Source organism: Marinobacterium ramblicola (assembly GCF_019084545.1).
Lineage (GTDB): Bacteria > Pseudomonadota > Gammaproteobacteria > Pseudomonadales > Balneatricaceae > Marinobacterium_D > Marinobacterium_D ramblicola.
The window spans coordinates 1-115,343 of sequence record NZ_JAHREP010000013.1; the positions used below are offsets into that span (position 1 = coordinate 1).

Sequence of the window (115,343 nt, forward strand, 5' to 3'; positions counted from 1 at the left end):
ACCATCCACACCGGCTCGATCCACTCGGAGCGCTTCATCTTCATCAGCAGGTCGGTGCCGATGTTACCGGGGCCGATGATTACCGCTTTCAGTTTCTTGGCCATGCTGTACTCACCCGTTAAATAATGCTGATCACTGTGTCTTGTGCCTTTTCTGCGTACAGGCGCTTCACGTCCTCACTGCGCGTCTCCAGCAGCCGACGCTGGTTCAGGTTGCCCTTGTCGGTCACCTCGCCCAGCTCCAGCGACGGCGGCGTTTCCAGGATCAATGCCCTGCATACGCGTTGCGCTGAGCCCTGGGCCTGCCTTGCCATCACCACCAGTTCGTTTTCGAGCGCGTTACGCACGGCGGCACTCGCCATCAACTCACTGCCGCTCAGTTCGCCCTTGGCATCGCCGGCCAGCTTGCGCATACCGGGACCCGGCACCAGCATCAGCCCCAGATACTCCCGGTCATGCCCGGTCACCACGGCATCGGTGACCAGATCGCCGAGGTATTTGTGCACATTGGCGCGGATACCGGCGACGCAGACCCAGGTACCGGTGTTGAGTTTGAAGTCCTCGGAAACACGGCCGTTGAACAGGATCCCCCTGGAGGGGTCCTCGGCATCGACCAGACGCCCGGCATCGCCGATGCGATAGAACCCCTGCTCGTCGAATGCCGCTGCTGTGGTGTCCGGATCGTGCAGATACTCGCTGAAAACGTTCGGCCCCTTGATGCGCATCTCCAGCTTGGAGCCGTTGGGCACGAAGCGGATCTGCACACCCGGAAACGGCACGCCGATATTGCCCGCCCTCTCCAGCCGCCAGTGCACGTTGGTGTTGGCCGGCGCGGTCTCGGTCGCGCCCCAGGAGGTGGTGAAGAACACATCGTTACCGGTCTCGGCGCACATCTGCTTGAGTTCGTCCCATATGGGAGCAGGCAGCGCGGCGGCGGCGTAGAACAGCATGTCCAGATTGCCGAAGAACTCCCGCTTCAGCTCCTCGTCCTCGCGCAGGTAGCCCAGCAGCACCTCGAACCCCTTGGGCACGTTGAAATAGAGGTTGGGCTTGATCTCCCTCAGGTTGCGGATGCTTTGATCCATCAACCCCGGCACCGGCTTGCCGTTGTCGATATACAGGGTACCGCCGTTACGCAGCACCAGGTTGAAGTTGTGATTGCTGCCGAAGGTGTGGCTCCAGGGCAGCCAGTCCAGCACCCGCGGTGCTTCGCGCTCGATGAAAGGATAGTACTGCGCGATCATCTGCTGGTTGGCGCACATCATGCGCTGGGTGTTGACGACGATCTTCGGCACTCCGGTGGAGCCGGAGGTGAGCATGTACTTGGCATGCGTATCCGGCGTCAGTGCCGCAAAAAGCCGTTCCACCTCGGGACCCGCCGGCGTGTCGAGCAACTGCCGGATCGGCAGCACACCGTCGCACTCCAGATGGTTGCGCGAGGCGATAAACGTATCCACACCCTCGCAAGCCGCGAACGCCTCGGCAAACTGCAGCGCATCGTCGGCATAGACGGCGCAGGGATTGAGCCGCTCGATGATGGAACGCAGGCGCTCATGGGTTTTCGCCACCAGCGAGTAGGCCACCGACACCGAGGTCACCGGAATGCCGATATGCATCGCCGCCACCATCATCAGCGCGTGATCGACGGAGTTGCCGGACAGGATCACCAGCGGCCTTTTTTTGTCGGATTCGGGGTCCAGCAGCCCGAGATTGATCATCCCCTGGGCGATGCGATGAACCGAATTGCGGAACTCCCGGTAACCCAGGGCTCTCCAGCCTTCACCTACGCGCTCACCGATAAAGATCTGATCGCCGCGCTCCTCGGCCCACTTCTCCAGCCAGTCGCCGACACAGCGCTCATAGGGCTGTAACGGGGTTTGCGATTCGAGTACAAAGGAGCCATCCGGCTGATAGGTCGCTGTCGTGCGGGTAGCCGGCAGCGAAGCGAAGATATTTTCACCCATAATAAATACCCTTATTTTTATATTGGGCACCTCGGCAAACCTACTGCGCGACTCGTGAGCTGCGTTGCACGGTTTTTCGAGGTGCCTGTGGGTCTATCAGCGCGCGGTCAGCACCAGGCGCTCGAGTCCAGCGAAGTCGAACGCGATCTCGCACCCCGGCGTGATCGGCACCATCGGCGCCATCGCCCCGGACAGCACGATCTGACCCCGCTTGATCGGCACTTCCAGCTCGTTCAGCTTTTTCACCAGCCAGTGGGTCGCCAACAGTGGATTACCCAGGCACGCCTCGCCTCTACCCTTCACCACGCCCTGGGGGGCCGAGATGCTCAGTTCCAGGGCACCGAAATCAACGCCGCGCGGACTGAAGGTCTTGGCGCCGACCAGATAGCGCGCCGAGGAGGCGTTATCGGCGATGGTGTCGACGATGCCGATCTTCCAATCGCGTACCACCGAGTCGACGATCTCGATCACCGGGAAGAAGAGGTCGATCTCCGCCTGCAGCTCCATGAAGGTCAGATCGGCGCGGTCGATATCGTTTTTGAATACGAAGCCGATCTCGCCCTCCGCCTTGGGCGCAATCAGGCGGCTGCAGTCGAGCGTTTCGCCCTGGTTCAGCTCCATATCGGCGAACAGCACACCGTAGTCGGGCTGGCCGACGCCGAGTTGCTCCTGCACCGCCTTGGAGGTGAGGCCGATCTTGTAGCCGACCACGCGCCCACCGTCGGCGATACGCCGGGCGTTGACCCGCTGCTGGATCGCGTAGGCGTCGTCCATATCGAACTGTGGATACGCCGCCGAGATGGGGTCGATGGCACAGGCGTCGGCTCTTGCGTTAATTATCCGTTGCGCGACAGCATCGAACTGTTCGCTAAAGGAGGCGTGAGACATTACAGATACCTCTCCGACAGCTGGTTGATCCGCTGCAGTGCCGTGCAGAACTCAGCGTGCATCTCATCCACTATCGCCAGGCACTCCTGTACCTGTTTGATGGTGCCGACCCCTTGACCTGCGGACCAGACATCCTTCCACGCCTTGTTGGCGGTGGAGATATCGCCGGAGAAGTCGATCGTCTTGCCCTCGCCGCTCGCCTCCGGCGAGATGCCGCACCTGTCCAGGCTGGCTTTCATCCAGTTGGCGGCGACGCCGCTGACCGCCTTGGTCTCGATGACATCGTCCAGGCCGGAACTGACCAGCATCGCCTTGTACTCTTCACTGGCGAAGCTCTCCCTGGCGGAGATGAAGCGGGTGCCGGAGACGACGAAATCGGCACCGGCCGCGAGCATGCCGGCAATATCGGCACCACGGGAGATACAGCCGGCGATCCCGAGCGGGCCATCCCAGAACTCACGCACCTCGGCGATAAACGCCAGCGGGTTGTAGCGGCCGGTATGGCCGCCTGCGCCCTGAGTCACCAGGATCAAGCCATCGACACCGGCGGCGATCGACTTCTTCGCCATCCCCGGCGTGATCACGTCGGCGAACACCTGGCCGCCGTAGCCCTTGACCACATCCATCACCCGCGCCGGCGAACCCAGCGCCGTGGACACGATGGAGGGCTGATACTTGCGCACCAACTCGATCTCACGATCGAAGCGGTCGTAGGTGGAGTGCACGATCATGTTGAACAGCCAGGGCAGCCCGTCATCACTGAGCTCGGCATGGACCTGGCCCATCCACTGATCCAGCGTTTCCACGGTGCGGGCGTTGGCTGCAGGCAGGCTGCCGACCACTCCGGCGCGGGCACTGGCGATCACCAGATCAGGCGAAGAGACCAGGAACATCGGTGCCACCAGCAGCGGCAGACGCGTGGTTTCGAAGAGGTTCACTATTCTTATGCTCCTTTCTAATTTTTATCGGGCGACTTTTTATCGAGCAGCCATTTATCTGGCGACCCAGCCACCATCGCTGTGGATCACACAGCCAGTGGTCATCGGCGACTGCTCGTTCGAAGCCAGCACAACATAGAACGCAGTATGATCTTCCGGCGCCGCAATGCGTTTGAGCGGTACCGCATTGGCGGCGTTTTCACTGAAGCCGTTGATATGATTGAGCGGTTGCGCACGGTCGGTCAGCCCCTCCACCGATTTCATCTCGGTATCGGTCGCTCCCGGTGAGACGCCGTTCACCCGAACCTCCGGCGCCATCTCGTAAGCCAGCTGTTTGATCATGCCGACCACCGCATGCTTGGAGGTGACATAGAGAATACCGCCACCGCCGGGATAGAAGCCGGAGTTGGAGACGGTCAGAACGACCGCCCCCCGGTTCCGCTTAAGCTCCTCCATCGCCGCCCGCACCCCGTTCAGATAACCGAGCAGGTTGACGTGAAACAGCCTATCGAAGCTCGCCTCGAGCTTTTCCGGCGCGATCTTGCATAGCGGTACGAAGTAATCGAACAGCGCCGCGTTGCCGACGAAAATATCGAGCTTGCCGAAAGCGGCGACCGTATCGGCCACCGCCCGGGCATTATCCTCGTAGCAGGTCACATCGCCATGCACGATGATCAGCTGATCCGGATAATCCCGCTTCAGCGCCTGCAGCTTAGGCTCGTTGATATCGAGCACCGCCACCCTGGCGCCTTCGCGGATATAGCGCTCCACCACCGCACGACCGATCCCTTCGGCACCGCCGGACACCAGAGCGACTTTAGACTCGAGTGTTTTCATACCCACTCACAGGAAAGTGTTGATGTTCTTGCAGGTCAGGGTCGCGTTGGGGATCAGGATCAAGCGTTGCTTGATCTTGAAACTCCCCCCCTCCTGCACCAGCAAATCCCTGCGACGGCCATGGATCACATACTGCTCGTCAAGGCCGCGACTGCGCACGCTCTGGAACACCGAGTGCACGACGTACTCGCCATCCGTTTCGCCATAGTACACCTCTATATTGGAGACTTGGTGCACATTGCGCGTGGCCGGGTTCTCGGCCCAGGCGGAGGGCTGCTTGAAGCGGGCGACACGACGCCCCAGATCACGCAGACCGTCATCGAAGTAAGCCATGTGGTCGGCGGCGTAGAAGCCGTGCTCGAGCAGGTTCTCGCGACGACGGTTCTCGATGCCGGGCATCCAGTAGTGGATATCCTCATGCATCAGCGCCAGCCAGTCGTCAAAGCGCTCCTCGTCCAGCAGACGGTACTCGTAGGCCAGAAAACAGCTGATCTTGTGGTGCTGCTCGAAGGAGACCGGGTACTGCTGCCCATTCTGTTTTTCGATCTGTGCGCTCATTACTCGGCCTCCTGCTTGCCAAAGTTGCGATTGGGCAGTTCCGACCAGCGCTTCGTGCTCAGGTGATCGAACCACTGCTGGTAGTAGGCACGGGCGTTGGCCTCGTTCAGTTGCCCCTTGAACACGTTACCCGGCAGTGAGGTCTCTTCCGCGCGACTGTTCATGCCCAGCCCGATGTAGAGATCCTGCGCCGCAGTCACCCGCCCCTTGGCGGTCTTGGTGCAGTACTCCCAGTTTTCGCCATCGTCCATCTCGAACACGCCGGTGGGCGAGAAGGTCATCATCGCGCCCTTGCGCCACTTCTCCTTGATCTCCTGCGGCGCGCTCTTGTTGACCACCACCCAGGTGAACAGCTCGATCTTGTTCGGCCCGCGTGGCTGCCAGACCCGCACGGTGTTCTGCCCGGCCAGGAAGGAGAAATTGGGGAAGAGGGTGCAGGAGGAGACGGCACCGATCATGTTGGCGCGGAACTCGCCCAGGCGTTCGGCCACCGACGGTTTGATGGTGTGCAGATACTTGTTCAGCGCACTCTCGCCCAGCACCGCCACGTTGCCGACGGTATCCAGCGCAAACTCGTAGCCGTGGCCGTTCCAGTTCACCGAGTAGGACTCCTCGAAATCGCTGACCTTGGCCACCGAACCGCCGAGCATGGCACGGGCCGCGGAATCGTGGGTCCAGCCGGCATGCAGGATATCGCCGACGAAGTTCTCCGCCGCGATCTTCCAGTTGCAGTCATAGGTGGAGCGGATACAGCCGCCGACAAACTCGGTGCCGCCCTCCTGGTTGTCGAACAGCGCATCCAAGTACCAGGTCATCGGCCCCAGGTACTCCTGCAATGTCGGCGCTTCCGGGTCGAAGGTGGCGAACACCAGCCCCTTCCAGGACTCGACCTGGGCTACCTCTTTCAACCCCCACTTGGCCTTGTCGAAATCGCTGGCCTCATAGATGCCGGATTCGTGCTGACCGACCAGATTACCGGCGACGTTGAACGACCAGCCGTGGTAGTTGCAGATAAAGCCACGGGTGCTGCCGGACTCGGCGAAGCAGACCTTGTTGCCACGGTGCGGGCAGGCGTTCAGGAACACCTTGATACCGCCATCCTTCTGACGAATGACGATCACCTCGTCCTCGCCCATGGTGGTGGTGACGTAGTCGCCGGTATTGGGGATCTGTGACTCGTGCGCCACGAACAGCCAGCAGCGGGCGAAGATCTTCTCCAACTCCTGTTCGTAGATCTTCTGGTCATAGAAGATCCTCCCCGAGATACGGCCATCCTCGATATCGCAGACCTCCTTCAGGTTCTCCAGGCTGTCCGTCACATCGATCGTTTTTATTATGTTGCTCATCAGTCGTTACCTTTAGCCTTTTGCGATCAATGCAGGTGCGGCTACTTCGACGAGGGCGTAGATCGCATCGCCCTCTATTGCGACTGGATAGGTGCGCAGATCGATCTCGCAGGGAAACCCCTGCGCCCTACCCGTTGGAATATGGAACTGCCCCCAGTGCACCGGACAGACGATCATCTCGTCCTCGATGTCACCTTCGGCCAGAGAGGCGGTGGCGTGGGTGCATAGATCGGCGGTGGCGTAGTAGTTGCCTCCCAGGTTGTACACCGCGATATCGCCGTGCTCGCTGTTGTCGATTCTCTTGACCTGGTTTTCCGCCAGATCCGAGGTTTTGCACAGGTATACCTTTTCCATCACCGCCTCACACTTCACGCTGTTTTCAGCTCAATTAGACTCGTAATTCAATCAGACCCAGCCCTGTGACCCAGGCCGGTACCGGCTGGTACTCGACCAGTTCACCGCGAGCCGCGCCGGACGCCGCCATGGCGCAGATAAAGTTACGGATCTCCATCGCGCCGTTGCCACCCCGCGCCAGGATCTCGTCGTCGCCCAGCGCAACCAGAGCATCGATATTCATCGTGCAACACAGATCGATGATGTAACGATCGAACTCCTCGTTGACCTGACCGGACTCCTTGGTACCGACCCAGTGACTGATGCCGCCGCTGCCGATAAAGGCCACCTTGTCATCGCCCTCGAACGCCAGCACCGCAGCGCGGATCTGCTCGCCCAGTTCACGGGCACGATGAGTGGTGATAAAGGGATCCACCGCACTGGCCAGATAGACCGGTACCGCCTTGATCTCACGCCCGCTCAGTTCTGCGGCACGCTGCACGATCAGTTGGTAGGGGATGGAGAAGGCATGGTCGGTGGTAAAGGAGCGTGCCACCGCCCAGTCGAAACCGAACTCGGCGCCATGCTCGGCGATCGCCGTGGCCAGCGCCTCGTTGTTGGCAATCTGCTCCCTCTTCAGCCCCGGCAACTGATCCAGCGGCCCCTCGACATGCCCGGTGGCGATGCAGTACTTGGGTAGGCAGGTGGTACCGAACAGCATGTAGTGGTCGTTGCCGACGATCACTGCCGTGGTCGCGCCACTCGCGGCGAGACGCTCGGCGCAGTTCTCGAACGCACCCCATACCCTTTCCGCCTGATCGGCGGGCGCCGCATCGCGCGCCACGAACATCACCGGATCGTGCGGCACCAGAAAACCGCCGACTATCTCTGCCATCTTCACTTACCCCTTGATTGAGCCTGAGAACCCGGATTCGGAACCGAGCTTCCTGTTATAGGTGGACATCTGACGCTCGGGGGACATCTCGATCCAGTACCCCATGGTCAACAGCGGACTGACGCCCGCCTCCTGCAGCCCCTTGACGTCAAACTCCAGGATCATGCGGACATCCTCGGCACCCAGCGGAAAGCGGCTCAGGAACTGCGTCGGGTTCTCCTTGAATTTCACCTTCGAGAACCGGTCCACCGACAGATTCCACAACACCCTTTCAAGCACATCTCGTTTCATTGAAATCACCCGTCTCTCAATCACCCAGCAAGAAAGCCGGTTACGATGTTCAGGAACTTCTGCTTCTGTTCGGTCTGCACCCAGTGGCCGCACTTGCCGAACACGTACAGATCGCTGTTGGGGATGTTCTCCGACAGGATGCGGCCGCACTGCACCGGCACCACGCCATCTTCCCGTCCGTGCAGCACCAGCGTCTGCGCGCGAATGTTCTGCACCGCTTTCTCCGGGAACGCCTTGACCAGCGTCTCGCCCTCTTCCGCCGGTTTCGGGATCAGCTTGCGCAGTGCATCCTGAGCACCGGCGCGGGCACTGGCCTCGTAGCGCGACTGCACCAACTCGTCGGTGATCAGGCTCTTGTCGTAGGGGAACAGCTCCATCAGCGCACGCATATTCTCGACCGAGGGCTCATAGCGCCAGGCACCGGCCAGACCTGCGGTCTGCACAAAGGTGCCGGCCGGGGTACCGAGCAGCACCAGCTTATCGAGACGCTCGGGGTTGAACAGCGCCAGGCCGATACCGACCGCACCGCCGAAGGAGTTACCGACCAGCGATGCGCGATCGAGTCCCAACGCATCCATGAACTCGACCAGATGGTTGACCCAGAACTTGATGTCGTAGGTGGTGCCCTCCTTGAACTCGGTAAACCCGAACCCGGCGATATCCGGCACGATGACATGAAAGCGTTCGGCCAGTTGATCCATCACCCCGCTCCAGTTGGTCCAGCCGGATACGCCAGGACCCGAACCGTGCAGCAGCAACAGGGGGGCACCCTGGCCGCATTCGAAGTAAGCGGTGTTATGACCGGCTGCCTGTACGTACTTACGATCTGCTTCGTGCATTGCAAAACCCCATTAACATACACAACTGTATTGCGAATATAATCACACAATTGATATACGTCAACAGAGAATGTCAAAAAACAACCAGCGCCAAAAAACATCGCAAGGGACAATACACAGACAGAAATATTATTTTTTAATATTAATATTCAATAACTTAACAAATATAACGACATGATAAATCGACATGGCATGATGGAGGTAGAAGAAATTTTTTCGCTGCTTTATGCTTGCACCTCAGTTGGCAGAACTGAACCCACACAACTAGATACATATATGTAGCTTTAAGAAATAGATAGACGACAGGACTCCGACTCGCCGGAAATCCCCCAATTGAGGTTGAGTGAATACTGCAATTCGTTAGCAGGCTTGGCAGAATCGTCTGAGCACGACTCACCTAAGCAACCGAACAGGGATCAACGCCTATGTCTGAGCAACTCGGAATCCTGGGTACGGGCCATCTGGCCACCTACGTTGTCACCGGCCTGCGCAACGCCGGCGATAACCGGCCGATACTGCTGGCGCCGCGCAACCGGGAGCGCGCACTACATTTGCAACAGGAACAGGCATGCGAGATTGCCAAGGACAACCAGCAGGTAGTCGATCAGTGTCCTCTCCTGCTGCTGGCGGTAAGGCCCGCCCAGGTCGACGCGCTGCTGCAGGAGCTCAGCTTCAAGCCCGGTCAGCTGATCATCTCCTGTGTCGCCGGCGTACCTCTGCAGAAGCTGCAAGATGCTGTCGCGCCGGCACAGGTGGTACGCACCATGCCGCTGGCCTGCGCCGAGGTCGGTTCGGGTGCCGTGCCCCTCTATCCGGATCACCCGAAAGCGCATAAGCTGCTGGAGCGACTGGGCAAACTCCTCCCATTCGACAGCGAGGAGCAGTTCGAACTCGCGGCAACCGCCGCCTGCATGAACGGTTGGGTCTACGCGTTTCTCGATGAAGTGAGCGGATGGTTCGCCAAGCAGGGGCTGACCGACGCCCAGGCTCGTGAACTGGTCACCCATTCGGTGCTCGGCGCTGCCGATCTGGCGGCCGCCAAGCCGGCGCTATCGCTGAGAGCAATCTGCGACTCCATCGCCACCGACGGCACCTTTACCCGACTGGGGCTGAATACTTTGGAGAAACAGAAGGCATTTCAGCCCTGGCAGGAGGCTTGTCAGCAGGTCAAGGATGCGCTGGAGAAGTAGCTAACCGCGAAGCGCCACGCTTCGGTGTATAAACTAACGCCTGATGGGCTCACTGCTTAAAGGTTTCCAGCAGCACACTTTGCAGCGCCTCAGCCGCAACAGACAGCCCATGTCGCGTCCGGGTCAGTATCCCGACCTGGCGCGAGATGGTGGGCTCCACCAGTCGCGAGCAGTGAGCCCCCAGCTCCTCCATCTGCTGCCGGCAGAGGGCGGGAACCGCACCGACCCCGAGACCGGTGGCGACCATGCGGCCTACCGTAGCCAGTTGGTGCGCATCGAAGGCGACACGAAGCGACATCCCCCGTTGCGCCAGTTGTGTCTCGATCAGTTGACGCACCGTCGACGGACGCTGGAGTGTAATGAAATCGTAGCTGAGCAGTTGCGTCCAGCTGATCTCGGGCGCTCCAGCATCGGGATGGTCGGCAGGCAGTACCGCGATAAATTCATCGTTGAACAGCGGCTGAAACTGCAGATCCTCATTCGCGCCGGGATCAAAGCTGATACCGATCTCGATCCGCCCTTCACGCACCATATCCACCACCCGCTCCGCGATCACGTCGTGTACCTCAACACGAATATTGGGGTACTGGGCGCGGTAGGCGAGCAGCGCGCTGGGCAGCAGGCTGCCCGCGAATGACGGCATCGCCGCCAACGCCACCTTGCCGCGTTGCAGTGAAAAACGCAGCTGCAGCTCCTCCTCCGCGTTGTCCCAATCCGCCAGCAAACGCTGTCCGATCTCGTACAGGGCTTGCCCCTCCGGGGTCAGCGCCACGGTGCGCGTGGTCCGGGTCAGCAAGGGGCCACCGAGTGACTCCTCCAGCTTCTTGATTGCCAGGCTCAGCGCCGGTTGCGACAGAAACACCTGCTGTCCCGCTTCGGCGAAACTCTTGGTACGGGCCACCGCCAGAAAGGCGCGAAGCTGCTTGACCGTCATATTTATTTTCCAAATCAATACGAACAAAAAACAAATTTAATAAATATAAAGAGATACGGCAAACTCATCCGCCAGTCACAAAGAGTTTCACCTCGCTGATAACGCTAACTAAAAGCAGGAGTGTTGTATGGCCGGATTCGACAAGGTCGTAGGCAGTTACGAAGAAGCTATGGCAGGACTGGACAACGGCATGACCGTTATCGCCGGAGGATTCGGCTTGTGCGGCATCCCGGAGAACCTGATCGCCCAGATCAAACGGATGCGGGTCCGCGACCTGACCATCGTCTCCAACAACTGTGGCATCGACGGCTTCGGCCTCGGCATTCTGCTTGAGGACAAGCAGATCCGCAAAATGATCTCCTCCTATGTCGGTGAGAACGCTCTGTTCGAGAGGCAACTGCTTGAGGGCGAGATTGAAGTCGAGCTGACCCCGCAGGGCACCCTGGCCGAGAAGATGCGCGCCGGCGGCGCCGGTATCCCCGCCTTTTACACCGCCACCGGCTACGGCACCCCGGTTGCCGAAGGCAAAGAGGTGCGCGAGTTCAACGGTCGTCCGCACATCCTGGAACAGTCGATCCGTGGCGACTTCGCCATCGTGAAGGGCTGGAAAGCCGACCGCTACGGCAACGTGGTCTACCGCCACACCGCACAGAACTTCAACCCGATGGCCGCCACCGCTGGCAAGATCACCGTGGTCGAGGTCGAGGAGATCGTCGAACCTGGCGAGCTGGATCCGACCCAGATCCACACCCCCGGCATCTATGTCGATCGCCTGATACAGGGCACGTTCGAGAAGCGTATCGAGCAGCGCACCGTTCGCAGCGCCTGAGCCCAACGACCTTTGAACCCTAACGCCGGACGGCGGAACGATGCTGGAGAGCACCATGGCCCTTTCTCGTGAACAGATTGCAAAGCGCGTGGCGCGCGAACTGAAAGACGGTTACTACGTCAACCTGGGGATCGGTATCCCCACGCTGGTAGCGAACTACGTCCCGGAGGGGATGGAGGTGATGCTGCAGTCGGAAAACGGTCTGCTCGGCATGGGCCCCTTCCCTACCGAAGCGGAACTGGATGCCGACATGATCAACGCCGGTAAGCAGACGGTAACCACCCTGCCCGGCGCGTCGATCTTCTCCTCGGCGGAGTCCTTCGCCATGATCCGTGGCGGCCATGTGGACCTGACCGTACTCGGCGCCTTCGAGGTCGACGTTCAGGGCAATATCGCCTCCTGGATGATCCCGGGAAAACTGGTCAAGGGGATGGGCGGCGCCATGGACCTGGTCGCGGGCGCCGACAACATCATCGTCACCATGACCCACGCCTCGAAGAGTGGCGAGTCCAAGCTGCTGGAAAAATGCACCCTGCCGCTGACCGGTGCCGGTTGCATCAAGAAGGTGCTGACCGACCTGGCCTGGCTGGAGATTGAGAACGGCGCCTTCGTGCTGAAAGAGCGCGCCCCCGGAGTCTCCGTTGAGGAGATCGTAGCCAAGACTGCCGGCCGTCTGGTGGTACCCGATCACGTCCCCGAGATGACCTTCTGAGCGTTTAATACCTAGCTTTGCACCTCCGTTGTTGTAGCCCTGCTCAAACCCAATCCGTTCTCCTGCGGATTGGGTATTTTTTTATCTGAACACGGCGCATCAAGAGGCCGCTACGACTGTGCATAGCGCCGCCCAATCTCCTGGGCCGCGGCCTGCAGCGCTCGGCTCCGGCGTTAGCGGATACCCCGATGTGCCTCACTTCAGGCCTGTTCGTTGGAGTACTTTCCTAACCCAAGCCGGTTGAACTCCCTACCAACTATTTTGATTCAAGCATATAGGGCGCCAGCCGTTTTCTATCATCCTGACTGACAGGAATCGGCCGTCGCGTTTCCATATCCAGCGCAGCGATAGTGGTGCTGGCTTTCACGCAGCACCGCTCGTTCTGCCAGATCTCCTGAGCAAAGCAGATCGAGCTATTGCCGATCCGCTCCACCGCGGTCTTGACCGTCACCTGAGCACCCCACAGCAGCTCCTGGTGATAATTCACATTCAGGTTCACCACCATCCACGGCTGGGTGATACCCAGGTGCTCCCGGCACAGGGAGCCGCGCCCTTCGCTCAACCAAACGGGTACGACAGTGTTGCTGATATGCCCTCGCATATCCGTTTCACTGAAGCGAGGTTTGATAAGGGTCTCGAAATAATCGGACATTTGACGATCCTTTTACGAAAGTGGTCTGAGCACGTCCCCCATATTCGGTGGCCGGGTTCTCTCATGTGGAATCGGCAGATTGGCCTTACCATCTGTACCATACTGGTGTACTGTATTTCAGCTATTATTATCAGAAATAAGGACAGCTGGCGCTATAATCGGCCTCTGACGTGGCATCCGGCTCACCCATCCAAGCCCCACCGAGCCAGAGAGCTAAGCGGACAACTGAATCGGCTAATAACACCAAGACACAGCTGTAAGGTATCTATATGAAGTATCCCCTTCCTCCGCTCAATCCGCTCAGGACCTTTGAGGCTGCAGCGCGGCTGTGCAGTCTGACAGCTGCAGCCGAGGAGCTGAACGTGTCCCAGGTTGCGGTCAGCCGTCAGGTCAAGGTGTTGGAGGAGTATCTGGGCGTCACCCTTTTCCGTCGACTGCATCGTGGGATCGAGCTGACTCGCGAGGGCAAGGAGCTCTATCAGGGCGTTACCCACGCATTTCAGGATATCAGCTATGCCGCACGCCAGGTGTCACGCAGAGGACGACGCGACATTCTATCGATCCAGTCCTACACAACCTTCTCCCAGCGCTGGCTAATCCCTCGCCTGGCGCAATTCAACGACGAGAATGAAAGGATAGAGGTTCGTCTTACCTCCTCCTTGCAACCGGCAGACTTCGAGACGCAAAACATCGATGCCGCGATCCGTTCGGGACGTGGTGACTGGCCCGAATTGCATTCGGAGAAACTGGTCGATATCGAATTGATCCCGATCTGTTCCCCCGCCCTGATGGAATCCGCCAATCTCAAAACACCCCGGGACCTGTCACGTGTTCGGCTGCTGCACTCCACCGCACGCCCGCATGACTGGGAGACCTGGATGAAGGAGGCCGGCCTTGATCTGAACCCCACCGCCGGTATTCGCTTCGATACCTCTGCACTCTCCTACGAGGCCGCGTCCATGGGCATCGGCGTCGCCATGGCCGTCAAGGTCTTTGTCGACTCTCAAATTCAGAACGGCAGTTTCATTGCGCCTTTTCCCACCCCCTGCAAGACCGGCGAGGGTTACTACCTTACCTGGCCCCGAAACGTGACCCCCTCCGATACCCTGCTGAAGTTCCTCGCCTGGATGAAAAAGCTGCTGGAGCAAAACAATAACGCAGCCTGACAGCGTTTTGCCCAAACACATCGTGCCTCAAACCCTTACAAATACTCAGTACCACCCGCCCTCGCTTTTTGGGACGCTTAATTCAGGGGATTCGCCCCATATCGAAACACCAAACTGATTAGTTAGGGAGGCCGTCTAACGATGGTACGCACAATAAAAAAAAGCGCCCGCACCTACTTGAGCGCCGCTGCATTCGCTTTGACATCAATGGTTGCCACCATGCAAACCGCTGTCGCTGAAAGCGATTGGCCTACGGGTCCCGTGACGATGATCATGCACACCAAAGCCGGCGGTTCATCTGACGTGTTTATCCGCACCCTGGCAAAATCTCTTGAGCCCCAGATCGGCCAGAAGGTGGTCGTCATTAACGCTCCGGGTGGTGGTGGCGCAAGCCAGATGAGCAAGATTCGCCCCGCCAAGCCGGACGGTCTGACTCTGGGTATCAACACCCTGACCCACTTCACCGGCATGCTGACCAACCTCAAGGGTACCTTCAGCCAGGACGACTTCTCCTGGATCGCGTCCACCCAGGAAGACGCCATCCTGCTGTTCGTACGCACTGATTCCGATATCAACAATCTGGACGATCTCGTTGCCAAAGCGAAAGCTACCGGTGGCCAGATCAATATCGGCGGCTTCGGACCTATCGGCTCGATGCAGAACATCGGCATCTCCATGCTTGAGGAAGCGGCGGGTGTGAAGTTCAACTGGGTCGGTTTTAACGCCACGCCGGACATTACCGCTGCACTGCTTGGCGGACACGTCGATGTAGGCGTTTCCAACCTGGGCGCCGTCACCTCCTTCTTCGAAGCCGGCCGCCTGAAGGGGCTCGGTGTCCTCGGCGAGGAGCGTCTGTCCGGTCTGCCGGATCTGCCGACCTTCACCGAACAGGGCTACGATGTCGACAACAGCTGGATTCAGGTTCGTGGCATATTCGGCCCCGCCGGCATCCCGATGGAAACTCAGCAGAAGATCGCCGATGCCTTCCACAAGGCGATGCGGACCGATGACTACCAGCAGTACGCTCGTAACGCCGGTGTCATGGACTCATGGATGGGCCCGGAACAGTACTCCAAGTTCGTCGACAGCGTGACCAAGGTAGCTGAAAAGCAGTTGAAGGCCGCCGGCGTCATCGAGTAAGCGACACCACGACAGGCTCTCGGGGGACAACCGCCCCCGGAGCCTCGTTGATGCAGTATCGAACTTTCATCACCGCATACCAGGTGAGACATCATGTCCAAAGCATTCGACAAGATCCGTATCGTGGATACCACCCATGTTCTGGCAGGTCCGTTTGCGAGTTACCAACTTGCCGTACTGGGCGCCGAGGTTATCAAGGTCGAATCCCCCTCCGACCCGGACCAGGCGCGCTACCAAGGCTCCGATCGCGCCATGAACGACCAGGGCATGGGCACTGCCTTCATGTCCCAGGCCGCGAACAAGAAAACACTGGCGCTGGACCTGAAAACCGAAGCCGGCCGAGAAGCGATGAAGCGCCTGATCCAGACCGCGGATGTGTTCGTGGAGAACTATCGACCGGGCGCCTTCGAAGCGCTGGGGCTGGGCTACGACGAGATGTCGAAGCTCAATCCGAGTCTGATCTACTGCTCCATCTCCGCCTTCGGCTCCACCGGTCCACGCCGCGAACTCACCGGTTACGACAACGTCGTCCAGGCCTTTTCCGGCATGATGGCGATGACCGGCCACGGTGACGGCAAGCCACTGAAGAGCGGCGCGCCCGTGGTCGATTACGCGACCGGCACCACTGCGGCCTTTGCCATCTCTGCCGCACTTTTCCAGCGCGAGCGCGAAGGCGGCAAGGGACAGTTCATCGATGTATCGATGCTGGACGTCGCACTGATTCTGAGCAGCTCGCACCTCACCAGCTACATGTGGAACGGCAAACACCCGGAGCAAAAGGGCAACACCTTCCCCTTCGCCACCATCGGTTGCTACCACGCTTCCGACGCGCCGCTGATGATCGCCGCATCGAACCTGCAGCAGCAGAAGCGCCTATGGACCGCACTCGGTCGCGAGGAGATGATCAAGACCGACAACAACCAGCGCCTGGATGCCCACGCGGAAGAACAGGAGGTGCTGAATAAAATCATCGGTACCATGTCCGCAGACTACTGGGAGCGCTTCCTGCAAAAGCGCCGCATTCCCGCCGCTCGCATCCGCCGCATGGAGGAAACCCTGGCCGATCCTCAGATCGACAGCCGAGATGTTGTGCAGACACTGAACTGCCCCGGCAATCCCGTCGACGGGCTCAAGGTTCCCGTTGCTGCCTTCCGCATGTCGGATAGTCACTCTGAACTTAATCTCCCGCCGCAACCGGTAGGCGCTCAAAGTGCAGATATACTGAAAGAGCTGGGATACTCGGCCGAGGAGATCGAAACGATGCGTACTCTGGGCGCCACCAACTAAAACGGCGCCCACCCCACTTTCCTCGCCGAGAACACCTCATGAACACAACCGATACGATGAGCAATCCGCTACTCGCCTTGGCAGACGTCGCCGCCCAATGGCACCACCGCCCTCTGGATAACGACACCGGATGGGCGACGCGCCGTGCCATCCTGGACTGGTTCGCCACCACCCTGCCCGGCTGTGCGCTCGCCCCGGCAACACTACTCGCCGACGCCTTCGGCAGCAGCCGGGGAGACGGACAGGCGTTCTGCTATGTCGACGGCAGCAGGGGTTCGGCCCGATACGCCGCACTGATCAATGCCACCGCCAGCCATACCGTCGAGTTTGACGATATCTTCAAGGATGGCGGTTACCATCCGGGCAGCCCGACCATCGCCGCCGCCCTCGCCGTTGCCCAGGAGCGGGGAGCAAGCCTCGACGCCCTGCACCGCGCAATCATCGGCGGCTACGAGGTTGGCTGTCGCGTGTCGCTGGCGATACAACCAAGCCACTACACCTACTGGCACACCACGGCAACGGTCGGCACCATCGGTGCCGCTGTCTCCACTGCCATGCTCTGTGGCGCAGATGCCAGGGGTATCGCCCACGCCATCGCGCTGGCGACCAGCTTTGCCGGCGGTCACCAGCAGAACCTGCAGGGTGAAGGGATGGCCAAGGCGATGCATCCCGGACATGCTGCCGACGCCGGCATACTGGCCGGAATGGCGGCAGCCAAGGGGGTCACCGGATCGCTCGACAGCCTGCATGCCGCCAAAGGCTATGCGGCAGCCACCAGCGACTCATCGGGTAACTGGACCTCCGCCCTCGACGGGATAGGTCAGTGGACACCGATTACGCGCATGACGGTCAAGCACCACGGCTGTTGCGGTCATATCTTCCCGGCACTGGACGGATTGCAAAGCCTTCAGGAAACAGAGGGGTTCAAGGTGGAGGATATCGCCTCTATCCATATCTCGGGCTACAGCGCCACCTACAACATGTGCAACCGTCCCGAACCGAAGACGGCACAGGAAGCCCGCTTCAGCATTCAGTACTGTGTCGCCGCTCAGTTTATCCTGGGCGGTGTACGCCTGGCCACGTTCGAGCGCGATGCACTCGAGCGCCAGGATATTCGCGCACTCATGCCCAAGATCAGCGTCAGCGAAGATGCCGAACTGGCTGCCGAATACCCGAAGAAACGGATGGCCAGAATCCAGCTGACGCTGAACGACGGGCGTTCGCTGCATCACTTCCAGAAGACCCGCAAGGGCGATCCGGAAAACCCGCTTAGCGACGACGAGTTGATTTCGAAGTACTACGAACTAGGGCGCTCCGTTGTCGAGGAGAGTGCGCTGGATCGACTGCGCGAGCAGATCCTGTACAGCCAGGAACTTCCCGGCGTGGTCAAGCTGCGCTGATCCCTCCTCAAGCCCAGACCGCATGCGTCAAGCGGTCCGGTCGCCTTTGAGCATCGCGTCCCACAGCTCGTTCGCCTCCAGACTGAGCGGCCGGTCGCGTCGACGGATCAGATAGATCGGCATCCAGCTCTCCGATGGGAAGTTCTCCACCTGCAGTTGGATCAGCGTCCCCTGCTCCAACTCCGACGCCACCATGTGGATAGGTACACGCGACCAGCCCATCCCCATCATCAGCAGCGTCTTTTTCATCTGATAGTCGCTGACGTACCACACCCGCCCGCCGGGAATCACATTCACATGCTGGAACGGTGCCCGTGACCCGGTATCGGTGGTCAGGATCTGTGGAGATCCGCGCAGTACCGACTGCGGAATCTCCCCCTCCGACCGGGACGGCAGGTACTCTTTCGTTGCCACCGTCACCATCTGCAGCTGTGAAATTTCCACCGATTCGTAACGCTCATCCAGACCGGTATGGGGACCGATGGCGAAATCGGCCGTATCCAGCTCGAGCTGTTCCAGCACGCCGGAAAGATGCTCGGTGAAAATATTGAGTCGCAACCTGGGGCGCTCTGCAAAGAACGAGCGGATCACCTCCAGCCTGGGAGGCTCCGAACACATGGCACTGAGCGAGATCGACAGCGTTTCGGACAGGTTATCGGCCAGCCGGTGACCCAGCTCCTCCAGCGCCTCGGTCTCCTTGAGCAGGCGTGCAGCCTGTTGATAAAACTGCTTGCCCTCCGCGGTGACCAGCGGGCGGTACTGGCTGCGATCCAACAGCTGCAACTTAAACTCATCCTCCAGTGCACGCACCGCGGCACTGATGCTGGACTGCGTCTTGTACAACTCATTGGCGGCGGCGCGAAAGCTGCCGCAGTTCACCACCGCAACGAAGGCACGTAACTGTTCGTGAGTCATACCCGATCCTGATCGTTATTTCCGATCATCATAGCATGAATATGTCATTATCTTTCGTTGTTCTCTCGCTTTAACATGGCGCTATCGCTAAAGGAGAGACGATCTTGAGTCCCGAGATACTGTGCTTGATCATCGCCGGCCTGATCACCGGCTTTTCGAAACTGTCCGTTGGCGGCATGGGTCTGCTGATACTGCCGGTGATGATGCTGTATTTCCCCGGCCCGGTCGTACTCGGCATCACCATTCCGCTCTACGTGTTGACCGATATCATCGCCGCCGCCCACTACCGCAAACATATCCAGTGGTCGGTGCTGTCCAGGCTGATGCCGCTGACACTGGTCGGCGTGCTGGGCGGCTCCTGGCTGCTCTCCCAGCTGCCGCCGGACGGGTTCAAACTGCTGCTTGGTGTGATGATCGTCGCCATGATCCTGCTCGGTGTATGGCTGGAGCGCTGCGACACCCGGTTCATGCGCCATCCGCTCAGCGGCCACGTCGCCGGCACCACGGTCGGCTTTGTCAGCATGACCTCCAACTCGGCCGGCCCACTGGTGAGCCTGTTTATGCTCGAGCAAAACCTGTCCAAGGAGGCCTATGTCTCGACACGGGCCTGGGCGTTTCTGATGCTGAACCTGATCAAGCTGCCTTTTTTCTTCACTCTTGGTCTGCTCAATATGGAGACCCTGCAGCTAACCCTGTGGACGCTTCCCGGGCTGGCCATCGGTGCCCTGCTCGGCATCAGATTGCTGAGCAAGCTGGAGTTCAAACATATCAAATGGCTGGTACGAGGCATGGCAACCCTGGCCGCGATACGGCTGCTGTCGGCAGGCTAAGCGGATAAAAAAGGCCCTCGGTCGAAACCGGGGGCCCAAGACGCCAAGGACGGACGGTGAAAAATCAACCCTCTTCGTGATACACCTTGCGCCGCTTGGTCCAGTTATGCACCGAACGCAGCGCCGGCAAACCGAAAGAGAGGATGGCGATACTGATCAACACAAGCGACAGCGGGCTGGTGAAGAAGATATCGAACTCGCCATTGGAGATCAGCAGTGCACGGCGGAAGTTGGTCTCCAGCATCTCGCCCAGTACCAGCGCCAGGATAATCGGCGCCAGCGGGATATCGAGCTTACGCAGCACATATCCCAGCACACCAAAGGCCAGCGTGATAAACACCGGGAACATGGAGTTCTCGGATGCGTAGGAACCGATCAGGCTGATGGCTGCCACGATTGCCGCCACTATGGGACGCGGGATATCGGATACCTTGGCCCAGTAGCGCGCACCGGCCAAACCGATAAAGATCATTACCGGTACACTGATCCACAGCGCCGCGAAAATGGTGTACGGCACCTCCGGTGACAGGGTAAACAGCAGCGGCCCCGGCTGGATGCCGTGAATCATCAATGCACCGATCATGATCGCCGTGGTCGGCGAACCGGGTATCCCCAGGGCCAGCAACGGCGACAACGCACCGGACACCGCCGCGTTGTTGGCGGTTTCGGAGGCGGATATCCCCTCGATACACCCCTTGCCGAACTGATCGGGGGTCTTGGACAGCTTCTTCGCAATACCGTAGGAGACGAAGGAGGCGATTGACGCACCGGCGCCCGGGATAACACCGATCACATAGCCAAGCACCGAGCTTCTCAGCAGCGTGCCTTTGATCGACGCGAAGGTTTTCAGAGGCACGGCCAGGATACCGGTCATCGGCACGCTCCTGGTTTTGGCCGAGGGCCCCTCTTCGATCATGAAGATCACCTCGGACAGGGCGTACAGCCCCAACAGCACCGGCACCAGCGGCACACCCTCGAAAAATTCCGGGTTATAGGCAAATCGAGGCACACCGGTCTGCGCATCAAGACCGATGGTGGCCAGCGCCAACCCTATCCCCATGGCGATACCGCCCTTCAGTGGCGAACCGGTGGAAAAGCTCGACACCAGGCTAAGACCCACCAGCGCCAGACCGAAGTACGCGGCCGGACCGAAACTCAGCGCGAACTCGGACAAGGGCACGGCAGTCAGGAACAGCAGGAAGGTACTGACGAAGATCCCCATACCGGAGGAGACGATCGATACGTTGAGTGCCACACCGGCTTGCCCCTTCTGGGTCAACGGATAGCCATCCCATGAGGTGGCGACCGCCGCGGCGGTACCCGGCGAGTTGAGCAGAATGGCCGAGATGGCACCACCATACTCGGCCGCAGCATAGAGCGCGATCAGAGTCACAATGGAGACCAGCGGATCCATGCTATAAGTGAAGGGAATCAACAGCGCAACACCCAAACTTGGCCCCAGACCCGGTATGGCACCGATCAAATAGCCAAGCAGAGCACCCACAACCAGTCCCACCGGGACCATGGGATCGGCAAAGGCCGAGAACCCGAGTAATAGACTATCCAACATCATTCAACCTCAGGAAAAGTAAACGCCGAGCATAAGCACGAAGACGCTGTAGATACCGCCGGACAGCGCCACCGGAATCGCCACCAGATAGCCGATTCTGCGTTCGCCGCCGGCCAACATGATCAACAGGGATAGCGCCGCTATACCAACCAGAGGCCCCATATGTTCCAGCAACAGAACGCCGCCGATCAGCGCGGCGATGCCGCAGGCAACGCTGAGCGGCCGATGCAGCGTAACGTGCTTATGCTCCTTTCCGGATACCAGATGAATGACACCCAGCAGGGTCAGAAACAGAGAAGCTGCCAAGGTAGCCAGCCCGACAATCATCGGAAAATCGCCGGCGCCAACGGCACGGGGATTGAAAGGATCGGGCAGGAGTTCGGCTTCGTAGACATAGAAACCGGCAATCGCAACCAGCACCATGCCGCTGACCAGCTCCAACCACGCCATCGGAACACGCACCAGGTGCGCTTTTCGAGACTGATACTCCTCCACGATCGCGGAGTTTACAGTGGGGTTATTCATTGCTGTCTCCCAGTTCAGCCGAACTGATTCGGCTTTCACTTAACCGAAACCAAACAGACACTTGGTCCCGGTGGGTTGTTATTATTTAAGGCGAACCGCCCTGGGATCGTCTCAGCAACTCCTCTTATTTATAGCCCATTGCCGAAAATTAATGTTCAGCCCCGGGATAACCAAGTGAGTGTGAGTACATGAGAGTTACTATGACGGAAGAGAGATAAACTCTGAACTGAGAATTTATTAGCCTTTGAACCGACCTCAACTTATACAAAAAGTTATGCCAGACAATTTTCTTATTAATTATCAACACATTATATAAAAATCACCAGGCACACCCCCAACCATTCAGATTTACCCTTCCGTGTGTCCACTCCCTCCCACTTCTAACTTTTTGTTAGAGACCACGACATTTTTACTCAATTGCGCCGGCTGCCAACAAACTAAACAATTGATAGCCACGTAAATGGCGCGGAGCGTCGTTTATATCAAAAGCTAAATCAACAGACTGAGAAAAGTGACGCTTATATACAGCGTCACCCTTCGAGCGTGTGTCCCTTCGGGCCCTTTACGGTCGACGTTCGCAGCAACAATAAGAGGCAGACTATGAGCGAATCATCCCTGATCCAGTACTCGGAGAACAACGGAGTCGTCACCCTCACTCTGAACCGCCCCGAAAAGCGCAATGCCATGAGTGACGCCATGCGCGCCGAGCTGGTCCAGCATCTGCAGGCGATCCGCACCAATCGCAGCATCCGCGCACTGATCGTCACCGGTAACGGCAAGGGTTTCTGCGCCGGGGGCGATATCGCCGGCATGAAGACCCGGATGGAAGCCGACCCGGCCACCGTTGGCTTTAATGGCTGGGAGCGTCAGCAGGGTGTTCACTATGCTGCGAGCCTGCTGCTCAATCTGCCGATTCCGACCATCGCCGCTGTTAACGGTGCCGCGGCAGGTCTGGGTGCCGATCTGGCGCTCTCCTGCGATTTCGTCGTTGCCTCCAGGCAGTATGCCCACTTCACCTGGGCCTATATCGCCCGCGGCCTGGTACCCGATGGCGGTGGCATGTACTTCCTGCCCCGCCGCGTCGGTCTTGGCCGTGCCAAGGCACTGATCTTCAGCGGCCGTCGCGTGTCTGCCGAAGAAGCGCTGCAGCTCGGCATCGCCGATCAGCTCTGCAATGCGGATGATCTGCTCGGCACCGCACAGGCGATGGCGGAAGAGATGAGCAGCGGCTCACGCACCGCGATCGCGCTGACCAAGTCGATCATCAACAAAAGCTACGAGATGTCCGAGCACCAAGTGTTTGCCGAAGGCAGCAAGGCTCAGGGTATCTGCTACACCTCTCACGAACACCGCGCATCCGTACAGGCGTTCCTGGACCGTGCACAGGAGGCCGCTAAATGAAACAACTCGACGCCCTGCTCAACCCGAAAAGCATCGCCGTGATCGGCGCCTCCGCCGATCCCAACAAGACCTCCGGTCGCCCGATCTCCTACCTGCTCAAGCATGGTTTCAGCGGCGCCATCTATCCGGTGAACCCGAAAGCGACCGAGATCCAGGGGCTGACCTGCTACAACAGCGTCGACGCCCTGCCGGCAGCGCCGGATGTGGGCCTGGTTCTGCTCAATGCCAAGCGCAGCATCGACGCCGTGCGCTCGCTGTCCGCCATGGGCTGTAAAGCGGCCGTTGTACTGGCCAGCGGTTTCGCCGAAGCAGGCGAAGGCGGTCAGAACCTGCAGGACGAGCTGAAAGAAGCGGCCGGATCCATGCGCATTCTGGGCCCGAACACCATCGGCCTGGTTAACCTGAGTGCCCGTATTCCGCTCTCCGCCAGCGGTGCGCTTGAAGTTAGCGACCTGCCCGCCGGCCATGTTGCCGTGGTATCGCAGAGCGGCGGCATTCTCGGCGCCCTGCTCTCGCGTGCAGCAGGCCGCGGCATTGGTCTCTCCTCTTTGATCTCCACCAGTAACGAGGTGGATCTCGAGGTCAGCGATTTCATCGACTACCTGGTCGATGACGAAAACACCAAGGTGATCGCGCTGTACTTGGAAAGCATCCGTAACCCACAGCGCTTCCGCGAAGTGGCCCTGCGTGCCCGCGAAGCCGGCAAACCGCTGGTGGTATTCAAGATCGGCCGCTCCGAAGCCGGCGCTAGCGCCGCCAGCTCGCACACCGGCGCACTGGCCGGTGAAGACCGCGTTTACGACGCCTTCTTCCGCGAGCTCGGCGTGATCCGCGCCAACACCTTCGATGAGTTCCTCGACATTCCGGCGGTACTGGTGGCCGGTCGCAAGCTGCCGGGCCGCCGCGTTGCGATCCTGACCTCTACCGGCGGTGCCGGCACCCTGATCGCCGACAGCCTGGGGATGAATGACTTCGACACCCCCGCACCGGATGCGGTGACTGCCGAAAAACTGCGTGCTCTGCAGGGCGATACGCCGACCGCACTGGATCGCAACCCGATCGACGTGACCCTGGCCGGTCTACAACCGGACCTGCTGCGCCAGGCGATCCGCACCCTGCTGGAGAGCGAGAGCTACGACGCGCTGGTGGTGATCATCGGCTCCTCGGGGCTGGCGATGCCGGACCTTGTCGTCGGCGCCATTCAGGATTCTCTGGATACCAACGACAAGCCGGTGCTGGCCTATGTCAGCCCCTACGCGCCGGATACCTTGAAGCGTCTGAACCGCGCCGCCATTCCGGGCTTCAGCTCGCCGGAAAGCTGCTCTGCCGTACTCGAAGCGCTGCACTTCACCGGTCAGCCGCTGCTTGCCGGAAACACTGTTGCCGCAGGCCAACTGCCCGATCTGAGCGCTCTGAGCGGTTCCGTCGATGAAGCCGCCGCCAAGGCGCTGTTCAGCGAAGCCGGCATCAGCGTACCGGATAGCCGCGTGGTCAAGAGCCGCGCCGAGGCCGAACAGGCCGCCTCTGAACTGGGCGCGCCGGTGGTACTGAAGGTGCTCGATGCCAACCTGCTGCACAAGAGCGATATCGGTGGCGTGGCCTTGCACCTGAACGACCAGACCATCGGCGAGCGTTTCGACAGGATGGTCGATGACGTGGCCTCCCACACCGATCGTCGCCCCGACACCTTCCTGGTGGAAAAAATGGTCGGTGGAGGCCATGAGCTGATCCTCGGCGCTAACCGCGACGCCTTGGGCACCGCCATCCTGCTCGGTGCCGGTGGCGTGACCGCCGAGCTGTTCAAGGACACCACGCTGTGCATGCTGCCGGCGGAAGGCGGCCTGAGTCTTGAGCAGGCTCACACCATGATGCGCAAGCTGACCACCTGGCCGCTGCTGGATGGCTACCGCGGATCCGTGCATCGCGATACCGACGCACTGGCGCAGGCGATCGTGAACTTCTCCGCGCTGGTGGCACAAGCGGGCGAGCGTTTGGTGACCTCCGAGATCAACCCACTGTTCGTGCTGCCAGAGGGCCAGGGCGTCGTTGCCGCCGATGCCGTACTGGTACTCGAGCATCAGGAGCACGAAGGAGAGATACGCCATGGCTAACCCCATTAGCGGCGGCCAGGTTCATCTCCGGCACGAAGGCGATATCGCGGTTATCACCATCGATAACCCGCCGGTCAACAACAGCACCGATGCGGTACGCCGCGGTCTGCTGGCCGCGCTGGCACAGATCGATACCGCCGGCACCCGCGCCGTGGTGCTGACCGGTGCCGGCCGCAACCTGATGGCCGGTGCGGATCTGCACGAACTGGAAAACGAGCCCACCGAACCGACCCTGCCGCAGGTGACCAGTGCACTGGAGAGCTGCGCGGTCCCGGTGATTGCAATCGTCAAGGGCCACACCCTCGGCGGCGGTCTGGAGCTGGCATTGGCGTGCGATGCACGCCTGGCTACGGCCGACGCGCTGCTCGGTCTGCCGGAAGTGACCGTCGGCATCATTCCCGGTGCCGGTGGCACCCAGCGCCTCCCCCGCGCCGTGGGTCTGCCCAAGGCGCTGGAGATGATCGTCGGCGGCAAGCCGATCAAGGCGACCGAAGCCCAGGCTCTCGGGCTGGTCGACACGCTGTTCGAGAGCGAAGAGGAGGCCGATCAACTGGCCGAGGCGCTGGACTTCGCCCGCGATTACCAGGGCGGAAAGCGGCCGTTGAGCGCCCGCGATGTTGCACCGGCCGACGAAGGCGAGCTCGCCGCACAGGCGAAGAAGCTGATCGCCCGTTCACGCGGCCTGCCCTCCGCCTCGGTTGCGGCGGAAACAGTATTGCTGGCCGGCAAGCTGAGCTTCGCCGATGCGGTTGCCCATGAGCGCCGGCAGTTCCTAGCCCTGCGCGGCAGTGAAGCAGCCAAGGCGCTGCGCTACCTGTTCTTCGCCGAGCGTGGCGAACCCTATACCCCCGCCGAACCGGTTCAGCCGCGCACCATCGAGCGCATCGCCGTTATCGGCGCCGGCACCATGGGCAGCGGTATCGCCCTGTGCGCCCTCAACGCCGGGTGCCGTGTTGACCTGCTCGAGCTCAATGGCGACGCGCTTGAAGCCGGTGTCGGCCGCATCAAGTCCGAACTGGAGTCCGATGTCAGCCGCCAACGGCTGAGCGCCGAAAAGCGCGATGCCATCCTCGCGCGTCTGACGCCAACCCAGGATTTCGACATCGTGGCGGAAGCCGATCTGGTGGTCGAAGCGATCATCGAGGATCTCGGTGCCAAACAGGGGCTGTTCCAGAACCTGGCGCAAAGGGTCAGCGACACCACCCTGCTGGCCACCAACACCTCCTATCTGGATATCGACCGCATCGCCGAGGGTATCGCACACCCCGAGCGCATACTGGGCCTGCACTTCTTCAGCCCGGCTCACCGCATGTCCCTGCTCGAGATCGTCAAGGGCGGGGCCACCAGCGATGAAAATCTGATGACCGCACTGGGCTTTGCCAAGCGGCTGAAGAAGAAGGCGATCGTGGTCGGCAACGCCTGGGGCTTCGTCGGCAACCGGCTCTACGCCGCCTACCGTCGTCAGTGCGAGTTCCTGATGGAGGAAGGCGCGAGCCCCGAACAGATCGATGCCGCCATCGAAGGCTTCGGTTTTGCCATGGGCCCGTTCAAGGTCGCCGACATGTCCGGCCTGGATATCGCCTGGCGCATGCGTCAGCAGACTGCAGATACCCGTCACCTGCGTCGCTATGTCGGCATACCGGATCTACTCTGCGAAGCGGGGCGTCTCGGTCGCAAGACCGGCAAAGGCTACTACCTCTACGGTGATGACAAGCGCCCGGCTTCCGATCCCGATGTGGCGGGAATCATCGCCGATTACCGCGCCGAGCATGGCATCGAAACCCATACGTTTACAGACGACGAGATTCAGCAGCGGGCCGTCATGGCACTGGTCAACGAGGCACTGTTGCTGCTGGCCGAAGGTGTCTGCCGGCGGGCCGAGGATATCGATATCGCCCTGGCCCATGGTTACGGCTTCCCGCGCCGGCGCGGCGGCCCGGTCTTCATCGCTCGCCAACTGGGCCAAGAGAAGCTGAACCAGGCGCTCGAAGCGCTTGCACAGGCAAGCGGCAAAGGCCATGAACGCGGCGATGCCACCCTTTTGACCCCTGACGCTGGTCCAGCAGAGGAGTGATAAGATGTCCGAAGCACTGATTTGCGATGCCATTCGCACCCCCTTTGGCCGCTTTACTGGTTCCCTCTCATCCATTCGTACGGATGATCTCGGCGCCCTGCCGATCAAGGAGCTGATGCGCCGCAACCCGGACCTGGATTGGAGCCTTATCGACGACGTCATCTACGGCTGCGCCAACCAGGCCGGTGAGGACAACCGCAACGTGGCGCGTATGTCGTCGCTGCTGGCGGGCCTGCCGCTCTCCGTTCCCGGCTCTACGCTCAACCGCCTGTGCGGTTCTGGTCTCGACGCCGTTGGTAGCGCTGCCCGCGCCCTGCGTTGCGGCGAAGCACAACTGATGATCGCAGGTGGCGTGGAGAGCATGAGCCGCTCACCCTACGTCATGGGCAAGGCCGATAAAGCGTTCAGCCGTACACAGCAGTTGGAGGACACCACCATCGGTTGGCGCCTGATCAACCCGGCGATGAAAGCGGCTTACGGTGTCGACCCCCTGCCCCAGACCGCAGAGAATGTGGCCGAGGAGGAGAACATCTCCCGTGAAGACCAGGATGCCTTCGCTCTGCGCAGTCAGCAGCGCTGGAAAACCGCTCAGGACGCCGGCTACTTCGCCAGCGAGCTGATGTCCGTTACCGTCAGCCAACGCCGCAAGCCGGATCTGGTCATCTCTGAAGATGAGCACCCCCGCCCTGACACCTCGCTGGAAGTTCTGGCCGGTCTGCGCGGTGTGGTCAAGGAGAACGGAACCGTCACCGCCGGTAACGCCTCGGGTATTAACGATGGTGCCTGCGCACTGCTGATGGCGAGCCCGGCAGCCGCCGATCGTCACAGCTTGCGCCCCCGAGCCCGCGTTGTCGCCATGGCTACTGCCGGTGTTGCACCGCGCGTTATGGGTATGGGTCCGGTGCCGGCTGTAGAGAAGATCATGCAGATGACCGGGCTGAGCCTGGATCAGATGGATGTGATCGAGTTCAACGAAGCCTTCGCCTCCCAGGCGATCGCGGTCTGCCGTCGACTGGGTCTGCGTGAGGATGATCCACGGATCAACCCCAATGGTGGTGCCATCGCCATCGGCCATCCGCTCGGTGCATCCGGTGCGCGTCTGGTCACCACCGCCCTGAACCAGCTCGAGCGCAGCAACGGCCGCTATGGCCTGTGTAGCATGTGTGTCGGCGTCGGCCAGGGGGTCGCGCTGATCATAGAGCGCATGTAAGCGCTCGCCCTCTTGGGCGGGTCTGCATACCGAGTACTCTCAGTCGATATGCAGGTCCGCCTTTTTTTGGCTGCTCATGGCGTGCTGCACAACTAAAAGTCTGTCCTCAGGTTGACCAATACTCAGTACAACCGCGCATATCCGTATGACATGCTGTCGGTTCTGGTGGGGGTGTAACACCGTCAACCCGAGGTGTTCCATCAGAGAGAGTAATAACGATGACGATGCGGTTTTTCCTTACCCTCCTGTGGTGCTACCTGCTGGCGACCTGCGCCGGATATCTCGCCTATAGCCTGAATCTGCCGCTGCCCTGGATGATCGGCCCCTTGGTGGTCACCGCGGCGTTCAACCTGCTTGTACGCCCCGTCAACATCCCGGTTCGCACGCGCCCGGTCGGACAGATGATCGTTGCGGCTCAGGTGGGCCTGTTCTTCACCGGGGAGGCGCTATCCGCCATCTACGACCACGGCCTCGCCATCCTGGGTGTTGCGATCTGCACGATCCTGTTCGGATTGTCCCTGTCCTACCTTCTGCGCCGCATATCCAACGCCGACCCGGTGACCGCGTTTCTCTCCTGTATGCCCGGAACACCGGTCGAGATGGGTAACCTGGCGATACGTTATGGTGGCGATCCCGGGCCGGTGATCTTTGCTCAAACCCTGCGCATCTCAGCCATCGTACTGCTGATTCCGACCACCCTTTACTACCTGCTGGACACGCCCGCCGGTAGCCGTCCTTTGAACGCGCACTCGGTTGATCTGATGGGCATGCTGTTCATGAGCGCAGGCGCCGCCGCCAGCTCCCTGCTGTTCTATAAACTGAAGATCAACAGCCCGTTTTTCCTCGGCGCGCTGTCATTCTCCTGTATCGCGACGGCCACCGGCGTGATCCCGGTTTCCGGCTTTCCCTGGCAGATGGTCGCTTTCGCCCAGATTCTGCTCGGCACCTGGCTCGGCTCCACCTTCCGCCGCGAACTGTTTCAACAGGCCGGCCGACTGGTGGTGTCGATCTGCATAACCTCTGCGCTGTTGCTGCTGCTCTGCACCGCCTTTGCACTGCTGCTGAGTTACTTCACCGATATGGACTGGAAGGCCCTGGTGCTGGGTGCAGCACCCGGCAGCATCACCGAAATGTCATTGACCGCTCAGTTCCTGCATCAGAATGTGGCGCTGATCACCGCCTTCCACCTGGTGAGGATCTTTATGATTCTGCCCAACGTGCCCTGGATGCTCGCACTGATCCATCACCGGGCGAACAAGGTAGCGCGGACAACCGATTCATAATCCCTTTCAGTGAGTATCGACACCAACCCGATCAACGTGTTGTGCCTGAATAGCCCCATTGCGCCATCCTCCCTGAACCGACAAAACAACCGTCAGTACAGCGGCAACAACGGCCAACAGTGCGGCCGCTAGAAACAGGTCGGAAAAGCCGGCACGGTAGCTATCGGCCGCGTCCTTGCCTAACAGACCTAAAGACTGATCAGCCGTGATAAATTGTCCCGTTACCACCCACTCCAACGCACGCGGCAACACGGAGCAATCGCCGTCTGCCGAGCTGCATAATAGGTCCTGCAACCGGCTCTTCACCCCGAGCGCCAATATCGACGACAGACCTGCATACCCCACCAGCATGGCGAAAAACCTCGCCGTCGTGCTGATGCCTGACGCCATGCCCGTTCGCTCTTTCGGTACGGAGCCAAGAATCGCTTTCTGGGTTTCACCGTTGATCAGCCCACCACCGGCGCCCAGAATCGACATGCCGATAAAGAACCAGAGCGGGTTGCTGCTTGTTGCGGCCAATGACAGCCAGATATTCCCGACCGATATGACCGCCAATCCGAGCCCGAGCAGCTGATACGATTGGAGCCGGTTCGAAAATCGTCGCCCTATGGTCGGGAACAGAAACATCGTGATGGCAAAAGGCAGCAACGCGCAGCCCGTCCACAAAAAGGAGATTCCCATGCCACGCTGGAGGTAGAGCGGCAATAGCGCCGCCATCACCTGGGCAGCGCCTGCGTACCCCAGCATGGCGATAACGGCCCCAACAAAGCGGCCGGACTTGAAAAACCTCAGATGCAGCATGGGGTTGATCTGACGCAACTCGATGACCACGAATGCTGCCAACGTGACCAGTCCGAGCGTAAACACGATCACCGATTGATGGCTCGTCCAGCCGGTTTGAGGGCCATTGATAAGCCCCCAGACCCAGAGCAGCATTGAGAGACTGAAGCAGATTGCGCCGGCCCAATCGAACGTATGTGCGCCGCTCGGCCTGTCTTCGTCGATAGTGCGCGGCACCGCAATAATCAGCATGACGCAGATCGGTACAAAGACAAAGAATGCCCAGCGCCAGCCCAACAGGGAGCCTGCAAGACTGCTCAACAAGGGGGCAACCACCATGGTCAGTCCCATGATGCTGCCCCAGGTACTCCAGGCCCTGATCGCCTCATCCTGCAGACGAAATCGATGCCCGATAGTGGATAAGGCGGGCGCCAGCAGCAGTGCCGCCCCAACACCCTGTACCGCACGAGCCCCGATCAACAGCGAGATATTAGGCGCGAGACTGCCGGCCAGTGCAGCACAGCCGAACAGCCACAAGCCAACTAGCAGCACCCGACGCCGCCCGTAACGATCGGCCATCGCGCCGGCAAACAGCAGCAGTGAGGCAAATGTGAGCAAAAAACTGCTCTGCACCCAGGCCATCTGCGAAAAATCAGCACCAAGGTCGGCCACCAGACTCGGCAGCAGCACGCCAACCAGGTTGGTATCGAAAATGGTCAGGGCACAACTGGCCGATGCGGTGAGCAGCAAGCCCCGCTCTTTCATGGCAAAGCCCTCTCTCGACTTGTCACTTCGCACTTCGACGTCTGAACAGCGGTTCCGGGTTTGTTACCGATCGCGCGTAGATCATATCGAAGCCAAACAGCCCCTTGAGTGCCTCCAACACCGATTTGTCTTCACGTACAGCGAACGAGCTAAAACCACAGTGGCGCATCAGCCCCAGTTGATCGCGCAACACATCACCGGTTGCGCGCAGATCCCCCTTGTAGCCGTAACGGGTTCTGAGCAGGTTGGCCTGAGTGTACGCCCGACCATCCCTGAAGCTCGGAAACTCCAGGGCGATCAGCGGCAACGTATCAAGCCCGGGCGCAACCGTTTCCGGATCGTCATCCGGCCCCAGCAGGACGCCGCATGACAACTGATCCAAGTCCCCTTTTTCACGCAGGCTCTGCCAACGCGCAAAGGAGATAATCGGTGAGGAGATGCTGTCCAACGGCTGGTCGTCGTCCACCAGGCACCAGGGGTCCTCTGGCAGTACATGCGCAACCCCATTTATCAGGCCGATTGTATTGTTCATGCACTTGCCTCCACCTTGGCGGTTTCGCGTTGATAGACCCCCTCCTTGAATGGCGCAATACCGATGCGACGCACCGTGTCGACGAATCGCTCCTCGACTTCACGGTAACTCAGGTAAACCGATAGCAGTCGATCGATCGCCTCGGGCACCTCTTCGGCCCGAAAAGCAGGTCCGATCACCTTACCGATCGAACTCTCCTTGCCCTGGGCACCGCCGATGGTGATCTGGAAAAACTCCTCGCCGTTCTTGTCGACCCCCAGGATACCGATATTGCCGATATGGTGGTGGCCACAGGCATTTACACACCCCGAAATATTGAGGCTCAACTCGCCCAGATCGTGCAGGAAATCCAGGTTGTCAAAACGCTGCTGTATCGCCTTAGCCACCGGTAGCGAGCGGGTACTGGCCAGCGAACAGTAGTCGCCGCCGGGGCAGGAGATCACGTCAGTCAGCAGGCCGATATTGGGCGTGGCCAGGTTCTGCGCCCGTAGCGCTTTCCACAGCGCATAGAGGTCACGTTTGCGAATATCCGGCAGCACCAGGTTCTGCTCGTGAGCCACACGGATTTCGCCGAAACCATATTTCTCTGCAAGGTCAGCCACCACTCGCATCTGCTCGGCAGTAACATCCCCGGGAGGCGCCGACGTGCCGGGTTTGGTGGAGAGAATGACGGAGCTGTAGCCCGGCATCTTGTGCGCACGGGTGTTGTTCTGCACCCAAACGGAGAACGCCGGATTACGAGCCAGCCAGGCGCCGAAGTCGGGGTCGATCGCATCTATGCGCTCGTAGTCGGGCGCTTGAAATTCGTGGGCGACACGGGCGTACTCTTCGCTGGTCAGCTCGGCGACGCCATCACGAATCTGCTCCCACTCGCGCTCTACCTCCTGAGCGAACGCCTCGACACCCAGCGCCTTGACCAGGATCTTGATCCGCGCCTTGTATTTGTTGTCGCGACGGCCGTAGCGGTTGTACACGCGCAACACAGCTTCGACGTAGGTCAGCAGATGCTGCCAGGGCAGCGCCTCACGTATCGTTTCGTTGAGAATCGGGGTGCGTCCCAGCCCGCCACCGACCATCACGCGTAACAGCATCTCGCCGTTTTCGCCTCTGTACAGGTAAAGCCCTACGTCATGTGCACGGATGGCAGCCCGATCCATCTCCGAGGAGGAGATCGCGATCTTGAACTTGCGCGGCAGAAACAGGAACTCCGGGTTGACCGTCGACCACTGACGCAGAATCTCGGCCAGCGGACGGGGGTCGATCAGTTCGTCACTCGCGACGCCGGCAAAGGCTTCGGTGGTGATGTTGCGCACGCAGTTGCCGGAGGTCTGGATCGCGTGCATCTCCTGATCGGCAAGCAGCTGCAGAATATCCGGCACCCGCTCCAGCGCGATCCAGTTGAACTGGATATTCTGCCGCGTGGTGAAGTGTCCGTAACCCCGGTCGAACTCTTCGGCGATCCGGGCCAGGGCACGCAGTTGATTTGCCGAGAGCGTGCCATAGGGGATGGCAACACGCAGCATATAAGCGTGACGCTGCAGGTAGACGCCGTTCTGCAGTCTGAGCGGCAGAAACTCCTCTTCACTCAGTTCACCCGACAGTCGGCGCGCGACCTGATCCCGAAACTGAGCCACCCGCGCCTGCACCAGCGCATGGTCATATTCATCGTATCTGTACACGCTTTTGTCCCCGGTTCTGCCAAGTGAATGCACTAGGCTAGCGGGAGCGAGCAATACGGGGCAGGCTCAATTTTTTTAATTTTGATCGGGACAGATCACACCTGAACGAACAGCTCCGGCAATCGATTCAGCGCCGCCGTCCTGCGTGCGTCCCAGGGGTGGGCGTAGCTGATACGCAGGCAGTTTCTGAACTGCCCCGACACCGAGAACAGCGGGCCGGGGGTGATAACCACCCCCTCCTCCAGCGCTTTCGGGTAGCTTGCCAGGGTATCGAAACTCGGCGGCAGCTCCACCCAGACCGCCAGACCGCCCAATGGCACACTCACACGCAGCCCGGTGGACCAGGCCTGGAGTGACGCGATCAGCCGGTCACGACGTTCTCTCAGGTCGTTGCGTTGACGGCGAAGATGCGCAGTAAAACTGCCATCGGCCATATAGTCCGCGACCCCTTGCTGCAGGTATCGACTGCTGGCCAGCTGGGTTACCAGCTTCAGACGCAGAATTCGGTCATGCCAACGTGCCCCGGAGACCCAGCCCAGCCGCAGGTCACGCGACAGCGATTTGGAGAACGAGCTGCACAGGATCACTCGGTCGTTGCGGTCCATCGCCTTCAGCGGATCAGGCGCACTGCCGAGCGCGGTGTCCGCGTAGATATCGTCCTCGATAATCGCCAGGTCGTGACGCTCGGCCAACGCCAGCAACCGCGATTTCGACTCGCTCGGCATCAACGCGCCGCCGGGCGTGGCAAACGCCGGCGAGACGATACAGGCCTTCACCTTCCAGCGCTCGAGCACCTCCTCCAGCGCCTCGATATCCATCCCGGTTTCAGCGGAGGTGGGCACCTCGACAACGCGCAGATCCAACTGTTCCAGCAACTGCAGCACGCCATAAAACCCCGGCGATTCCACCGCGACCACATCGCCCCGTTCACAGCAGGCCATCAACGCCAGAAACAGCGCATGCTGGCAACCGGAGGTCACACAGAGTTGATCGGGAGAAACCGCCCAGCCGCGACGCGCACTGTGCAGTGACAGCTGCTCACGCAGCCCCATGTCGCCGGCGGGTGCATCGTAGTACTGGTAATCGTCACCCTTCTGGCGGCGCAGTGCACGGCCGATGGCACGGTTCAGGGCCACGATACTGAGGGGCAGATCACCGGCGTGCAGGTCCGGCAGCAGATCGAACGCCGCACTGCGGCCCATGATATCCAGCAGCAGGTCGTTGACGCTGACCGGCCTCGGTGCCTCGATCCTGGACCGGCTCAGCGGTTTTTTAACGGCAATGGGTTGCAGCGCAACAAAGTAACCGGACTTGGGCCGCGCCTCCACCAATCCCTGCGCTTCCAGACGCTGCAGCGCATGCTGCACGGTGGCCTTGGACAGGCCGTGCTCCTGACACAGGGTACGAATCGAGGGCAGCCGCTCCCCCAGTCGCCAGCGCTGCTCCTCTATGCCCTGCAGCAACCAGCTTTCAAGCTGCCGGTAACGATAATCCACTCCCACCTCAGGTCCTCACCCATCTGTACCCATTACAATTATTTTTTTTATACCTGATCCTATCTTAATCACAAGCGTAGTCTGCCCCCAATCAGAAATCAGGGGGACACCTGCGATGGAACAGATACCCGTTGTGCAAGACTACACACCGCCCTTTGCCCGCGACGGCAAATTCCACATCCGTCTTACCGAAGGGCGGTTTCAAAACCTGCGCCGCCTGAGCAGCTGGCCGATGATCGCACTGTTTTTCGGCCTGGTCTGGATCCAGGTGGACGGCCAACCCTGGCTGCTGTTCTCCTTCGCCCAGCGCAAGATCATCCTGTTCGGCAACGCACTCTCCTGGCACGACCTGCCGCTGCTGGCCGGGTTGATGATTGCCGGCGCCTGCCTGCTGTTCTTCATGGCCGTGGCCTGGGGGCGGGTCTGGTGCGGCTTCGCCTGCCCCCAGAGTATCTGGACCTGGTTGTTTATCCGCATCGAGGATTTCACCGAGGGACGTGCCGGCATCCGGGCACGTCAGGAGGGAGAGCCGCTGAACGCCGAACGTCTGCTACGCCGCATCGCCAAGCACCTGCTGTGGATCGCCCTCGCCACACTGACCGCCGCCACCTTTACCGGGTACTTCATTCCCATTCGTGAGATCGTCTCGGATGCCGCACAGCTAGAGCTGTCGACGGCGATCACCGGCTGGCTGGTGATCATGGCCGGGCTGACCTATGCCAACGCAGGTCTCGTGCGGGAAAAGATCTGTCTGCACGCCTGCCCCTACTCCCGTTTCCAGGGCGTGATGTTCGACCGGGACACCCGCACCGTCACTTACGACGCCGGGCGCGGCGAGCCTCGCGCCAACAAGCGCAATGCCGACACCAACAGCGGCGACTGCGTCGATTGTGGCCTCTGTGTCCAGGTGTGCCCCACCGGTATCGATATCCGAGACGGCCTTCAGGCGGCCTGTATCGATTGTGCCGCCTGCATCGACGCCTGCGATAGCGTGATGGACAAGTTAACGCGCCCCACCGGCTTGATCCGCTTCACTTCCGAAGCGCAACTGGAAAACAAACCTTCGCCGCTTTTGCGCCCCCGACTTGCCGGTTACGGCGCCGTGATGGTTGTCGCGTTCAGTGCCGTACTTTACGGCTTCACCGGCACTACCGACCTGCTGATCGAGGTGCGGAGAGATCGCGGAGCACTCTTTACCCAGCTTGATGAGCAGTGGATCTGCAACAACTACCGCGTCAAGGTCGAGGGTTTCGATCCTGCCGAAGCGTCGGTCCGCGTCTCCGTTGCCGGTGCGGGTATGTTCGAACTTTTCGGCCCGGCCGATATCGACCTGAGCGAGAACAACTCCACCTGGCTGCCCTATCGAGTCTGCGGTCAGGACATTACCTCACCAAAGACGAAGCTGACGTTCAGCTTCCAGGGTAACGAGGTCAGTGCATCGAAGGAAACGACCTTCCTTGCCAGGTCGATCTGATTCATACAGGAGTTTGTATGCAAGACATGGCTCTCGGGCTGGCCAGCCAGACAAAAAAGCCGGCTCTTGAGCCGGCAACGGAGGTGAGACAAGCACTACGCCTCTATCGGAACCACAGCGCCGTTGCAGGCACATATGTCACCACGATCAACGTGACAAACATCGCCAGAATGAACCACTTGCAGTAACGCATCACATGGTCGACACGCACGTTTGCGGTCGAGCACACGGTCAACAGAACCGAGGCAACCGGTGGTGTCTGCTGACCGATACCCATGTTAAGACAGACAATGACTGCGCTTCGATCGACGCACTGGTTGCGGGCCTCGAATCCGAGCAACTGTGGATAAAGCTGTCCGGGCCTTACCGTTTCAAAGCAGACTCGGCTCCTCTGGCTGCTCGATTCGCAGCCACAGCCCCTGATCGCCTCCTCTGGGGTAGTGATTTCCCTTGGACACAGCACGAAGCCGGACGCACCTATACAGGGTGTATAAACCTGCTGCGCGATTGGCTTGGTGACGGTGCCGACAAAGTACTGAGCAAGAACGCTGCAAAATGCTTTAGCTTCGACTGACTAGCAGTACGTATGACTTAATCGCGCTCTCCAGCACCGGCCGCCTTGAAGAGCAACGGCAACGCAAAGCACATGAGCAGGACTCGTATTAGCTGATGGGTAGCCACGAACACAGGATCAACATCGGTGCTGAAGGCGATCGCCACCATCACTTCAATCCCGCCTGGCATGTACGCCAACAGCGCTTGAAGCAGGGGTACCCCTGCCCCCCAATACAGCGCGAATGCGAATATGCCACTCACGGCCAGCCCCAGCGCCAGACCGCCAAAAGCCCCCTTTAACGTTCCCTTCAACAGACCCAGATCAAGATCGGCCATACGAACAGCCGTGGCCGTACCCAGGACGACCAGCACCATTCGGAACCATTCCGGGGGAATGTGAAACCCCATACCGAAGACAAACTTAACGACCAGGGACCACAGCATCGCACCGACCAGCATGCCCGCCGGCACACGCAGTTTGACAGCCCCCCACCCGGTAAGGCCGGCACCCAGAAATACCAGCAACAGCTCCCGGCCCGGTATGTCATCTACCGCGCCGGCCGACACCTGACGATCGACAATCGGGAAGAGCAGAGGAAGTGCAGAGACAAGAAAGAAAAGCCGCACGCTGTGGACAAGCGCGATTCGCTTTACGCTGAGGTTCGCTTGGGCCGCGAATATCAGGACTACAGCCAAGTTACCGGGGATCGAGCATAAAAGCGCATCGCTTGGACTCCACTGGCAGCGATAGCGATAAAACCCGAAGAGCATAGCCAGCAGCACGCCAAGCATCATCACCATCCACCCGATGGAGAGGCTCCAGTCTTTTAAATGAACAAAAAAATCCGCCTCGACACTTGAGGCAATGGATACCCCCATAAACAGGGAGATAAACGTGGTCGTACGTGCAGGCATGAAAACGGGCACTTTTGCCCATATCGCCAAAAGCACACCAATCATTGCACCAACCAACCAGGGAGATGGCAGCCCGATCAGGTTAGCAATCCAAGCTCCTGCCACGCCAATGGCAAGCGTCCACATCACTTTCAGCATAGCGTGCCCTAAAAAGCAAGGGCGGCCCCACCCTGGTGGGACTGCCCTTAACGGTGCCCGTGTGTAATCAGGTTCAGTCGTCTAACTCAGCCTGCAACTGAGCCGTACGCCCCTTTCCTTTGATTCGCTTGAGCAGGAAAGGCAATACAAGTGCCAACACCGAAGCAATGGCCAAGCCAATGGTAATGTTGCCGCTCAGCAGTATCGACCAATCCCCGCCACTCATGGACAGACTGCGGCGCAGGTTTTCCTCAAGCACTTCACCTAACACCAGGCCCAGAATCACCGGCGCGAGCGAGAAATGGAGTTTGCGCAGAATGAATCCGAAAATACCCAGAATCACCATGAAAAACAGGTCAAAGCTGTCCCCGTGAATGGAATATATGCCTACGAATGTGAGCATAACGATCACAGGGATCAGATAGGACTGACGAATCGACAGCAGTCGGACAAACACACCAATCAACGGCAGGTTCAGGACCAGCAGCGCAATATTGCCCAAGAACATGGACGCAATCAGGCCCCAGGCGATTTCAGGCTTCTGTTCAAACAGCAAGGGCCCCGGCGTGATGTTGAACATCAACAGAGCGCCCAGAAGAATCGCGGTCGTGCCGCTGCCTGGAATACCCAGGGTCAACATCGGCACCATCGCACCCGCGGCGGATGCGTTATTGGCAGCCTCGGGGGCAGCCAAACCGCGTATATCCCCCTTGCCGAACTCGTCGCTATCCCCCTCTGCCATCCGTTTCTCTGTACCGTAGGCCACAGCGCTCGCGATTGAGGCTCCAGTACCAGGCAATACGCCGATAAAGAATCCGATCACGGTAGCACGCAGGATAACCCAGCGAACCTTCACAATATCGGCGAACGTTACAAAGCTCTTGCCGACCGGGGTCACCTTCAGGTCGTTGTTGACCCATTGCTCCAGCAACACCAGCACTTCACTGATGGCGAACACACCAATGACCACCACGAGGAAATCCACGCCGTCGAAAAAGTTCGGTATGTCCATCGTGAAACGTAGAACACCTGTGCCTGAATCAACACCGACGGTCGCCAGAACCAAACCGATCAACGTACCAATCAGCGTTTTAATCGGTCGACTACCCACCATGGTGGCCAGACAGGTAAATGCAAACACCATCAACATCACGTATTCGGTGGGGCCAAAACGTATTGCAAGCTCACTCAGCAACGGCGCCATGATGACCATCATCAGCAAAGCACCCATGCTGCCCGCGAAGGATGAGACCGCCGAGATTGCAAGTGCTCGTCCACCCTCACCGCGCTTGGACATCGGATAGCCGTCGAGCGTCGTCATGATCGCACCGGCATCACCCGGCACATTCAACAAAATACTCGAGATACGGCCACCGTACTCAGCCCCGTAGTAAACGCCGGCCAACAAAATCAGCGCCGATTCCGGGGGCAGGCCAATTGAATAAGCCAGCGGCAAGAGTATTGCCACACCATTGATCGGGCCGATACCCGGCAGCGATCCAATCAGCGTACCGGTAAAGCAGCCGAACAATACAAGAAACAGGTTCAGAGGGGTAAAAGCCACCGAGAAGCCGGTAGCCAAAGCAGATAAAACTTCCATCGGTCAGCCTCCAAAAACGGTCCCTACCGGCACGTTCAATTGCAACAAATCGGTCAGTAGGAAGAAGGACATCACACTCATGACCAAGGCGTAGACACCCGCTTTAATCGGCTTTTCACCAAACAGCCATGAGAAGACGCCACCGACTATCGCTGTTGCGATAATGAAACCCAACGGCTCGTAGATGAAGGCGTAGCCATACATCAACACCAACGCGCCACCAAGCCTCAAGACGACCTCTTTGGTCGGTTTCCAGTCATCAGCACTTGGCCTGATCATCAACCAAACGGCTGCAACCGCTAACAAAGCAGACAGAATGTAGGGAAAAGCCTTTGGGCCCAAAGGCTCATACTGGAAAGGCACATCGAACTGGGCTGCTGCCCAGGCGATAAGCCCGGACAGCAACAACAGTGCACCTGCAAAAATGCGATCGTACACGGCGGGCCTCACTTAATTAATAAGACCAGCTTCTTTGGCAAGTTCACGCATTAGATTGACGCGCTTTTTCACATCGGCATCAAAGGCTTCGCCAGCCGACTTGTAGGGCACCAGCCCCTTGTCTTCGACAGTCTTCAGGAAGATCCTGTTTTCATACGCCTTATTGAAGGTATCGGTCCAATAAGCATAGGCCTCATCACTGACATCCGGCCCCAGGTAAAATCCGCGCAGAATCGCCCACTCGGCATCGTATCCCTGCTCGGCAGCCGTCGGGATATCCTTGAACTCACCCTCGAGTCGGTGATCGGACATGACCGCCAGCACCTTCATGCGCCCAGCTTCCAACTGCCCTTTCATCTCCCCCATATCACCGGGGTAGACTTTGATGTGACCGCCCATCAGCGCAGCAATGGCTTCACCGCCGCCTTCATACGCCACATAGCGCATCTTCTTGGGATCCACACCGGCCGACTTCATCAGGATGGCGGCTTTCATCCAGTCCTGGCTGCCAACACCGCCACCGGCCCCCAGCACGAAGCCACTCGGGTCCGCTTTGATCGCTTCAACCAATTCACCCAGCGTATTCCAGGGCGCGTCAGACTTAACAATAACCGCGCCGTAGTCGACACCGGCCGCGCCGACCCAACGCGCGTCATTTTCGTCCAGCTGCTTACCCCACTTGCCTTGAGCCAGGTTCAACAGTGAGCCCGAGCTGAAGGCGACCAGCGCATCGCCATCATCACGACGGTTCGAGTTGATATGGTTGTACGCTACAGCGCCCACACCACCCGGCATAAACGTGACCGCCATCGGCGAAGGCAGCAGGCCCGCATCACCAAAACCGTTCGAGGCGATACGGCAGGTAAGGTCAAAGCCACCGCCTGGCTTGGCAGGAGCGATACATTCAGGCTTATCGGGCTCGAAGGCAAAAGCAGACAGAGAGGAGGCAAGGCCAAGGGCCACCAGCAGGGTACGCGTCGTATGCTTCATACGAATAAACTCCACATCTTGTTGTTGTAATGTTCACCCTTTGGGATTGGGCGTCAGTGGAGAGTAAATGCTGAAACTGACCTGAACCTGACACAGCGGCGATTTAAAACTCTTTCCCCTACTTTTTCGTAACGACCTAGACATCCTTAGGCAGTTCGCATTAACTGAATAGGTTGGATCCCGGACCTACACCCACGTTATGCGCATTCTGCTAATTGAAGACAACACCGAACTGGCCAATGCCATAAGTGAGTATTTCGGCCATATTGGGCACCCGCTGGACTGGTGTGAATCGGCTGAGTCTGCTGAGAAACTCCTTGCCTATCAAAGCTTCGACATGTTGATTCTCGACATCAACCTGCCAGGCAAGAGCGGCTTTCAGTTGCTGAAACAGCTTCGCGCTCAAAGCGACGAGATTCCCGTTCTGGTTCTGACCGCCAGAGCCGAAGTCGATGATCGGGTCAGTGCTCTGGATATTGGCGCCGACGACTACATGGTCAAGCCTTTCGATTTCAGGGAACTGGCCGCCCGCTGTCGCGCCTTACTGCGTCGCGAACGCGGGAATGCCAGCAACCAGATCGTCTGCGGCAACCTGACCTACGATGCGTCAACCGCGGCCGTCACCCTGCATGGCGCACAGATCGATCTTCGCCACCGCGAGATACAGCTTTTAGAACTGCTGCTGAACAACCTCGACCATGTACTAACCAAAGAACAGATCGCAGACCGCTTGTACCGTTTTGATGAGGCGTACACGCCGAATGCGATCGAACAGGTGCTGACCCGCCTGCGCAAGAAACTTGCGGGATCATCGCTGCATATAAAAACCATTCGCGGACTCGGCTATCTTGCCCATGTGGATGATTAGCGGGCGTTATTCGCTACGAAAGCGGCTGCTTTCGGGGACGGCCGGTCTGATGCTGGGGGTTTTACTGGTGCTCAGTGCCGGCATATGGCAATACGCCAACAGAACCGCCGACATCTCCTATGATCGCCTGCTGACGGGATCCGCATTGGCCATCATCGAGCGTATTCGATCGCGCAACGGACAGGTTGAGGTGGACCTGCCCTATGCGGCGCTCGATATCCTCTCGCTAGCCCCCGATGACAAAGTCTATTACGTCGTCAGCGGTCCCGATAAACAATATTTGACCGGCTACCGGGACTTCCCGTCGCCGGAACGCTATACGCCGAGCGCCTCGCCTGTCTTCTATAACACCGATTATCTCAATGAACCGATCCGCGCCGTTGTAGTATCCAAACGGCTGGATGACCCGGGCGTATCAGGATGGGTAGAGGTGCGTATTGGGCAGAGCCGTAACGCCAGAAACTCCCTGTCCAACGAGATTCTCCTGGGCGAGATCGCCGTTCTCGTGCTCGTTATCACACTGGCGTTGGCGAGCCTCGCATTCGGCATAAACCGGACACTGTCCCCCCTCAACCAGTTATCACGCACGCTACGTGAACGCAGAGCCGACGAAATGGGACCTCTGCCCGATACCGATATAAAAGAGGTCAAACCGCTGATCGCATCCATCGATCAATACCGCACACGCCTGCAGTCCAATCTGGATATGATGCAGGTATTCATTGCGGATGCCTCTCATCAAATTCGAACGGCACTCAGCAGCGTTCAAGCACAACTTGATATGGCGGAAATGGAGCATGACAAGGATAAGCTTCAGAATCGATTGGCACTCATACGAAACCAGCACCGCAAGCTGACCCGACTGACCAGTCAGCTCCTCACCCACGCCCTGGTTGCACACCGACGCGATACCAATCAATTCCAGCCGGTAAAGCTGGACACCCTGCTCAGCGCCATACTGACATCCGAAGTGCGCGATCATGCCGACTCCAGTATCGAGTTCAACTATTCCAATACCCAGAGGGATCTGACGATCGATGCGGACCCTGTGAGCCTTAGAGAGTGCCTACGCAACCTGATCGATAATGCGATCAAATACGGGCCCGAAAACAACTCGATAACATTGGGTATCGACGTTGAAGCGGAACAGGTGAAAATTTTTGTTGAGGACCAGGGCCCCGGCATCCCGGATGAGATGCTTCAACGTGCAGTCTTGCGATTCGAACGAATCGAAACCGGAAAAAACACCCTGGGCTCAGGGCTTGGGCTGGCTATCGTCAATACGGTAACCGAAGCGCACGGAGGACAGCTCCACCTTAGCAACCGGCAGCCCCAGGGATTAAGGGTCGAACTGGTATTACCGCGGAGACGGATATGAACATCACTATTCGAGCGGCCATCGTCTGCCTGCTGTCGATATCCTCACTCCAGGCCGCCGAGCGTCGGATCGACTCCGATCAAGGCTTCGAGCAGTTCACAACATCAAAATCGGTCAAGCGTCTTGATATTTACAGTGCGACAGATACGCGCGCCATTAAACCGATTATCGAGGCCTTCGCACGCCGCCACCCCTACATAGACGTTCGCTACAACGAATACGAGTCGACTACGCTCTATAACGGTTTGACAAGCGGGAAGATCACAGGCGCCGATGTGGTGCTCAGTTCGGCCATGGACCTCCAGGTCAAACTCGTAAACGACGGCCACGCCAGAACGCTCAATATTCCCGAATCGATCGATTTGCCGGAATGGTCCCATTGGCGAAATGAGGCATTTGGCTTCACATTCGAACCGGTGGTCATTGCCTATAACAAGGCGTCGTTCAAGGATACCCCTGTACCCTCCAGCCACGAATCACTCGTAGATGCTCTGCGTAACGACCCTGAGCGGTACTACGAAAAGGTTGGCAGCTATGACATTCGTCTTTCAGGAGCCGGTTACTTCTTTGCCACCCACGATACCGTCGTATCCAGCATATCCGGCCGAATACTTGAAAGCCTCGCGCGTGCATCGTCACACACTTACTGTTGCACAAGTGACATGCTTGACGATTTGGTCGAAGGAAAGCTGGCGCTCGCTTATAACGTGCTCGGCTCTTATGCACTGGCCCGTGCCCGCAAAGACGACCGTATCGGCGTCATCATGCCGGAGGACTACACTCTCGTCATGTCGCGAATCGCGCTGGTCCCCAAACAGACTGACAACTTTGCCGCAGCACAAGCCTTTATACGATTTTTGCTGTCCAAGGAGGGGCAACAGATCATCGCCAGCAAAAGCAACCTGATCGCACTGCGCCCCGAGGTCACCGGCCCCTCATCGATTGCAGCAATAAGTGAAAAACGACAACTCAGATTTCACCCCATCAAGATCGGCCTTCCGGTGATGACCTTTCAAGACGAAATGAAGCGCGAGCGTTTTATCCGTGAGTGGTCGCAACTATTTGATGCCAGAGCACCCTAACCCAGGTATCACTCCGGCAAGTACGTTTATGCGTTGTCGGAACTACGCCCTTCCCATTTATCCGAGATCTGAATCGACCCGAGTTTCTTAGACACATTTCTCAATCCTGGACTTACCGGTCCAGGAAAACGCGGTAGTTAAGACGGCTTTCTCGATCTCATCCTTGGCAACTCCCGCCACCATATAGGGCTTTAGCATCTCAGCATGGCGCAGGTGCGCATAACCATAAAGCGTCGACCACATGGCCACCATCTGCTGTTTGAGCTGCATCTCATCCTCGATCTGCAACCGGCTTTTCACCAACGCACTTACTCGGTTGTACACCGCTTCCAACGCCTCACCAAACTCACTATCGGGTACCGCCTGCAACATCAAACCAGGATCGAACATCACTTGAAACAACAGCGGTTTACCCTCGGCAAACTCAAGAAAAGCCTTTCCGATTTCAGTTACCGAGAGATCAGTACCCAGGCGGCTTTCAAGCGGCTCAAGCGTCTCGCTCATTAAGATAAAACCCTTGGATGCCACCGCTGCAAGCAGTGAGTCCTTATCAGGAAAATGTCGGTAAGGAGCGCCGCGGGAAACATTGAGAGTATTCGCGAGCTCCCGCAGTGAGACTGCGTCCCGCCCTAACTCCACAACCACATCAAACGCTGCATCGATCAATGCCTGGCGGAGGTTTCCGTGATGGTAGTTATCGTTTTTTTTCATGTTTATCCGTTTGACCAATTGAACCCACAGCACTAAAGTAAGCACTGCTTACATTAAAAGAATAACACAGGTAGATGAGGATACTAGTAAGATGCCGTTTCTAAAAAACATATGGTACGTCGCCGCATGGGATAACGAAGTACCCAATGAAGGCCTGTTTACACGCACCCTCCTGAATACCCCGGTGCTGTTTTTTCGGGATGATAGCGGCAAGGTTCAGGCGATCCATGACCGCTGCCCGCACCGTTTCGCGCCGCTTTCCATGGGCCGCCACTGCGGCAACGCAGTACAGTGCGCCTACCACGGCCTTGAGTTCAACGGTAGCGGCGCCTGCTCCAAAAACCCGCATGGCGATGGCAAGATCCCCCGCGCGGCCAAGGTCGAAGCCTACCCTGTGGTGGAAAAATACAGTCTGATCTGGATCTGGATGGGCGATAAAGAGGCCGCCGACGAAGCGCTGATACCTGACTTCTCCTGCATGGACCCGGAGCGTTTCTACGTGGCCAAGCGCTATCTGCATGCCAAGGCCAACTATGTGCTGGAGTCCGATAATATCCTCGACCTATCGCATATCCAGTTTCTGCACCCCAGCACCTTGGGCAGTGACCATGTAAGCCAAGCGGTCACCAGCATCGAGCAGAACGAAAATACCGTTTGGTCATTCCGGCAGACAGTAAACGAAATCATGCCCGACTTTCTTTACCAGGCGATGGGCATCCCTCACGGCACCCGAGTGGATCGCTGGATCGACGTGCGCTGGGATACTCCGGCCAACATGCTCCTGCTCGCCGGAGCCACTCCGACCGGAGCACCGCGCAGTGACGGCACGGAAACCCCGCTGCCACACCTGTTCAGCCCGGAAACGGACACAACAACCCACTACTGGTTCGCGTTCCCGATACCGGTAGAGATGGGCGAACAGGGCGCGGCGATCGCCGAGCAGCAGGTATCAGGCCTCTATGTGCCGTTCAGCACAGAAGACCTGCCGATGCTTGAAGCCCAGCAGAAGATGATGGGCGATAACGAGTTCTGGGATTTGAAGCCAATCCTGCTAGCGAGTGATGCCGCCGCGGTCCGCGCCCGCCGAGTGCTGGACAAGATGATCGTCGAAGAAGGAGAAACCATACGGTCCTAAAGCGGTAATGCGAAACTTGTTATCGCCCCCTCTGTCAGGACTGTGTCGCCCCTTCATGATTAAGAGAGTGTAACTAAGGTGACGACATCAATCCTGACAGAGGGGGCTACACAATAATCCGAAATGGAAGAACGATCTTGATCTTAGCGTCCGTCGCACACGACAAGTCTAAATACGGAAATGGACGACGGAGGTTTCCAGGTTCGCCGCCAACTGCTCCAACCGAACCGCTGCACTGGCTGTATCGACGACTAAACCGGCATTCTTCTCCACCATCTTCGCAATATCATCCACCTTCCTCGCGATGTGCGTCCCCCCTTCGCTCTGCTCCTTGACTGCCGCGGCTATACCATCGATCTCACGGGTAGTAGTCTCCACCGCCTCCCCCGCTGTAACCATGGTCTGATACAGAACATCAAGCTGATCGAGGGTCGAGGATAACGAACGATGTCCCGACTGCAATGATGTGTAAACAGCTTTCGAGCGACCATCCAGCGCCGCCGTTACCTCCTCAATATTACTGGCAGAGGTGCTTGAGTGCTCAGCCAGCTTGCGAACTTCATCTGCAACTACCGCAAAACCTCGACCCAGTTCACCGGCGCGGGCTGCCTCTATTGCGGCATTCAGCGCTAGTAAGTTGGTCTGCTCGGCAATCTCTTTAACTTGGCGGGTCAGATCCGATATCGCAGCTGTTCTTTGTAGAAAGTCTTCAACGGACGCTTGAATCTCTCCAAATGAGCGCTGAACACGTTCAGCTTCCACATTCATTTTTTCCAAGGCTTCTCTTCCAGCCAGTGTGGCCTGCAAGCTTTTCGCTGCACTCTCGCGTACCTGCTCCGTACCACTGGATATAGAGATGATGCTGCTACTCATCTGTTCCATGGTCGCCGCGACCGCTTCAGTCGCTTCCGATTGCTGAGCGGCACCTCGCGTGGCTTCGTGCGTATCGACAGTAAGGCTTTGGGCCGAGGAGGCGAGCTCTTGGGCACCACCGAGCACGGTTTTTACAAGGGCCTGAAAACCATCGACCAACTGATTGAACGCTTGTCCACTCTGCGCAACTTCATCCCGACCGACAACCAATACGCGATGGGTCAGATCGCCGGACTGCATCTCGTGTGCCGCCGTACGAATCGCGTTTACCGCCCCGACAATCTGTGCACGTATAGCGATGGCGCAGGCAAGGGAGAGTACAACCGCCAGACACACCGCGCCGGCCAAAAGCGTAACGGCTTGGTCCGCAAGATGTATGGCGGCCTCGTAATCCTCCCCGCTATAACGCTCTTGAATCTCATTAAGTCTCCGGGCAGCGTTGAGAAAGTTACCGAACCAGCTCCATACCATCGTGAACTGGCCATCACCCCTGGGCGTTGATCCTCCGACGACCATCTCAAAAAAGGGCTCCAACGAATCGCCATACCCGCTCAGCGCCGTTAGCATATCGTTATAAGCCACTTGCTCATCTTCACTAATGCCCGACTCTTGAGAGGCGGCCTGGAACGCCTCTCTAGCCGTCAAAATGCCCTGCCTTATCGCATCGACATCCGCCTGCAAATAGTCGAAAGAAGTTTCTCCAGCTTCAAATGCACTTTGGAAGTCTGCCCGCAACAGAAAAAGATCTTCATTGATCGAGCGCACATCGTTAATACCGGAGGTGGTCGTCAGCAAACGCTGTATACGTGTTTCATAAATGCTTTTTAAGGCACCATTCTGGGTTTTGAGACCGTAGTAAGCTGCGGCCGCGACCAATATAAGCAACGCGGTTACGAGAGCAGGTGTGACAAGCAACTTTGTACCGATCGAGTAGCGGCCGAGGAATTTCATGATTGTAGTTCCACCTTCATTATTATTGTGTTGGGTGTTGAGTATTCGGCAACGACGATCAAGGGCGATTTGCACTCGCACTTGCTGCCAACGCACGTGATACCAACGCGTTGAGGTCACCGTCATGAACGAACCCGGCCGCATCCGCCGATGGCGTTTCCAAAGGCGGAAAACCACCAAACAGTTTTTCGATGAGCTCCACCGGTTGCCAGCTCACCAAGGGCTGAGCATCTACGCCGTATTCTTCGGAAATCGCATCAACCAGTTCAGCCATGGAAAAGCGCAGCGTCGGCAGCGTAAAAGTGCGCGGACCCGCTGCCCCTTTTAAGTCAGCAACAGCAGCATGTAACAGGTTCTCGACCACGCAGGGTAAAGAGGACGCCCAGGTAGTGGCTCCCGGTGATGTCGGACAGACAAAAGGACGACCGGCCGATAACTCACGAATGATATCGCTCATAAACGCCGATAGTTGTCCCGCAGGCCCGGCCGGTCTCGCCAGCACCCCGGGCAAGCGGAGCGAGCGGCCATCGACCCAGCCCCGACGACTGAAGTCTTCCACCAACACCTCGCCAATAACTTTCTGCGCACCGTAGGTCATCTGCGGCCGAAGCGGTGTTTCATCGGTTACCCGCGAAGGGAACTCACCGAATACGGCAATGCTGCTCGCAAATACGAACTTCACCGCATTGGAGCCGGATTCTGCCTGTTCCTTGCAAAGTTCCAGCAGCGTCAGCGTCGCATTTAGATTCACTGCACGCGCCAAAGCATAATGCTTTTCCGCCGTACCGCCGGGAACACTGGCGAGGTGGAACGTGACATCTATCGGAGAGTTTGCCAGCACCGATCGAACCCAGGCTTCGTCGGCAAGGTCACCTGCATGCCGGTAGACGAAATCGGGTACGGGTGCCATATCCTCAAAGTTGAGATCCAATAGCGTCAACCTCGTTACGGAGTGCTCACCTAACCTGCGACCTTGTTGGATCTCTCGCGCCAAAGCCTGTCCGACGAAACCGTTCGCACCCGTGATGACCACATGCATTCGCCACCTCCTATCCGTTGGCTTTAACGACACGCTGGTTGATCACGCCAAAGGGACCATCCCGACCATCGTCGAACTTCGCCTGCATACGCACAGAATCACCGAACTTCATAAATCCCGTACGAATTTCACCCAGGTCGAGCTTTTCTATAACCCTACGCTCAGCGATACACGCAGAGCCTGCAGCTCGGGATTCATTGGATACGGTGCCGGACCCCAGCACGGTGCCGGCGCTGAGTTTTCGTGTTCTGGCAGCGTGGGCGATCAACTCACCGAATGAGAAGCCCATCTCCTGGCCATGAGGGGAGCCGAAACGCTCGCCGTTCCACTCCAAGTGAAGACTCATTTTCACGCGACCATCCGCCCAGGCATCTCCCAGTTCGTCGGGTGTAACCGCTACAGGTGCAAAGCTGCTCGAAGGCTTGGCCTGGAGAAAGCCGAATCCGGTTTTCATCTCCCGGGGTCCCAACGCACGCAGGCTCCAGTCATTGATCTGAACCAGCAGACGCACGCGGTCAAGGGCTTGCTCTGGCGTCACTGACATCGGCACCGAGTCGAGTACGACACCGAACTCACCCTCAAAATCGATGCCGTCCAGTTCGCTGGGCATCGGTATGTCGTCATGGGGGCCATAGAAATCGTCGCTTGCGCCCTGATACATCACCGGGATCGTGTCGAAGTCAGGGATAGGATCGGTATTGAACGCACGTTCCATCAGGTGTCCATGGTTCAGGAACGCGGAGGCATCCAACCACTGAGGGCTGCGCGGCAATGGCGCACCACACTGGCCGGGATCAAACGCAAATGCGTTGGAAAGCTCGCCCCGATTGAGCTGTTGGTAAAGAGTATTGAGCGGCGCTTCCACCTCGTGCCATTGCTGCAACGCTTGCAGCAATGTCGGTGCGATCGGGCTTGCATCAACGGCAGTGCGAAGATCGGTCGATACCACAATCAAGCGTCCGTCCAGGTCGCCGTTTTTCAAAGTCGCTAGTTTCATTTTTATTGGTCCCTAGTCATTAACGGGAAAACAGATTTCGGTAGAGTGTCCCAATTAGCCGCCATCACTGATCAGCGTGCCGCCGTCGACCACCAGATTTTGTCCGGTAATGAATGCGCCGGCGGCGCTGGCCAACATCACTCCGACGCCCGCTATCTCATGCGGCTCACCAACACGACGAAGCGGCGTCATCGCGAGACGGCGCTCCATGAAGCCGGCGTTTTCAAGCAGCTCAGCGGCCAAAGGCGTTCGAATAAGGCCTGGGGAGATGGCATTGACGCGGATATTGTTGGGCCCCCATTCCACCGCCAAATTACGGGCCAACTGCGCGAGCCCTGCCTTGGCCAGGCCATAGAGTCCAATCGCCTTGTTGCCGCGCAAACCGGCGATGCTCGACATCAGGATCACCGAACCGCCGCCTCGGCTCGCCATTCTAGGCAAAACGGCGGAGGTTAGTAGCAGTGCACTTCGAAGATTGATCCCCATGACCTGATCCCAGTCCGCTGATGTGGTTTCGCCCAACGGGCCTGCCGGCCCCTGAACGCCGGCGTTACAGACCAGAATATCGACTCGCCCCCAGACCGCTTCGGCCCGGCTCGCCAGTGCACGAGTACTGTCCGGATCAGACAGATCGCAAGACAGCGCTGCTGCCGGGTAACCCGCTTGCTGCAGGCGCTCTACAGTTGCGTTACAACGCTCCAGGTCATGGTCGGATACAAGCAGGCGGGCGCCAGCTTCTGCCATGGCGGAAACGATTGCGCTACCGAGGCCTCCGGTGGCACCGGTTATCAGCGCGACCTTGCCTGCAAGGCTAAACAGATTGCTCCGCTCCATAGCGTCAGGCCCTGCGTGCCGCCAGCGCCGATGCCAGCGCCGGCTCATACTCGCCATCAATGAGGATGAACAACATGCGACACATCTTGCCGGAACGGTTCGCCCAGGCATGATTGGTTCCGCGCTGGACCACAACGCTACCTTCACGAAGCAGCACGTCGGAATCGTCCAGCACCAACGTCATTTCGCCTTCGATCACCACGCCGTAGTCCACCGATTCGGTGCGATGCATCAGCGGATGGGGAGAATCCGCTTTCACGGTGGACGCCTTTTCATCACCAATCTGTGAAAAGGCACCTTTCATGTTGTCGGATCCATGCGCCAGGAACTCTTCCGTATCGGGCGGGATATCGACAAAACGGATACGGGTGCCCTGTTTGGGAGGCGGCAGCATAATGTCGCCCAGCGTGGGATCGGCGCCGTTATCGATGATCACCGGCGTCGTTTCGGTACTCCAGACCTCGTGGAAAACAGTCCCTGGAATCGCCTCTATTTCGACCACCTTCGGCAAAGGCCCGTTACTGGTAATGATCGCCCTGCCCTCGCTGTCATGGCCGGTCACTACACGGTGTATCTCTGGAAAGCTCATTACATTTACTCCTGGTTTCAATTCGCGGTACTCGCTAAAACGGTTCTGAAACCCAGATGGGTAACCCCCAGATCAGCATCCTGGGGATGGCGGGCCGCGGCCCGGTAACGGACGCAGAAATCGGTTGCACAGAGAAAGGAGCCGCCCTTGATCACGCGGGGATCCAGATCCTGCTCGGCTCCGGCAATCAGAGCCTCCGGCTGACCAAGGCCATGCTCCTGACGTGGCCCCCTATAGGGATCTATGGTCCACTCCCAGACATTGCCGATCATGTCGTACAGGCCATAACCGTTGGCGGGAAAGCAGCCTACCGGTGCGCGACTAACAAAACCGTCATCTTCGGTATTCATGAAGGGGAAAACGCCCTGCCAGTAGTTCGCGCTGGCCTGGCCGTCTGCGTCACGGGGCTCTCGTTCCAGCAACTCCGGATCACCGCCACCCAGCGCCGCCCACTCCCACTGGGATTCGGTCGGCAACGTCCTGCCAAGCCAGTCCGCGTACGCCTTGGCATCCGCCAGGGTGACGTTGACGACCGGATGATTCTTGCGGCCCTCCAGATCACTGTCAGGTCCCTCGGGGTGACGCCAATCTGCACCCTTCCGGTAGTGCCACCAACCGTTGTACTCAAGCGGCTTATCCTGGGGCGGGGCTCTGAATACCACTGCGCCCCCGTCGCGCTCGGCTTCGGTCACATAGCCTGTAGCACTCACGAATGCCGCAAACTGAGCATTGGTAACTTCCGTGCGATCGATCCAGAACGCATCGACCTGGACCGCCCCAGCCGGTTGCTCATCCGGATAGCCGCTATGGGTGCCGGGCGTGAATACGCCAGTCGGTATCCGTTCCATGCCTGCATGCAGATCCTTGCCGAACCCCTCAGGCAGGCCATCGAAGCCACCGCAACTGATCGCTGACCTGGGAGTGACGGTTTGCGTTGGCTGAACGCTGCTCATTACACTCATGCTGAGCGAAAAGCCGATCGCCAGACTAAGCCCAGCGAGCCCCCCTGTTTTCAAGTAGCCGCCGGTCATTCTGCTACCTCAACGACCACTGTAGGTTTGGGCTTGCTCAACAACGCCCGCCCTTTCGATATAAGCACCACGTTCCTTCAGCAATTCAGACAGGGTATCTGGATATTGCTGGGACAGATCGGTTGTCTCGCCGCGATCCTGTTCGATATTGAACAGTTTGAAGGGCACGTCATCACGCATTATTGGACGCAGATCCAGCGAGGGTTGCTGACTGAGTTTCCAGGGTCCCTTAACCACGTAACTGGCGCCCATAAGCTCATCGGCTATCACGTCGTCCTTCGACCGAACCGCCGCAAACGCTTCCGGCTGACGAAGCGCCGACAACAGCGAAACACCTTCGATGGGATGCACGGTGCGGCCGTTGTACACGCTGCCCGGATTCGCGATACCTGCGATATCCAGCAGTGTGGGCAGAATATCGGTAACGTGCAGTCTTGCATCACTGGTGGGCCGGCCGCTCTCCTGCTGCGGAAGCCGTACAATAAGAGGAGCAGAGGTACCTCCCTCCGCACCGGTGAAGCCTTTGAACAGGCGGAACGGGGCGGCACTGACTTCGGCCCAGCGGGCACCGTACGCCACCGCGGAACCCGGGTGCCCGAGGTTGTCAAAACCGTTATCCACCTGGGTTCCCGGAATCGGCAGAATGAAGGCATCCGCACCTTCGGCACCGTTATCGGACATGAACATGATCAAGGTATTGTCATATTCGCCAATCTGCTTCAGATGATCGATCAGGCGTCCGACATGCCGATCCAGATTGGTGATCATGGCGGCGTAGATTTCCATCACCCGCGCCTCTTTGGATCTCTCCTCATCGCTGAGTTCGTGCCAGCGTTTCGGGCCTGTGCCCCCTTCGGAGGGCCCCGGCACACCGGCACTGGGCTGCATTGCCTGGGGAATAAGGCCGAGCGCCTTCATCCGTGCCACTCGCGCCTCTCTGATTGCTGCATATCCGGCGTCATACTCGCCCTTGTGTTGGGCAATATCTTCGGCCGGTGCTTGTAACGGCCAGTGCGGAGCGGTGTATGCGGCATAGGCAAAGAACGGTTTGCCATCATTTCGACCGGAGTCGATGTAGCCGATCAACTTGTCGGTGTAGGCTTCGGTCGAAAAGAAATTTTCCGGGAGCTGCTTTGACGGAAAGACGCGCTCATTCTCCGCGTACATGACCAAATCGAGCGGTGTAGGAGGATTCGTAGGGGCGAAATGTGCAGCACCGCCATTGATCAGCGAAAACGACTGCTCGAAGCCACGGGCGTAAGGCAGCGCTTCCGGCTTGATCTTGAACCAGCTTTTGCGCTCATCAGTTGGTGCTGTGGTCTCATACGCGAGGTGCCATTTACCCACCATGTAGGTGTGATAGCCACCATCGCGCAGTAACTCCGCCATTGATAACGCTTTGGGGCTCAAATAGCCTTGATACCCCTCAGGGATGTTATCGAAGTCGTACGTGTTGGAACGGCCCCAAGGCGCATTGAACGGTTTGTTCTGGACGATATTCAGCCCCACGACTTCAGCCATATTACCCAGCCCGGCCAAGTGGTGATCCACGCCGGACAAAAGACTGGCCCGGGTCGGCGAGCACACCGCAGCTGTATGGAAGTTGGTCAGAATACGGCCACTACTGGCCAATGCATCGATATTAGGGGTCTGGATCTCGCTGCCGAAGGCACTCAGGTCAGAGTATCCAAGGTCATCCGCCACGATTACCAGAATGTTGGGGCGACGGTCGGCCACATTTGACTGGTCCGCGATGGCGACGGCGGCAAACAGAGTGCAGCCCGATAGCGCCAGCGGCGCGATCAAGCGTCTAGTGGATCTAAATATCGCAATGTTCGTCATGTTGGATAGGGGCTCTTGTTGTTATTCGTTCTCAAAGATGGCTACTGCGCGGGTCCAGCCTGCCGACGCTCCGCGAATCTTGTGCGGAAAACAGCTGATCATGAATCCCGAATCGGGTAATGCCTCCAGGTTGTGGAGTTTTTCCAGGTGGCAGTAACCGATATCCCGGCCGGCCTTGTGCCCTTCCCAGATCAGGCTTTTGTCTCCGGTCTGGGCGATCTTTTCCGCTGTGTAGGAGAATGGCGCATCCCAACTCCAGGCATCGGTACCGGTGAGGCGGACACCGCGTTGAAGCAGATACATGGTCGCTTCATACCCCATACCACAGCCGGCGGACACATAATCCGAGTATCCGTATCGGCTACCGGCACGCGTATTGACCAACACGATATCCAGCGGCTGTAACTCGTAACCGATCCGTTTCAGCTCAGCCTCAACGTCAGCTGCCGTGGCTACGTAACCATCCGGGAAATGGCGGAAATCCAGTTTTACACCGGGCTGGAAACACCACGCCAACGGCACCTGATCTATGGTCATCGACGGCTTGCGCTCACCCAGCGCCGCATCCTGGGTGGAGTGAAAGTGGTATGGCGCATCCAGGTGGGTGCCGTTATGGGTGTTACAGGTGACCCACTCAGCGGCAGCCGCCTCACCGTCGGGGTAATCGGCCGCTTCGGTACCCGGTATCATCGCCATGAACTCGGGTAACGTATCCTGATGGGTCTGATAGGTAATTTTCGGCGCCAGAGGAGGCGGGTCCGACAGCACATCGTTTTCGAGGTAGATCGACAGGTCTACAAAGCGCCGCTTGGCTTTCGTAATCATCAGTTAAGTCCTGAACCGGAAATGGATAAGGCGCCAGTTCAAAGAATCAGGCGCCCGGCTATCAGATCGGCTGAGTCAGAGCCTCCTTCGACTCACGCATGATTTGGGCGTGCTCCGCCTTATCGCCGCCGGCAATCTCGATCAAACACAAACGCTCGGAGTTCTTCACCACCATTCGGCAACGCTCCCAGCGGCGGGCATGGAAGTTATCCAGCGCTGTCTGAAGATCATCATTGGCGGCCAACTCCTGAGCGAGCACGATGCCGCTCTCGATACCGATGCCGGCACCCGATGCCAGATGTGGAGTGGTAGCGGCGACGGTATCGCCGATCATGACCAGGCGGCCGCGGTTCCAAGGTTGGGGTACGAGCAGGTTGGCCAGCGGGCGATAATCGATATTGGCCTCTTGCTTCAGTGCATGAGGGATGAGCGACCTCACCATGGGGTCGTCAAAGTGGGTCATCAGATCGCTGAATACCTGAGGCCAGGTTTCGGGGTCGATATGCTCCTTGGTCGGGCGGTCCTCGGTGATAAACATGTACATATGGGTTTTAGAGACCGGGTTGATACCCAGTTTGAGGTGTTTCCCAAGCCACATGCGGGGACGCTCCAAACCATCCGGACGCGGCATCACGGCGCGCCAGACGCCCTGACCGATATACTCGGGCTCCTTCACTTCCGGGAAAAATTCCGCCCGTAGTTTGGAGTGCACACCGTCGGCCCCTATGACCAGATCGTAGCGACCCCGGGTACCATCGGTAAAACTGACCGACACGGAATCATCGGCCAATTCGACCTTTTCGAAGGTACATCCCAACCGCACCGAAACGCCGGCTCCACGGGTGGCATCCGCCAGCATGCGCGCCAGGGCCGGACGCATAATGCCGCCGCCGCCGGATACATCCGAACCAACCGGTTTCGGTGTTGGCAGTGTGGCAAAGTGTTTACCATCGGCCATACAGATATCGACGCCGTCGGAGACGAAGCCTTCATCCAGGAAACGCTGGTATAGCCCGAGCGATTCCAGCGCCCGCAGCGTGGCGCCGTTGATCGTGATACCGGCACCCAGCGGACACCAATCAGGATCGATCTCGACCAGATCGACCTCTATCCCGCCTTTTCTCAGCTCTATCGCCGCGGACATCCCGGAAAACCCGCCGCCAATCACAAGTACTTTATTAACCGCCGTCATCTTTTTTCTCCTTATATTTCAGCTACACCGTGACTCGAACATCACGGTGCCCTCTGTATCTTCGCGTACCGTCAGCTGTTGAAGCCGTTTACCCGGACAGGGGCCCTGTATGCACACCCCTGTCGCTATCTCGAACAGCGCACCATGTGCATAGCAGGTGATATACGTGCCTTGACTGTTCAGATACCGGTCTTTGCGCCATGCCATGGAGGCTCCGGCCACATGGGGGCAGGCGTTCAGCCAGCCATAAAGCCGCCCGTCGCGGCGAACCAGAAACATGGAATCCCTCCCCTCTCCATGCGGATCGAAACCGCGAGATTCGCCTTCAGGCACATCCTCGGATCGACACAACGGGATCAGCCTGGTCACGCTCTCCATCCTCTCGCCCCTATCCCTGCGCTGCGTTTTCCGCCAGGTTCATCAGGCGGCTAAAAAGTTGCTTGAACGCGGCATCGGTATCGGCGTCGAAGCGAGGATCCTCGTTGGCTTCAAAGGCTTGCGCCATCGCCGCCCAGTCCGAAGGCAACAGGTATTGCCGTGCAGCCGGCAACACCTGCTCCTCTTCGCTCTTCATGTGCCGCCACTGCATCTGAGCAAACTTCTCCACTTCAACGGACAGTCGAGCGATAGATCCATTGATGCCGGACTTGCACAGATTCAGAGCCGCGTGGATATCCGATAAGTAGCTCGCACCGAGCTTGTGTTGTTGCTCCAGCTCCTCCAGCACGGCATCACACGCCTCTGTGCGCTCACGCAGAGCGGCGAAAAGGTAACGATCCTCTTTGGGGTGATGCAGGGTCTCGGGAAAACGTTCGATATAGAGGAGCATCGCATCCAGCAATGCGAAGTCCGGATGGGTCTCAGCCCGCAGGGCTTCGGCGATCAGATGCTGGAGCCCGCGAATGACCGCGGCCAACGAACGATGCTCTCTCTTTATAACCGCGATCGCGCGCGTCTCGTCGTCCATTCGCAGATTGCTTCCGACCTGCGCCACCAGCACGGGCAAGGTGGTGTCCTGGAGAACCTTGCGCGTGACAGAGCCGTGTAATACCCCCTTCAACCCTCGGTGGCCATGTGACGCCATGAAAATCAGGTCGCAACCCAACTCCTTGGCCGCTGCGAGAATTACCCGTTCGGGATGATCGCTGGTTTTGATAAGTGATGAGGCCGAAACGCCTGCGGCAAAGGAGGCTGCCTCGGCTCTGGAGGTAATCCCGTTCGAGTTGCCCCTGGCCGCCACGGAGAAAGCGTCGGGTGCCATCGCCTCAAGCAGCGCACCATCTGAACTCGCACCAAAGTCAGGGCGGGCATGGAAAAAGGTAACTCGCGCGCCGATACTGCGAGCAAAGGTGATCGCATGCTCCACTGTTGCGTCGGAAAGCGCCGATCCATCTATGGGTACAAGTAGATGCTGGTACATATCAGCTCCCGCATTGATTCGAGGAAGTTGAACAGAGTGGCTTTGCCCGTTCCTGCCCCAGGGTTTCCAGCACGATATTCGCACTTGCTGCCTTGTCGGGTTTCATCAGGAAGTGAGCCAAGGCCGGTAGAAATACCAACGCCCCTAGCATGTTCCACAGGAACATGAACGCCAGCAGCAACCCCATATCGGCCTGGAATTTGATCGGACTGGCAACCCAGGTCACAACGCCTACCGCCAACGTTACGCCGGTGAGCATGACCACCTTTCCGGTGAACCGAAGTGCCCGCAGATAGGCCTGAGACAGCGTCGCGCCCTGGCGCAGTTGCGCCTGAGTCACCGAGAGAATGTAGAGTGCGTAGTCGATACCGATCCCCACGCCCAGCGCGATGACCGGCAGTGTCGCCACCTTGACGCCCATGCCGAGCGCCACCATCAGTGCTTCGGCCAGAACCGAGGTCAGCATCAACGGCAGTATCGCAACCACCACAGCGCGCCAGGATCGGAAGGTGATGAAGGAGAGCAGAATCACCGCGCCATAGACCAGGAACAGCATGTCGCGCCACGCCTCTTTGACCGCGATATTGGTGGCGGCCTGAATACCGGCGCTGCCCGCTGCGAGCATGAACTTCACATCGTCGGTATCGTTATTTGCGGCAAACATCTCCACGTAATCGACGACTTGAGTCAGGGTATCCGCCTTGTGATCGCTCAGGTAGACATACAGCGTCAGCAGATCGCAGCCGTTGTTATAGAGTCCACGCGGCGCTCCGGCGGTAATGTAGTTGAGCATGCTTTGGTTAGGCAGGAACTCATACCATTTCGGATTGCCCTCGTTCAGCCCCGACAGGACTCGCCGTGACAGCAGTGATAGTGAATTGGTGGACTCAACACCGGGTAGCTGGCGTAACTGCCACTCCAGCGCATCGACCTTGTTCAGTGTCTCGTATCGGGAGCAGGCATTCGCCGGGGTTTTGATCATCACCGCCAAGACATCACTGGAGGCGCCGTAGTGCTGGTTCATGAACGCCACGTCACGGTTGTAACGGCTATCCGCGCGCAGTTCAGGGGCTCCCTGATCCAGATCGCCTATCTTCAGTTGGGTACTGACGGCAAAGCCTGCCACCGCCAGGACAGCACCGCCGAGAATAGCCGCCGTCGCCCAACGACGTCCGGTGAACCGGTCGAGCAGATTCCACAGCGCCTGTTCTCGGGTGGTTTTATCAGTGCTGGACTCGCCGGCGATACTGCGTTTGGCTGCCTCATCGCTGACTCCGACATAGGAGAGCAGGATCGGAAGTAAGATCAGGTTGGTGAAGATCAGCACCGCCACGCCGATCGATGCCGCAATGGCCAGCTCCCGGATCACCTGGATATCGATCACCAGCAGCACCGCGAAACCGACCGCGTCAGCCAGCAGTGCTGTCAGGCCTGCAAGAAACAGTCGACGGAAGGTAAAGCGAGCGGCCACCAGCTTGTCAAAGCCGCGCCCTACATCCTGCATGATGCCGTTCATCTTTTGCGCACCGTGGCTCATGCCGATGGCGAAGACCAGGAATGGCACCAGAATCGAATAGGGATCCAGCACATACCCCAGTGTCGGTAACAGACCGAGCTGCCAGATAACGGCGGTCAACGAGGCAAACACCACCAGCAGTGTGGAGCGCACGCAGCGGGTAAACCAAAATACGGTGGCGGTAGCGATCACAACGGCCATGGCGAAGAAGGTGAGCACCGACCGAACCCCGTCGATCAGATCGCCGATGATTTTGGCGAAGCCGGTAATATGGATCGCAACGCCCTGCGCTTCATACTTGTCACGCAACTGCTCCAGCTTGTCGGCAAAGATTGCATAATCCAACGGGTTGCCATCGGCATCGGTATCCAGCAGTGGCAGATAGATGATGCTTGAATTACCGTCCACCGCTACCAGTTGCCCGATCTCCCCCGAGCGGGCGATGTTGGCGCCCAGCTGTTTCAGACTCTGCGGAGAACCATCGTAACCGTCCGGGATCACAGGGCCCCCTTCCAGCCCCTCTTCGGTCACGCCGATCCAGCGGGTACCAGGGGTCCACAGCGATTTCATCTGAACACGATCAACCCCCGGCAACAGGAAAAGCTCGTCGCTGAGCTGGCGCAGTGTTTCCATATAATCGGCGTCGTACAGGGAGCCGTCCGGGTTTTCCACCGCCACTCGCACTGCATTGCCGAGGCCAGTCAGCTCACTCTGGTATTGAAGGTAATTCAGGATATAGGGCTGGCTACCCGGCAACGTCTTTTCAAAGCTGGCGTTGAGTTCCAGTTTCAAGGCCTGCCATCCCAGAACCGCCGTGATGACTGCGCAAAGCAGGACAACCAGAAGCCGGTTATTGAATAGCAGCCGCTCGATAATGGATCCCGAACTCGGATCGAACGGCTCCAGACTGGATACGGAGGGAGGGGCGGTATACTTCACTTTTTATCTCCTAGATCGACCTTGAAAACGCCCTGCACGCTGAGTGCAAGGAGCTCTCCGGTATCGGTCGCGAGGATATTGGTAAGCGGCGGCATGGGAGGCACAGGCAAGCGAACGAGCGCACCGTTACGCACCTCCATTACCATTCCGGCCTGATTAACCATCAGCACAGATCCGTCGGGCCGCGCCAGCACAGCGGTGATCGAGGCGTCGACAGGGGTATCCAGCTGTTGCCAGGTCGAACCGTTATCGCTGGAGTGCCAGACGTTGCCACGCAGCCCAGCCAGAAGGATTTCGTCGCCGCCGAGCAGTTCGGCGGCAAAATAGCTACCCTCGTAGGGTGGTTCGAGCTCTTTGAATAGACGCCCGCCATCCAGTGACAAGCGGATCAGCCCTTGCTCTCCGGCAATCAGTACACGCCCCCCGTTACGGCGAATCGCATACTGATGCATGCCGAAATCATTACCCAGACGATCCTGCCAGGAGTGCCAGGTCTCACCGCCATCTTCGCTACGTAATGCGATCCCATAGGCACCGACAACAGACAGGTAATCAGGCCCGTCCACCAGCAGATCCAGCATCGGCTTGTCAGGGCCATCGGCAACCAGCCGCTCAGCCATCAGGATCGCACTCTCTTCGCCGCCGGCTTTGGCCTGTTCAAGTGCCATCTGAGCTACCTGCTTACCATCCAGCAGCTTTTCCCAAGACTCACCTGCATCGGTCGATTTCAGCACTGTTCCGGCATGGCCAATCGCGTAGCCTGTCGTGTCATCGGCGAACCGCACAGCCGTAAGAGTCACGCTTACCGGTACACGGCCCTGCCGCCAGTGCGCACCCTTATCATCGGAAAACAGAATCAATCCCCGCTCGCCAACCACTACGATCCGCTTTCCGGCCATCGCGCCGCCCAGCAGTACTGCATGGGCACCGAGTTCTGTCATTTGCGCAGGTCGATCCAGAGCATCGGTCACCGGCGCGGCATAGAGGCAGGTATTCATTCCGGTCAGCGCTAGCGCGCCTGCGATCAGGCTAGTCCTGAGTGCCCGCTTGATGGGCTGATTCATGCATAGCTTCGTTGGGAATTTCATGCCACGCCCTCCTTAACCGGCGCCTTGCTATCGCTCAGACGGGTGAAAAGAAAGCTCAGGGTTGCCAATGTCCCGAATAGCGATGCGGCCAGGCCAAGGCTCTCGTAGCCAAAACTCTTGACCAGCGTGCCCCCCAGCAACGGACCCACGGCAGCGCCGGTCATCAACATGGCGGGAGTGGCCGCCATGGCACGGCCGGATCTGTCGAGCCTGGCAAGCGCACCGAATACAAAGGTGTGGGTAAAGATCATCACCGCAGCAAAGAATGAAGCGGCGGCGGCATAGCCATAGAATGCAGTTGAACTGACGATAGTATACGCCAGCATAGCCTGGACTACCGGACCAGCCACCATCACAACCTGTGCCGGTATCCGCTTCTCCAGCACCCCTGCCAACGCCGCCGGGAACAGATTGACAAGTCCGAGCGCGACCAAAACGCCGGTGATCGCTTCGATCCCAAACTCCCGTTGATGACCAACGCGTTCGAGAAAACTGAACGTCATCGCTTGAACCAGCGCCATCAAACTGATGCCCAGGATGCCGAACCACACGGCTTTAGGTAGACGCTCGGTGCTCGGGGCGGATGAATGCTCGGTCCGGCCGGCGCTCTTTGGCGATTGCTCAACAACCGGGAATGCAAAAGCCGATACTGCAGCAGCCAGCATCATGATGATGGCAAATACGACGAAGAGAGCCGCCCCTCCTTTTGCCTCGATCAGACCGGGCGTTGCCCCGAGGAAGATCACCGAAAAAATGCCCAACGCGAAACCGACAATGGAAAACAACCGATGGGGGTGCCCGCTCCGTGCGATCGTCCCATGGGTCACGCTCAGGGCAGCACCGACGCAGAGTCCGGCTATTCCATGCAAGATGCCCATTAGCAGAAAGCTTTGAGTTCTGGAGACCAGCGCAAAACAGACACCGACCAGGAGGAAACCAATGCCGGCGACCGATTTTGTGGGCAGGCGGTAGAATCGCGGCGCCAGCGTTACACTGGCGATCACCGCGCCCAACAGGAACAGTGTCACGAGACTGCCGCTCTGTTGAGGGTCCAGTCCGTAATGCTGAATCAAGGTGCCGATCCAAACCGGTAGTGCAACCAGATCCAGCATCCCCGCGCAGTGGGCCACCATGAGTGCTATGCAACCACGCGTACCAAAGTTCATAGCCATGACTGCGCGCCTCCGGCAGGTTGCGCCGGCTTGAGGCTCGAGCCCACAATGCGACTGAGTTTCAGGCAACCAAACAGCATCGTGCCTCTCCCATTGTTATGTTTATTGTCACCGGAGCGCCCCCAGGGAGCGCTCCGCGTTGGGTTTTCATCGTTAAGGTCGGGCTATTGCTTCAGGCGTAATCACCCTTCGCTGTCGAATCGGGACCCGGTGCCCATTTTTTGCGGTAACCCAACAGGAAGGCCTGGGAAGCGTCGGCACCAAGGCTCGACACACGGGGTACCCAGTTGGCGTCGTGCAGGTCCATGTCGGCGTCCATCTCCATACGGCAACCGAACGGGCTGTTGAAATACCAGAACCAGTTGGAACCGAGGATATGGCGGCCCGGGCCCCAGAAGGGTTGATAGCCTTTCTCCACGAACCGAGAACCGTTCTGCAACACCTCGGTGGGACCGCCAAAATGGAAGGTAAAGTGCTCTACACCCTTCATGTGAGGCGGTGCACCGATCAGAAAGTGAGTGTGGTGATCCAGTGTTCCCGCCGGCTGGATAAACGGGCCGACACCTTCGAACCGGTCGGTACAACGGAACCCAAGTCGCTCCACATAGAACGCCTCAGCCTTTGCCACATCCGGAACGAAGTAAACGATATGCGAGAGTGTGCGGGGATGGATCTGACCCGCGTCGTCGTTGACGCCCAACTGGTTTACGGCGCGCTGTATGGGTGCCCCAGGCACATTGGCAAGTTCACCCATCTTGTCCACGGATCGGCGTACAGTGACCTGAAAACCCAGCACGAAGCCTGAGTCATCCACGGACTCGATAGAGCCATCCTCCAGGTAACGGACGTCACGATCTTTGGACAACTCATCCGCGATCGCCTTCAAGGCTGACTCATCTGCAACACCCATTACGGTTTTGCGCAGCATGCAGCCGGTTTCCATCGCCTTGGGCAGACTTTCGTCAGAGGCGTGAGCGATGATGACGGATGTGCCATCCAGCGCCTCGAAGCGACCACCTTTCTCGGTGGCACCAACAGGGATCAAGCCATAATCCGTCAGATACTCGGCGCAACCGGCCACATCATCGACACCAAAAACAACGGCGTCCAAACCTACAATTTTCATTGTTATCTCTCCTGATTCCTATGTATTCATGCCGTGCGACCGCCGAGGGTTTCTGCTACCCAGTCGGCGATATAAGCACCCGCGTTTGCTGAGTTATCAAAGCTGGAGTGCTGCACTCCTCCCTCGCGCTCGGTGAAGATTTTCAGTTCCCGTTTCGGACTGTTGATGAGTTGGTCATAGGTGCGCTGCGCCCAGTGCAGCGGAATTTGGGAATCTTTCTCGCCATGGGTGACCAGGAAGGGAACCTTGATCCGGTCCAGTACGCCATCCAGGTGGACGTTCTCGGCAATCGCCATGAACTCGTCCATATCCTTGGCACCCCAAACCCAGCGGACATGATTCCAGTAGTGCGGCACCGGGAAGTCACCCTCTTTGGCCAGGCGCTTTTTCTGCACATCACGCCAGTCATGATTGGCACCCCACACAACGCCACAGGCAAAACGCGGCTCGAAGGCGACCGCGCGCGGGCAGTAGTAGCCTCCCAGAGAAACACCCTCCATACCGATCCGCTTTGGATCGACATCGGCACGAGTTTCAAGCCAGTCCACGACTTTGCGCGCCCAATGTTCTGTGTCATAGCGAGCATGCAGTCCCTGCAAACGTAACGCCTCTCCGGTTCCCGGCTGATCGACGATCAGTGAAGAGACACCGCGTTTTGCCAGCCAGCGCGGTAGACCAACGCCGTATTTCATCTCTTTGGTGGAGTCCAGGCCATTAACCTGGACCAGAATCGGTGCCGGGCCATCTACACCCTCTGCCCTTACATACAGGGCAGAGAGGTGTTTGCCCTCATAGGGGATCTCAACGCGTTCGCAGTTCTCTTTCGCCAGATCAATCCCTTTGTTGAATACTTCCAGGACACGCTGGTACAAGGCCATCCGTCCCGGCGCATCATGAGCCTGGAGACGCTCGGCAGTGAGGAAATAAGTTGCCGCTCGAACATATTTGTCGCCGGCCGAAATCATCCGCCCCTTGGACTCGTCTTCGTCAGCCAGTGAGCAGAGCTTATCTGCCATCCGTGACCAGGTTTCCCTGAACGCCTGTGTACCCGCCGCATCGGGTGCTTTCGCGGCTTCTTGCAGAGGCGCACACATCTCTTCGATTTCGCCCATCTTGGCACCCATCTCGATAGCCAGATCGACAGACAGGTTCCAGACATAATTGGTGGGGAAGTAACGGAACATACACTCTCCTATAAAAATCCTTCACAAGGCGAAGAACCATCCATCAAACACCTGGCCGTTGATCGTGCCCAGGCTGTGCCAAACGACACTGGCTCCGCGAATCAATGCAACACTGTTAAAAAAAGCCCCCGGCCAGTCCCTGAGTTTCCAGCGCCAATTCCGGGGGCAAAAGGCGATCCGATCTGTCGCCTCGATACCGGCTTGTAGCCCACAATTCCGGTTTCGAGGCACGAGCATCCTGCTGCTCCGAGGGGGGAAGGAGCAGAAGATTCACTCGTCAGCGGTCTCTTCGGGATAGGTGTATAAGGGCTCACACTATCCCGACAGGTTTCAGATCAGGTTCGCGTCAGGTTATCGAACCCCTTGGGCTGCCAGCCCCTGGCCTGTAAAAGTGGAGGTTGGCCAGCGCTTAGAGGGTCGATGATGGAATTTCTTGTCATTCAGGACGTTGGCCACATAGCCTTCACCGGACAGGAGATCGTAATAACCAAAGGTCTGTTGCACGGTTCCCGGGAAGTCAGGCATGACATAGTTGAACAGCCAAAGCGATTTCCACAGCTGGCCTTTGCCATCCCAGCGATCACCGAGCACGGCCTGCCAAGTGTCCTCATCCAGGTAATAGAGGCTTCGCGGAGCCTGGTGACGTTTTCCATCAGCCAGTGTTGCTTCCACCACCCAGACACGGTGGAGTTCCCAGCGCACGGCTTCCGGATTCAGATGATGGCCCGAAATAATGTTGTCCTCGCTGTACTGGAGGAAACGATTCTGGTTATACGGCACCAGCATCTCTTTCTTGCCAACCAGCTTCCAGTTGAAGATGTCGGTTCGGCCCGCAAAAACGCTCAATTCGTCGAACGACATGAGCCCTGCTGTTGCCGGTGTCGGTGTATCACAGCAGGCGCTTGGCAGGCGGCGCACCCGTCGCTGTCCGGTGAGATAGACGTATGCCGCGGACTCATCGGCATCCAAATTGGTCCGCCCGACAATCATTTCGCCGGCACGGATGGGTGGGCCGGAGTTTACGAGGTTCACCTCCCAGTAGTAGCCGTCATAACCATCGGCGGAGCCCTCTTCGAAGTAATAGGGCATACGCTGACGAATCAGGCCATCAGTGGTCAGTACGACCTTTCCATCTGTCGTAATCTGGTACTGGCTAAGGTCCGCCTCCCAAGCGGTGCCACGCCAGGCCAGCAGATGGTTATTGATCGCCTCCAGACCTGTCTTGGGGATTGGAAACGGAATACCGCCGTACGCACCTTTCAGGGTGTAGCCGTCCATTTCGGCATTCACAGCGTTCCGGGCCGTATTGTCGTATACCCATTGCGGAGCGACTGCCGTGCGGTGGGTGGGATAAACATTCAGTTTGTATGTATCGGGGTATTTGCGCAGCAGCGCCTTGACCCCATCAGTCAGCTTGTCTTCGTACTGATCCATGTTCTGAGCGCTCACTGTAAACAGCGGTGCCTCATCCTTGAACGGATCGCCCCGGCGTCCGCCCGGTTCATCACCGGGGATCTGCTGCGTATAACCACCGGTCCAGGCGGGAATGGAACCATCGGCGTTACCCGCCTTCTCGCCTCCCAATGGGGTCAGCTCGCTACCTAATTTTGCCGCCTCTTCTGCACTGACACCCGCGAGCGCCGACATCGACACACAGCCAAGTAAAGCAGCGAACAACCGGGCCTTAGGGATTTGTATATTCTTGTTATACATAAAGATCTCCCGAAATCAGAAAGTAGTACTCACGGACAGGGAGATGAAATCCCGGTCTTTGAGTGCCTGCTTGAATTGAGCATTGCTGTTGTTGTCCAGCGTCGAGCCTTCGGGACCAAAGAAGGTGACGTAGTTGAGCGAGCCCTGCCACTGGTTCAGATAAAGCACCTTTACGCCGAGGTTCAGATCGCCGCCCCTGTCGACGCCAAATGCGTTACCCAAAGCGGAGGACTTGCCCCAGGTGTAACCCAGACCGACTGAAGGGCTGACGTCTGCACCGGAGAACAACTGGCGGTAGGTCGGCGTATACACCATCCTCAAACCGATCGCTGACTTGTCCGCGTTCGGATTAAGCATCTCCTCGTTCTTGTCGACCGATACCCGTGTGTTCCACGCAACCTCACCAACGAAACTGGCCTCGTCAGAGATAAAGCTTGGGCCCAGGCTGGCCAACCAGGAGAACTGGGCGTGTGCGGTTTCACCGACGGCGTAACCCGGGTTGCTGTCGTTGTCGAAATCGGTATGAACACCAATGGTGGGCAGGATGGTCTGGCCGGAGCTGGCCAGAGGCGTATTTTGACGATAGGAGATTTCACCGGCCAGGCTCCAACTACCGACACTGGTCGCGATGCTGGCCCCGTAGGCGCGAATACCCTCATGGTAGACCCAACGATACTTGTCCGCGGTCAAGGCCGGCGGGAAACCGTTCAGGTATGTCCAGATGTTACTCGGGCCTGTTGCGTGATATCTGATCGCGTACAGACCCAAATCACTATCGAGTGACGGTACGTACCAACGTAGCTGAAGACCGTACTGTCCGGTATCGGAGGGTTCCAGGTCACCTGCACGCTCAAAGGTCCCGACCGGACCGGCCAAGATTCTCTCACCCTCAAGAGCGTCACTTCCTGACAGGTAGGCACCGGTCGGGATCAGCCGCGCCTTCTCCCACTCGTAGCCCACATAAGCACCCAACGACATACTATCGTTCAACGGGAGATCAACGGATAGCTTGCCAGTGGGGCGAGCCACCTCCTTGAACTGGGAGTTGGGCACCGACAGAAGCTTTACAACATCGAAAGGGGCCTGCCCGCCCGCAATACCGTTAGCGCCGAAGAAGAGACTTTCGCCCCAAAGCAGGGTATGGCGACCCAAGCGTACGGTACCCATGTTATCGCCGACAGGGAAACGGCCGTATACAAACGCATCCAGTATCTCGGCGTCGCCGCCCATCACATCCTGGGTATGATCCGAAAATTGATCACCGGGAACATGGTTGGAGGTGGTTGTATCGGCGTCGTTGCGGCCGTGATACACATCGTCGTACCAAGCAGCCGCACTTACGCGTGCGCCCACATTGCCATATCGAGCGTCGAACTCAGACAACAGATCCAGTCGATTAGAGACAAGTCCCTTGTCGAAGTTGTTGTCACCGTCATCCTGGTTGACGTTATTCGGTCCAACAACGTTAAAGCCGGAATCGAACTGCGTGCTTGCAAGTCCCGGCGATCGGTCATCTACACGAAAAGCCGTGCTGTACTTAACAGTATTGTCCCATCGAAGTTTGAGATCGGAATCACCCATCTCGATCTCGAAAGCCTGGGCCGAACCGGCCGCCATCATCAGCGCGCAAGCCAAGGCGGTAGGACGGAAGGGATGCGCCCCTGCCGTGGTAGCTGTCGTCATATCTCCCTCCTCCATTTTATGGAGTTTTTGTTTTTATACGGGCTGGCTCGGTGTCGGATAGAACAACACTCGGAGGCCTGCTATTACGCTGCTTCGAATCGCCCAAGCAGGTATCAACACAGGGCCAAGATACGAAAAGGGTGACCTTTCAGTAAAACGCTTTAAACTGAACCCATGATTCGATGAAATCGAATGGTCATACCTGGTACTGGAGGTAAGCTGTGCGCTTCAAGAAGCTGGACCTGAATCTGCTGGTTGCGTTGGACACCCTGCTGAAAGCGCGAAGTGTCACTCGCACCGCAGAGCAACTGAACTTAAGCCCCTCTGCGGTAAGCAATTCATTGTCAAGACTACGCGAGTATTTCGGCGACGAGTTATTGGTTCAGATAGGTCGCAGGATGGAGATCACACCGCTTGGCGAAAGCCTCCAGGAACCTGTGCGAGATGTGCTTAACAGAATCGAGAGCACCATCCTGATCCCTCCCGAATTTCACCCGGACAATACCGATCGAACTTTTTCCATATTCGTATCGGATTACACCCAAATTGTCTTTGTTCCACACTTGATGACACTCACTGCCGAACAATCGTCCACGGCAAAATTCAACTTTCTGCCTCAGATAGCTAACCCACATAAACAGCTGGAGCAGGGAGACGCAGACTTGTTGATTATCCCATCGGGCTTCGTTTCGCCGGACCACCCCTATGACGTGCTGTACGAAGAAGACTATGCCTGTCTCATTTGGGCAGAGAGCTCACATGCCCGGTCAGAGCTGACTTTCGAACGCTACGCTCAAGCGAAGCATGTTGTTATGGCACCGCCGGCCGGAAGATCCGATCATTTTGAGTATCTGGCGAAAAAAAAATATGGCATCAATCGCGACATAATAACCACGACATACAGCTTCGCAGCAGTTCCCGGGCTGATCGTAGGGACAGATCATATCGCCACGGTCCACACCCGCCTGGCTCGCCTGCTGGCTCAGATATTTCCATTGGAAATCAGGCCACTCCCCTTCCACATGGATTCAATGAAACAGTGCGCACAATGGCACCATTACCGCAGTAACGACCAGGGTTTGGTTTGGTTAAGAGAGATGCTGAAAGGAGCGGTTACGAACATGATCAGATCCAGTAAACCTGAGTCGGCCCTGATCCAATAAACAAGGGTACGCATCTTTGAGCAGGATACTGGGTGAGCGCATATGGCTCACCGGAGGCGGGCTTGATCCCCCCTTCCGGTTACGCGCGTGGCAGCCCCCCTTCACTCCTCTCGATGTTCGAACAGCAGCGGGTTGCTCTTCACGATCTCGGCCGTACGTTCGATATGGCTTCTCAGCAACCGGGCCGCTTCATCGGCATCGCCGGCGATGGCCGCCTCCATAATCAACTGGTGCTCGGAATTGACATCGCGTTTATTGTGGAAGGCTCTGGGCGCCGACAGTGTGCGGTAGCGGTTGTGTTGATCCGCAAGCTGTTCGCAGAAGCCTATCAACCAACGCGAATCGCAGCCGGAGATCAGCGCAGTGTGAAAGGCACGGTGCAGCGGCTCCCATTCGGGGTTGTCTTCAAACCGGTTGTCGGTCAGTGACCTTGGCGTGCGGTTCAGCCGGTGATGTGCCAGCACCACCGCCTCCTCCCACTCGGTGGTGTGGTTGGCGATCGATTCACGCAAAGCAAGCTCTTCCAACCAGCACCGGGTCTTGGTGATCTCGGCGAGGTCCTGTTCGCTGATACGGGCCACCGCGAACCCCCTCAGCTCCCGCCTCTCGACAAGCCCCTCCGACACCAGCCTGTTCAGCGCTTCGCGCAAGGGTGTCGCGCTTGCCGAGTAGCGTGCCGCCAGCGCCTCAATCGCCAATCGACTGCCGGGCAGCAACTCACCGCTGATCAGGTCGGTACGCAGTTTGTCGTACAGGCTGGTGGCCCTGGTCGAGCTACCGGAGCCATTGCGGATCGAAGGGGTACGCGCCATGGAATTCTACTCGCAGGATTATCGAGACCAAGTCTATTCGTTGTCGTTATGCAGAATAATATCAATCCCCACACTAGACATCATTTTATATATAAAAACCAGCATTCTAAGATCAGCTAGCGATCTCGTTAATAGCACCTATCTATACAAAGTGTACTTATAGATCTTTTTATATATAAAAATGAACACTATCATCCGTTTGTATATTTATATTCTGTCTACGAAATAACCATAAGAACCTTCGTTATGAATAGCAGCTGCCACCTACAACAGGATTGTCTCTACTGCTCTCTGCCCGCGACCTATCGACATGCCTCACCAGCCCAGGAGCGGGGACAGTGATGACACATACAGCGCTGCTCGGCATCGACATCCACGCCCATGTCGTACCCGCGCACTTTCCCGCCTGGGTGGACAGGTACATCCCGTCAGGCTGGCCGTCGACCACAGAGGCGGGGTGCCACGACGGTCACTGTCACCGCCATGTGATGATCGATGGCAAGGTGTATCGCACTGTCGATGACAGGTGCTGGAGCGTGCCTCAGCGTCTGGCCGATCTGCCCGGCATGGGGCTGGTCCACCAGGTGATTTCGCCGATGCCGGAGCTTCTGAGTTACTGGCTTGATGCCAATCACGCCAGGCCGCTGTTGCGCTACCTCAACGAGACCATCGCCGAGATGGTGGCCGAGAGCGGTGGAACTCTGCTCGGACTTGCCGCGGTCCCGCTACAGGAGGTGAGCGCGGCGATCGACGAACTTGAATATGCGGTGCAGCAGTTGGGTCTTGTCGGCGTCGAGATCGGCAGTCATATCAACGGCATCCCGTTGGGCGACAAGCAGTTGCGGCCATTCTTCGCCGCCTGCATGGCGCTGGACGTTCCGGTGTTCGTTCATGCACTGAAACCGACCGGGATGGACAGGCTTGTCGGACCTTCGCAGCTACAGCAGGTGCTGGCCTATCCCAGTGACGTGGGCCTGGCTGCCGCGTCGGTCATTACCGGCAACCTGTTGCTCGACTGCCCGGCGTTGCGTATCGCGTTCAGTCATGGCGGCGGGACATTCGCCTCTCTGCTGCCCCGGCTGCAGCAGGGCTGGCACACCTTCCCGGCCCTGCGTGACCAGATCGCCGTAGCGCCGGCAGAGCTGGCCCGCCGCCTGTTTTTCGATACCTTGGTTTTCGATACCGCCACACTGCGCCATCTGACAACGAAATTCGGTACGAGCCAGCTCATGCTGGGCAGTGACTACCCTTTCAATTTTCACGAGAGGCGACCCGTAGACCAGGTGCTCGCCTGTACTTTCTCCTCCGATGTGGCTGCCGACCTGGTGTACGGGAATGCGGCACATTTTCTGGGTCTTTCCAATTATCAGAAAGGGATCTAACAAATGAGCTCTCCTTGGATCAAGGCGTTGCGCAGCGTAGCGCTCGACGTGCCCGACCTGCCGCTCGCCGAAGACTTTTATACGCGGGTATGGCACCTGGAGGTGGTCGCCCGGACCGATGACGCCATCTTCTTCAGAGGTACCGGAGCGGATCATCATCTGCTGTCGGTACATCAGGCCGAGCGCCTCGCGATTCGCAACGTCACCCTGCGCGCACGTCATCCGGGCGTTCTGGAGCGAGTGAGCCAGGCAGTGGTCGAGGCCGGTGGCCGGATCTTGCAGCCGCTAGATCAGATTGACGAGCCGGGTGGTGGCCAGGGCCTGACCTTCTGCGATCCGAGTGGCCGCGTTTTACGCGTCGTCTATGGCGATCGCTGCCACACCGACACACAAGAGGTTGCCGACCGGCCGATGCGCCTGGCTCACGTGGTACTGAACAGTCGCAATGTGGAACAGTCCCAACGCTTCTTCGAGTCCTCACTCAAGTTCAAGCTCGCGGACCGTACCCGCATCATGGCGTTTATGAATTGCGATAACGACCACCATTCCATTGCGCTGGGCGATGCGGAGAACGATGCCCTCAATCACATCGCCTTCCTAATGCCGGATATCGACTCGGTGATGCGTGGCGGCGGCCGCATGCGCGATGCCAGTCACCCCATCGAATGGGGACCGGGGCGTCATGGCCCCGGCAACAACGCCTTCAACTACTTCATCGGCCCATTCGGCGAGGTGATCGAGTACACCGCTGAAGTCGAGCAGATCGATGAAACCTACCGTCCAGGCACGCCGGAGGATTGGGTGTGGCCGCCCGGACGCCTGGACCAGTGGGGTATTTCACAGCCGCCTTCGGCAGCGCTCAAGGATGCTCAGAAGAGCGTGTTCTTTATCAACATTCCGAACGGACAAGCATAATGAAATTCACGACATTCCTGCATGATGGATCGCCACGCCTGGGCGTGGTCGATGGCGATAGCGTAATTGACCTGAGCGCGGTACAGCCTCAGGTTCCGGCCAGTCTTCGAGGCGCACTGGAAGCGGGTGTAGACCTGCTGGCCGCCGCCGACGCCGCGCTCGTCAGCAACGGTGAGCGGATAGCCCTGGCAAGCCTGGAGTTTGCCCCGCTGATCCCCGAGCCGGGCAAAGTGATCTGCCTCGGACTCAACTACTTCGACCACGCCAAAGAGGGTGGCCGCGAGAAGCCCGAGTACCCCTGGTTCTTCTACCGTGGCAAAACCTCGCTGGTGGCCCATGGCAAGCCGGGGCGCGTACCTAAGATCTCCGAGCGCTTCGACTACGAGGCCGAGCTGGGCGTGATCATTGGCCGTCAGGTGCCGCGTCATGTCAGCCAGGAGGAGGCGCTGCAGTACGTGGCCGGGTACACCTGTTTCAACGACATGTCGGTGCGCGACTATCAGAAACGTACACCGCAATGGACGATCGGCAAGAACTTCGATGCGACCGGTGGGTTCGGACCGGTGTTGGTCACAGCCGATGAACTGCCGCAGGGTGCAGTGGGACTGAACATCCAGTGCCGCCTGAACGGGGAGGTGATGCAGAACGCCGATACCGCCGACATGATCTGGTCAGTGGCTGAGACCATCGCCCTGCTGTCGCAATGCATGACGCTGGAGCCCGGCGACGTGATCGCGATGGGTACACCGGCCGGTGTGGGACAGGCACGGACCCCCCAGCTCTGGATGAAGCACGGCGATACGGTCGAAATCGAGATCGAGGGGATCGGCACGCTGCGCAATCCGATTCTCGGCGAGGAGGCATGAGCGATGGGGGCTGAACAGTATGATGTTGCAATAGTCGGTTTCGGTCCCTCCGGCGCGGTTGCGGCCAGCCTGCTCGGTCGGGCCGGGTTCCGCGTGCATGTGTGTGACCGGCTCCATGAGGTATATGACAAGCCGCGTGCCATCGCGTTGGATCACGAGATTCTGCGAGTTTTTCAGCAGTTGGGGGTGGTGGAGCAGGTCGAGCCCTATTATGAGCCCTTCACCGACTCCTGCTTTTACGGCGTGGATGGTCAGTTGATCCGCCGCATGACCATGCTGCCCGAACCCTATCCCCAGGGGTTCGTGCCGTCGGTGGTGTTCACCCAGCCACCGGTCGAAGAGGTGTTGCGCAAGGCGGTCCTCGCGCTGCCGACGGTGACGGTCGAAACCGGGCTGACTCTGACCTCCCTGCACCAGACGGATGCTGACGTGACACTGGAGCTGGCCGCGGAGGACGGCTCCTCGCGTTCCATCTCCGCCCGCTACGTGATCGGCTGCGACGGCGCATCAAGTACCGTGCGCGATCTGGTCGGTATCAGGCTTGAAGATCTGGCGTTCGACGAGCCCTGGCTGGTGGTCGATGTGCTGGCCAACGACAAAGGGTTGGCGAAGCTCCCGTCCACCAGTGTCCAGTATTGCGACCCCGAGCGTCCCGCCACCTTCGTTATCGGCCCGGGTAATCACCGCCGTTGGGAGATTTCGCTCAAGGAGAGTGAAGATCCTAAAACCGTGGCGACACCCGAAGGGACATGGCGTCTGCTGGAACGCTGGATCACCCCGGAGGACGCCGAACTCTGGCGCCAGGCGAGTTACCGTTTCCACGCCCTGGTCGCCGAGCGCTGGCGTGACGGCCGGGTGTTCATCGCCGGCGATGCATCCCACCAGCAACCGCCGTTCCTCGGTCAGGGGATGTGCCAGGGCGTGCGCGACGTAACCAACCTGGCATGGAAACTCAGCGCTGTTCTGATCGGAGAGATTCAGGATCCGGCGGCGCAAGCGCTGCTCGACAGCTACGGTATCGAGCGCAAGGAGCATGTGCGTCAACTGACCGGAAAGCTCAAGGAGATCGGCGCCGTCATCTGCGAACGCGACGTGGAGAAGGCGCGTAAACGCGATGCGGAACTGCTGGCCCAAGCGGGTGGCAAGATTCAGCCTACACCGCGTCAGGATGTGCTGCCACCGCTGTCGACCGGGCTGATCACTCACACGCCGGGCGCCGGCACACTGTTTCCACAGCCTTGGATGCTGCGCGATGGCCAGAGGATCAGGCTGGATGATCTGGCAGGCAACGGTTGGCGTCTGGTCATGGCGAGTGGTTTTGAGGCGCCCCTGCTGTCCGATCTGGCCGGTGTGCTGAACCTGACCGGCATCGTGCTCGGGACTCCCGATTACGAAGAAGCCGATCAGGTGGTGGCCCAATGGTTTGCTCAGCACAATGCCCGGGCGGCACTGGTGCGACCGGATAACTATGTCTACGGCAGCGCACAGGATGTAGATGACCTGGGCCGGTTGCAACGCGAGTTGCTCGATCGGCTGACCTGAACGGAGCCAACTGATGTCGGTACCTTACACCCTCTACTATGCGCCAGGCGCCTGTTCCCGGGTGACGCTGGCGGCGCTGGAACAGACCGGTGCCCGCTACACCGCCCGCCCTGTTCTGCTCGCCCAGGGCGAGCAGAACAGGGCTGACTACCTGACACTCAACCCCAAGGGCAAGGTGCCGACACTGGTCACCGCTGAGGGTGTGCTGACCGAAACACTGGCCATCGCGCTCTACCTGCATCATCACCACCCGAACGCTGGCCTGCTACCGCATAACGACGCCTATGCGCAGGCACGCGCCTGCGCCTGGCTGTCCTGGTGTGGCACTACGCTACACCCGCTGATCTACCGCTTGCGGATGACCGGCCGCATCCATCCCGACGGGAGCCTGCATGGCGAGCTGAAGCGCATCGCACTGGAGGAGTTGTGTCTTCAGTTGCAGGTGGCAGAGCAAGCCCTGGCCGGCGGACGCCACTGGATCGATGGCCCACGCTGGACGCTGGCAGATCTCTATCTGCTATGGATCTGGCAGCGCGCCCTGCAGGCCGGCTGCAACCCGATCGACTACCCCGCCCTGCGCGCCTGGGCGCAACGCACAGCCGCCATCCCCGCCTGGCAACGGGCGCTGGCATCCGAGTAACCCCACCCGTCACAACCCAACAAAGGTTGATACTATGAAATCAATAAAAATGCTGTTGTCCGCCGCCTCTGTTTTCGGGGCTTGCTTACTGAGCATCCCCAGCTTTGCAGCAGACGATGTCTACCACTTGAAAGTGTCCCATTTTCTGCCCGTCAATCACCTGTTCAACAAGACATTGGAAAGCTGGGCCGAAGAGCTGAAGGCAAAATCCAACGGCCAGCTGCAGCTGCAGATCTATCCTTTAGGGCAGATTGGCCCGGCCCCCGAGCAGTTCGACCTGGCTCGCACCGGGGTCATCGACATCTCGTTGGGGCTGACCGGTACAGAGCCGGGACGTTTCCCGCTGACCGAAGTCGCAAACCTTCCGTTTGTCGTTGCCAACAGCGAAACCGCCTCCAAACGACTGACCGAACTGGCGCCGAAATATCTGAAAAAGGAGTTTCCCGGAGTCAAGATCCTGTATTTGATCGCGACCGATCCGCTTAAATTTCATCTAACCAACCGCGCCATCACCCGCATCGACGACTTCAAGGGGCTGCGTATCCGCTACGCCGGCAGTGAAACAGTGCGCGCCTTCGGCGCCACGCCTGTGTCGGCAGAACCGGCGGAAGCCGGCGACGCGATGGCCAAAGGAACCATCGACGGTGCTCTCCTCCCCTATGAGGGCGCTCAGAGTTTCCAGTTGGGCGATGTCGCCAAATACTCGCTCGAACCGGGTATCAACGCCGCTACTTTCTTCCTGGCTATGAACAACAACAGCTACACGAGCCTGCCGCCGAAGCTGCGCCAGTTGATCGATGACACCACGGGGACGGCAGCGGCGGCACGTCTTGGACATCAATTCGACCTGGTTGAAGCCCAGGGCCGCCAATACATGCTGAACAAGGGCGTCAAAATTTCCACGGCAAGTCCCGCGTTGCTCGACGATATGCACCGCCTGACCCAGCCGATCATCCAGTCTTATCTCGCTAAGATGGACGCCGCGGGCTTGCCGGCCAGTGACTTCTACACCGAACTGACAAACGCTTCCCGTCCCTGATCTCTGCAGCAGCCCGAGTCGCCTACGCAACTCGGTTCACGCTCTGATATGGGTCCTGTATGAAATTCATAACAACGCTGACGATCGGCCCGGCACCCTTCCCGCATATCAAACTGCGGGGCAGGTGCCGCGTCGATCGAGTCCCGATGGAATCAGAACGGATAGTGCTGGTGAGGGTCTTCGATGGTGATCCAGCGCAGATCGGTGAATTCGGCAATCGCCGCCTTGCCGCCAAAGCGACCGTAACCGGATGCCTTGACTCCGCCGAAAGGCATCTGCGGCTCGTCGTTCACCGTCGGTCCGTTGATGTGGCAGATACCCGATTCGATCCGCTCGGCCACCCGCATGGCGCGCTGCAGGTCGCGGCTGAACACCGCGGCCGACAAACCGTACTCGGTATCGTTGGCCACGCGGATCGCCTCCTCCTCCCCGCTCACGCGGATCACCGGTTTCACCGGACCGAAGGATTCCTCCTCATAGATCGTCATGCCGGGTTTGACGTGGTCGACCAGGGTAGCCTGAACAATGGCGCCATCGCGCTTGCCGCCGGCCAGGATCCGCGCCCCCTTGGAGGTGGCATCCGCCATGATCCGCTCCATCTTCTCTGCCGCCTGGAAGGTGATCAGAGAACCGAGCACCACCTGTTCGCGCGGATTGCCGGCGGGAAGGGCCGCGGCACGGGCGGCCAGCTTTTCGACGAACTCGTCGGCAACCTTCTCATCGACGATAAGGCGCTCCGTCGACATGCAGATCTGGCCCTGGTTCATGAACGCGCCGAAGATCGCAGCATTGACCGCGCCATCGATATCGGCGTCGTCGAGCACGATCAACGGCGCCTTGCCACCAAGCTCGAGCAGTGCCGGTTTCAGATGCTCGCCGGCCAGTCGGCCGATAATCCTGCCGACCTGCGAAGAGCCGGTAAAGTTGACGTGGCGCACCTGCGGATGAGCGACCAGCCGCTCCACGATCGCCGCGGCATCCTCCGGCGCATTGGTGATGACATTAAGCACGCCCTTGGGCAGCCCCGCGTCGACCAGGCACTGGCCGATCAGCCGGTGGGTGGCCGGGCACATCTCCGAAGCCTTCAGCACCACCGTATTGCCACAGGCGATCGGCATCGCCACGGCACGGGTGCCGAGGATCACCGGCGCATTCCACGGCGCGATACCAAGGCAGACACCCTTGGGTTTGTAAACGCCCATGGCAAGCGTATTCGGCTTGTTGGACGGGATCACCTCGCCACCGATCTGTGTGGTCATGGCCGCCGCCTCACGGATCACGCCCGCGGCCAGCATCACGTTGAACCCGGCCCAGCCGGCTGTAGCGCCGGTCTCGGCGATCATCGCGGCGGTAAACTCCCCGGCCTTCGACTCCATGATGTCGGCGGCCTTCATCAACAGCGCGCGCCGCTCACCGGGGCCGGTCTTCGACCAGGTTTCGAAGGCGCGGGCGGCGGACGCGACGGCGTCATCGACATCCTCCAGCTCCGCAGCGGCGGCGGTTGTCGCCACCTCGCCCGTCACCGGGTCAAGACGGTCATAGGTGCGGCCCCGCGCCGCTTGCCTGGCTTCTCCGTCGACAATCAGGTTGATATGCATCGTTATCTCCTCTTAGAAAACTGAAACCGCCTCCAGTTTGGATCCTCAGTCGTTATCGCGCGAATAGATCGGCACTTCGGTGGCATAGATGAAGTAGGATTGCTCGGGTCGGTAGAAGGCGGTGTCTGCCTCGGCGTTGATCTCAAGCAGCGCCCGTTCGTAGGCACGGAAGGCACCGATGACCGAGGCATTGTCGTACCAGAGGCTGGCGACGCCTTCATAGATCGGTACATCCTTGCCGCCGAAATAGGCGAGCATTTTGTTGAACTCAGGACGTTGCCGGTTGTGCACACAACGGCGCAAGCTTCCCGTCACCTCGGGCGCAGCCAGCGCCATCTCGTGCGCCTGGGCCCAGCGGGTGAAAAACGCCTCCAGGTCGAGCCCTTCGGCGGCCCGCAGGAAGTGCATCACTTTCGCGCCGCCACCGACGGCAGGCTGCGCCACCGGCTGTTCGAACTCTTCAGCGACCAGGCTCAGCGCAACGCTCTCGTCGCTGAAGTTGCGGCCATCCGGGCCGACCCTGGTGCGAACATACTCGCTTGAAAAGGTTGCCCGCATATCCTCCGCGCTGTCCCAGCACAGTTCGGTGACAGAGTCGCGCGCAACCACCATCGAATGCGAGGGCTCGGAAGCGGTTCCGAACGCGGCGTCGAAGGCGTGGTTCTGCAGGTAACTGCGCAGGGTCAGCGGGTTGTCGAGCGTAATCGCGCCGTGAACATGCTGGAGGTAGCTGACATACTCGGCGTGCGTCATGCCGGGACGTCGGCATACGGCGGCTATCATTTTGATCATTTACAGCTCCTGTCTGGCAAAATTCAATGTTTCAAAGTGACATCTCATGATTCGGGCAGGCTATCCGCGTGGAACCCCGCCGCCTCAATGCCGGCGATGGCGCAGAGTTCGTCGTTATCCCCCAGATCGCCGGAGATCCCGACCGCGCCGACCACCTCACCGGAATCGTCCCGGATAAGGACACCGCCTGGCGACGCGACGAGGCGCCCGCCGCTCGTAGTGGCAAGCATCGAAAAAAAGGTCGGCAGCTTGCTCGCGCGCGCGGCGAGCTCCCGCGAGCCGAAACCCATGCCGAGCGACCCCCAGGCCTTGCCGAAGGCGATGTCGAACCGCAGGATGCCGGCGCCATCCTCCCTTTTATAGGCGACAAGATGGCCCCCGGCGTCGAGAACGGCGACCACGAGCGGCGCAAGATTATGCGCCCGACCCTCCGCCAGGGCCGCATCGACGATTGCCGATGCCTGGGTTAGTAAGAGCATACTCATGCTGATATCTCCATTTATGAACCTGTATGTTTGCTTGCCTGACACAGCGGTTATAGACGTTTTGCCGAGACCTCCCGCGTCAAACGAACATCGCCAGCACCCCCAGATCCGTTTCCGGACGCGGAATCTTGAAGCTGATCACCTTCCAGTCCGCGGCAGCCGGACGCTCAAGACACGCCTCCAGCCAACGGTCGACGTTGGGCCATGCCGACATATCCAGCGCAGCAAGCCGCGCCAGTGTCATCACCGCGGACACGTTCAGATCGGCGACGGTGAATCGCTCTGCTACCAGATAGCGCCGGTCAGACAGGTGCTGGTTGAGCACACCCAAGGGACGAGCCAGTTTTTTGAGGGCAATCTTGAGCTCCGCCGGGCTGCGCTTATCCTCATCGAACAGGATCAGGTTTGCTGCGGCAAGCAGCAGCGGTTTCTCGATTTCGGTGATGACCCAGTGCGTCCATTGAGTCATCAGCGCATCCTCCTCAATATTAGCCGGAGAAAGCGGACTGTCATGCTTGCGCGCCAGGTATAGATTGATCGCCAGGGATTCAAACAGGCAGAGGCCGTCGGACTCATATGCCGGTACGCGCCCGTTTGGATTGATCTTGAGAAACTCAGGTGTATGCGTGCTTCCATCCATGAAGTTGACCGGCTCATGCTCGAACTCGACGCCTAACTCCTTCAGCATCCAAGCCGTTCGATGTGCACGCGAATACAGCGAACCATAAAGTTTATTCATCTTCTGCTCCCAATCTGTTTTTTGTTCGTTGCCGTGACCTCATCAATACCTTCCCTGGAAAGCCGAGGCGCGACAGCCGGTCGTCACTAACGTACGAAGAGCGGGCGTTTCCGCTCAGCTCACAGGTCCAGAACCAGTCTGGCGCTCCTGGCCCTTGAGCAGCACAACAGCATCCGGTCATTCCTTTCGCGTTCAGCGGTGGTCAGAAAGCTGTCGCGGTGATCCGGCTCCCCTTCAAGAACACCGGTCAGACAGGTTCCACAGATCCCCTGTTCGCACGAGACCGGGATCTCGATGCCCTTTTCCGCCAACACCGAAACGATTGACTGGTCCGCGGGAATAGCGATCAGGTCGCCGCTACTGCCGATTTGGATGTCGAACGTACCGCCGTCCGCAGGCAGCACGGCGGCTCTGAAGAACTCGCGGTGGATCCGCTGCTCCGGCCAGTCGGCCCTGACGGCGGTATCGATAATGAGATCGATAAAACCCGACGGCCCACAAACGTAGAGGTGTGCATCCCCGTCGGCCCGTTCAAGAATGGCCTCTGGCTGCAAGCGTTGCCGCTCATCGCCATCGTCGAAATGAATCTGCACCCGGTCGGCAAAGCCCGACTGGCGAATGCGATCCGCAAACGCCGTCCGGTCGGGGCTGCGTGTGCAGTAGTGCAGCTCGAAACGCTGTCCGTTTTCTGCCAGATGCTCAGCCATGCACAGGATCGGCGTGATGCCGATGCCACCGGCGAAAAGCAGGCTCTGAGGTACCTCTGGCGTCAACGGAAACAGGTTTTTCGGTTCGCTGATGCGAATAAAGTCACCCGGTTGAACGTGCTGATGCATGGCAACCGAGCCGCCGCGGCTCTTGGGATCGAGCAGCACGGCGATCACATAGCGATGATCATCGGCCGGCGGATTACAGAGCGAGTACTGCCGGACAACGCCAGCGCCAATCTCGACGTCGATATGTGCGCCCGGCGAAAACGCCGGCAGGCGCTCCCCATGGGGAGACGTTAACTCGTAGCTGTAAACGCCGGTCGCCTCCAAGTGCTTTGCGGACACCTGTACCCGCAACCATTTCGGTGTCGTCGTTTCAGCCAGGACAGGCACATTCACTGGCCAACCTCCGCCGCCATTTGCTCGGCCTTGATCAGCGCATCGAGAACCCGCCGGGCACGCACCCCCGGACCGTCCACCGACAACAGCACCGGCTTCAGTTCCCAGAAATCGGCGCCGCTCCCCATGGTGCGCTGTTGCGCCTCAAGCATGGGCAGGTCCTCTGTCTCGAACGGCTTTTTCAGAAACTGGATATCCGCGATCACCGTATCTTTCGCCGCCTCACCGCCGGATCTGTGTTTGCTCACGGCGAACCAGTAGTGCGTGGTCGTTTCGGTTTCCGGCGTGAACAGGTGGAAGAAATACATGGAGTTGCCAACGTTACGGGGTTCGGGGCTGCCGGTCGGCGCTCTGCCGACGATCAGCTCCATGACGCCGGGGGGCTCCCACCGCACATCGAGCCAGCGATCGAACCGCGAACCGGGTTCCACGCCGTTGCGCTTCTCCAGTTCCGGCGACAGGCGCTCGTTGCGTACCAGCCGCAACGAATAGACCGTATTGCCCTCCTGCTGAACGTCCGTTTCGGCGCTCTCGGAACCCGGGCTGCCCAGCGTTCCAGCGTGCAGGTAGTCGATGTGGCTGAGGTCCATGATGTTGTCCACGTCGAGCTGGTAGTGGGACAGCACGTGAAGATAATCCTTGCCGACAAACCACTCGTCGGGTGCCATCCGCTCGAAGCGCGGAATAAGACCTTCATCCGCCCTGTCCTCATCGCCCATCCAGATCCACAACAGGCTGTAGCGTTCGACAACGGGGTACGCGCTGACTTTCGCCGCTTTCGGGATAGTGCCATTACCGTGTGGATTGAGTGTGCAGCGGCCACTGCCGTCAAACCTCAACCCATGGTAGGGACACTGTACAGTGTCGCCGTGTACCTGCCCCTTATGCAGGGGCGCAAACCGGTGTGGGCAGCGGTCGGCCAGCGCTTTGGCGCGACCGCTGCTGTCCCGGAAGAGGACAACCGCTTCGCCCAGAAATGTGCGGGGCAGCAGCTCTCCTGGCTTAACTTCCTCATCCCATGCGGCGACGTACCAGCAGTTGCGCAGGTAGCCGATCTTTTTATTCTGCATTATGTGACCTCTTTAACCGTTCACTCTTGACGCTTCACGGGTGCTCTGCAGCACGGCTGTCAGCAGGACCGCACCCGCGGGTGCGGTCCAACTAATGTCAGGCCTTACCTTCTGCACCGAGTGAGGATGAGCGCACCCAGATACCATGGAAGCCTTCGTGAACACGGCATGGGAACTTGATCACCGCCAGCGGCCCCTGCTTGAGGTTGCGCGCATCGAGAATCACCAGATCGGTACGGTTTTCCGCCCGTCTGCCGACCATCGTCATCAGGAAGCCATCGCCCTCCTCCGCATCCGGGCTGCGCGGCACGAAGCAGGGCTCTTCGGGCGAAGAATCCGGTCCCGCATAGTAGAGGTCGATCTCGCCGGTCTGCTCGTCGAAATGTCCCAGGCAGGTGAATGGAGGTCCCTTGGGTCCATGCTCGAGCATCGGTCCCAATTCCGGGTTGCTGGTCCCGAACCAGTAGTGGCGGGTTCTCTGCATCGCGAAACGCGGATCGACCACCGGCATCTCGCCGATATGGTTGATGAATCGCTGAATATCGACCCGGTCGCTTTCGCTCTCCAGATCGACCGTCCAGCGCTCGCCAAAGGGCGGCAACTCCTGTGCATTCGGATTATGGAGATCGGGGAACTGGCTGAGCCAGCCGGAATCGTTGACGAAATGATCCAGCACGAGCTTGCCGCCCTCTTCCCAGGCGTTGAAACTGTGGGTCTGCATCGCCACCTTGGGCGCGGTGAACCAGCGGATACCGGACACGCCCCGGTCACGCGGGATCACGGCGACATAGGTCTTTTTACTGCTGTCCCAGTGCCAGTAGTCTTCACCCTTCTGCACGCGTTCCCAGTCGCAGATCATCGGACAGATGACGAAGGCGATGTAGTTGCGCGAAACCAGGAAGTCATGAACCATCGAGCAGTAGGGCGCCTTGAACCGCTCTGTACTCGTGAACTGCCCCGCCTTGTCGATGGTGTAGATCTCGATCTCGTCGCTGGCGATACCCTCGCAATTGTAGGCAAAAGCGATGCATTCACCGGTCAACGGGTCGAATTTCGGATGCGCCGTGAAGGTCTTGCTTTTCAGTTGCCCGCCGAAATCGCTCTCCCCCAGCGTCGACAGATCTTCGGGGTCCAGCTCGTAGGGGCGACCGGACTCCTTCAGCGCATAGAGCTTGCCGTGGTGCCACATCACTGCGGTATTGGCGGTATTGGCGTCCTCGCCGACCACCTCGGCAGAGTCGGTGAACGGGTTCCGGTAGGCACCGAACAGCGCCCGGCGCGCCTCCCGCTCCAGCTCCAACTTGCGGGTGCGGACAAAGCGCGTAGTCAGATCGGCATGGCCGTTCCGAATGCTGACCTTGTGCACCATACCGTCGCCATTCAGGAAGATATCCTTGCCGTGCAGGGGCGGATAGGCGTGGTCGGCGCTGTTGCGGAAGTAGACGCCATCCAGCTCAGGCGGGATGGTGCCGATAACCTCCAGGTCATGTACATGACCTTCGATGCGCACGGGCGCGGCATAACCGTTGAACACGACATCATTCGGGAATCGCAGCCCTGCGGGCGGTTTTACCTGGTCGTTCATTGTTGCCTCCATGGACATGTTGAGAGAGTGTTGGCTTCAGGCGCCGGCCAACACCGGCGTATCACTGCTTTTGGAAAGGTCCCGCCGTACCCACAGCATCAGGCTGACCGCTATGCCGGCGATAACGGCAACGGCCCAACCGAGACCGTGATATCCGACCCCCGAGACAATGGCGCCACCGAGCAGTGGACCTATGCAGGAGCCGATCATCATCATCGCCGGGGTAGCCGCGACCGCGCGTCCCGAGGGGTCGACCTTCGACAGCAGACCAAACAGGAAGGTGTGCGTGAAGATAACCAGCGTGACGTAAAGCGCCGTGGGCACGGCGTAAAACGGGAAGTCAACGGCGCTGGTCAGCGTCAGCGCAAATACCGCCTGAAGCAGCGGACCGCCGATGCCGACCGCGATCGGTGACAGGCGCTTTTGCAGCAGAGCCGCGAGCGCGCCGGGCACCAGGTTGATGAACCCCATGAGTATCAGAATCATCTGAATCCGGTGTTCGCCAAACTCACGCGCCGCGCCGATCCGCTCCACGTAGGAGAAAATGGTCGCCTGGCTCAGCGTCAGGCAAACGACAACGCCGTTGATCATCCACGCCGCACGCGGAACCGGCTCACGCCGACGCTCGGCGTCGCCATCGGCTGAGCCGGCCTTATCGTCAACCTGCGGAAAGAACAGCAGTGACACCACGGCACCGAAGCCCATGACGATGGCAAAGGCCTGGAACAGGGTCTGCCCACCGATTTTTCCGATCATGTCGGGCAGCGTCGCGTACATGGCAATGGCCAACGCCCCCATGGCGATATTGACGGTACCGAACAGACGGTGAGGATTGGCGGTGCGTCCGATACAGCCATGGGTGACCGACAGTGCCGAGCCCGCGCCAAACCCGGCAACAGCGTTCAGGATCAGGAAACTCTGAAAACTGTCCGCGGACACTGCCTGTCGCGATATGACAAAAAAGCAGAGCGTCGCAACGGCGAAGCCGCCGGCCGCGATGAAGCGATGATGCAGACGGTTGAATCTCGGCGCCAGCACCATGCTGGCAACGACTACGGCCGCGAGGAAAAGGGTAACGGTCAAGCCCGCCTGGGTCGGTTGCAGCCCATAATGCTGCATCAACACCCCGATCCACAGCGGCAGCGCCGCCAGGTCGATCATCCCGGCCATATGGCCGACACTCAGAGCGGCCTTGCCACTCAAGCTATTAAGCGTTGTCATGCTACCTCCTGATAATTATTGTTCTAATCGAGAGTGCGCGGGAGCGCCGACGCAGGTGGCGACGTCATGCCGGCACACCCTGCCCCGGCGGCACGTCGTCCCTAGAAATTCCAACTCATGATCGCAGCCAGAGCCTGGTTCGAGCGGTTGTCTTGCAGACCTTGGTGCCGTGTGTAGGAGAGCTCTAAGCGGCTGCCCTTCTCCAGCGTCATCGAGACGCCGGCACCGAGCACGGCATAGGTGGGTTCATCCACGAAGAGGTCGAGATCATTGACATATTCATGCTCGATTCCGAACAGGAGGTTCGGCGAAGCGCTGCCGGGTCGCGCCTCTTTTTCAAGGCGCAGATGCCCCCAGAGCGTTCCGTAATCCTCGGTATCGCCGACGACACCGGATGAGACCTCACCAAAGCTGTCGGCGGTTTCCTCAATAAAGTTGCGTTGGTACTGCATGCCGAGAATCGGGTGTAGCGCCCAACCCTCCGGCGCCACCCCAAGATCCTGGTGGTGGAATGTCCCGATCACTTCGGCCTGGGTATAGAAACGGTCATCGCCCTGGGCATGGCGAAGCTTAAGCCCCGGCCCCACCGCAACCTGAGTGGTGGTATCGCCCCAGGAGTATTCGGCGCGTGCGGCAACCCCCCAACGCTCGCTGAACTTGTTCAGCAGGTCGACGCGAATCCCGCCTCCGTCATGGTCTATGGAACCCGCATCTACGATATCGAGATCGGTCTTCTCTACGAATGCACCTACACCCAGCATCGTGTTGGCGTTGGGGTAACGCAGATACTGGAGATCGAATCGCAGGATATCGCCATCAAGCTCGACCTGGTTGTCGTCGCCATTAGCGAATGTCCCGCGCAGACTGAACAGCAGATCCGACTGTCCGTCCGGCAAGGTGTACATAAAGCTGAGTGGAACGATCAGGTCAGACGATTCGTCGGTATAGCCGGTCGTTGGAGCGCCCGGAGAGGTTGCCTTACCGACCGTGGTACGTCCCTGGCCGATCCGCCATTGCACCGAGCCAAATTGATCGTTCTCGAAAAATGATCGCAATAGGCCCGCCTGACCCAGATTCATCTTTGCCTGAATCGCCGGCGGCAGTTGGGGTACTTGTGGAGAACTTACCTGAGCGGCCGCATGAGATGAGACCGCGAGAGCGGCAGCCGTGACTGCGCAACGCATGATTGTCATATTTCACCCTTGTTATTTTTATAGTTACTGTCAGCTTTCACCCTTGTAATTGTTGTGCTCATGGCACTGTCGCCGGGTGATAAGCGAGTCTGCATTGCGGATCAGGATTGAATCCGTATGCATCCTGGTTACGCCGCCAATGACGGCATAGGTTGAAATTACCCCCCGGACTTCCACCGATAAAACAGATTGTATTTATGACATCCAACGATAGAATTAATACCTAAGCTGAAACTTCAGGAGCGGCACCGTGCGGCTGGACCGATTTGATTTGAACCTGCTGATCGTGCTCGACATTCTGTTGGAGGAGCGCAACGTCACGCGGGCGAGCGAACGCCTGCATATCGGCCAATCGGCCACCAGTGCGGCGCTCGGTCGACTGAGGGACTATTTCGGTGACAACCTGCTTGTCCCGGTAGGCCGTCGCATGGAACTTACACCGCTTGCCCAAAGCCTGGCGGCGCCGGTGCGCGACACCCTGATGCGGGCTCGCGCTACGATAGCCCTGCGGCCGAACTTCGACCCGGCCACCATGTCACGCGACTTCTCTATCGCCGCCTCGGACTACATGGTGGAGGTTCTGGTTGCTCGCGCGGTGCGCAGCCTGGCAAAAAGCACCCCGGGATTGCGGCTGGATCTCTCCAGCTTGCCTAACGATCTGATGGAGGCGTTTGAAAGGGGCGCGATCGATCTGCTCTTCATACCGGAGCAGTATGCGAGCCGGCTTCAGCATCCACAGGTCGAACTTATGCGTGACGACCAGGTATGCATGATGTGCCAGGATGCCGACATTGATGAGCTGACCATGGAGCAATATCTGGACCGGGGACACATCGCCATTCGGCTGGGAGACGAGAGCAGTCTTGCATTCGAGGAGTGGTTTCTACCGCGCTTCGGCCGCCAGCGCCGTATAGAGTGTACGGTGGATCATTTCAGCGCCTCCCCCCTGCTGGTCATGGGCACCGACCGTATCGTGACCCTGCACCGCCGCCTGGCGGAGCAGATGGCGCAGCGCTTTCCTGTCAAACTGCTGGAGGCACCATTCGACATGCAGCCCGTGGTCGAGGTCATGGTTTGGCCACACTATCTCGATGAAGATCCGGCGCACAAATGGCTCAGAAGCACCGTTCAGTCCATCGCCGGCTCGCTGACAAGCACAACGGAGACCGGTAGCCAGCCGCGTTAAGTTCACATCACTCAACCCAGAGTTGGTTGGATGAACTTAAAGCAGCCACTCAACGGTCGGTTGCCTCACCATCCTCATCGTCACCGAACAGGTCTCGATATGCGTCTTCGATCACATCAAAAAGACCCTCCGGTACTCGGTACTGGTCGCTCCCTATGGCGACCATGTACATACGATCACGGCGGACAATGGCAGCGAGTTCGTCGAGCACAAGGCTATCGCCAAAGCGTTGGACGCGGAGTTTTACTTTGCCCATCCGTATTCGTCATGGGAGCGTGGGCTGAACGAGAATTTTAACGGCCTGCTGCGGCAGTTCATCCCGAAAGGCATGGATCTGAAGCTGATCACGGATGAGGATGTACGGCGTGCCGAGAAGTGCTTAAACCTGAAACAGCGCAAGTGCCTCGGGTTCAGGCAGCCTGAAATCGTGTTCCAAGAATGCCTTCAGGCTGCATAGGCGGGTGTCGCACTTCGGAGTTGAATTCGCGTCCGGCGAACACCCCAGCAACAGCCTTTCCCTGATGATCCGATGATGCTGGGAATCCTGTTTACCGGCTTTGACTGCGGACCGCTTTCTTCGCAACGCCATCTGATCGGCGGTATCCGCAATGTACTCTTGGGCGGCGGTGTTGCGCCGCAACTCCCGGGCGATCGTATTGTATTAATCCAGCCCAAACTGGACATCGCGCTCGACTTTAAGTCTGTTTCAGCGGTTTACGACAGCATCCATCACAGTACTTCCGTACGCCGACTTACCATTGAAATTAACTTCCACCTCGCCAACATTCCCACCAAGTAGTTGACAGTATCATCCATGCGAAGGCATAGTTGACAAAATCAACCAGATAACAACGAAGTAACATGATCGAAACACCTATAGGCGAAGCCCTACATCGCCTGCTGCATGCTTACAAGCGCGCCATGCGCGAAGCGTATCGTGACATTGGCATAGAACTGGCGATCGCCCATATCCGAACCCTGAAGTTGATACATCAATTCCAAGCTTCGACAGGCGCTCCTTGCACTGCACAGGCGATCGCCATCCGCTTAGAGCGAGATAAGGCGCAAATTGCCCGGCTGGTAAAGGACCTTCTGAGCGCCGAGCTGATCGAGAAGCAAAGCAACCCCGATGATGGACGTAGCCAACTCCTGACAGTGACTCATCACGGCGAAGCGATGCTAGAACGGATCCGGATGGCGGAGCGGCAGGCAAGCCAGCGCATGGCGGCCGGCTTAAGCAATGAAGAACTGACGACGTTCATTCGGCTGGGTAACACAATGACGGCTAACCTCGGCGAACCAGAGGGGCGCCGTCAGTCCAGCAAATCAATTCCACAGGAGAAATAATGAACAGACCCGCACCGCGCGAACTCACATTGCTTTACAAACAACAACTGTCGCCCCATATGCTACGCCTGACTCTCGGCGATAAAGGCATGGGCGACTTTCCCACTGATCAGGCAAGCGCCTACGTCAAACTGATGTTGCCTCGACCCGGCTCAGACCACCCCGTTGTACGCACTTACACTGTCCGTGCACATCGCGAATCGAATAAAGGGCGCGAGATCGATATCGACTTCGTCATTCACAAAGATGCTGGCCCTGCCTCGTCCTGGGCGATGGCCTCCCAGCCTGGTGACAGCATACTGGTCGGTGGACCTGGACCGACGAAAATGGTCGACCATAGTGCCGACTGGTTCCTCTTCGTCGGCGACATGACAGGGCTACCCGCCATTAGTGCCAATCTGGAGCGCTTACCCGAAGATGCTCAGGGACATGTGGTGATCGAAGTGATAGACGCCGACGATATCCAAACACTCAATGCTCCAGTGAATATGGAGTTCCATTGGCTGGTTAATCCGCATCCGGGCATGTACGCGTCCCTCCTGCTAGACAAGGTGCAGCAACTATCTTGGCTTAAAGGACGCCCGTCGGTCTGGTGCGCGTGCGAATTTTCCAGCATGCGCGCATTGCGGGATCACTTTCGCCCCCATCCCGATTTGACGCGCGACAACCTATATATTTCTAGCTATTGGAAGCTTGGCATGAAAGAGGAGGAGCATAAGGCAATTAAGCAGGCAGAGGCTTGCTAGAAACTCTTTTGGGGGCGACAACCCATACCGCCCATTTTCATACGCCACAGTACTCTTGAAGCAGCTGATTTCGCAGCGGCTTGGTACCGGCGTTTTGTACCAGTCACAAATCTACGGGATCTAGAAAGTGATTTCTTTTACATGATTTCCTGTAGAAACAGGAAATTAGAAATGATGGCCAGAACCTGAAACGACGAAGCCCCGCTGATCGCTCAGCAGGGCTTCTGAATAGATGGCGGTCAGGGAGGGATTCGAACCCTCGATGCCTTTCGACATACACACTTTCCAGGCGTGCTCCTTCGGCCACTCGGACACCTGACCACTCTACACTTGAATGCAGCGATACAGGTCGCCGTCTCAAGTGGGTGCGCATTCTATCAGACTGATTTGAAAGAACAAGCCCGGACTGACAACTTTCACCCAGGTTATGAATACGTAGCCCCTACCACTCTGCTCCAACCTCCAGGGATATCGGGCCTGCGGTTCGATTTAAGCTGATTGCAGGATCGAAAAAATCGTATAGCCGGCGCCGCTTTCCGCCTGAGGTATTAGAGCGGAACTGGTATAGTAGCGCGCTGAGTTTCTTGTCATATTCCGGGAGTGGATAGATGTTACTGGCAATTCTTGCCGTGATTGCGGGCTTGGCGCTTTTGGTCTGGAGCGCCGATCGTTTTGTCGATGGCGCTGCGGCTACCGCGCGCCATCTGGGTATGCCGACACTGCTGATCGGTATGGTGATTATCGGTTTCGGCACCTCGGCGCCGGAGATGGTCGTGTCCGCACTGGCATCGGCCCAGGGCAACCCGGGCCTGGCCTTGGGTAACGGCTATGGTTCCAACATCACCAATATCGCGTTGATCCTGGGTATCACCGCGCTGCTATGCCCTATCGCGGTACACTCCCAGATTCTGCGCAAGGAGCTACCGATTCTCGCCGGTGTCACCCTGCTGTCCGGTTATCAACTGCTCGACGGCCATATATCCAGGCTTGATGCCGTGGTATTGCTGCTGGTTTTCGCCGCCACCATGGGTTGGTCGATCTGGGTGGGCATGAAGCAGCGGGGCGATGCGCTGGGCGATGATTTTGCCCACGAGCTTGAAGATGGCCTGATGCCGCTGAAGATCGCCCTGCTTTGGCTTTTCTGTGGGCTGCTGCTGCTGGTGGCCAGTTCGCGCATCCTGGTATGGGGTGCGGTGGAGATCGCCACGGCGCTCGGCGTCAGCGACCTGATCATCGGCCTCACCGTGGTGGCGATCGGCACCTCCTTGCCGGAGCTGGCCTCCTCCATCGTCGCCGTGCGCAAGAACGAGCACGACCTGGCGCTGGGCAACGTGATCGGCTCCAACCTGTTCAACACTCTGGCCGTGATCGGCATCGCCGGCGCCATCCAACCGATGGTGGTCGAGCCCGAGGTGCTGTATCGCGACTGGATGGTGATGGCGGCATTGACCTTCTCGCTATTTATCCTCGGCTACGGTATCCGCAAGGCGGGCCATATTAACCGGCTTGAGGGCGGGATACTGACCCTGGTCTATGCGGGCTATGCCGGTTATCTTGTGTATACCGTCGTCGGCACGGTAACCGGCTGAAGAGACTAAACAGGATGATGAGAGCATTTTCGATCGCCGACGGGCGTCTGAGCGAGTGCGAGCTGGAACACCACAATGCAGCGGAAACGCTGCGTGAGGTGGGCTGGATCGACCTGCAGGAGCCCAGCAGCGAGGAGCGCTGGCTGATCGAATCGCTCTATCCGGAGAGCCTGCCGGAGGCGCATGAGGTCGAGGAGATCGAATCCAGCTCGCGCTACTTTATCGAGGGGCAGGATATCCATGTCCACTCGCTGTTTCTCTATCAGTCCGAGGGGCGCCACCACACCTCGACCGTAGCCTTCACGCTGAAGCCGGACCGCCTGTTCAGTATTCGCGATGTGGAGCTGGCAGATTTCCGGCTCATGCGCCTGCGTGTGCGCAGAGGCTGGGTCGAAGCGGCAACTCCGCTGCAGGTATTGACCACGCTGTTCGATCAGAAGGTGGACAACCTGGCGGACCAGCTGGAAGACTTGCATCGCAGCTTGGAGAGCGTCAGCTCACTGGTTCTGGAGAATCGGGTCAGCGGCGAGATGGAGGAGTCTCTGGACAAGCTTGCGCGGCTGGAGGACAGTAACGGCAAGATGCGTCTGGTACTGATGGACACTCAGCGCTCCATCTCCTTCCTGCTGCGACATATCCGCCAGAATCCCGATGAGCAGGAGAGCTGCCGCGAGATTCTGCGCGACCTGGACACGCTGATGTCCCACGCCACCTTTATGTTCGAGAAGATCAACTTCCTGATGGACGCGGCGCTGGGTTTTATCAACATTCAGCAGAACCAGATCATCAAGACCTTCTCCATCGCCGCGGTCGTGTTCCTGCCGCCAACCCTGGTGGCCAGTATCTACGGCATGAACTTCGAGCAGATGCCGGAACTGCAATGGCTGTTGGGTTACCCCTGGGCACTGGGGTTGATGGTCCTGTCGGGGATCGCCCCCTACTGGTATTTCAAACGCAAAGGGTGGCTCTGAGCCACCCTTGTCCGTTCTGCCTTATTGCGGCATCAGCTATTCATCTTCGATACCGCGCAGCATGCGCCTGATATAGAGCCAGAGTACCAGTGCGATCAACGGCACCGCGCCGCTGAGGATATACAGTGCCAGGTCGAGCATGTGCTCCACCTGAATGGTGTTGCGTAACGACCGCTCGATCAGATCGAAGGCGTAGTAGGTCACCACGATGACGGTAAAGCTTTCCAGTTTGGCCTGCAGGCGCAGTTGGGATCGTGCGCGACCGCTCAGGGTTTTCAGCAGGTCGCGCATCTGCTGTTCCGTCGACAGATCGACCTGAGAGCGGATCATCTGGCTGGTCCGCGCTATACGTTTCGACAGCTTCTCGATCCGCAGCCCCGCTGACTGGCAGGTCAGACGTGCAGGGTCCGCCCGTCGCTCCATAAACTGCTCGATGGTCTGCAACCCCTCGATGCGCTCTTCGCGCAGCTCCTCCACTCGCTTGTCCAATAGCGAAAAATAGGCTTCCGTGGCGGAAAAACGGTTGGCGGTAGCCGCCGCCAGGGCTTCCACGCTGGACGCCAGATTGGTGAGTTCATCAAGCAGATCCGCCGGCTCCTCCGTCGACAGCCGTGCACTGAGCCGCGCCAGCGTCTGGTCCAGATGGGTAGTGCGCGGCATGGCGCGTATCGCTTCGGGCAGCGCCAGCAGCGCCATGTGGCGATACACCTCGATTTCGCACAGGCGCTGCAGCAAGCGTCCGCGCTGATAGGAGGCCAGCGAGATATCCTGCACCAGCAATCGCGTCAGGCCGCTGTCCCGGCGGTGATGAAAATCGGTCCACACCTTGGCGTAGCCGCCCATCACTTCGGAGCCGACGATCTGGTGATCGAACTGGCTGCGCACCCAGTCGTCCACATCTTCCACGTCGGATGAGCAGATCAACTCGCAGCCGCACAGAAACGCCCCCTGCAAGTTCGCAATACGTGACTGAAATCCGGACGGTAGCTCTGTGCTGCCGAACCGATAGGCAGTCAGCGTATAGAACTCGTTGTGCGCTTCGAATCTGAGTGCGCAGACATCGTTACGACAGAAAAAGAAGGAGGCGAGCGGCGCATCGAACAACCCCATCTCATGAGCAAGATTGACCACCTCTCGCTGGACACTGCTCAGTTTGGTCTGCTCATCGATGACCACGCCGATATGGATCAGCGACAGCGGCGAATAGAGCTTCTGAAATGGCCGGGCGTGAACCTCACTGATCACTTGCTGACGTAGCGGGTGGGTCCTCATGGACGGAACATCCTTCTGCGGGCATTAGACTTTCGTCGTATAATGCCCCAGACACAGCAGCTCTGTCTCTACCTTATGCGCAGGAATTGGCCGCGAATACAGGTAGCCCTGCCCGATGTCACAGCCAGCCTCCTTCATGAACCGGCCCTGCGCTTCGTTTTCTATCCCCTCGGCCACGGTTCGCAGTCCGAGATAGCCGGCGAGGTCGATAATCGCCCGGACAATCGCTTCGTCGTGGTTCTTACCCGGCACCCCATCGGTAAACACCTTGTCGATCTTCAGCTTATCGAGCGGAAAATCCTTGAGGTACGCCAGCGATGCGTACCCGGTACCGAAATCATCCAACGCGATGCGGATACCGAGATCACGCATCTGCGCCAGGCGCAGCGCGGCCTCGGCCGGATCCTGCATCAGAATACTCTCGGTCAGCTCCAGCACCAGGTAACCGGGCTCCAATTCGGTGCGTGCCAGTGACTGTTTGACCGTGTCGATAATCTCATCGGTAAACTGCTTCGCCGACAGATTCACCGCCATATTCAGGCTCAGCCCGAACGCCTCGTTCCACTCCTGGGCCTGCCGGCATGCCTGCTCGAGCACCCAGTTGCCGATCGGGACGATCAGGCCGGTCTCCTCGGCCAGCGGAATGAACTGATCGGGTCCGACAAAGCCGTAATCGGCGCTATTCCATCGCACCAGCGCTTCGAAGCCGGTCAACGTCGCCGACTCCAACGCCCATTGCGGTTGGTAAAACACCTCCATTTCGCCACGAGACAGCGCCTGGCGTAGCGCATTTTCCATCCCCAGGCGACGTTTTGCCCGGGCGTTCATATCGGCGGTATAGAACTGGTAGTTATCCCGACCGCAATCCTTGGCATGGTACAGCGCAGCATCCGCATTTCGACTCAGGTGCATGAAATCCCGACCATCCTCGGGAAATACGGCGATGCCGATACTGGAGGTAACGGTAAGATTGCGCCCGGCCAGACTCAGCGGCTGCTTGATCAGATCAATGAACCTTTGCGCCAGCTGCGCCAGATCCTCCGCCTGCCCACAATCGGGCAGCAGGACAACAAACTCGTCGCCGCCGACACGGCTGACCGTGTCGGATTCTCGAACCGCGCCCTGCAAACGTCCGGCGATCAGCGTCAACAGGGCGTCGCCGGCCTCATGTCCAAGTGAGTCGTTGATATTCTTGAACCGATCCAGGTCGATAAACATCACGCCAAGGGCGGTGTGCTGTCGCGCACAGCTAGCCAGCGCCTGACCGGCACGATCGCTCAGCAGCCGCCGGTTGGGCAGCTCGGTCAGCGGGTCATACTCGGCCAAGTGACGCAGCCGCTCCTCGCTCTGCTTGCGCTCGGTAATATCGATCAGTGTCAGGATCCGGTTGGCCAACCCACCCTGTTCATCATGTACCGCGGTTATCGACAGCCAGGCCGGATAGAGCTCGCCGTTGTGCCTGCGATTCCAGACCTCTCCCTCCCAGTATCCCTCTGAGGTCAGATCAGGATAGTCGCTGCTGCCATTCGCCGAGGCCCCATCCCGATTGAACAAAATCGACGGTTCCCGCCCCTTCAGCTCATACAGGGAGTAACCGGTAATACGCGTAAACGCGGTGTTGATCGCCAGAATTCGGTTGTTGCTATCGATGACCATCATCCCTTCCGCTGCCGTCTCAAACACCTTGGCGGCAACGCTGAGTTCGGCGGCACTGTCCCGCAACGCCATCTTCTGCGTCTCGATATCGCTTTGGTAGAGGCTGAACAAGCGGATCAGCCAACGCGACAAGCCCAGCGCGAACAGCAAACCCACCAGCGCCAGCAACACAAAGGCCGGAATCATGCTTAGCAGGTTGGAGCGCATAAACTTCCGGGTGTTTTCTCGCTGCGCATCTATCGCCTCAACCAGGTTCGAGTTGTAGACACCTGCTACCAGGACCCAGCCATACTCGGGTATGCGCTGCACCAGCGAGACCTTGGGCTCCAACTGATCGGAGCCGGGACGGTGCCATTCATACTCGACGAACTGCCCCTCGACGGTGGCGTTCTTCAGCAGCAGGCTGCCGACATCGGCGTAAGGTTGCGGCAGTTCCCGGTAGTGTTTACCTTCAGCCTGGGGATAGGCCGGTGAGCTCAGCACACCGCCCTCTTCCGACAACACCGAGAAGTAGCCGCTGTCGCCAAAACGAAGTTGCGCCAGGCGCTGCAGTGCGCTCTGTTTGAGATCGTCTTCAAAACGGTAGACATAATCGCCGGCACCGATGATCCAACCCAAAGGCTCAAACAGCTTCACATAGGCGATCTTCTCGCGCATCTCCTCCCGGTTGCCTGGCGCATACCAGCGATAGCGCGAAAAACCGGACCTCTCCGGATTGTCGACCGCATCGATCAGACCACGCATGATGTAGTGTCCGGTATCGTCACGGTTGTCGATCAATGATCCACCTTCAAGGTGCGGCGCGGTTGGCAGCAGTACACAACGCCCCTCCTGGTCATCGATGAAGTAGTACCCGCGGCCGTGGAAAAAGCGGATGTCACGCAGTGTTTCGCGAATCAATGCTGCGGCACTTGCCGCACCGTGAATACCGACCTCCTGCCGATAGATGGCGTTTGCGATTGACCAGGCCTGTTCAACCTGACTCTTGGATTCTTCTCTGAGCTGCGTCTCCGCCTGCGCATAGGTGAAACGCAAATCATCTACCACCGAGTTCATTTCACGGCGAAGCAGCTGTTTGTTTTGCTCGATGATCTCCGCCTCTATGGCGGCAAGACGACGCTCGCTTTCGAAATAACTGCGTCCCAAATAGAGCGCGATGACCAGTAATGCCATCAGGGTGACGATGGAGGTCAGCCCCCAGGTCTGGACTCGGATAAATTTACGTGCGTTGATCTGTTGCGACATGGCCACCTGCGCCAACCGACCCGAACCGAACCGGCAGTTTTACTCTTTAATGGCGCTCCGTGCCCCACCCCGACATATGGAAGATCGTCATCAAACGATGACGGCTGACCAATCTATCAACTTTCCAACCTAAATAAAATTGCACATTTGTCGCTATTGTCCATTTTTCACGCTCAAACCGATCCACACCTGCCTCAACGCGTCCTCCAACCGCCACAAATGCACGATTGCGTCTGTAGGAAAGCTGACAATACGACAGGAACAACCAGCTGGAACATGCACAACAAATCATTAACTATCTGTTTTTTTATAATTTTTCTAATTATTTATAACTCGGTCACATTCTTGCTAGCACTTAGCAGAATTGAAACGAGGATTACGACGATGTTGTTGAAAAAATATGAAGAGCAGTCTTTGCTGTTCAACACAAACTTTATCGAAGACACCAGCAATGGCGGTGTCGCGTACCGAGGCGAGCTGGTGATTCAGGAGGGTGAAGTCGCCGACGCCCAGGGTCGTCGCAAACCGCCCATTTCACTGCTGCTGGGCGCCGTTGTGCTGGAGCAGAGCGACAAGATCAAACTACTGGTAGGCCTTTTGACCGATCTGGCGCACCTGGAACTTCTACTGGAGAAGTATGGTGCCGACCTGGCTGACGACCTGTGTTCAATGATATTCGTGCGCAATATCGGCAGCGCGATGGTCCTGGACGCGCTCGGCAAGACGTTTTTCCTGATTCCGCTCGACGAAGGGATCCCCTGGAACGAGGCGATCGATGAACTGGCGCTGGAAAAGGGCGATTTCAAGGGGCAATCCGCCGGCGACAAGCTGGTCACCCTGTACAACGAAATGAAAGGCTACCGTGCCAAAGGCGAAACCCTGAGCCTGGAAGCCGCACTGGGTCAGACCATCGAGGTCAAACGCACCGCACGCGGTCCGGTCTGAATCGGGCCCGACCCGGGCATAGCGTCTGGAGCACCGGGCGGGCATCCCTGTCGTTGATCGGGTTGCCTGCCCTTTTTTGCTCCGAACGGGCAGGTGAATAACCCATGAAGGTCAGGCCATCTGCGCCTGTTGCTGAAAGCCGTTGTACAGCTCTCGCACGTTGTTACGCACATTGACCACGTTGGTGTGTTTTGACGAGAGACAGATCAGTATCTGCCCCCCCTCCAGCATAAATCCGCTGACCCGCTTGTCGCCGATTTCCAGATGGGCTTCGTCATGAGCCGAGCGTAGCTTCGATGCGTTGGTGAACACATAGATGAACGCTTTTTTGGCGATCGTTTCATGGTGGCGACGGGCAGCAGGAAAGGTGGACGACAGCACCTGATCCCCCTTCAGCAGGCAACAACCCTCGATAAAATCCAGCTCATCAACCGCTTCAAATAGTTCATTCATTCTCGTTTCGACTCCATTGCAGCAAATCGGACGCCTGTTGCTGAACGACCATCAGGCTCAACCCCTTGTCCGAACACAACCCGAGCGCCTGCTCCTCCTCCACGAAGACCGACAGGGTTTCCTGCTCTTCACCGCAGAGCATGAAGTTGTCGATTTTGCCGAGAAACGCGGCTTTCTGTTCCAGTGCCGAAACCAGATTCACCATCGCCTTCAGCAGTGCCTGACTCTGCATGCTGGCCACGTTGGAATCGATCACCTTGCGATCGCCGCCCAGGTGCATGGCGCCGGTAATGCCGCGTGTATTCACCGCCGCATCGATCAGCGAAATCGGCTTGGCCGCTTCGCTGCTGACAATCTGATCGGGAATCGCGACCGCTTCGGGCACGGTGCTGTTATCGGCCAGTTTTGCCGCCAGCGCCGACCAGTCGACCTCGCGCTCGCGCCGGCCGACAACCTCTTTGACCAGCTTCAACACATCTGCAGGGTCGCGCGCGTCCACAAACATCACAGTGGTAAACAAGCCCATACGCTTGAGCTGGTTCATATAGTAGTTGTAATCGGGGTTGGCCCGTACATCCGAGTGCGTAACCGCGATCACCAGGCGCCGCTTGACCAGGTAGTCACGGAACTCGTTGACATAGAAACGGATATCCTTGAACGGGTCGGTGCGGGTGTTGTCGACCATGAGGACCAACGCCTCCGCATCGGCCACCAGATCACTCATCATCAACTGCCACATGAACCTGAAACGCTCCTGCCCGGGCGTACCGTACAGATGCAGTTTGGCGTTATCGGTCAGTTCCAGAACGCCGTAGTCCATGGCGATGGTGGTTCTCTGTTTACGACGAATCACCGAATCGCTGACCTTGGCATCGGTATCCACCGTCTCGATCTCACTGAGAGAGCGAATGGCGGTGGTCTTCCCCGAACAGACCGAGCCTGTGAACAAAATCTTGTAATCAGCCATGGTAATCCTCTTTCGCGTCCGGTCCGGTACAGCACTACCGGTTTTCAAGCGGCATCAAACCCGCGTTTAATGCAGCGTCGATTCTTAGCGTAAACGGTCCAAGTTGCAAGCCGGACGGCGCAGCGATCGGCCCGCAAGCAACTTTTGTAGAGCGAGATCAACGCGCATACCACCACCTGCCACCGATTGATCCTGCCGCACAGGCGCGGCACTGCCCTGACCCGCAGTCAGATCGCACACACAAAGCTTCATCCTAGATCAGACCCCACTGTTCATAAAGGAGTAATTGACCTTTATCGACCGCTAACCGATGATTTCAGGCATCCCCCATGCAGCACCCAAGGAGAAGAGATGGAGTTCGCTATTCAATACTGGCATTGGATCGTCTTTGGCATGTTGCTGATTCTGGCAGAGCTGGTCGTCCCAAGCTTTACCATCTTCTGGTTCGGCTTGGGCGCCTTCATCATCGCGGCGCTGCTTGCCCTCTCGGTGGAGATCTCGTTGAGCTGGCAGTTGCTGATCTGGGCACTGTCGTCCACCGCCTTCACCCTGCTCTGGTTCCAGTTTTTCCGTCCACTGATGCGTGACCACACCAAGGCCGGTATCGCCCGTGAAGCGATCCGTGGCGAATCCGGTCAGGTGATCCGTGCCCCGGAGGAGGGACAACGCGGAATAGTGCGCTTTTCCACCCCGCTGCTCGGTGACGATGAGTGGGAGTTTATCTGCTCTGAGCCGGTCAGCCTGGGCGACCGGGTGTTCGTGCTGGAGCTGTCCGGCAATACGCTGATCGTGGAAAAACGCTGAATCTCAACTGACTGCTCTCAATTCACTGCTGACTGCTAACTACTAACTGCAAGGAGTCCTGCTCATGTTTATCGATGGATTGGTAATGGCATCCGTATTTCTGGTGCTGGTGATCGTCACCCTCGCTCTGGGGGTCAAGACGGTCCCACAGGGGAGTAAGTTCGTGGTCCAGCGCCTGGGCAAATACCACCGCACGCTCGGCCCCGGCCTCAACTTTATCTTTCCCTATATCGATTCAGTGGCGTACAAGGTTACGACCAAGGATATCGTGCTCGATATCCCCTCCCAGGAGGTGATCACCCGGGATAACGCGGTGATCATCGCCAACGCCGTGGCCTACATCAACATCGTCTCGCCGGAGAAAGCGGTCTACGGCGTCGAGGATTACCGCATCGCGATTCAGAATCTGGTGCAGACCTCGCTGCGCTCGATCATCGGCGAGATGGATCTGGACGATGCCCTCTCCAACCGCGACGCGATCAAGGCGAAGCTGAAAACCGCCATCTCCGATGATATCGCCGACTGGGGGATCACGCTGAAAACGGTGGAGATCCAGGATATCAATCCATCGGAAACCATGCAGAAGGCGATGGAGGAGCAGGCCGCCGCCGAGCGTGGCCGCCGCGCTACCGTTACCCGTGCCGACGGCGAGAAGGCTGCCGCGATTCTTGAGGCGGAGGGTCGACTGGAGGCTTCACGTCGCGACGCCGAGGCCAAGATCGTCCTCGCCGAGGCAAGCCAGGCCGCGATCGAGAAGGTCACCTCCGCGATCCAGCAGAACGAGCTCCCGGTCATGTTCCTGCTGGGTGAACGCTACATCGATGCGATGAAAGAGATCTCCACCTCCGACAACAGCAAGATGGTGCTGCTGCCCGGCGACATCCCGGCCGCAGTGCGTGGCATCATGGGCGGCCTCGGCCGCTGACGGCGATTCACCCCGGCGTCGCGACCAGATCCGGCGTCGGCACGCTGAACAGATAGCCCTGGGACTCATCGATGCCCAGGGCCTCCACCACCTGCTGAACCTGTGCACAATGGACATGTTCGGCCACAGTGCGGATCCCCACATTGTTGGCAAAGAAGGCGATCGCCCGCACGATCTCGTAGCTGGTGCGATCCCGATCGATCTGGCGTATGTACTTGGCATCGATCTTGAGCACATCGATCTCCAGCTCCAGAATGCGCTCGAAATTGGAGTATTCGGTACCGAAGTCATCGATGGCGAGCAGATACCCCCGCCGCTTCAGCTCACTTAGCTGCTGCGCCTGGTCCTGTTTGACGCCACTACTGACCCCCTCCAGCAGCTCCAGCGTCAACTGCCCGGGCGAGACCCCCTGGCGGGCACAGCTTTGATCGAGGAAGTCCGGCAGATAGCCGAGCGAGAGATCCTCCTCGGTGATATTGAGCGAAAGATGGTGATGACTGCCCGACACCGCCTGCAGCGCCTGTTCGATCAGGGTACGCGTGATGGAGGGCATCAAGCCACACAACTTGGCCACATGCAGAAACTCGCCAGGCGAGGCGACGCCCTCGTCATGATGCAGGCGTGCCAGCACCTCCCATCTGGATATCTCGCCCGTACGGTTGTCCCGGATCCCCTGATACCAGGGCCGGATCCCGCCCGATCCAAGCGCGTTATGCAGGCGCGAGTTCCACTGGATATAGTCCTCCTTGCGGCCACCATCCAGCGCTTCGGTCAAGGCGGAGTAGACGTGTACCCGGTTTTTGCCCTGCTGCCGGGCCCATTTCAGTGCCCGTATCGCGCGCCGGTAACAGTCGCGCCCCACTCCGACACCGATATTGAACGACAGGTAGAGCGACAGATTGCCGATGCAGAAGGGCTCCGTGCGGAAGTGCTGCTGCAGCCGCTCTATTTCGCCCGCTATACTTTGCTCCGCCAGATCGTGATAAAGCAGTGCGAACTCATCGGCATTGCTCCTGAATACCTCGGGACGTGCAGGAGAAAAGCTGCACAGCCTGCGTGCACTTCCGCGTAGCAGTTCATCGCCAAAGCGGATGCCGTAGACGCTGTTGATGTAGCTGAGATTGTTGAGATTCAGCAGCAGCAGGACCGGGCTCTCGCCGGTTTCGATCAGCGCCCGGTTCAATAGGCCGACATGGGGCAGTCCGGTGAGCCGATCCTGGTCCATCATCCTGCTGGTGTGCTGATGCTCCAACTCCAGACTCTGCTGTGGGATCCGAGAGCAGGTCATAAAAGTCTCCCTAATTGGAGCCGGCTCTTATCGCCGCGACCGCTTGTCGGTTGGTAGGCGGGCTAGGCGTGTTAAAGATTTACAACGAGCGCATGGAACCGAATCGCCCGACATCACCGAGCTTATTTGGAATTATCACGTGTTGGTGTTGCCGATATCCATCGCCTAGAATCTCCTGTATCAGACGTTACTACAGCGCTTTCAGATTTTAGCGTCTCTCTAGGTCGGTATTACGGAAGTCATTCACGGGTTTCCTTGATTACCGTATTTGCATGCTGACGCCCAGAAATATAGTCGTACAACCTGGCGCTACAGCATTCATACCCCCTAAGAGACCAGACACAACAATCTGATTACGCTGCAATAGCATTCACGAGCCCGATGATCGCATCCATATGAGTGATTGTCAACACAGCAAGTATTCAAATGAGTGATTTCTGGGACCGACTGAAAGAAGAACGCATACGCTTGGGAAAGAGCCAGGAGGCATTTGGCGCAATTGGAGGTGTCGCCCGGAATGCCCAACATAATTATGAAAAGGGTGCTCGTCAGCCTGACATCGGTTACCTGGCAGCAATTGCTGCAGCCGGCGCGGATATACAATACATCATAACGGGCATACGCTCTGAAATATCCTATCCGACGCCATCGAGCGCGGAGCTTCAGCTGGTTGATCACTACCGAAAGTGTTCTGCCGATGGTCAACAGCATCTTTTAGCCATAGGCCAGGCTCTGGCTTGCATGTCTGAGAACGGGAGGAATAAGCGTTAGGGCGTGACACCCGTGACTACTGAACCTTGTGCCTGTCGTTTGGCTCAGGATGAGCTGCAGGTTCACTGAACAGATAGCCCTGGGAGTAATCGATACCGAGGGACTCGACTACCGCCTGAACCGCCTCCGAATGCACGAACTCCGCCACCGTCTTGATGCCGGCGTTACGTGCAAAGAAGACGATCGCCCGGGTGATCTCGTAGCTGCGTGGATCGGTGTCGATATGGCGGATATAGCGGGCATCGATCTTGATGTAGTCCACATCCAGTTCAAGGATGCGCTCGAAGTTGGAGTATTCGGTGCCGAAGTCATCGATCGCCAACCGGTAACCGCGCTGCTTCAGCTCGCGCAATTGCGGCAGATGGGCACGTGTGGCGCCACTGCTGACCCCTTCATGGATCTCCAGCACAACTCGCGAGCGCTTGATGCCATAGACTCTGGCGATCTCGTCCAGATGATCCGCCAGATAGCCCAGATCCAGATCTTCACTGGTGATATTGAGGCTGAAATTGAAATCGGTGCTTGCCATGCGAGCAAAACTGGCGGCAATCATCTCCCGGGTCAACACCGGCAACACACCGGACAACTGGGCCACCGGGATAAACTCCGCCGGCGAGTGGATCACACCATCACGCTCCAACCGCGCCAGCACCTCGAAACTGTCGATCCGGCCGCTAAAGTTATCGCGTACCCCCTGATACCAGGGCACGACGCCTTTATTGCGCAACGCGTCGTGTAACCAACCGTTCCAGTGGGCAAAATCAAGCCGTCTCTGCGGCTGAGGCTCATCGCTCTCACTGTTATAGAGGTGGAAGCGATTCTTACCCAGTGAACGCGCGGTCTTCAGTGCAATCAACGCCCGCCGCATCAGATCCGTACTGCCCGACACCCCACCGAAGTTGAAGGTCAGGTTGAAGCGGAGTTGGTCGACATTAACGGTGCTGGAAAGAAAGTGCTGCTGGATACGCAGGATCTGCAACTCCAGATCGACCTCTTGAGTGAAATGAACGGCAAACTGGTCCGCATCTATCCGGAACAGCTCTCCCGGCAGCGCCAGTCCGCACAGCTCTTGTGCTACCGCCTGCAGCAGTTGATCGCCCACTTCGACGCCATAGGCGGTATTGATGTAGCTGAAGTTGTTCAAATTAAGCAGCAACAACGCCTGATCAGGCGCTACCGCATCGAGCTGCAACTTCAACTTGGCGGTATTGGGCAACCCGCTCAGCGGGTCATGCTCCAGCGCCCGAATACGCCCTTCGCGCTCGCTCTTCAGCTCGCTGAGATCGGTAAAGACGGCGACGTAGTTGGCGATCTGCCCCTGATCGTCGCGCACCGTATTCACGGTGAGCCATTGATCCAGCAGCGAACCATCGGCCCGCCGGTTGATCACCTCGCCACTCCAGCGGCCGTTAATCCCAAGCTCGCGCCACATCTGGTCGTAGAAAGCGCGATCGTGCAGCCCTGAGGCCAGAATACTGGGCGCCTGCCCGATCACCTGGTCCGCCCGGTAACCGGTGATCGCCTCGAACGCGGCGTTGACCTCCAGGATACGATTGCCGGGATCGGTAATGATCACCCCTTCGGAGGAGTTGCTCAATGCGGTGGCAAACAGCTCAAGACGTTTGGCGTTTCTCTGTAACGCCTGTGCCTGCTCCTCGCGCGCCAGCACTAGGCTGATCAACGAGGCACCGACCTCCAACAGGCGTATATGAAAGGACGAGGGCTGACGGTGTTCGAATGAGGAGAGCGCAAAGGAGCCGATCGGACGCTGCTCGGCATCCCGGATCGGCATCGACCAGCAGGCGCAGAGATTGAAATCGTAGGCGAGCTGACGCAGGTCCTGCCAACGCTCGTCGGTGTAGGTATCGGTGACGAATACCGGTTCGTTCCGGTACACCGCATTACCGCAGGAGCCACCACCCGGGCCGGGACGCAGCCCGCAGAGAGCATCTACCCCCTCTTTGGGTACCGATGGTGCGGAGATTACGTTGAGCTCACCGCTGGATCGGTCCAGCAGCATGACGCTGGCCAGTGAGTTGGGCAGCAGCGCCTGAGCCATTTCACAGGCACGGTCGATAATCGTGATGAAGTGGCGGTTTTCCGCCACCAGGCGAAACATCTCCTGCTGCAGGGCGAGGAGCTGATCCAGCTCCTCGACACTGATCTCGAGCTCGGCCTGCGGTCTATTGACCGGGTCGACTCCCGGTGATTGTTGCTCAGATCGCTCGGACATCTACCTGCACCCGCTACGCCTCTCCCTATCGTGTTCTGTCGATAGTAGCGCCCGCCGGGCATCTTGCCCAGCCACACTTAGGGTACAGCGCTATCGCCAGATCAGGCGTTCTCGATCGCTTCGCAGGCTTCCAGCGTGTTCTGCAGCAGGCAGGCAATCGTCATCGGGCCCACACCACCCGGCACCGGGGTAATCGCAGCGACACGCTCATAGGCGGATTCGAAGTCCACATCACCGACCAACTTGCCGGTTTCCAGGCGGTTGATGCCTACATCGATCACTACGGCGCCAGGCTTGAGCCACTCGCCTTTGACAAAATTGGGGATACCGACCGCGGCGATGACAATATCGGCACGCGCCAGTTCGCCGGGCAGATCCTGGGTCTTGGAGTGGCACACGGTCACCGTGGCCCGCGCCATCAGCAGCTCCAGCGCTACCGGACGACCGACGATGTTGGACGCACCGATGACGACCGCGTTCTTGCCCATCGGGTCGATGCCGTAGGCCTGCAACAGGCGCATGCAACCGTAGGGGGTGCAGGGACGCAGGGTCGGCGCCTTGCCGGCCAGACGCCCCAGGTTGTACGGGTGGAAACCATCCACATCCTTTTTCGGATCGATACGCTCGATCACCGACTGCACATCGATCTGCTTCGGCAGCGGCAACTGCACCAGGATACCGTGGATCTCAGGATCCGCATTGAGTTGGTCGATCAGTGCCAGCAGTTCGGATTCGGGTGTTGAAGCATCCAGACGGTAGTTACGCGACAGATAACCAACCTCTTCACAGGCACGTACCTTGCTGCCGACGTAAACCTGAGATGCCGGATCCTCGCCGACCAGCACCACCGCCAGCCCCGGCGCCGGCAGGCCCTTTTCACGACGCTGCCTTACCTTTTCGGCAATCTCTTTGCGCAGCTCAGCGGCCACCGCCTTGCCATCGATACGTTTGTCGACTGTTTCGCTCACACCTTTCTCCTCGAAGCGGGGGCTTCGCACCTTAAATAGACTCAACCGGCATACCGGCGGACAGATGGCGCGCAATTTTACAGTGTCCGGCGCTTACTCGCACCCTTGACGGAGCAGTCAGTAACGAACAGGCATAACTAAACGCTTTATTGCAGGCAAAATCGGCTAACCGCAGTAACAAAAGTCTCTGCCGCCCGGGCTAAGGAGCAGATCCGGTTAGACCTGGGTGTTATCTGAGGCGATCTCCTCATCGCCGTAGAAACAGTAGTTCCGCCGTCCGGCATTTTTGACCTGGTACATGGCGCTGTCGGCACGTTTGAGCAGATCATCCGCATTGTCGGAATCTCTCGGGTAGCGTGCGATACCGATCGAGGCGGTCACCCGCCCCTCAGACCGATCCAGTTGGAAGGGTTGCGCCAGCTGCTGCAGAATCTTCTCCGCAATCTGTGCAATGGCCAAAGGGCAACCGGTATGTTGCAGAATCAGAACGAACTCATCGCCCCCCAGACGCGCGGTGATATCACTTTTGCGCACGCACTCCGTTATCCGCCGCGCCGACTCCTGCAGCAGCAGATCCCCGGCATCATGGCCGAAGGTGTCGTTGATGCTTTTGAAACCGTCAAGATCGATGAACATCACTGCAAAGGTGTGGCCACCCTGAGTGGCATGACGGACCTGTTGATACAACAATTCGCGAAAATACTTGCGGTTGGGCAGGCCGGTCAGATCGTCGTAGTTGGCCTGGTAGTGAATCCTCGCCACCCGCGCCTTGTCATCGGTGACATCCTCTTTTAATGCCACGAAGTGGCTGACATTGCCCAGGGCATCGCGTATCGGCGAGATGGAGATAAGTTCCCAGTAGGGCTCGCCGTTTTTCTTTCGATTACGCAGTTCGCCTTTCCAGATATTGCCACCGGTGATCGTCGCCCACATCTGCTCATACACCTCGATGGGGGTCTCGCCCGACTGCAGCAGGCGCGGGTTACGCCCCATCACCTCCTCCACGGCATAGCCTGTCACCTCGCTAAATCGGGGGTTGGCATACTCGATACGGCCGTTCCGATCGGTGATCACGGTCGAGACCGGGCTGTACTCGACCGCCTTGGTCAGGGTATGCAGTTCCGCCGTGCGCTGTTTGACCAGAGCGTCCAACTGCTGCTTCGCTTCCGCCAGGGAGAGCATATGGCGGCGTACCTGCGACAGACCGAACAGCAGCATCAGCGCTACCAGCAACCAGATCCCGGCATGTGCCCAGATCAGGCGATGCAGACTGGTCTGCTCGTTCTGCAACAGAGGTGTGGCGGAGTAGCTGACACTGAGCCCACCTCGGATGTCGCCTATCCGATACCCCTGGTGCGCATGACACTGCATGCACTCGGGCTCAACCAGCAGGGGTGCCATAAAACGTACCATTTGCTCTTCACCTTCACCGATCAACTCAAGCCGCGTGTTCTCTCCATGCTCGAACGCCTGCAGGGCGCGGGTTTCCCAGGGGTCCGCCGCGTTTCCCGGATTCAGCGGCTTCAGGCTGGTCAGGTGCAGGCGCACATCGCTGATCTCTTTGACCACATCGGCAAGCTGGCGGGTCATATAGGCGGGGTTGAGCAGGGTCAACTCGACGCCGTCGGTCGAGGTCAGATCGCGCTCGGGAATCTGTAGATAGGGATTGGGCTGCGTATTGTCATCGACCAATGCGTACACCCCGCCATGACGCGCATTCCACATCCGCACCGATTCGACCACCTTAAATACGAACTGGGCGCGATTCGCCGCCAGGTCGAGGGTGTAATGCTCCAACCTGTCCCAGTTCCAGCTGAAGGAGGCCAACACCAGCGCACTCCAGATGATCAGCGGCAGCGGCCAGTACTTGGTTTGCAGGACAAAGTGTTTCATATGCGCAGGTTTGCCTTGATCTCGATACGGCGGACAGGCGGTCGAAAGATGTAGCCATTGTGCTACAAATCAACCAACCGCCACCTTAATTTGGATCAACGCAACGCGGGGAAAGTGGGCCTGCTGATAAACTGCTCGACGAAAAAATTCGATTGACTGCACCCCGTTTTGTGATAGCGTACTAGTACATGAATACACCCTATCTCGACGAACTGCTCGATCACCTGCTCGAAATGCGCGACCGCGCATCCCTGGAGAAGGCACTGAGTGAACTGCTGACCCCTTCGGAGTTGACCGAGGTGTGCAAGCGCCTGCAGATCCTGCGGCTGCTCGAAGAGGGGGTGCCGCAACGCGAGATAGCCCGCCGGCTCGGCGTCGGCATCGCCACCGTCACCCGTGGCTCACGCGCCCTGAAATCGGAAACACCCTGAACCGGGATATGCCAGATACCATGACCAAACCCGCCAAAATAGAACTGCCGCGCAAGCCGCACTATGTCACGCTGACTGCGGATACCGACTTCTTCGGCTTGTTCAAGAAGATAGAGAAGCGCTTCGATAACTGCTTCATGCTCGAGTCGCTCGGCGAGGAGAGCTTCATCTCCCGCCACTCGATCATCGGTTTCGACCCGGAGCAGATCCTGTATGCCACCGAGGGCGCCCTGCATATCGAACAGCGCGATGGCAGCCGGGAAACCTATCCCAGCGACAACCCCTACTACCTGCTGCGCGAGATCGTGCCGCAAAACATCATCTCGCGGAAATACGCCGGCGGCCTGACCGGCTATATCGGTTACGACTGCATGAACTACTTCGAGCCGACACTGAACCTGCAGCACAGCGAGATGTTCGACGTGTTCCGCTTCGGCGTGTTCAAGGATGGCCTGATCCTGGACAAGATGACCGGCGAGGTGATCTATTTCTACTACACCGACAGCCGCATGGAGTTGATCGAGTCGATCCTGGCCGAGCCGATGGCGGAGAACGGTCCACTCGTTATCACCCCAATGGGCGAGACGATGACGCAGGCCGAGCACGCGGCGGCGGTGATGAAGGTGAAGCAGGACATCATCGAGGGCAAGATATTCCAGTGCGAGGTAGGCTTCAAGAAGCGCTTCAAGCTGGAGGGCGACTGCATCGCCATCTATGAGCAGCTGCGCGAGGTGAACCCGTCACCGCAGATGTACTACGTCAAGTTCGGCGAGCAGAAGCTGATCGGCGCCAGCCCGGAGCTGTTGTTCCGCCTGCGCCAGGGCGAGATGGAGACCTTCCCGCTGGCCGGTACCACCCGCCGCGGCAAGGATGAGGTGGAGGATACCCAGCTGGCCCGTGCCCTGCTCAACGATCCGAAGGAGATCGCCGAGCACAACATGATCGTCGACCTGCACCGCAACGATATCGGCCGTGTCGCCCGCTTCGGCACGGTCAAGGTGCGCAGTCTGATGGATATCAAGCGCTTCAGCCATGTGCAGCATATCTCCAGCGAGATCGTCGGCATCATCGCCGAAACCGAGGACATGTTCTCGGCGCTGGCCAGCAACTTCCCCGCCGGCACCCTGACCGGGGCGCCGAAGATCGAGGCGATGAAGATCATCGACGATCTGGAATCGGATGGCCGTGGCCCCTATGGCGGCGCCGTCGGTCACTTCTCCTTCAACGGCGACTGCACCTTTGCGATCCCGATCCGCACCGTATTCGCCAACGGCGAGAACGCCTATGTGCAGACCTGCGGCGGCAACGTCTACGACTCCAATCCGGAAGATGAATACGAGGAGATCCGCCGCAAGTTCGCCGGTACCAAGAAGGTGCTGGACACATTTATCCAGTCCGAACAGGCATGAGGGAGCAATGAGCATGAAGGTCTATATCATCGATAACTATGACTCCTTCACCTATAACCTGTACCAGTACATCGGCGAGATCCTCTCCAGTGCGCAACTGAAGGGGGAGATCGACACTTTCGATATCGTGGTCAAACGCAACAACCAGGTCACGCTGGATCAGGTACGTGCGGCCAATCCGGACCGCCTGATCATCTCGCCGGGACCGGGTTCGCCGGAGGATCCGGCCTACTTCGGCGTCTGTGCCGAGGTGATTCGCGAACTGGGGCCAACCATTCCCCTGCTCGGCGTCTGTTTGGGTATGCAGGGTATCGTGCATGTGTTTGGCGGCAAGGTGGTCAAGGCGCCGCTGCCGATGCACGGCAAGATCAGCCCGATCAGCCATAACGCCGAGGGGGTGTTCAAGAACACCCCCGATCAGCTGGAGATCATGCGTTACCACTCGCTGATCGCCGAGGCGGAATCTCTGCCGGAGTGTCTGCAGGTGACCGCCGCCGTCGGCGATCTGCCACGGGAGAGCTTCGACGATATCGAGCGCATCCACCGGGGTGGCAAGTTCGAGATCATGGGGGTGCGGCACCGTGAATACCCGATTCACGGCATCCAGTTTCACCCCGAGTCCTTTGCCACCGAGGGGGGCAAGGAGTTGATAAGTAACTTTCTGTTTGCCTGATCACTGTCTACCTGATCAGACCGGCCCATGCACCAGGGCTTCGAACTGTTCCACCGGCAAAGGCCGGCTGAACAGGTAGCCCTGGAAGTATCGACAACCGAAGTCGATCAATGCGTTGCGCTGCTCCTCGGTTTCCACACCTTCGGCGATCACCGACAGATCGAGGCTTTGGCCCAGTGCGATCACGGTACGTACGATCGCGGTATCGTTGGTATCGTGCAGCAGGTCATGTACAAACCCCTGGTCGATCTTCAACTGGTCCAACGGCAGGCGCTTAAGATAGCTCAATGAGGAGTAGCCGGTGCCGAAGTCATCCAGTGAGAAACCGACCCCGCGTTGACGCAGGGCTGCCATCTTGTCGATGGTCTGCTCCACATGCCGCACCAGCATCGACTCGGTCAGCTCCAGCTTCAATCGCCGGGCATCTGCACCGGTGAGCTCGAGTACACTGCACAGCTCGGTAACGAAATCCTCCTGGTGGATCTGTACGGCACTGATATTGACCGATATGGCGATTGTACCCAGTACCGGATCATCGGCCCAACGTACCAACTGCCGGCAGGCCTCCTCGAGCACCCAGCGTCCAAGCGGACGAATCAGACCACTGGCCTCGGCAACAGGTATGAACTCCGCCGGCGATACCATGCCCCGCTCGGGATGACGCCAGCGCAGCAGCGATTCTGCCCCGACAAGCTCGCCGGAATCACTGTACTGCGGCTGGTAATGCAGCTCGAACTCACCTTTATCCAGCCCCTTGTGGATACCGCTCTCGAGCTCCGCCCGCGAGCGCACCTGAGCCTGCATCGATGGATCGAAAAAGCGCACGCTGTTGCGTCCCGCCGCTTTCGCTTCATACATCGCCAGCTCTGCCCATTTGATCATATCGTCGGCGCTGTGGCGCTGACGCTCAAACAGCGCAATACCGATACTCGCCGTTGGCGTAAAAATATTCCCTTCAAATTCAAAAGCTTGATTGATCAAGTTCAGCAGTGTTTTGGCCAGGTGCTCGGCCTGGAACAACGCCTCCTCCTGTACGTCATCCAACCCTTCGATGACCAAGACAAACTCATCGCCGCCAAAGCGGGCGATGGTATCCCCCTCCCTGACCCTGAGCTGCAACCGCTCACCCACCAGACGCAACATCAGATCACCGGCACTGTGGCCCAGGGTATCGTTCAAATCACGGAAGTTGTCCAGATCGATAAACAGCACGGCACCGACCACGCCCGTGCGTGCGGAGGTCGCCAGCGCGTGATCCAGTCGCTCAATCAACAGATTGCGGTTGGGCAATCCGGTCAGGCTGTCATAGAACGCGAGCTGGTGAATCTGCTCCTCACTACGTTTGCGCTCGGTGATATCGGTAGACACCCCCACCAACCCAACGATCTCCCCCTTTTCGTTGCGCAGTGGCTGCTTGACAGCCAGATACGTACGCTCCTCCTGACTGTCGAGACGTCGCTGGGTAACCTCATCAACCACGCGTTCGCCATGAAGCATGACCCGCTGGTCCAGCGCACGTATCGCCGCCACCGTATCAGCATCAAAGAACTGTTCGTCCCGACACCCGCACACCGACTCCTCCGGCAACTCAAACAGCTGGGCAACCCGGGTATTGACGTACTGATATCGGAAATCGGTGCCCTTGATAAAGATGGAGGCATCCACATTGGAAAGGATGGTATTGAGGCGACGCTCATTGTCGGCCAGATCCAGAGACTTCTGTTTCACCTTGCGCTTCAGCACGGCTACCAGAGCACCGGCCAGTACCAGGAGAACGGCCAATATACCCAGCCCCCAGAGCAGCGCTTGCGGTAATTGCAGTGTGGGTAACCTTGGCCCCCAGCGCCGTAAAGTCCGGTAGTAGGGGGAGTCTGCATCCTGCTTCCACTCCGTCAGTCTGGCATCGATACGTTGCAGTATCGCTTCCCCCTGCCCCAAAGGGGCAGCGTAAAATAGCCGCACAGGCTGGAACATCAGCGGGGTCGAAACAAGATCAAACGAGGCCGCGTTATACTCGCCATACTGCTGGTTCACCACGGCACCGTCCGCCTCTCCCGCCGCAACAGCGGAAAATGCCTCCTCGAAGGAGTGCACCCCCACCAGTTCGATCTCGATACCGAAGCTCTGGCTGAGGTTGTGCAGGTAGCTCTGCTGAATAGAGCCCTGCAACACCGCAATGCGCCGCCCCGCCAGATCGAGCGGCGACGCCAGGCGCTCATTTCCCCTGGTGAAGAGCTGGGACCAGCTGCGCAGCGCAGGTACCTGGTGAAACGCTATCGATGATCGCCGCTCGCCGCTTTCCGCCACATCCGGCAGTAGATCGATGCGGCCGGATTGCAGATCCTCCAGGCACTCTTTCCACTCGCAGGACACGACGTGCAGATTCCAGTGCTCAGCCCGGGCGATCTCCACCAGCAGATCACCCAGTATTCCGCTTGGCTGGTTCTGCTCCCGGTCGAGCAACAGTTTTGGCGGATTCTCATACACACCGACGCGCAGCTCCTGCTCCGCAGCACTAGACCGGGAAAAGCTCGCCAATAGCATGACAATCAGCACAAGAGAACGCGGTATTCGCATCCTGGCGTACATCAGTCCCGTACCTCTGCATCCATGATTCATCCTGAGCTTGAAGAATAGCAGCATGCGCCCAGCTACAGCCACCACCCCAGGGCCGGACAGCCTGTTCAGGTTTCGGGATGGATCGCACTGGCCACCCAAGTCGCGCTACACTCAGCGGGCCAGTAACCCAACACCGTACTACCTGCGACAAGGAAAGCCCGTGCAACCGATCATCAAGATAGAGGGGGTCGGCAAGACCTACGCCTCCGGCTTCACCGCTCTCAAAGCGATCGACCTGGAGATCCGCCGTGGCGAGATCTTCGCCCTGCTCGGCCCCAACGGCGCCGGCAAGACCACGCTGATCAGCATCATCTGCGGCATCGTCAACGCGACCAGCGGCAAAGTCAGCGCCGATGGTGTCGATATTGTCGACGACTACCGCAAGGCTCGCAGCCTGATCGGTCTGGTGCCCCAGGAGCTGACCACCGATGCATTCGAGAGCGTGCTGAACACCGTATCCTTCAGCCGCGGACTGTTCGGCAAGCCGGCCGACCCCGCCTACATCGAGAAGATCCTGCGCCAGCTATCGCTCTGGGATAAACGCAACTCGAAGATGCTGGCACTCTCCGGCGGTATGAAACGCCGCGTCATGATCGCCAAGGCGCTATCGCACGAGCCAAGCATCCTGTTCCTTGACGAGCCCACCGCCGGGGTCGACGTGGAGCTGCGCCGCGACATGTGGGAGATGGTACGCGGGCTGCGCGAAGACGGCGTTACCATCATCCTGACCACCCACTACATCGAAGAGGCGGAGGAGATGGCCGACCGGATCGGCGTCATCAACCGCGGCGAACTGGTACTGGTGGAGGATAAACACGCCCTGATGCAGCAACTGGGACAGAAGCAGCTGCACCTTCACCTGCAGACCCCACTGGAAACCCTACCCACGAGCCTTGAGCGGCACAACCTGACCCTGAGCGAGGACGGTGCCCTGCTTACCTACACCTTCGATGCCCACCAGGAGACCAGCGGCATCGCCGAGCTGCTGCGGGCATTGAGCGCACAGGGTATCGATCTCAAGGATCTGCAATCCAGGCAGAGCTCCCTTGAGGAGATCTTCGTCAGCCTGGTCAAGGGCCGGAGCGAGTAAGGACAAGCCATGAATATCAACGGTATACGCGCAATCTATCTGTTTGAGATGAACCGCACCCGGCGCACGCTGATGCAGAGCATCGCGTCACCAGTGCTCTCCACCTCGCTCTACTTCATCGTCTTCGGCACCGCCATCGGCTCGCGCATGGGCGAGATCGACGGTGTCGGCTACGGCGCCTTCATCATCCCCGGTCTGCTGATGTTATCGCTGCTCAGCGAAAGCATATCCAACGCCTCGTTCGGTATCTTCTTTCCCAAGTTCTCCGGCACCATCTACGAGGTATTGTCGGCGCCGGTATCGCCGTTCGAGATCGTCGCCGGTTATGTCGGCGCGGCAGCCACCAAGTCGTTGATCATCGGTGCACTGATTCTGCTCACCGCGCGACTGTTCGTCGATTACAGCATCGCGCATCCGCTCTGGATGCTCGGTTTCCTGCTGCTCACCGCACTCACCTTCAGCATGTTCGGGTTTATCATCGGTATCTGGGCCAACGATTTTCAGCAGTTGCAGGTGATACCGCTGATGGTGATCACACCGCTGACCTTCCTCGGCGGCGCCTTCTATTCGATCAATATGTTGCCGGAGCCCTGGCAGACACTGACCCTGTTCAACCCCGTGGTCTACCTGATCAGCGGCTTCCGTTGGGCATTCTACGGCATCTCGGATGTCGCCGTAGCCCTGAGTCTCGGAATGACGCTGCTGTTCATGCTCACCTGCCTGGGGCTGATCTGGTGGATCTTCCGCAGCGGTTACCGGATCAAGCAGTGATCCTGCTCCGACATCCACAAAATCGAATGGCGCGATTCAGCTTCGAACTGGACTCGCGCCGATACTCCCTTTTTAATACCTGACTGAACTCAATCCGCCAGGCAGAGAATCATGATCAAAACGGAATCCCTTCCCAGCCTGACGCTGGAAGCCGCCCAGCTACTGGCCGATGCCGCGCTCAAGCGTGCGACCGAGCTGGACGTGAAGATGAACATCGCCATCGTCGACCGGGCCGGCAACCCACTTGTGGTACTACGCATGCCGGGCGCGCCG

At 58.6% G+C, this 115,343-nt stretch carries 104 protein-coding genes, 1 tRNA gene and 1 pseudogene (1 of these 106 running past the window's edge); 43 read left to right on the forward strand and 63 right to left on the reverse strand.

The window, feature by feature from the left end:
• Nucleotides 1-118: 118 nt before the first annotated feature.
• The 10 genes from KQ940_RS11280 to KQ940_RS11325 form a co-directional block, all read right to left on the reverse strand.
• A complete protein-coding gene (locus tag KQ940_RS11280) occupies nt 119-1,963 on the reverse strand; it encodes a feruloyl-CoA synthase (protein ID WP_217413729.1) in 1,845 nt (614 codons plus the stop codon).
• 96 nt (nt 1,964-2,059) lie between these two features.
• A complete protein-coding gene (locus tag KQ940_RS11285; protein ID WP_217413730.1) occupies nt 2,060-2,851 on the reverse strand; it encodes a 2-keto-4-pentenoate hydratase in 792 nt (263 codons plus the stop codon).
• On the reverse strand, nt 2,851-3,789 hold the full coding sequence (locus KQ940_RS11290) for an NAD(P)H-dependent flavin oxidoreductase (RefSeq protein WP_217413731.1): 939 nt from the start codon (nt 3,787-3,789) through the stop codon (nt 2,851-2,853). The genes KQ940_RS11285 and KQ940_RS11290 overlap by 1 nt, the downstream gene beginning before the upstream one ends.
• A 54-nt stretch (nt 3,790-3,843) precedes the next feature.
• Nucleotides 3,844-4,626 carry a 3-(cis-5,6-dihydroxycyclohexa-1,3-dien-1-yl)propanoate dehydrogenase gene (gene hcaB / locus KQ940_RS11295; protein WP_217413732.1) on the reverse strand — a complete coding sequence of 261 codons (783 nt, stop codon included), beginning with the start codon at nt 4,624-4,626 and terminating at the stop codon, nt 3,844-3,846.
• Nucleotides 4,627-4,632: 6 nt separating this feature from the next.
• Nucleotides 4,633-5,184: a 3-phenylpropionate/cinnamic acid dioxygenase subunit beta gene (locus KQ940_RS11300; RefSeq protein ID WP_217413733.1), complete on the reverse strand. Its 552-nt coding sequence runs from the start codon at nt 5,182-5,184 to the stop codon at nt 4,633-4,635.
• Entirely contained in the window at nt 5,184-6,530 is a 1,347-nt protein-coding gene (locus tag KQ940_RS11305) for an aromatic ring-hydroxylating oxygenase subunit alpha (RefSeq protein WP_217413734.1), read from the reverse strand. The genes KQ940_RS11300 and KQ940_RS11305 overlap by 1 nt, the downstream gene beginning before the upstream one ends.
• A gap of 12 nt (nt 6,531-6,542) precedes the next feature.
• Nucleotides 6,543-6,884, reverse strand: coding sequence for a non-heme iron oxygenase ferredoxin subunit (locus KQ940_RS11310; protein WP_217413735.1), 342 nt, complete (start codon nt 6,882-6,884; stop codon nt 6,543-6,545).
• Between the two features lie 34 nt (nt 6,885-6,918).
• Complete coding sequence (locus tag KQ940_RS11315; RefSeq protein WP_217413736.1) at nt 6,919-7,758, reverse strand: DODA-type extradiol aromatic ring-opening family dioxygenase; 840 nt, start codon at nt 7,756-7,758, stop codon at nt 6,919-6,921.
• A 6-nt stretch (nt 7,759-7,764) separates the two neighbouring features.
• Nucleotides 7,765-8,049: a hypothetical protein gene (locus KQ940_RS11320; protein ID WP_217413737.1), complete on the reverse strand. Its 285-nt coding sequence runs from the start codon at nt 8,047-8,049 to the stop codon at nt 7,765-7,767.
• Nucleotides 8,050-8,069: 20 nt separating this feature from the next.
• A complete protein-coding gene (locus KQ940_RS11325) occupies nt 8,070-8,888 on the reverse strand; it encodes an alpha/beta fold hydrolase (RefSeq protein WP_217413738.1) in 819 nt (272 codons plus the stop codon).
• Nucleotides 8,889-9,313: 425 nt separating this feature from the next.
• Between KQ940_RS11325 and KQ940_RS11330 the strand changes: the two genes are divergently transcribed.
• On the forward strand, nt 9,314-10,078 hold the full coding sequence (locus KQ940_RS11330) for an NAD(P)-binding domain-containing protein (protein WP_217413739.1): 765 nt from the start codon (nt 9,314-9,316) through the stop codon (nt 10,076-10,078).
• 49 nt (nt 10,079-10,127) lie between these two features.
• Here KQ940_RS11330 and KQ940_RS11335 read toward each other — a convergent pair whose 3' ends face one another.
• Nucleotides 10,128-11,012, reverse strand: coding sequence for a LysR family transcriptional regulator (locus tag KQ940_RS11335; RefSeq protein WP_217413740.1), 885 nt, complete (start codon nt 11,010-11,012; stop codon nt 10,128-10,130).
• 127 nt (nt 11,013-11,139) lie between these two features.
• Between KQ940_RS11335 and KQ940_RS11340 the strand changes: the two genes are divergently transcribed.
• Together KQ940_RS11340 and KQ940_RS11345 are read left to right on the forward strand one after the other, a co-directional pair.
• Nucleotides 11,140-11,841, forward strand: a complete 702-nt coding sequence (locus tag KQ940_RS11340; protein ID WP_217413741.1) for a CoA transferase subunit A — start codon at nt 11,140-11,142, stop codon at nt 11,839-11,841.
• 55 nt (nt 11,842-11,896) lie between these two features.
• Nucleotides 11,897-12,553: a CoA transferase subunit B gene (locus tag KQ940_RS11345; protein WP_217413852.1), complete on the forward strand. Its 657-nt coding sequence runs from the start codon at nt 11,897-11,899 to the stop codon at nt 12,551-12,553.
• 256 nt (nt 12,554-12,809) lie between these two features.
• Here the strand turns inward: KQ940_RS11345 and KQ940_RS11350 are convergent, their stop codons facing one another.
• Complete coding sequence (locus KQ940_RS11350) at nt 12,810-13,205, reverse strand: acyl-CoA thioesterase (RefSeq protein WP_217413742.1); 396 nt, start codon at nt 13,203-13,205, stop codon at nt 12,810-12,812.
• Between the two features lie 269 nt (nt 13,206-13,474).
• Between KQ940_RS11350 and gcvA the strand changes: the two genes are divergently transcribed.
• The 4 genes from gcvA (at nt 13,475) to KQ940_RS11370 (ending at nt 18,198) form a co-directional block, all read left to right on the forward strand.
• Nucleotides 13,475-14,371, forward strand: coding sequence for a transcriptional regulator GcvA (gene gcvA, locus KQ940_RS11355; protein WP_217413743.1), 897 nt, complete (start codon nt 13,475-13,477; stop codon nt 14,369-14,371).
• A 273-nt stretch (nt 14,372-14,644) separates the two neighbouring features.
• Entirely contained in the window at nt 14,645-15,511 is an 867-nt protein-coding gene (locus tag KQ940_RS11360) for a tripartite tricarboxylate transporter substrate binding protein (RefSeq protein ID WP_246589996.1), read from the forward strand.
• Nucleotides 15,512-15,604: 93 nt separating this feature from the next.
• Nucleotides 15,605-16,798 carry a CaiB/BaiF CoA transferase family protein gene (locus KQ940_RS11365; RefSeq protein ID WP_217413745.1) on the forward strand — a complete coding sequence of 398 codons (1,194 nt, stop codon included), beginning with the start codon at nt 15,605-15,607 and terminating at the stop codon, nt 16,796-16,798.
• A 38-nt stretch (nt 16,799-16,836) separates the two neighbouring features.
• On the forward strand, nt 16,837-18,198 hold the full coding sequence (locus KQ940_RS11370; protein WP_217413746.1) for an MmgE/PrpD family protein: 1,362 nt from the start codon (nt 16,837-16,839) through the stop codon (nt 18,196-18,198).
• A 27-nt stretch (nt 18,199-18,225) separates the two neighbouring features.
• Here KQ940_RS11370 and KQ940_RS11375 read toward each other — a convergent pair whose 3' ends face one another.
• Entirely contained in the window at nt 18,226-19,113 is an 888-nt protein-coding gene (locus KQ940_RS11375; protein ID WP_217413747.1) for a LysR family transcriptional regulator, read from the reverse strand.
• 104 nt (nt 19,114-19,217) lie between these two features.
• On the opposite strand from KQ940_RS11375, the gene KQ940_RS11380 reads away from it, so the two are divergent.
• Complete coding sequence (locus KQ940_RS11380) at nt 19,218-19,943, forward strand: sulfite exporter TauE/SafE family protein (RefSeq protein ID WP_217413748.1); 726 nt, start codon at nt 19,218-19,220, stop codon at nt 19,941-19,943.
• Nucleotides 19,944-20,007: 64 nt separating this feature from the next.
• Here KQ940_RS11380 and KQ940_RS11385 read toward each other — a convergent pair whose 3' ends face one another.
• Complete coding sequence (locus tag KQ940_RS11385; RefSeq protein WP_217413749.1) at nt 20,008-21,513, reverse strand: tripartite tricarboxylate transporter permease; 1,506 nt, start codon at nt 21,511-21,513, stop codon at nt 20,008-20,010.
• Between the two features lie 9 nt (nt 21,514-21,522).
• Nucleotides 21,523-22,038 carry a tripartite tricarboxylate transporter TctB family protein gene (locus KQ940_RS11390; protein WP_217413750.1) on the reverse strand — a complete coding sequence of 172 codons (516 nt, stop codon included), beginning with the start codon at nt 22,036-22,038 and terminating at the stop codon, nt 21,523-21,525.
• Nucleotides 22,039-22,638: 600 nt separating this feature from the next.
• Between KQ940_RS11390 and KQ940_RS11395 the strand changes: the two genes are divergently transcribed.
• The 5 genes from KQ940_RS11395 (at nt 22,639) to KQ940_RS11415 (ending at nt 30,117) form a co-directional block, all read left to right on the forward strand.
• Nucleotides 22,639-23,439: an enoyl-CoA hydratase/isomerase family protein gene (locus KQ940_RS11395; protein WP_217413751.1), complete on the forward strand. Its 801-nt coding sequence runs from the start codon at nt 22,639-22,641 to the stop codon at nt 23,437-23,439.
• Nucleotides 23,436-25,550, forward strand: a complete 2,115-nt coding sequence (locus tag KQ940_RS11400) for an acetate--CoA ligase family protein (RefSeq protein WP_217413752.1) — start codon at nt 23,436-23,438, stop codon at nt 25,548-25,550. Before KQ940_RS11395 ends, KQ940_RS11400 begins: the two co-directional genes overlap by 4 nt.
• A complete protein-coding gene (locus KQ940_RS11405) occupies nt 25,543-27,624 on the forward strand; it encodes a 3-hydroxyacyl-CoA dehydrogenase NAD-binding domain-containing protein (RefSeq protein WP_217413753.1) in 2,082 nt (693 codons plus the stop codon). The genes KQ940_RS11400 and KQ940_RS11405 overlap by 8 nt, the downstream gene beginning before the upstream one ends.
• A 4-nt stretch (nt 27,625-27,628) precedes the next feature.
• Nucleotides 27,629-28,834, forward strand: coding sequence for a 3-oxoadipyl-CoA thiolase (pcaF, locus tag KQ940_RS11410; RefSeq protein WP_217413754.1), 1,206 nt, complete (start codon nt 27,629-27,631; stop codon nt 28,832-28,834).
• Nucleotides 28,835-29,052: 218 nt separating this feature from the next.
• Complete coding sequence (locus KQ940_RS11415; protein ID WP_217413755.1) at nt 29,053-30,117, forward strand: AbrB family transcriptional regulator; 1,065 nt, start codon at nt 29,053-29,055, stop codon at nt 30,115-30,117.
• Nucleotides 30,118-30,123: 6 nt separating this feature from the next.
• Here the strand turns inward: KQ940_RS11415 and KQ940_RS11420 are convergent, their stop codons facing one another.
• From KQ940_RS11420 to KQ940_RS11435, 4 genes are all read right to left on the reverse strand, one after another.
• Nucleotides 30,124-31,662 carry an MFS transporter gene (locus KQ940_RS11420; protein ID WP_217413756.1) on the reverse strand — a complete coding sequence of 513 codons (1,539 nt, stop codon included), beginning with the start codon at nt 31,660-31,662 and terminating at the stop codon, nt 30,124-30,126.
• 22 nt (nt 31,663-31,684) lie between these two features.
• The gene (locus KQ940_RS11425) at nt 31,685-32,194 is read right to left on the reverse strand and encodes a DUF934 domain-containing protein (protein WP_217413757.1); all 510 of its coding nucleotides are present in this window, start codon (nt 32,192-32,194) and stop codon (nt 31,685-31,687) included.
• Entirely contained in the window at nt 32,191-33,873 is a 1,683-nt protein-coding gene (locus tag KQ940_RS11430) for a nitrite/sulfite reductase (protein ID WP_217413758.1), read from the reverse strand. The genes KQ940_RS11425 and KQ940_RS11430 overlap by 4 nt, the downstream gene beginning before the upstream one ends.
• A gap of 95 nt (nt 33,874-33,968) precedes the next feature.
• On the reverse strand, nt 33,969-35,369 hold the full coding sequence (locus tag KQ940_RS11435) for an aminotransferase-like domain-containing protein (RefSeq protein ID WP_217413759.1): 1,401 nt from the start codon (nt 35,367-35,369) through the stop codon (nt 33,969-33,971).
• 115 nt (nt 35,370-35,484) lie between these two features.
• On the opposite strand from KQ940_RS11435, the gene ccoG reads away from it, so the two are divergent.
• Entirely contained in the window at nt 35,485-36,843 is a 1,359-nt protein-coding gene (ccoG, locus tag KQ940_RS11440) for a cytochrome c oxidase accessory protein CcoG (protein ID WP_217413760.1), read from the forward strand.
• 103 nt (nt 36,844-36,946) lie between these two features.
• On the opposite strand, the gene KQ940_RS11445 is transcribed toward ccoG, so the two are convergent.
• Nucleotides 36,947-37,183 (reverse strand): TRAP transporter large permease subunit, encoded by a 237-nt coding sequence (locus tag KQ940_RS11445; RefSeq protein ID WP_246589997.1) that lies wholly within the window; start codon nt 37,181-37,183, stop codon nt 36,947-36,949.
• A gap of 51 nt (nt 37,184-37,234) precedes the next feature.
• On the opposite strand from KQ940_RS11445, the gene KQ940_RS23210 reads away from it, so the two are divergent.
• Nucleotides 37,235-37,417, forward strand: coding sequence for an amidohydrolase family protein (locus tag KQ940_RS23210; RefSeq protein ID WP_425515637.1), 183 nt, complete (start codon nt 37,235-37,237; stop codon nt 37,415-37,417).
• A 17-nt stretch (nt 37,418-37,434) separates the two neighbouring features.
• On the opposite strand, the gene KQ940_RS11455 is transcribed toward KQ940_RS23210, so the two are convergent.
• The 4 genes from KQ940_RS11455 to KQ940_RS11470 form a co-directional block, all read right to left on the reverse strand.
• Nucleotides 37,435-38,451, reverse strand: coding sequence for an AbrB family transcriptional regulator (locus tag KQ940_RS11455; protein ID WP_217413763.1), 1,017 nt, complete (start codon nt 38,449-38,451; stop codon nt 37,435-37,437).
• A gap of 73 nt (nt 38,452-38,524) precedes the next feature.
• Nucleotides 38,525-40,051, reverse strand: a complete 1,527-nt coding sequence (locus tag KQ940_RS11460) for a tripartite tricarboxylate transporter permease (RefSeq protein WP_217413764.1) — start codon at nt 40,049-40,051, stop codon at nt 38,525-38,527.
• A gap of 3 nt (nt 40,052-40,054) precedes the next feature.
• A complete protein-coding gene (locus tag KQ940_RS11465; RefSeq protein WP_217413765.1) occupies nt 40,055-40,489 on the reverse strand; it encodes a tripartite tricarboxylate transporter TctB family protein in 435 nt (144 codons plus the stop codon).
• 12 nt (nt 40,490-40,501) lie between these two features.
• The gene (locus KQ940_RS11470) at nt 40,502-41,479 is read right to left on the reverse strand and encodes a Bug family tripartite tricarboxylate transporter substrate binding protein (protein WP_217413766.1); all 978 of its coding nucleotides are present in this window, start codon (nt 41,477-41,479) and stop codon (nt 40,502-40,504) included.
• Nucleotides 41,480-41,678: 199 nt separating this feature from the next.
• On the opposite strand from KQ940_RS11470, the gene KQ940_RS11475 reads away from it, so the two are divergent.
• From KQ940_RS11475 to KQ940_RS11485, 3 genes are read left to right on the forward strand one after another with little or no spacing between them, the layout of a single operon-like run.
• On the forward strand, nt 41,679-42,347 hold the full coding sequence (locus tag KQ940_RS11475) for a response regulator transcription factor (protein ID WP_217413767.1): 669 nt from the start codon (nt 41,679-41,681) through the stop codon (nt 42,345-42,347).
• A gap of 49 nt (nt 42,348-42,396) precedes the next feature.
• Complete coding sequence (locus tag KQ940_RS11480; protein WP_246589999.1) at nt 42,397-43,725, forward strand: sensor histidine kinase; 1,329 nt, start codon at nt 42,397-42,399, stop codon at nt 43,723-43,725.
• Entirely contained in the window at nt 43,722-44,807 is a 1,086-nt protein-coding gene (locus tag KQ940_RS11485) for an ABC transporter substrate-binding protein (RefSeq protein WP_217413769.1), read from the forward strand. The genes KQ940_RS11480 and KQ940_RS11485 overlap by 4 nt, the downstream gene beginning before the upstream one ends.
• An 87-nt stretch (nt 44,808-44,894) precedes the next feature.
• Here KQ940_RS11485 and KQ940_RS11490 read toward each other — a convergent pair whose 3' ends face one another.
• Entirely contained in the window at nt 44,895-45,518 is a 624-nt protein-coding gene (locus KQ940_RS11490; RefSeq protein ID WP_217413770.1) for a TetR/AcrR family transcriptional regulator, read from the reverse strand.
• A 91-nt stretch (nt 45,519-45,609) separates the two neighbouring features.
• On the opposite strand from KQ940_RS11490, the gene KQ940_RS11495 reads away from it, so the two are divergent.
• Nucleotides 45,610-46,653, forward strand: coding sequence for an aromatic ring-hydroxylating oxygenase subunit alpha (locus KQ940_RS11495; RefSeq protein ID WP_217413771.1), 1,044 nt, complete (start codon nt 45,610-45,612; stop codon nt 46,651-46,653).
• Nucleotides 46,654-46,821: 168 nt separating this feature from the next.
• Here the strand turns inward: KQ940_RS11495 and KQ940_RS11500 are convergent, their stop codons facing one another.
• From KQ940_RS11500 to KQ940_RS11585, 18 genes are all read right to left on the reverse strand, one after another.
• Nucleotides 46,822-48,477, reverse strand: coding sequence for a methyl-accepting chemotaxis protein (locus tag KQ940_RS11500; protein WP_217413772.1), 1,656 nt, complete (start codon nt 48,475-48,477; stop codon nt 46,822-46,824).
• 58 nt (nt 48,478-48,535) lie between these two features.
• Nucleotides 48,536-49,516 carry an NAD-dependent epimerase/dehydratase family protein gene (locus KQ940_RS11505; RefSeq protein WP_217413773.1) on the reverse strand — a complete coding sequence of 327 codons (981 nt, stop codon included), beginning with the start codon at nt 49,514-49,516 and terminating at the stop codon, nt 48,536-48,538.
• Between the two features lie 10 nt (nt 49,517-49,526).
• Nucleotides 49,527-50,513 (reverse strand): fumarylacetoacetate hydrolase family protein, encoded by a 987-nt coding sequence (locus tag KQ940_RS11510; protein ID WP_217413774.1) that lies wholly within the window; start codon nt 50,511-50,513, stop codon nt 49,527-49,529.
• A gap of 54 nt (nt 50,514-50,567) precedes the next feature.
• Nucleotides 50,568-51,347 (reverse strand): SDR family NAD(P)-dependent oxidoreductase, encoded by a 780-nt coding sequence (locus KQ940_RS11515; protein ID WP_217413775.1) that lies wholly within the window; start codon nt 51,345-51,347, stop codon nt 50,568-50,570.
• 4 nt (nt 51,348-51,351) lie between these two features.
• Nucleotides 51,352-51,936 carry a cupin domain-containing protein gene (locus KQ940_RS11520; protein ID WP_217413776.1) on the reverse strand — a complete coding sequence of 195 codons (585 nt, stop codon included), beginning with the start codon at nt 51,934-51,936 and terminating at the stop codon, nt 51,352-51,354.
• A 17-nt stretch (nt 51,937-51,953) separates the two neighbouring features.
• On the reverse strand, nt 51,954-52,967 hold the full coding sequence (locus KQ940_RS11525) for a formylglycine-generating enzyme family protein (protein ID WP_217413777.1): 1,014 nt from the start codon (nt 52,965-52,967) through the stop codon (nt 51,954-51,956).
• Between the two features lie 9 nt (nt 52,968-52,976).
• Nucleotides 52,977-54,773 carry an arylsulfatase gene (locus KQ940_RS11530; protein WP_217413778.1) on the reverse strand — a complete coding sequence of 599 codons (1,797 nt, stop codon included), beginning with the start codon at nt 54,771-54,773 and terminating at the stop codon, nt 52,977-52,979.
• 57 nt (nt 54,774-54,830) lie between these two features.
• Nucleotides 54,831-55,634, reverse strand: coding sequence for a cyclase family protein (locus KQ940_RS11535; protein ID WP_217413779.1), 804 nt, complete (start codon nt 55,632-55,634; stop codon nt 54,831-54,833).
• 61 nt (nt 55,635-55,695) lie between these two features.
• Nucleotides 55,696-56,826, reverse strand: coding sequence for an FAD-dependent oxidoreductase (locus KQ940_RS11540; protein WP_217413780.1), 1,131 nt, complete (start codon nt 56,824-56,826; stop codon nt 55,696-55,698).
• A gap of 18 nt (nt 56,827-56,844) precedes the next feature.
• On the reverse strand, nt 56,845-57,195 hold the full coding sequence (locus tag KQ940_RS11545; protein ID WP_217413781.1) for a Rieske (2Fe-2S) protein: 351 nt from the start codon (nt 57,193-57,195) through the stop codon (nt 56,845-56,847).
• A gap of 19 nt (nt 57,196-57,214) precedes the next feature.
• Nucleotides 57,215-58,246, reverse strand: coding sequence for a universal stress protein (locus KQ940_RS11550; RefSeq protein WP_217413782.1), 1,032 nt, complete (start codon nt 58,244-58,246; stop codon nt 57,215-57,217).
• Nucleotide 58,247: 1 nt separating this feature from the next.
• Nucleotides 58,248-60,701 (reverse strand): efflux RND transporter permease subunit, encoded by a 2,454-nt coding sequence (locus tag KQ940_RS11555; RefSeq protein WP_217413783.1) that lies wholly within the window; start codon nt 60,699-60,701, stop codon nt 58,248-58,250.
• Entirely contained in the window at nt 60,698-61,789 is a 1,092-nt protein-coding gene (locus KQ940_RS11560; RefSeq protein WP_217413784.1) for a WD40/YVTN/BNR-like repeat-containing protein, read from the reverse strand. Before KQ940_RS11560 ends, KQ940_RS11555 begins: the two co-directional genes overlap by 4 nt.
• A complete protein-coding gene (locus KQ940_RS11565) occupies nt 61,786-62,961 on the reverse strand; it encodes an MFS transporter (RefSeq protein WP_217413785.1) in 1,176 nt (391 codons plus the stop codon). Before KQ940_RS11565 ends, KQ940_RS11560 begins: the two co-directional genes overlap by 4 nt.
• A 172-nt stretch (nt 62,962-63,133) precedes the next feature.
• Nucleotides 63,134-64,087 carry a VOC family protein gene (locus KQ940_RS11570; RefSeq protein ID WP_217413786.1) on the reverse strand — a complete coding sequence of 318 codons (954 nt, stop codon included), beginning with the start codon at nt 64,085-64,087 and terminating at the stop codon, nt 63,134-63,136.
• Nucleotides 64,088-64,113: 26 nt separating this feature from the next.
• The gene (locus KQ940_RS11575) at nt 64,114-65,271 is read right to left on the reverse strand and encodes an alpha/beta hydrolase family protein (RefSeq protein WP_217413787.1); all 1,158 of its coding nucleotides are present in this window, start codon (nt 65,269-65,271) and stop codon (nt 64,114-64,116) included.
• 351 nt (nt 65,272-65,622) lie between these two features.
• On the reverse strand, nt 65,623-66,984 hold the full coding sequence (locus KQ940_RS11580; RefSeq protein ID WP_217413788.1) for a DUF1329 domain-containing protein: 1,362 nt from the start codon (nt 66,982-66,984) through the stop codon (nt 65,623-65,625).
• A 15-nt stretch (nt 66,985-66,999) separates the two neighbouring features.
• Nucleotides 67,000-68,667, reverse strand: coding sequence for a DUF1302 domain-containing protein (locus tag KQ940_RS11585; protein ID WP_217413789.1), 1,668 nt, complete (start codon nt 68,665-68,667; stop codon nt 67,000-67,002).
• 221 nt (nt 68,668-68,888) lie between these two features.
• Between KQ940_RS11585 and KQ940_RS11590 the strand changes: the two genes are divergently transcribed.
• Nucleotides 68,889-69,830 carry a LysR family transcriptional regulator gene (locus tag KQ940_RS11590; protein ID WP_217413790.1) on the forward strand — a complete coding sequence of 314 codons (942 nt, stop codon included), beginning with the start codon at nt 68,889-68,891 and terminating at the stop codon, nt 69,828-69,830.
• Between the two features lie 101 nt (nt 69,831-69,931).
• On the opposite strand, the gene KQ940_RS11595 is transcribed toward KQ940_RS11590, so the two are convergent.
• On the reverse strand, nt 69,932-70,642 hold the full coding sequence (locus KQ940_RS11595) for a GntR family transcriptional regulator (protein ID WP_217413791.1): 711 nt from the start codon (nt 70,640-70,642) through the stop codon (nt 69,932-69,934).
• A 341-nt stretch (nt 70,643-70,983) separates the two neighbouring features.
• Between KQ940_RS11595 and KQ940_RS11600 the strand changes: the two genes are divergently transcribed.
• The 6 genes from KQ940_RS11600 to KQ940_RS11625 are packed head-to-tail and all read left to right on the forward strand — an operon-like array spanning nt 70,984 to nt 77,026.
• Nucleotides 70,984-72,024: an amidohydrolase family protein gene (locus KQ940_RS11600; RefSeq protein WP_246590017.1), complete on the forward strand. Its 1,041-nt coding sequence runs from the start codon at nt 70,984-70,986 to the stop codon at nt 72,022-72,024.
• A gap of 3 nt (nt 72,025-72,027) precedes the next feature.
• Nucleotides 72,028-72,939, forward strand: coding sequence for a VOC family protein (locus KQ940_RS11605; RefSeq protein ID WP_217413793.1), 912 nt, complete (start codon nt 72,028-72,030; stop codon nt 72,937-72,939).
• A complete protein-coding gene (locus KQ940_RS11610; RefSeq protein WP_217413794.1) occupies nt 72,939-73,805 on the forward strand; it encodes a fumarylacetoacetate hydrolase family protein in 867 nt (288 codons plus the stop codon). The genes KQ940_RS11605 and KQ940_RS11610 overlap by 1 nt, the downstream gene beginning before the upstream one ends.
• A gap of 3 nt (nt 73,806-73,808) precedes the next feature.
• Complete coding sequence (locus KQ940_RS11615; protein ID WP_217413795.1) at nt 73,809-75,347, forward strand: bifunctional 3-(3-hydroxy-phenyl)propionate/3-hydroxycinnamic acid hydroxylase; 1,539 nt, start codon at nt 73,809-73,811, stop codon at nt 75,345-75,347.
• 13 nt (nt 75,348-75,360) lie between these two features.
• A complete protein-coding gene (locus KQ940_RS11620) occupies nt 75,361-75,987 on the forward strand; it encodes a glutathione S-transferase family protein (RefSeq protein ID WP_217413796.1) in 627 nt (208 codons plus the stop codon).
• A gap of 49 nt (nt 75,988-76,036) precedes the next feature.
• Nucleotides 76,037-77,026 carry a TRAP transporter substrate-binding protein gene (locus KQ940_RS11625; RefSeq protein WP_217413797.1) on the forward strand — a complete coding sequence of 330 codons (990 nt, stop codon included), beginning with the start codon at nt 76,037-76,039 and terminating at the stop codon, nt 77,024-77,026.
• 152 nt (nt 77,027-77,178) lie between these two features.
• On the opposite strand, the gene KQ940_RS11630 is transcribed toward KQ940_RS11625, so the two are convergent.
• The 9 genes from KQ940_RS11630 to KQ940_RS11670 all read right to left on the reverse strand — a co-directional run bounded on the left by KQ940_RS11630 (nt 77,179) and on the right by KQ940_RS11670 (nt 86,680).
• Nucleotides 77,179-78,624, reverse strand: coding sequence for an aldehyde dehydrogenase (locus KQ940_RS11630; protein ID WP_217413798.1), 1,446 nt, complete (start codon nt 78,622-78,624; stop codon nt 77,179-77,181).
• A gap of 45 nt (nt 78,625-78,669) precedes the next feature.
• Nucleotides 78,670-79,416, reverse strand: a complete 747-nt coding sequence (locus tag KQ940_RS11635; RefSeq protein ID WP_217413799.1) for an EthD domain-containing protein — start codon at nt 79,414-79,416, stop codon at nt 78,670-78,672.
• A gap of 44 nt (nt 79,417-79,460) precedes the next feature.
• Nucleotides 79,461-79,901: a GlcG/HbpS family heme-binding protein gene (locus tag KQ940_RS11640; RefSeq protein WP_217413800.1), complete on the reverse strand. Its 441-nt coding sequence runs from the start codon at nt 79,899-79,901 to the stop codon at nt 79,461-79,463.
• 79 nt (nt 79,902-79,980) lie between these two features.
• The gene (locus tag KQ940_RS11645; protein WP_217413801.1) at nt 79,981-80,640 is read right to left on the reverse strand and encodes a glutathione S-transferase family protein; all 660 of its coding nucleotides are present in this window, start codon (nt 80,638-80,640) and stop codon (nt 79,981-79,983) included.
• A gap of 119 nt (nt 80,641-80,759) precedes the next feature.
• The gene (locus KQ940_RS11650) at nt 80,760-81,749 is read right to left on the reverse strand and encodes a PDR/VanB family oxidoreductase (protein WP_343222650.1); all 990 of its coding nucleotides are present in this window, start codon (nt 81,747-81,749) and stop codon (nt 80,760-80,762) included.
• Nucleotides 81,746-82,819, reverse strand: a complete 1,074-nt coding sequence (locus KQ940_RS11655; RefSeq protein WP_217413802.1) for an aromatic ring-hydroxylating dioxygenase subunit alpha — start codon at nt 82,817-82,819, stop codon at nt 81,746-81,748. Before KQ940_RS11655 ends, KQ940_RS11650 begins: the two co-directional genes overlap by 4 nt.
• Nucleotides 82,820-82,916: 97 nt before the next feature.
• Nucleotides 82,917-84,404 carry a carotenoid oxygenase family protein gene (locus KQ940_RS11660; protein WP_217413803.1) on the reverse strand — a complete coding sequence of 496 codons (1,488 nt, stop codon included), beginning with the start codon at nt 84,402-84,404 and terminating at the stop codon, nt 82,917-82,919.
• Nucleotides 84,405-84,440: 36 nt separating this feature from the next.
• Nucleotides 84,441-85,625, reverse strand: a complete 1,185-nt coding sequence (locus tag KQ940_RS11665; protein WP_217413804.1) for an MFS transporter — start codon at nt 85,623-85,625, stop codon at nt 84,441-84,443.
• A gap of 101 nt (nt 85,626-85,726) precedes the next feature.
• The gene (locus KQ940_RS11670) at nt 85,727-86,680 is read right to left on the reverse strand and encodes an autotransporter domain-containing protein (protein ID WP_217413805.1); all 954 of its coding nucleotides are present in this window, start codon (nt 86,678-86,680) and stop codon (nt 85,727-85,729) included.
• Nucleotides 86,681-87,068: 388 nt separating this feature from the next.
• Here KQ940_RS11670 and KQ940_RS11675 point away from each other — a divergent pair, with 388 nt between their 5' ends.
• The 5 genes and pseudogenes from KQ940_RS11675 to KQ940_RS11695 all read left to right on the forward strand — a co-directional run bounded on the left by KQ940_RS11675 (nt 87,069) and on the right by KQ940_RS11695 (nt 90,097).
• The gene (locus KQ940_RS11675) at nt 87,069-88,004 is read left to right on the forward strand and encodes a LysR family transcriptional regulator (protein ID WP_217413806.1); all 936 of its coding nucleotides are present in this window, start codon (nt 87,069-87,071) and stop codon (nt 88,002-88,004) included.
• Between the two features lie 151 nt (nt 88,005-88,155).
• Nucleotides 88,156-88,461 (forward strand): annotated as a pseudogene (locus tag KQ940_RS11680) (IS30 family transposase); the annotation flags it as partial.
• Between the two features lie 75 nt (nt 88,462-88,536).
• Nucleotides 88,537-88,803, forward strand: a complete 267-nt coding sequence (locus KQ940_RS11685; protein ID WP_217413807.1) for a hypothetical protein — start codon at nt 88,537-88,539, stop codon at nt 88,801-88,803.
• Nucleotides 88,804-88,865: 62 nt separating this feature from the next.
• Nucleotides 88,866-89,351: a MarR family winged helix-turn-helix transcriptional regulator gene (locus KQ940_RS11690; protein WP_217413808.1), complete on the forward strand. Its 486-nt coding sequence runs from the start codon at nt 88,866-88,868 to the stop codon at nt 89,349-89,351.
• Complete coding sequence (locus KQ940_RS11695) at nt 89,351-90,097, forward strand: siderophore-interacting protein (protein WP_217413809.1); 747 nt, start codon at nt 89,351-89,353, stop codon at nt 90,095-90,097. The genes KQ940_RS11690 and KQ940_RS11695 overlap by 1 nt, the downstream gene beginning before the upstream one ends.
• Before the next feature lie 233 nt (nt 90,098-90,330).
• Here KQ940_RS11695 and KQ940_RS11700 read toward each other — a convergent pair.
• Nucleotides 90,331-90,418: transfer RNA gene (locus KQ940_RS11700), tRNA-Ser, on the reverse strand.
• A gap of 287 nt (nt 90,419-90,705) precedes the next feature.
• Here KQ940_RS11700 and KQ940_RS11705 point away from each other — a divergent pair.
• Nucleotides 90,706-91,686 (forward strand): calcium/sodium antiporter, encoded by a 981-nt coding sequence (locus tag KQ940_RS11705; protein WP_217413810.1) that lies wholly within the window; start codon nt 90,706-90,708, stop codon nt 91,684-91,686.
• 14 nt (nt 91,687-91,700) lie between these two features.
• Nucleotides 91,701-92,657 (forward strand): magnesium/cobalt transporter CorA, encoded by a 957-nt coding sequence (gene corA / locus KQ940_RS11710; protein WP_217413811.1) that lies wholly within the window; start codon nt 91,701-91,703, stop codon nt 92,655-92,657.
• Between the two features lie 36 nt (nt 92,658-92,693).
• Here the strand turns inward: corA and KQ940_RS11715 are convergent, their stop codons facing one another.
• Nucleotides 92,694-93,929 carry a DUF3422 domain-containing protein gene (locus tag KQ940_RS11715; RefSeq protein WP_217413812.1) on the reverse strand — a complete coding sequence of 412 codons (1,236 nt, stop codon included), beginning with the start codon at nt 93,927-93,929 and terminating at the stop codon, nt 92,694-92,696.
• Nucleotides 93,930-93,953: 24 nt separating this feature from the next.
• The gene (locus KQ940_RS11720; RefSeq protein ID WP_217413813.1) at nt 93,954-96,830 is read right to left on the reverse strand and encodes a bifunctional diguanylate cyclase/phosphodiesterase; all 2,877 of its coding nucleotides are present in this window, start codon (nt 96,828-96,830) and stop codon (nt 93,954-93,956) included.
• A gap of 384 nt (nt 96,831-97,214) precedes the next feature.
• Here KQ940_RS11720 and KQ940_RS11725 point away from each other — a divergent pair, with 384 nt between their 5' ends.
• Entirely contained in the window at nt 97,215-97,775 is a 561-nt protein-coding gene (locus KQ940_RS11725; protein ID WP_217413814.1) for a hypothetical protein, read from the forward strand.
• A 111-nt stretch (nt 97,776-97,886) separates the two neighbouring features.
• Here KQ940_RS11725 and KQ940_RS11730 read toward each other — a convergent pair whose 3' ends face one another.
• Together KQ940_RS11730 and KQ940_RS11735 are read right to left on the reverse strand one after the other, a co-directional pair.
• The gene (locus KQ940_RS11730; protein WP_217413815.1) at nt 97,887-98,228 is read right to left on the reverse strand and encodes a hypothetical protein; all 342 of its coding nucleotides are present in this window, start codon (nt 98,226-98,228) and stop codon (nt 97,887-97,889) included.
• Nucleotides 98,221-99,195 carry a GTP-binding protein gene (locus tag KQ940_RS11735; protein WP_217413816.1) on the reverse strand — a complete coding sequence of 325 codons (975 nt, stop codon included), beginning with the start codon at nt 99,193-99,195 and terminating at the stop codon, nt 98,221-98,223. Before KQ940_RS11735 ends, KQ940_RS11730 begins: the two co-directional genes overlap by 8 nt.
• A 351-nt stretch (nt 99,196-99,546) precedes the next feature.
• Between KQ940_RS11735 and KQ940_RS11740 the strand changes: the two genes are divergently transcribed.
• On the forward strand, nt 99,547-99,999 hold the full coding sequence (locus tag KQ940_RS11740) for an NfeD family protein (protein ID WP_217413817.1): 453 nt from the start codon (nt 99,547-99,549) through the stop codon (nt 99,997-99,999).
• Nucleotides 100,000-100,063: 64 nt separating this feature from the next.
• Entirely contained in the window at nt 100,064-100,924 is an 861-nt protein-coding gene (locus KQ940_RS11745) for an SPFH domain-containing protein (protein WP_217413818.1), read from the forward strand.
• Nucleotides 100,925-100,931: 7 nt separating this feature from the next.
• Here the strand turns inward: KQ940_RS11745 and KQ940_RS11750 are convergent, their stop codons facing one another.
• Nucleotides 100,932-102,212: an EAL domain-containing protein gene (locus tag KQ940_RS11750; protein ID WP_217413819.1), complete on the reverse strand. Its 1,281-nt coding sequence runs from the start codon at nt 102,210-102,212 to the stop codon at nt 100,932-100,934.
• A 426-nt stretch (nt 102,213-102,638) separates the two neighbouring features.
• Here KQ940_RS11750 and KQ940_RS11755 point away from each other — a divergent pair, with 426 nt between their 5' ends.
• Nucleotides 102,639-102,983 carry a helix-turn-helix domain-containing protein gene (locus KQ940_RS11755; protein ID WP_217413820.1) on the forward strand — a complete coding sequence of 115 codons (345 nt, stop codon included), beginning with the start codon at nt 102,639-102,641 and terminating at the stop codon, nt 102,981-102,983.
• Between the two features lie 16 nt (nt 102,984-102,999).
• Here KQ940_RS11755 and KQ940_RS11760 read toward each other — a convergent pair whose 3' ends face one another.
• The 3 genes from KQ940_RS11760 to KQ940_RS11770 form a co-directional block, all read right to left on the reverse strand.
• Nucleotides 103,000-105,216, reverse strand: a complete 2,217-nt coding sequence (locus KQ940_RS11760; RefSeq protein ID WP_217413822.1) for a sensor domain-containing diguanylate cyclase — start codon at nt 105,214-105,216, stop codon at nt 103,000-103,002.
• Between the two features lie 101 nt (nt 105,217-105,317).
• Complete coding sequence (gene folD, locus KQ940_RS11765) at nt 105,318-106,184, reverse strand: bifunctional methylenetetrahydrofolate dehydrogenase/methenyltetrahydrofolate cyclohydrolase FolD (RefSeq protein WP_217413823.1); 867 nt, start codon at nt 106,182-106,184, stop codon at nt 105,318-105,320.
• 216 nt (nt 106,185-106,400) lie between these two features.
• Entirely contained in the window at nt 106,401-108,077 is a 1,677-nt protein-coding gene (locus tag KQ940_RS11770; RefSeq protein ID WP_217413824.1) for a diguanylate cyclase domain-containing protein, read from the reverse strand.
• Between the two features lie 188 nt (nt 108,078-108,265).
• Between KQ940_RS11770 and KQ940_RS11775 the strand changes: the two genes are divergently transcribed.
• From KQ940_RS11775 to KQ940_RS11785, 3 genes are read left to right on the forward strand one after another with little or no spacing between them, the layout of a single operon-like run.
• Nucleotides 108,266-108,508: a Trp family transcriptional regulator gene (locus KQ940_RS11775; protein WP_036192323.1), complete on the forward strand. Its 243-nt coding sequence runs from the start codon at nt 108,266-108,268 to the stop codon at nt 108,506-108,508.
• Nucleotides 108,509-108,528: 20 nt separating this feature from the next.
• A complete protein-coding gene (locus tag KQ940_RS11780; RefSeq protein WP_246590003.1) occupies nt 108,529-109,917 on the forward strand; it encodes an anthranilate synthase component I family protein in 1,389 nt (462 codons plus the stop codon).
• Nucleotides 109,918-109,930: 13 nt separating this feature from the next.
• The gene (locus KQ940_RS11785; protein WP_217413826.1) at nt 109,931-110,590 is read left to right on the forward strand and encodes an anthranilate synthase component II; all 660 of its coding nucleotides are present in this window, start codon (nt 109,931-109,933) and stop codon (nt 110,588-110,590) included.
• 15 nt (nt 110,591-110,605) lie between these two features.
• On the opposite strand, the gene KQ940_RS11790 is transcribed toward KQ940_RS11785, so the two are convergent.
• On the reverse strand, nt 110,606-113,179 hold the full coding sequence (locus tag KQ940_RS11790) for an EAL domain-containing protein (protein ID WP_246590004.1): 2,574 nt from the start codon (nt 113,177-113,179) through the stop codon (nt 110,606-110,608).
• Nucleotides 113,180-113,369: 190 nt separating this feature from the next.
• Between KQ940_RS11790 and KQ940_RS11795 the strand changes: the two genes are divergently transcribed.
• The 3 genes from KQ940_RS11795 to KQ940_RS11805 form a co-directional block, all read left to right on the forward strand.
• Nucleotides 113,370-114,299, forward strand: coding sequence for an ABC transporter ATP-binding protein (locus KQ940_RS11795; protein ID WP_217413827.1), 930 nt, complete (start codon nt 113,370-113,372; stop codon nt 114,297-114,299).
• Nucleotides 114,300-114,308: 9 nt separating this feature from the next.
• Nucleotides 114,309-115,070: an ABC transporter permease gene (locus KQ940_RS11800; RefSeq protein ID WP_217413828.1), complete on the forward strand. Its 762-nt coding sequence runs from the start codon at nt 114,309-114,311 to the stop codon at nt 115,068-115,070.
• A 111-nt stretch (nt 115,071-115,181) separates the two neighbouring features.
• Nucleotides 115,182-115,343 carry the beginning of a GlcG/HbpS family heme-binding protein gene (locus tag KQ940_RS11805; RefSeq protein ID WP_217413829.1) on the forward strand. It continues 264 nt past the right edge of the window, so only the first 162 of its 426 coding nucleotides appear in the window; the start codon lies at nt 115,182-115,184; its stop codon lies beyond the right edge, outside the window.

What these genes read in the sequence shown, in the direction of transcription:
- KQ940_RS11620 (WP_217413796.1), top strand. Translation starts at nt 75,361, where the DNA reads ATGTCGGTACCTTACACCCTCTACTATGCGCCAGGCGCCTGTTCCCGG.
- KQ940_RS11610 (WP_217413794.1), top strand. Translation starts at nt 72,939, where the DNA reads ATGAAATTCACGACATTCCTGCATGATGGATCGCCACGCCTGGGCGTG.
- KQ940_RS11665 (WP_217413804.1), bottom strand. Translation starts at nt 85,625, where the DNA reads ATGACAACGCTTAATAGCTTGAGTGGCAAGGCCGCTCTGAGTGTCGGC.
- KQ940_RS11560 (WP_217413784.1), bottom strand. Translation starts at nt 61,789, where the DNA reads ATGAAATTCCCAACGAAGCTATGCATGAATCAGCCCATCAAGCGGGCA.
- KQ940_RS11750 (WP_217413819.1), bottom strand. Translation starts at nt 102,212, where the DNA reads ATGACCTGCTCTCGGATCCCACAGCAGAGTCTGGAGTTGGAGCATCAG.
- KQ940_RS11690 (WP_217413808.1), top strand. Translation starts at nt 88,866, where the DNA reads ATGATCGAAACACCTATAGGCGAAGCCCTACATCGCCTGCTGCATGCT.
- KQ940_RS11720 (WP_217413813.1), bottom strand. Translation starts at nt 96,830, where the DNA reads ATGTCGCAACAGATCAACGCACGTAAATTTATCCGAGTCCAGACCTGG.
- KQ940_RS11705 (WP_217413810.1), top strand. Translation starts at nt 90,706, where the DNA reads ATGTTACTGGCAATTCTTGCCGTGATTGCGGGCTTGGCGCTTTTGGTC.
- KQ940_RS11635 (WP_217413799.1), bottom strand. Translation starts at nt 79,416, where the DNA reads ATGATCAAAATGATAGCCGCCGTATGCCGACGTCCCGGCATGACGCAC.
- KQ940_RS11785 (WP_217413826.1), top strand. Translation starts at nt 109,931, where the DNA reads ATGAAGGTCTATATCATCGATAACTATGACTCCTTCACCTATAACCTG.
- KQ940_RS11370 (WP_217413746.1), top strand. Translation starts at nt 16,837, where the DNA reads ATGAACACAACCGATACGATGAGCAATCCGCTACTCGCCTTGGCAGAC.
- KQ940_RS11605 (WP_217413793.1), top strand. Translation starts at nt 72,028, where the DNA reads ATGAGCTCTCCTTGGATCAAGGCGTTGCGCAGCGTAGCGCTCGACGTG.
- KQ940_RS11760 (WP_217413822.1), bottom strand. Translation starts at nt 105,216, where the DNA reads ATGTCCGAGCGATCTGAGCAACAATCACCGGGAGTCGACCCGGTCAAT.
- KQ940_RS11655 (WP_217413802.1), bottom strand. Translation starts at nt 82,819, where the DNA reads ATGCAGAATAAAAAGATCGGCTACCTGCGCAACTGCTGGTACGTCGCC.
- KQ940_RS11745 (WP_217413818.1), top strand. Translation starts at nt 100,064, where the DNA reads ATGTTTATCGATGGATTGGTAATGGCATCCGTATTTCTGGTGCTGGTG.
- KQ940_RS11510 (WP_217413774.1), bottom strand. Translation starts at nt 50,513, where the DNA reads ATGAAACTAGCGACTTTGAAAAACGGCGACCTGGACGGACGCTTGATT.
- KQ940_RS11600 (WP_246590017.1), top strand. Translation starts at nt 70,984, where the DNA reads ATGACACATACAGCGCTGCTCGGCATCGACATCCACGCCCATGTCGTA.
- pcaF (WP_217413754.1), top strand. Translation starts at nt 27,629, where the DNA reads ATGTCCGAAGCACTGATTTGCGATGCCATTCGCACCCCCTTTGGCCGC.
- KQ940_RS11375 (WP_217413747.1), bottom strand. Translation starts at nt 19,113, where the DNA reads ATGACTCACGAACAGTTACGTGCCTTCGTTGCGGTGGTGAACTGCGGC.
- KQ940_RS11570 (WP_217413786.1), bottom strand. Translation starts at nt 64,087, where the DNA reads ATGAAAATTGTAGGTTTGGACGCCGTTGTTTTTGGTGTCGATGATGTG.
- KQ940_RS11340 (WP_217413741.1), top strand. Translation starts at nt 11,140, where the DNA reads ATGGCCGGATTCGACAAGGTCGTAGGCAGTTACGAAGAAGCTATGGCA.
- KQ940_RS11315 (WP_217413736.1), bottom strand. Translation starts at nt 7,758, where the DNA reads ATGGCAGAGATAGTCGGCGGTTTTCTGGTGCCGCACGATCCGGTGATG.
- KQ940_RS11280 (WP_217413729.1), bottom strand. Translation starts at nt 1,963, where the DNA reads ATGGGTGAAAATATCTTCGCTTCGCTGCCGGCTACCCGCACGACAGCG.
- KQ940_RS11480 (WP_246589999.1), top strand. Translation starts at nt 42,397, where the DNA reads ATGCTGGGGGTTTTACTGGTGCTCAGTGCCGGCATATGGCAATACGCC.
- KQ940_RS11575 (WP_217413787.1), bottom strand. Translation starts at nt 65,271, where the DNA reads ATGTTCCGTTACTTCCCCACCAATTATGTCTGGAACCTGTCTGTCGAT.
- KQ940_RS11735 (WP_217413816.1), bottom strand. Translation starts at nt 99,195, where the DNA reads ATGGCTGATTACAAGATTTTGTTCACAGGCTCGGTCTGTTCGGGGAAG.
- KQ940_RS11715 (WP_217413812.1), bottom strand. Translation starts at nt 93,929, where the DNA reads ATGAGGACCCACCCGCTACGTCAGCAAGTGATCAGTGAGGTTCACGCC.
- KQ940_RS11520 (WP_217413776.1), bottom strand. Translation starts at nt 51,936, where the DNA reads ATGAGCTTTCCAGAGATACACCGTGTAGTGACCGGCCATGACAGCGAG.
- KQ940_RS11790 (WP_246590004.1), bottom strand. Translation starts at nt 113,179, where the DNA reads ATGTACGCCAGGATGCGAATACCGCGTTCTCTTGTGCTGATTGTCATG.
- KQ940_RS11800 (WP_217413828.1), top strand. Translation starts at nt 114,309, where the DNA reads ATGAATATCAACGGTATACGCGCAATCTATCTGTTTGAGATGAACCGC.
- KQ940_RS11320 (WP_217413737.1), bottom strand. Translation starts at nt 8,049, where the DNA reads ATGAAACGAGATGTGCTTGAAAGGGTGTTGTGGAATCTGTCGGTGGAC.
- KQ940_RS11400 (WP_217413752.1), top strand. Translation starts at nt 23,436, where the DNA reads ATGAAACAACTCGACGCCCTGCTCAACCCGAAAAGCATCGCCGTGATC.
- KQ940_RS11535 (WP_217413779.1), bottom strand. Translation starts at nt 55,634, where the DNA reads ATGATTACGAAAGCCAAGCGGCGCTTTGTAGACCTGTCGATCTACCTC.
- KQ940_RS11695 (WP_217413809.1), top strand. Translation starts at nt 89,351, where the DNA reads ATGAACAGACCCGCACCGCGCGAACTCACATTGCTTTACAAACAACAA.
- gcvA (WP_217413743.1), top strand. Translation starts at nt 13,475, where the DNA reads ATGAAGTATCCCCTTCCTCCGCTCAATCCGCTCAGGACCTTTGAGGCT.
- KQ940_RS11330 (WP_217413739.1), top strand. Translation starts at nt 9,314, where the DNA reads ATGTCTGAGCAACTCGGAATCCTGGGTACGGGCCATCTGGCCACCTAC.
- KQ940_RS11540 (WP_217413780.1), bottom strand. Translation starts at nt 56,826, where the DNA reads ATGACGGCGGTTAATAAAGTACTTGTGATTGGCGGCGGGTTTTCCGGG.
- KQ940_RS11615 (WP_217413795.1), top strand. Translation starts at nt 73,809, where the DNA reads ATGGGGGCTGAACAGTATGATGTTGCAATAGTCGGTTTCGGTCCCTCC.
- KQ940_RS11395 (WP_217413751.1), top strand. Translation starts at nt 22,639, where the DNA reads ATGAGCGAATCATCCCTGATCCAGTACTCGGAGAACAACGGAGTCGTC.
- KQ940_RS11485 (WP_217413769.1), top strand. Translation starts at nt 43,722, where the DNA reads ATGAACATCACTATTCGAGCGGCCATCGTCTGCCTGCTGTCGATATCC.
- KQ940_RS11360 (WP_246589996.1), top strand. Translation starts at nt 14,645, where the DNA reads ATGCACACCAAAGCCGGCGGTTCATCTGACGTGTTTATCCGCACCCTG.
- KQ940_RS11775 (WP_036192323.1), top strand. Translation starts at nt 108,266, where the DNA reads ATGAATACACCCTATCTCGACGAACTGCTCGATCACCTGCTCGAAATG.
- KQ940_RS11770 (WP_217413824.1), bottom strand. Translation starts at nt 108,077, where the DNA reads ATGAAACACTTTGTCCTGCAAACCAAGTACTGGCCGCTGCCGCTGATC.
- KQ940_RS11505 (WP_217413773.1), bottom strand. Translation starts at nt 49,516, where the DNA reads ATGCATGTGGTCATCACGGGTGCGAACGGTTTCGTCGGACAGGCTTTG.
- KQ940_RS11630 (WP_217413798.1), bottom strand. Translation starts at nt 78,624, where the DNA reads ATGCATATCAACCTGATTGTCGACGGAGAAGCCAGGCAAGCGGCGCGG.
- KQ940_RS11285 (WP_217413730.1), bottom strand. Translation starts at nt 2,851, where the DNA reads ATGTCTCACGCCTCCTTTAGCGAACAGTTCGATGCTGTCGCGCAACGG.
- KQ940_RS11725 (WP_217413814.1), top strand. Translation starts at nt 97,215, where the DNA reads ATGTTGTTGAAAAAATATGAAGAGCAGTCTTTGCTGTTCAACACAAAC.
- ccoG (WP_217413760.1), top strand. Translation starts at nt 35,485, where the DNA reads ATGGAACAGATACCCGTTGTGCAAGACTACACACCGCCCTTTGCCCGC.
- KQ940_RS11495 (WP_217413771.1), top strand. Translation starts at nt 45,610, where the DNA reads ATGCCGTTTCTAAAAAACATATGGTACGTCGCCGCATGGGATAACGAA.
- KQ940_RS11585 (WP_217413789.1), bottom strand. Translation starts at nt 68,667, where the DNA reads ATGACGACAGCTACCACGGCAGGGGCGCATCCCTTCCGTCCTACCGCC.
- KQ940_RS11755 (WP_217413820.1), top strand. Translation starts at nt 102,639, where the DNA reads ATGAGTGATTTCTGGGACCGACTGAAAGAAGAACGCATACGCTTGGGA.
- KQ940_RS11415 (WP_217413755.1), top strand. Translation starts at nt 29,053, where the DNA reads ATGACGATGCGGTTTTTCCTTACCCTCCTGTGGTGCTACCTGCTGGCG.
- KQ940_RS11345 (WP_217413852.1), top strand. Translation starts at nt 11,897, where the DNA reads ATGGCCCTTTCTCGTGAACAGATTGCAAAGCGCGTGGCGCGCGAACTG.
- KQ940_RS11350 (WP_217413742.1), bottom strand. Translation starts at nt 13,205, where the DNA reads ATGTCCGATTATTTCGAGACCCTTATCAAACCTCGCTTCAGTGAAACG.
- KQ940_RS11470 (WP_217413766.1), bottom strand. Translation starts at nt 41,479, where the DNA reads ATGAAGCATACGACGCGTACCCTGCTGGTGGCCCTTGGCCTTGCCTCC.
- KQ940_RS11550 (WP_217413782.1), bottom strand. Translation starts at nt 58,246, where the DNA reads ATGTACCAGCATCTACTTGTACCCATAGATGGATCGGCGCTTTCCGAC.
- KQ940_RS11565 (WP_217413785.1), bottom strand. Translation starts at nt 62,961, where the DNA reads ATGGCTATGAACTTTGGTACGCGTGGTTGCATAGCACTCATGGTGGCC.
- KQ940_RS11500 (WP_217413772.1), bottom strand. Translation starts at nt 48,477, where the DNA reads ATGAAATTCCTCGGCCGCTACTCGATCGGTACAAAGTTGCTTGTCACA.
- KQ940_RS11525 (WP_217413777.1), bottom strand. Translation starts at nt 52,967, where the DNA reads ATGACCGGCGGCTACTTGAAAACAGGGGGGCTCGCTGGGCTTAGTCTG.
- KQ940_RS11490 (WP_217413770.1), bottom strand. Translation starts at nt 45,518, where the DNA reads ATGAAAAAAAACGATAACTACCATCACGGAAACCTCCGCCAGGCATTG.
- KQ940_RS11685 (WP_217413807.1), top strand. Translation starts at nt 88,537, where the DNA reads ATGCTGGGAATCCTGTTTACCGGCTTTGACTGCGGACCGCTTTCTTCG.
- KQ940_RS11580 (WP_217413788.1), bottom strand. Translation starts at nt 66,984, where the DNA reads ATGTATAACAAGAATATACAAATCCCTAAGGCCCGGTTGTTCGCTGCT.
- KQ940_RS11305 (WP_217413734.1), bottom strand. Translation starts at nt 6,530, where the DNA reads ATGAGCAACATAATAAAAACGATCGATGTGACGGACAGCCTGGAGAAC.
- KQ940_RS11660 (WP_217413803.1), bottom strand. Translation starts at nt 84,404, where the DNA reads ATGAACGACCAGGTAAAACCGCCCGCAGGGCTGCGATTCCCGAATGAT.
- KQ940_RS11365 (WP_217413745.1), top strand. Translation starts at nt 15,605, where the DNA reads ATGTCCAAAGCATTCGACAAGATCCGTATCGTGGATACCACCCATGTT.
- KQ940_RS11475 (WP_217413767.1), top strand. Translation starts at nt 41,679, where the DNA reads ATGCGCATTCTGCTAATTGAAGACAACACCGAACTGGCCAATGCCATA.
- KQ940_RS11405 (WP_217413753.1), top strand. Translation starts at nt 25,543, where the DNA reads ATGGCTAACCCCATTAGCGGCGGCCAGGTTCATCTCCGGCACGAAGGC.
- KQ940_RS11625 (WP_217413797.1), top strand. Translation starts at nt 76,037, where the DNA reads ATGCTGTTGTCCGCCGCCTCTGTTTTCGGGGCTTGCTTACTGAGCATC.
- KQ940_RS11335 (WP_217413740.1), bottom strand. Translation starts at nt 11,012, where the DNA reads ATGACGGTCAAGCAGCTTCGCGCCTTTCTGGCGGTGGCCCGTACCAAG.
- KQ940_RS11425 (WP_217413757.1), bottom strand. Translation starts at nt 32,194, where the DNA reads ATGAACAATACAATCGGCCTGATAAATGGGGTTGCGCATGTACTGCCA.
- KQ940_RS11515 (WP_217413775.1), bottom strand. Translation starts at nt 51,347, where the DNA reads ATGGAGCGGAGCAATCTGTTTAGCCTTGCAGGCAAGGTCGCGCTGATA.
- KQ940_RS11595 (WP_217413791.1), bottom strand. Translation starts at nt 70,642, where the DNA reads ATGGCGCGTACCCCTTCGATCCGCAATGGCTCCGGTAGCTCGACCAGG.
- KQ940_RS11420 (WP_217413756.1), bottom strand. Translation starts at nt 31,662, where the DNA reads ATGAAAGAGCGGGGCTTGCTGCTCACCGCATCGGCCAGTTGTGCCCTG.
- hcaB (WP_217413732.1), bottom strand. Translation starts at nt 4,626, where the DNA reads ATGAAAACACTCGAGTCTAAAGTCGCTCTGGTGTCCGGCGGTGCCGAA.
- KQ940_RS11390 (WP_217413750.1), bottom strand. Translation starts at nt 22,038, where the DNA reads ATGAATAACCCCACTGTAAACTCCGCGATCGTGGAGGAGTATCAGTCT.
- KQ940_RS11300 (WP_217413733.1), bottom strand. Translation starts at nt 5,184, where the DNA reads ATGAGCGCACAGATCGAAAAACAGAATGGGCAGCAGTACCCGGTCTCC.
- KQ940_RS11780 (WP_246590003.1), top strand. Translation starts at nt 108,529, where the DNA reads ATGACCAAACCCGCCAAAATAGAACTGCCGCGCAAGCCGCACTATGTC.
- corA (WP_217413811.1), top strand. Translation starts at nt 91,701, where the DNA reads ATGATGAGAGCATTTTCGATCGCCGACGGGCGTCTGAGCGAGTGCGAG.
- KQ940_RS11325 (WP_217413738.1), bottom strand. Translation starts at nt 8,888, where the DNA reads ATGCACGAAGCAGATCGTAAGTACGTACAGGCAGCCGGTCATAACACC.
- KQ940_RS11460 (WP_217413764.1), bottom strand. Translation starts at nt 40,051, where the DNA reads ATGGAAGTTTTATCTGCTTTGGCTACCGGCTTCTCGGTGGCTTTTACC.
- KQ940_RS11385 (WP_217413749.1), bottom strand. Translation starts at nt 21,513, where the DNA reads ATGTTGGATAGTCTATTACTCGGGTTCTCGGCCTTTGCCGATCCCATG.
- KQ940_RS11640 (WP_217413800.1), bottom strand. Translation starts at nt 79,901, where the DNA reads ATGAGTATGCTCTTACTAACCCAGGCATCGGCAATCGTCGATGCGGCC.
- KQ940_RS11645 (WP_217413801.1), bottom strand. Translation starts at nt 80,640, where the DNA reads ATGAATAAACTTTATGGTTCGCTGTATTCGCGTGCACATCGAACGGCT.
- KQ940_RS11740 (WP_217413817.1), top strand. Translation starts at nt 99,547, where the DNA reads ATGGAGTTCGCTATTCAATACTGGCATTGGATCGTCTTTGGCATGTTG.
- KQ940_RS11310 (WP_217413735.1), bottom strand. Translation starts at nt 6,884, where the DNA reads ATGGAAAAGGTATACCTGTGCAAAACCTCGGATCTGGCGGAAAACCAG.
- KQ940_RS11730 (WP_217413815.1), bottom strand. Translation starts at nt 98,228, where the DNA reads ATGAATGAACTATTTGAAGCGGTTGATGAGCTGGATTTTATCGAGGGT.
- KQ940_RS11455 (WP_217413763.1), bottom strand. Translation starts at nt 38,451, where the DNA reads ATGCTGAAAGTGATGTGGACGCTTGCCATTGGCGTGGCAGGAGCTTGG.